General features: G+C 74.2%; 77 protein-coding genes and 3 pseudogenes (2 of these 80 cut by a window edge). 41 read left to right on the forward strand and 39 right to left on the reverse strand.

The window, feature by feature from the left end; genetic code table 11:
- On the forward strand, nt 1-1,320 hold the 3' portion of the coding sequence (htpG, locus tag ACZ7D7_RS09635; protein WP_470823426.1) for a molecular chaperone HtpG. Its footprint begins 579 nt before the window's first position; only the last 1,320 of its 1,899 coding nucleotides appear in the window; the start codon falls outside the window, past its left edge; it ends in the stop codon at nt 1,318-1,320.
- A 159-nt stretch (nt 1,321-1,479) separates the two neighbouring features.
- Here htpG and ACZ7D7_RS09640 read toward each other — a convergent pair whose 3' ends face one another.
- The gene (locus tag ACZ7D7_RS09640; RefSeq protein ID WP_470823427.1) at nt 1,480-2,061 is read right to left on the reverse strand and encodes a hypothetical protein; all 582 of its coding nucleotides are present in this window, start codon (nt 2,059-2,061) and stop codon (nt 1,480-1,482) included.
- Nucleotides 2,062-2,252: 191 nt separating this feature from the next.
- Here ACZ7D7_RS09640 and ACZ7D7_RS09645 point away from each other — a divergent pair, with 191 nt between their 5' ends.
- Nucleotides 2,253-2,519 carry a hypothetical protein gene (locus ACZ7D7_RS09645; protein WP_470823428.1) on the forward strand — a complete coding sequence of 89 codons (267 nt, stop codon included), beginning with the start codon at nt 2,253-2,255 and terminating at the stop codon, nt 2,517-2,519.
- An 84-nt stretch (nt 2,520-2,603) separates the two neighbouring features.
- On the opposite strand, the gene ACZ7D7_RS09650 is transcribed toward ACZ7D7_RS09645, so the two are convergent.
- The 4 genes from ACZ7D7_RS09650 to ACZ7D7_RS09665 all read right to left on the reverse strand — a co-directional run bounded on the left by ACZ7D7_RS09650 (nt 2,604) and on the right by ACZ7D7_RS09665 (nt 5,365).
- The gene (locus tag ACZ7D7_RS09650) at nt 2,604-3,341 is read right to left on the reverse strand and encodes a D-Ala-D-Ala carboxypeptidase family metallohydrolase (RefSeq protein WP_470823429.1); all 738 of its coding nucleotides are present in this window, start codon (nt 3,339-3,341) and stop codon (nt 2,604-2,606) included.
- Between the two features lie 243 nt (nt 3,342-3,584).
- A complete protein-coding gene (locus ACZ7D7_RS09655) occupies nt 3,585-4,394 on the reverse strand; it encodes a SigE family RNA polymerase sigma factor (protein ID WP_470823430.1) in 810 nt (269 codons plus the stop codon).
- Between the two features lie 183 nt (nt 4,395-4,577).
- Complete coding sequence (locus tag ACZ7D7_RS09660) at nt 4,578-4,868, reverse strand: helix-turn-helix domain-containing protein (RefSeq protein WP_470823431.1); 291 nt, start codon at nt 4,866-4,868, stop codon at nt 4,578-4,580.
- Nucleotides 4,868-5,365 (reverse strand): DUF2975 domain-containing protein, encoded by a 498-nt coding sequence (locus tag ACZ7D7_RS09665; RefSeq protein WP_470823433.1) that lies wholly within the window; start codon nt 5,363-5,365, stop codon nt 4,868-4,870. Before ACZ7D7_RS09665 ends, ACZ7D7_RS09660 begins: the two co-directional genes overlap by 1 nt.
- Nucleotides 5,366-5,565: 200 nt before the next feature.
- Between ACZ7D7_RS09665 and ACZ7D7_RS09670 the strand changes: the two genes are divergently transcribed.
- The 3 genes from ACZ7D7_RS09670 (at nt 5,566) to ACZ7D7_RS09680 (ending at nt 7,511) form a co-directional block, all read left to right on the forward strand.
- Nucleotides 5,566-6,015, forward strand: a complete 450-nt coding sequence (locus tag ACZ7D7_RS09670; protein ID WP_470823434.1) for a DUF3618 domain-containing protein — start codon at nt 5,566-5,568, stop codon at nt 6,013-6,015.
- A gap of 83 nt (nt 6,016-6,098) precedes the next feature.
- Nucleotides 6,099-6,383 (forward strand): hypothetical protein, encoded by a 285-nt coding sequence (locus ACZ7D7_RS09675; protein WP_470823435.1) that lies wholly within the window; start codon nt 6,099-6,101, stop codon nt 6,381-6,383.
- A 117-nt stretch (nt 6,384-6,500) separates the two neighbouring features.
- On the forward strand, nt 6,501-7,511 hold the full coding sequence (locus tag ACZ7D7_RS09680) for a mechanosensitive ion channel family protein (protein WP_470823436.1): 1,011 nt from the start codon (nt 6,501-6,503) through the stop codon (nt 7,509-7,511).
- A gap of 30 nt (nt 7,512-7,541) precedes the next feature.
- Here ACZ7D7_RS09680 and ACZ7D7_RS09685 read toward each other — a convergent pair whose 3' ends face one another.
- Nucleotides 7,542-8,870, reverse strand: coding sequence for a PP2C family protein-serine/threonine phosphatase (locus ACZ7D7_RS09685; RefSeq protein ID WP_470823698.1), 1,329 nt, complete (start codon nt 8,868-8,870; stop codon nt 7,542-7,544).
- 254 nt (nt 8,871-9,124) lie between these two features.
- On the opposite strand from ACZ7D7_RS09685, the gene ACZ7D7_RS09690 reads away from it, so the two are divergent.
- Together ACZ7D7_RS09690 and ACZ7D7_RS09695 are read left to right on the forward strand one after the other, a co-directional pair.
- A complete protein-coding gene (locus ACZ7D7_RS09690; protein WP_470823437.1) occupies nt 9,125-9,664 on the forward strand; it encodes an MmcQ/YjbR family DNA-binding protein in 540 nt (179 codons plus the stop codon).
- A 209-nt stretch (nt 9,665-9,873) separates the two neighbouring features.
- Entirely contained in the window at nt 9,874-11,406 is a 1,533-nt protein-coding gene (locus ACZ7D7_RS09695) for a carboxylesterase/lipase family protein (protein WP_470823438.1), read from the forward strand.
- A gap of 55 nt (nt 11,407-11,461) precedes the next feature.
- On the opposite strand, the gene ACZ7D7_RS09700 is transcribed toward ACZ7D7_RS09695, so the two are convergent.
- Nucleotides 11,462-11,896: a VOC family protein gene (locus ACZ7D7_RS09700; RefSeq protein WP_470823439.1), complete on the reverse strand. Its 435-nt coding sequence runs from the start codon at nt 11,894-11,896 to the stop codon at nt 11,462-11,464.
- 97 nt (nt 11,897-11,993) lie between these two features.
- Between ACZ7D7_RS09700 and ACZ7D7_RS09705 the strand changes: the two genes are divergently transcribed.
- Nucleotides 11,994-12,935, forward strand: coding sequence for a hypothetical protein (locus tag ACZ7D7_RS09705; protein ID WP_470823440.1), 942 nt, complete (start codon nt 11,994-11,996; stop codon nt 12,933-12,935).
- 126 nt (nt 12,936-13,061) lie between these two features.
- On the opposite strand, the gene ACZ7D7_RS09710 is transcribed toward ACZ7D7_RS09705, so the two are convergent.
- The gene (locus ACZ7D7_RS09710; protein WP_470823441.1) at nt 13,062-13,289 is read right to left on the reverse strand and encodes a hypothetical protein; all 228 of its coding nucleotides are present in this window, start codon (nt 13,287-13,289) and stop codon (nt 13,062-13,064) included.
- Between the two features lie 215 nt (nt 13,290-13,504).
- Nucleotides 13,505-13,764: pseudogene (locus tag ACZ7D7_RS09715) on the reverse strand (hypothetical protein); the annotation flags it as partial.
- Between the two features lie 799 nt (nt 13,765-14,563).
- Here ACZ7D7_RS09715 and ACZ7D7_RS09720 point away from each other — a divergent pair.
- Nucleotides 14,564-14,761, forward strand: coding sequence for a hypothetical protein (locus ACZ7D7_RS09720; protein ID WP_470823442.1), 198 nt, complete (start codon nt 14,564-14,566; stop codon nt 14,759-14,761).
- Nucleotides 14,762-14,765: 4 nt separating this feature from the next.
- Here ACZ7D7_RS09720 and ACZ7D7_RS09725 read toward each other — a convergent pair whose 3' ends face one another.
- Entirely contained in the window at nt 14,766-15,239 is a 474-nt protein-coding gene (locus ACZ7D7_RS09725; protein WP_470823443.1) for a GbsR/MarR family transcriptional regulator, read from the reverse strand.
- A 94-nt stretch (nt 15,240-15,333) separates the two neighbouring features.
- On the opposite strand from ACZ7D7_RS09725, the gene ACZ7D7_RS09730 reads away from it, so the two are divergent.
- From ACZ7D7_RS09730 to ACZ7D7_RS09790, 13 genes are all read left to right on the forward strand, one after another.
- Complete coding sequence (locus tag ACZ7D7_RS09730) at nt 15,334-16,263, forward strand: ABC transporter ATP-binding protein (RefSeq protein ID WP_470823444.1); 930 nt, start codon at nt 15,334-15,336, stop codon at nt 16,261-16,263.
- Between the two features lie 52 nt (nt 16,264-16,315).
- A complete protein-coding gene (locus tag ACZ7D7_RS09735; protein WP_470823445.1) occupies nt 16,316-17,086 on the forward strand; it encodes an ABC transporter permease in 771 nt (256 codons plus the stop codon).
- 158 nt (nt 17,087-17,244) lie between these two features.
- Entirely contained in the window at nt 17,245-18,435 is a 1,191-nt protein-coding gene (locus ACZ7D7_RS09740) for a cytochrome P450 (RefSeq protein WP_470823446.1), read from the forward strand.
- Nucleotides 18,436-18,753: 318 nt separating this feature from the next.
- Complete coding sequence (locus ACZ7D7_RS09745) at nt 18,754-21,603, forward strand: ATP-binding protein (protein WP_470823447.1); 2,850 nt, start codon at nt 18,754-18,756, stop codon at nt 21,601-21,603.
- 306 nt (nt 21,604-21,909) lie between these two features.
- The gene (locus tag ACZ7D7_RS09750; RefSeq protein WP_470823448.1) at nt 21,910-22,410 is read left to right on the forward strand and encodes a hypothetical protein; all 501 of its coding nucleotides are present in this window, start codon (nt 21,910-21,912) and stop codon (nt 22,408-22,410) included.
- Nucleotides 22,411-22,445: 35 nt separating this feature from the next.
- A complete protein-coding gene (locus ACZ7D7_RS09755; protein WP_470823449.1) occupies nt 22,446-22,958 on the forward strand; it encodes a hypothetical protein in 513 nt (170 codons plus the stop codon).
- A gap of 109 nt (nt 22,959-23,067) precedes the next feature.
- Nucleotides 23,068-24,486, forward strand: coding sequence for a PfaD family polyunsaturated fatty acid/polyketide biosynthesis protein (locus tag ACZ7D7_RS09760; RefSeq protein WP_470823450.1), 1,419 nt, complete (start codon nt 23,068-23,070; stop codon nt 24,484-24,486).
- Nucleotides 24,483-25,349 carry an ACP S-malonyltransferase gene (fabD, locus tag ACZ7D7_RS09765; protein ID WP_470823451.1) on the forward strand — a complete coding sequence of 289 codons (867 nt, stop codon included), beginning with the start codon at nt 24,483-24,485 and terminating at the stop codon, nt 25,347-25,349. The genes ACZ7D7_RS09760 and fabD overlap by 4 nt, the downstream gene beginning before the upstream one ends.
- A 69-nt stretch (nt 25,350-25,418) precedes the next feature.
- Complete coding sequence (locus tag ACZ7D7_RS09770) at nt 25,419-38,327, forward strand: SDR family NAD(P)-dependent oxidoreductase (protein WP_470823452.1); 12,909 nt, start codon at nt 25,419-25,421, stop codon at nt 38,325-38,327.
- A 2-nt stretch (nt 38,328-38,329) separates the two neighbouring features.
- Entirely contained in the window at nt 38,330-49,201 is a 10,872-nt protein-coding gene (locus ACZ7D7_RS09775; RefSeq protein ID WP_470823453.1) for an SDR family NAD(P)-dependent oxidoreductase, read from the forward strand.
- On the forward strand, nt 49,198-63,912 hold the full coding sequence (locus ACZ7D7_RS09780; protein ID WP_470823454.1) for an SDR family NAD(P)-dependent oxidoreductase: 14,715 nt from the start codon (nt 49,198-49,200) through the stop codon (nt 63,910-63,912). The genes ACZ7D7_RS09775 and ACZ7D7_RS09780 overlap by 4 nt, the downstream gene beginning before the upstream one ends.
- Nucleotides 63,913-63,919: 7 nt before the next feature.
- Nucleotides 63,920-65,029, forward strand: coding sequence for a MupA/Atu3671 family FMN-dependent luciferase-like monooxygenase (locus ACZ7D7_RS09785; protein WP_470823455.1), 1,110 nt, complete (start codon nt 63,920-63,922; stop codon nt 65,027-65,029).
- 68 nt (nt 65,030-65,097) lie between these two features.
- Nucleotides 65,098-65,910 (forward strand): SAM-dependent methyltransferase, encoded by an 813-nt coding sequence (locus ACZ7D7_RS09790; protein WP_470823456.1) that lies wholly within the window; start codon nt 65,098-65,100, stop codon nt 65,908-65,910.
- An 18-nt stretch (nt 65,911-65,928) separates the two neighbouring features.
- Here ACZ7D7_RS09790 and ACZ7D7_RS09795 read toward each other — a convergent pair whose 3' ends face one another.
- The 5 genes from ACZ7D7_RS09795 to ACZ7D7_RS09815 all read right to left on the reverse strand — a co-directional run bounded on the left by ACZ7D7_RS09795 (nt 65,929) and on the right by ACZ7D7_RS09815 (nt 70,570).
- Complete coding sequence (locus ACZ7D7_RS09795) at nt 65,929-66,711, reverse strand: thioesterase II family protein (protein WP_470823457.1); 783 nt, start codon at nt 66,709-66,711, stop codon at nt 65,929-65,931.
- Nucleotides 66,708-67,763 (reverse strand): ketoacyl-ACP synthase III family protein, encoded by a 1,056-nt coding sequence (locus ACZ7D7_RS09800; RefSeq protein ID WP_470823458.1) that lies wholly within the window; start codon nt 67,761-67,763, stop codon nt 66,708-66,710. Before ACZ7D7_RS09800 ends, ACZ7D7_RS09795 begins: the two co-directional genes overlap by 4 nt.
- A gap of 18 nt (nt 67,764-67,781) precedes the next feature.
- On the reverse strand, nt 67,782-68,483 hold the full coding sequence (locus tag ACZ7D7_RS09805; protein ID WP_470823459.1) for a YczE/YyaS/YitT family protein: 702 nt from the start codon (nt 68,481-68,483) through the stop codon (nt 67,782-67,784).
- 124 nt (nt 68,484-68,607) lie between these two features.
- The gene (locus ACZ7D7_RS09810; protein WP_470823460.1) at nt 68,608-69,831 is read right to left on the reverse strand and encodes a cytochrome P450 family protein; all 1,224 of its coding nucleotides are present in this window, start codon (nt 69,829-69,831) and stop codon (nt 68,608-68,610) included.
- 223 nt (nt 69,832-70,054) lie between these two features.
- Nucleotides 70,055-70,570 (reverse strand): GNAT family N-acetyltransferase, encoded by a 516-nt coding sequence (locus tag ACZ7D7_RS09815; protein WP_470823461.1) that lies wholly within the window; start codon nt 70,568-70,570, stop codon nt 70,055-70,057.
- Between the two features lie 235 nt (nt 70,571-70,805).
- Between ACZ7D7_RS09815 and ACZ7D7_RS09820 the strand changes: the two genes are divergently transcribed.
- Entirely contained in the window at nt 70,806-71,084 is a 279-nt protein-coding gene (locus ACZ7D7_RS09820; protein ID WP_470823463.1) for a hypothetical protein, read from the forward strand.
- 28 nt (nt 71,085-71,112) lie between these two features.
- Here ACZ7D7_RS09820 and ACZ7D7_RS09825 read toward each other — a convergent pair whose 3' ends face one another.
- Nucleotides 71,113-72,084, reverse strand: a complete 972-nt coding sequence (locus ACZ7D7_RS09825) for a helix-turn-helix domain-containing protein (RefSeq protein WP_470823464.1) — start codon at nt 72,082-72,084, stop codon at nt 71,113-71,115.
- Between the two features lie 97 nt (nt 72,085-72,181).
- Here ACZ7D7_RS09825 and ACZ7D7_RS09830 point away from each other — a divergent pair, with 97 nt between their 5' ends.
- Both ACZ7D7_RS09830 and ACZ7D7_RS09835 read left to right on the forward strand, forming a co-directional pair.
- Complete coding sequence (locus ACZ7D7_RS09830) at nt 72,182-73,213, forward strand: saccharopine dehydrogenase family protein (RefSeq protein WP_470823465.1); 1,032 nt, start codon at nt 72,182-72,184, stop codon at nt 73,211-73,213.
- A 274-nt stretch (nt 73,214-73,487) separates the two neighbouring features.
- Nucleotides 73,488-73,673, forward strand: coding sequence for a hypothetical protein (locus ACZ7D7_RS09835; RefSeq protein WP_470823466.1), 186 nt, complete (start codon nt 73,488-73,490; stop codon nt 73,671-73,673).
- 13 nt (nt 73,674-73,686) lie between these two features.
- Here the strand turns inward: ACZ7D7_RS09835 and ACZ7D7_RS09840 are convergent, their stop codons facing one another.
- Nucleotides 73,687-74,091 (reverse strand): GNAT family N-acetyltransferase, encoded by a 405-nt coding sequence (locus ACZ7D7_RS09840; RefSeq protein ID WP_470823467.1) that lies wholly within the window; start codon nt 74,089-74,091, stop codon nt 73,687-73,689.
- Nucleotides 74,092-74,308: 217 nt separating this feature from the next.
- Between ACZ7D7_RS09840 and ACZ7D7_RS09845 the strand changes: the two genes are divergently transcribed.
- On the forward strand, nt 74,309-74,929 hold the full coding sequence (locus tag ACZ7D7_RS09845) for a hypothetical protein (RefSeq protein ID WP_470823468.1): 621 nt from the start codon (nt 74,309-74,311) through the stop codon (nt 74,927-74,929).
- An 8-nt stretch (nt 74,930-74,937) separates the two neighbouring features.
- Here the strand turns inward: ACZ7D7_RS09845 and ACZ7D7_RS09850 are convergent, their stop codons facing one another.
- A complete protein-coding gene (locus ACZ7D7_RS09850; protein WP_470823470.1) occupies nt 74,938-75,240 on the reverse strand; it encodes a helix-turn-helix domain-containing protein in 303 nt (100 codons plus the stop codon).
- Nucleotides 75,241-75,306: 66 nt separating this feature from the next.
- Between ACZ7D7_RS09850 and map the strand changes: the two genes are divergently transcribed.
- Complete coding sequence (gene map / locus ACZ7D7_RS09855) at nt 75,307-76,095, forward strand: type I methionyl aminopeptidase (protein ID WP_470823471.1); 789 nt, start codon at nt 75,307-75,309, stop codon at nt 76,093-76,095.
- Here the strand turns inward: map and ACZ7D7_RS09860 are convergent.
- From ACZ7D7_RS09860 to ACZ7D7_RS09875, 4 genes are all read right to left on the reverse strand, one after another.
- A complete protein-coding gene (locus tag ACZ7D7_RS09860) occupies nt 76,061-76,897 on the reverse strand; it encodes a cytochrome c biogenesis CcdA family protein (RefSeq protein ID WP_470823472.1) in 837 nt (278 codons plus the stop codon). The two genes, map and ACZ7D7_RS09860, sit on opposite strands and share 35 nt — an antisense overlap.
- Before the next feature lie 4 nt (nt 76,898-76,901).
- The gene (locus ACZ7D7_RS09865) at nt 76,902-77,498 is read right to left on the reverse strand and encodes a redoxin domain-containing protein (protein ID WP_470823473.1); all 597 of its coding nucleotides are present in this window, start codon (nt 77,496-77,498) and stop codon (nt 76,902-76,904) included.
- A gap of 89 nt (nt 77,499-77,587) precedes the next feature.
- Entirely contained in the window at nt 77,588-78,322 is a 735-nt protein-coding gene (locus ACZ7D7_RS09870) for a ferritin-like domain-containing protein (RefSeq protein ID WP_470823475.1), read from the reverse strand.
- Between the two features lie 153 nt (nt 78,323-78,475).
- Entirely contained in the window at nt 78,476-79,660 is a 1,185-nt protein-coding gene (locus ACZ7D7_RS09875; protein ID WP_470823476.1) for a Cmx/CmrA family chloramphenicol efflux MFS transporter, read from the reverse strand.
- A 504-nt stretch (nt 79,661-80,164) separates the two neighbouring features.
- Between ACZ7D7_RS09875 and ACZ7D7_RS09880 the strand changes: the two are divergent.
- The 7 genes and pseudogenes from ACZ7D7_RS09880 to ACZ7D7_RS09910 form a co-directional block, all read left to right on the forward strand.
- Nucleotides 80,165-80,401 (forward strand): annotated as a pseudogene (locus ACZ7D7_RS09880) (SsgA family sporulation/cell division regulator); the annotation flags it as partial.
- Nucleotides 80,402-80,727: 326 nt separating this feature from the next.
- Complete coding sequence (locus ACZ7D7_RS09885) at nt 80,728-81,078, forward strand: YciI family protein (RefSeq protein WP_470823477.1); 351 nt, start codon at nt 80,728-80,730, stop codon at nt 81,076-81,078.
- A gap of 5 nt (nt 81,079-81,083) precedes the next feature.
- Nucleotides 81,084-82,376, forward strand: a complete 1,293-nt coding sequence (locus ACZ7D7_RS09890; protein WP_470823478.1) for an RNA polymerase sigma factor — start codon at nt 81,084-81,086, stop codon at nt 82,374-82,376.
- A 9-nt stretch (nt 82,377-82,385) separates the two neighbouring features.
- On the forward strand, nt 82,386-83,384 hold the full coding sequence (locus ACZ7D7_RS09895) for a phosphotransferase family protein (RefSeq protein ID WP_470823479.1): 999 nt from the start codon (nt 82,386-82,388) through the stop codon (nt 83,382-83,384).
- A 277-nt stretch (nt 83,385-83,661) separates the two neighbouring features.
- Entirely contained in the window at nt 83,662-84,651 is a 990-nt protein-coding gene (gene sph, locus ACZ7D7_RS09900) for a sphingomyelin phosphodiesterase (RefSeq protein WP_470823480.1), read from the forward strand.
- 239 nt (nt 84,652-84,890) lie between these two features.
- Nucleotides 84,891-87,914: a 3-keto-alpha-glucoside-1,2-lyase-like domain-containing protein gene (locus ACZ7D7_RS09905; protein ID WP_470823481.1), complete on the forward strand. Its 3,024-nt coding sequence runs from the start codon at nt 84,891-84,893 to the stop codon at nt 87,912-87,914.
- Nucleotides 87,915-88,015: 101 nt separating this feature from the next.
- A complete protein-coding gene (locus tag ACZ7D7_RS09910; RefSeq protein ID WP_470823482.1) occupies nt 88,016-88,900 on the forward strand; it encodes an endonuclease/exonuclease/phosphatase family protein in 885 nt (294 codons plus the stop codon).
- Between the two features lie 69 nt (nt 88,901-88,969).
- Here ACZ7D7_RS09910 and ACZ7D7_RS09915 read toward each other — a convergent pair whose 3' ends face one another.
- The 10 genes from ACZ7D7_RS09915 to ACZ7D7_RS09960 all read right to left on the reverse strand — a co-directional run bounded on the left by ACZ7D7_RS09915 (nt 88,970) and on the right by ACZ7D7_RS09960 (nt 101,515).
- Nucleotides 88,970-90,172, reverse strand: coding sequence for an anhydro-N-acetylmuramic acid kinase (locus ACZ7D7_RS09915; protein WP_470823483.1), 1,203 nt, complete (start codon nt 90,170-90,172; stop codon nt 88,970-88,972).
- Nucleotides 90,173-90,204: 32 nt separating this feature from the next.
- Nucleotides 90,205-91,536: an MFS transporter gene (locus ACZ7D7_RS09920; protein ID WP_470823484.1), complete on the reverse strand. Its 1,332-nt coding sequence runs from the start codon at nt 91,534-91,536 to the stop codon at nt 90,205-90,207.
- A 167-nt stretch (nt 91,537-91,703) separates the two neighbouring features.
- A complete protein-coding gene (locus ACZ7D7_RS09925) occupies nt 91,704-92,153 on the reverse strand; it encodes a spore-associated protein (RefSeq protein ID WP_470823485.1) in 450 nt (149 codons plus the stop codon).
- 162 nt (nt 92,154-92,315) lie between these two features.
- Nucleotides 92,316-92,927, reverse strand: a complete 612-nt coding sequence (locus tag ACZ7D7_RS09930; RefSeq protein ID WP_470823486.1) for a GTP-binding protein — start codon at nt 92,925-92,927, stop codon at nt 92,316-92,318.
- Nucleotides 92,908-93,282, reverse strand: coding sequence for a DUF742 domain-containing protein (locus ACZ7D7_RS09935; protein WP_470823487.1), 375 nt, complete (start codon nt 93,280-93,282; stop codon nt 92,908-92,910). Before ACZ7D7_RS09935 ends, ACZ7D7_RS09930 begins: the two co-directional genes overlap by 20 nt.
- The gene (locus tag ACZ7D7_RS09940; protein WP_470823488.1) at nt 93,275-93,703 is read right to left on the reverse strand and encodes a roadblock/LC7 domain-containing protein; all 429 of its coding nucleotides are present in this window, start codon (nt 93,701-93,703) and stop codon (nt 93,275-93,277) included. Before ACZ7D7_RS09940 ends, ACZ7D7_RS09935 begins: the two co-directional genes overlap by 8 nt.
- Nucleotides 93,704-93,717: 14 nt before the next feature.
- Complete coding sequence (locus tag ACZ7D7_RS09945) at nt 93,718-96,561, reverse strand: sensor histidine kinase (RefSeq protein ID WP_470823490.1); 2,844 nt, start codon at nt 96,559-96,561, stop codon at nt 93,718-93,720.
- 233 nt (nt 96,562-96,794) lie between these two features.
- Nucleotides 96,795-97,979 (reverse strand): FAD-dependent oxidoreductase, encoded by a 1,185-nt coding sequence (locus ACZ7D7_RS09950; protein ID WP_470823491.1) that lies wholly within the window; start codon nt 97,977-97,979, stop codon nt 96,795-96,797.
- A 66-nt stretch (nt 97,980-98,045) separates the two neighbouring features.
- The gene (locus tag ACZ7D7_RS09955) at nt 98,046-99,575 is read right to left on the reverse strand and encodes an amino acid adenylation domain-containing protein (RefSeq protein WP_470823493.1); all 1,530 of its coding nucleotides are present in this window, start codon (nt 99,573-99,575) and stop codon (nt 98,046-98,048) included.
- On the reverse strand, nt 99,572-101,515 hold the full coding sequence (locus tag ACZ7D7_RS09960) for a beta-ketoacyl synthase N-terminal-like domain-containing protein (RefSeq protein WP_470823494.1): 1,944 nt from the start codon (nt 101,513-101,515) through the stop codon (nt 99,572-99,574). Before ACZ7D7_RS09960 ends, ACZ7D7_RS09955 begins: the two co-directional genes overlap by 4 nt.
- 545 nt (nt 101,516-102,060) lie before the next feature.
- Here ACZ7D7_RS09960 and ACZ7D7_RS09965 point away from each other — a divergent pair.
- The 5 genes and pseudogenes from ACZ7D7_RS09965 to ACZ7D7_RS09985 all read left to right on the forward strand — a co-directional run bounded on the left by ACZ7D7_RS09965 (nt 102,061) and on the right by ACZ7D7_RS09985 (nt 106,197).
- Complete coding sequence (locus tag ACZ7D7_RS09965; protein ID WP_470823495.1) at nt 102,061-103,065, forward strand: GAF domain-containing protein; 1,005 nt, start codon at nt 102,061-102,063, stop codon at nt 103,063-103,065.
- Nucleotides 103,066-103,839: 774 nt separating this feature from the next.
- Complete coding sequence (locus tag ACZ7D7_RS09970) at nt 103,840-104,646, forward strand: tetratricopeptide repeat protein (RefSeq protein WP_470823496.1); 807 nt, start codon at nt 103,840-103,842, stop codon at nt 104,644-104,646.
- A 28-nt stretch (nt 104,647-104,674) separates the two neighbouring features.
- The gene (locus ACZ7D7_RS09975) at nt 104,675-105,154 is read left to right on the forward strand and encodes a GNAT family N-acetyltransferase (protein WP_470823498.1); all 480 of its coding nucleotides are present in this window, start codon (nt 104,675-104,677) and stop codon (nt 105,152-105,154) included.
- Nucleotides 105,155-105,306: 152 nt separating this feature from the next.
- Nucleotides 105,307-105,663: pseudogene (locus ACZ7D7_RS09980) on the forward strand (MOSC domain-containing protein); the annotation flags it as partial.
- Between the two features lie 57 nt (nt 105,664-105,720).
- A complete protein-coding gene (locus ACZ7D7_RS09985) occupies nt 105,721-106,197 on the forward strand; it encodes a hypothetical protein (RefSeq protein WP_470823499.1) in 477 nt (158 codons plus the stop codon).
- A gap of 49 nt (nt 106,198-106,246) precedes the next feature.
- On the opposite strand, the gene ACZ7D7_RS09990 is transcribed toward ACZ7D7_RS09985, so the two are convergent.
- The 5 genes from ACZ7D7_RS09990 to ACZ7D7_RS10010 form a co-directional block, all read right to left on the reverse strand.
- Nucleotides 106,247-107,119 carry a MurR/RpiR family transcriptional regulator gene (locus ACZ7D7_RS09990; protein ID WP_470823500.1) on the reverse strand — a complete coding sequence of 291 codons (873 nt, stop codon included), beginning with the start codon at nt 107,117-107,119 and terminating at the stop codon, nt 106,247-106,249.
- Nucleotides 107,120-107,247: 128 nt separating this feature from the next.
- Complete coding sequence (locus tag ACZ7D7_RS09995; protein WP_470823501.1) at nt 107,248-108,462, reverse strand: M20/M25/M40 family metallo-hydrolase; 1,215 nt, start codon at nt 108,460-108,462, stop codon at nt 107,248-107,250.
- A complete protein-coding gene (locus ACZ7D7_RS10000; RefSeq protein ID WP_470823502.1) occupies nt 108,459-109,223 on the reverse strand; it encodes an amino acid ABC transporter ATP-binding protein in 765 nt (254 codons plus the stop codon). Before ACZ7D7_RS10000 ends, ACZ7D7_RS09995 begins: the two co-directional genes overlap by 4 nt.
- Nucleotides 109,220-110,176 (reverse strand): amino acid ABC transporter permease, encoded by a 957-nt coding sequence (locus tag ACZ7D7_RS10005; protein ID WP_470823503.1) that lies wholly within the window; start codon nt 110,174-110,176, stop codon nt 109,220-109,222. The genes ACZ7D7_RS10000 and ACZ7D7_RS10005 overlap by 4 nt, the downstream gene beginning before the upstream one ends.
- Entirely contained in the window at nt 110,176-111,129 is a 954-nt protein-coding gene (locus tag ACZ7D7_RS10010) for an ABC transporter substrate-binding protein (RefSeq protein ID WP_470823504.1), read from the reverse strand. Before ACZ7D7_RS10010 ends, ACZ7D7_RS10005 begins: the two co-directional genes overlap by 1 nt.
- 910 nt (nt 111,130-112,039) lie before the next feature.
- Between ACZ7D7_RS10010 and ACZ7D7_RS10015 the strand changes: the two genes are divergently transcribed.
- A complete protein-coding gene (locus tag ACZ7D7_RS10015; protein ID WP_470823505.1) occupies nt 112,040-112,927 on the forward strand; it encodes a tryptophan 2,3-dioxygenase family protein in 888 nt (295 codons plus the stop codon).
- On the forward strand, nt 112,924-114,474 hold the full coding sequence (locus tag ACZ7D7_RS10020) for a tryptophan halogenase family protein (RefSeq protein ID WP_470823507.1): 1,551 nt from the start codon (nt 112,924-112,926) through the stop codon (nt 114,472-114,474). The genes ACZ7D7_RS10015 and ACZ7D7_RS10020 overlap by 4 nt, the downstream gene beginning before the upstream one ends.
- A gap of 86 nt (nt 114,475-114,560) precedes the next feature.
- Here the strand turns inward: ACZ7D7_RS10020 and ACZ7D7_RS10025 are convergent, their stop codons facing one another.
- Nucleotides 114,561-115,016 (reverse strand): flavin reductase family protein, encoded by a 456-nt coding sequence (locus ACZ7D7_RS10025; protein WP_470823508.1) that lies wholly within the window; start codon nt 115,014-115,016, stop codon nt 114,561-114,563.
- Nucleotides 115,017-115,251: 235 nt separating this feature from the next.
- Nucleotides 115,252-115,343, reverse strand: partial view of a LuxR C-terminal-related transcriptional regulator gene (locus ACZ7D7_RS10030; protein ID WP_470823510.1) — the 3' end only. Its footprint extends 628 nt past the window's final position; only the last 92 of its 720 coding nucleotides appear in the window; its start codon lies beyond the right edge, outside the window — the gene reads right to left on this strand; its stop codon occupies nt 115,252-115,254.

A 115,343-nucleotide genomic window follows, 5' to 3' on the forward strand; every position in this document is an offset into this window, starting at 1 on the left:
ACCTGGAAGATCAAGGAGATCGTCAAGCGGTACTCGGACTTCATCACCTGGCCGATCCGGCTCGTGCCCGAGGCCAAGGACGGCGACGAGACCCCCGAGCCCGAGACGCTGAACTCGATGAAGGCCCTGTGGGCCCGTCCGCGCGACGAGGTGTCCGAGGCCGAGTACCACGAGCTCTACAAGCACATCAGCCACGACTGGCGCGACCCGCTGGAGACGATCCGCCTCCAGGCCGAGGGCACCTTCGAGTACCAGGCGCTCCTCTTCGTCCCCTCCCACGCCCCGCACGACCTGTTCACGCAGGGCTACCAGCGCGGCGTCCAGCTGTACGTGAAGCGCGTCTTCATCATGGACGACTGCGAGGAACTCCTCCCGCCCTACCTCCGGTTCGTCAAGGGCGTCGTCGACGCGCAGGACCTCTCGCTCAACGTCTCCCGCGAGATCCTCCAGCAGGACCGCCACATCCGCATGATGCAGCGCCGCCTGACGAAGAAGGTCCTGGCCACGGTCAAGGACATGAGGACGCAGGACCCGGAGCGCTACGCCACGTGCTGGAGGGAGTTCGGCGCCGTCCTCAAGGAAGGCCTCGTCACCGACGCCGACAACCGCGACGCGATCCTCGCCGCCGCCTCCTTCGCCTCCACGCACGACGCGGAGCGGCCGACGACGCTCCAGCAGTACGTGGAGCGGATGAAGGACGGCCAGGACGACATCTACTTCATGACGGGCGAGTCCCGGCAGGCCATCGAGAACTCCCCGCACATGGAGGCCTTCGCGGCAAAGGGCATCGAGGTGCTGCTGCTCACCGACGCCGTCGACGAGGTGTGGGTCGACGCGGTCGGCGAGTTCGAGGGCAAGAAGCTGCGCTCGGTCGCCAAGGGCGAGATCGACCTCGGCGGCGACGAGGACGGCGAGGCCGACGCCGAGAAGGAGAAGCAGGGCGAGGAGTACGCCGCGCTGCTCGGCTGGATGACGGAACACCTCGGTGAGGACGTCAAGGAGGTCCGCCTCTCCTCCCGCCTGACCGTCTCCCCGGCCTGCGTCGTCTCCGACACGGGCGACCTCACGCCCGCGCTGGAGCACATGTACCGGGCGATGGGCCAGGAGGTCCCGCGGGCCAAGCGGATCCTCGAACTCAACCCGGAGCACCAGCTCGTGAAGGCCCTCAACCGCGCCTGCGCGGAACGCGACGACCGCACCGAACTCGCCGAGACCGCCGAACTCCTGCACGCCCTGGCGGTCCTCGCCGAGGGCGGCCAGCCGAAGGAGCCGTCCCGGTTCGTGAAGCTGGTGGCGGACCGGCTGGAGCGCACGCTGTAGCCGTACGGCACCGGCGGAGAAGCCGGCAACCGCCCGAGCGGCGCCCGCGGCCGACGGGGCGCCGCTCGGGGCGTGACAGGGGGGCCGTCCGGTGGCGACGGGGGTGCCCCCGGGATCGTCAGGGGCGGTGCCGCCCGAGCCGGCGGTCGACGGCTCCGGTCAGTGCTCGGCCGGCGACACCACGAGGCCGAACAGCGACGCGACGGCCGCCGCCAGGCCGGCCGCGCACGCGGCGGCGGGCTCCGACGGCACCGACAGCCTGCGCAGCGCCCCGGACAGCACGTCCTCCAGCAGTGCCACCTGCCCGCCGAGTTCCCGCGCCCCCGGGCCGCTCCGGTCCCGCCGGGCGAGTTGGGTCAGCACCTCCTGCGCGCCGTACTGCAGCTCCTGGAGGGCCTCCCAGTGCGGCTTCGACGTCCTGCCCTGACGCAGCACCTCGGGGAGTTGCTGCGTCAGGCTCGTGTGCCACTGCGCCAGCGAGCCCTCCATCTCCGCGCGCAGCCCGTCGAGGCAGAGCCGCAGGACGGCCGCCCCCGTGGTCACGCCGACCGCCTGAGGGCGTCGCCGGTGCGAGGTGGGTGCCGCGGGCGCGGCGGCGCCCAGGTAGTTGCGCAGGACGACCGGCATGACCTCGGCCTCGGCGGAGGACACGCGCTCGTCGGGCGCCAGTGCCGCGCACACCGGGGTCAGGCAGTGGGCGGCCCGCTCGGCCGCCGTCTGGCACGCGTAGTCAGTGGGCACGATGCGTCGATCCTTTCGCCGGTCCGGCTGGCTGCGGTCAGTCCGTGCCCGATTGCACGCTGTGAAGGGCCGGTTGGTTCACCGCAAAGCCGGAAAACCCGCGAATTCACAGGAACCGTGCGCCGCGTCCGAAGCTGTCGGCATACGCGCGCGTGCCCGGACTGTCAGTGGCGGCTGTGATCCTGCTCGGTATGGACGAGCTGGAATTCATGCGGGGCCGGGTCTACGGCGCCGATCACGACGACGCCGCGCCGCGGCCCGGACGCGCGTACGCCGAGCTGGTGGGCGGCCCGTTGGACGGCCTGCTCCTCGACGTCACGGAGCGCGCGGAGCACGAACTGCGCGGCGGAGTGGTCCTGCCCACGGAGCTGGGCCGCCACGGCGCGGGCGGCGCCGCCGTGTACGCGCCGCGCGGCCCGGGGGCGCGCCGCTTCGACTGGCGGGGGGACGTGCCGTGAACGGCGAAGGACCGTGGACGACAAAAGAGCGGGTCCCCCGGGGAGAACCGGGGGACCCGCTGCGCCCTGTCGGTGACGGGACGGTCAGATGCCGCAGCTGGGCGCCGACCAGAAGCGGCTGCTGCGGTGGTCGAGGTGGGTGTGGTCGTTGTGGTCCGGGTAGCCCGGGCCGAGGATGCCGTTGAAGCCGTGGTTGCGCGCCTGCCTGGCCATGGTGCACAGCGAGTGCGATCCGGCGCCGAGGTCGACACCGTCCCCGTAGAGGTGACGGCTGCTGCTGGAGCCGCCCACGGCGTTGTTGCAGGCGTAGGACCGGAAGCCGCTGGTGACCCGGAGGGGCTGGTCACCGAGGGCGTGCCGCATGGCCTCCAGCTTCCACATCGACCGCAGCGCGTTCGCCTTGGCCGTCGCCGCGCTGACCGCGCCGCCCGACCAGTCGGAGTTGCATTGGTTCAGCTCGGCGTAGCTGAAGTGGATCGGCGTGCAGTCGTCGTCCTGGAGCGCGTACAGCTTGTTGTAGGTGTTGGTGCCGGCGACGCCGTCGGCGCTCAGGCCGTAGGCCGACTGGAAGCGCTTGAGGGCGGCGGCGGTGGCCGGGCCGAACTGGCCGTCGATGGCCAGCACCGCGCCGTAGCCCGGGTAGCCGCTGAGCCGGATCTGGAGCTGGGTGACGTCGGAGCCGGAGGCGCCCTGGGAGAGGGTGCGGGTCCAGGTGTAGCAGCCGTCGGCGTGCGCGGTCCCCGCGGTGGCGACGGTTCCCACCACGGCACCAGACGTGATCATGACAAACGCGGCGAAGAGCCGGGCGATGCGTCTGAGCATGCGATCTCCTGTGGGGAGGAAGGGAGTTGGGGGAGGGGGTCGAGAATGTTACGCGCGTCAACCATGGAGCACGCGGGCCGCGGGACGCAAGACGATGGCAGGGATGTGCCACCGGTGCCATTGGTCGGACCGGTGGCGCACGGCATCGCCGCAGGTGCGACGGTCTGCTCGAAGTTTCGTGAGACGACCGGCTGGGTTCAGGGGCACCCGGGCCGATGGGCCGGGCGCCCCTGCGTACGGCCGTCACCCGGATGGCGATGCCGTGGGCGCCAAGGGCGGGGTGTCGTTCGGGTGCGCGGTGGTGACGGCCCGGTTCGGGGCGGACGGGTCGTCCTTGGGTGCCGTGGTGACGGCCGTGAAGGCGATCAGGCCGGCGAGCGCGGCGGTCGCGCCGAACACTGTCCGGGTGAGCGTGCGCATCCGCTCCTCGCCGCCGGTGCGCACCGAGCGGGCGCTCGGGAGCGTCGCCGTCGAGACCGTGGAGACCAGCTCCCTGAGCCGCTGCTCCAGCTCCTCGGGGTCCTCGAGCTCCGGCAGGCGCTCCGCGATGCGGGCGCGCCCGTTGCGCAGCCGGCTGCTCGCGGCCTGGGTGCTGGCCGCGGTCTCGGCGGCGGCCCGGGCCAGGCTCATGCCGAGCCCTTCGCACAGGAGAACGGTACGGCGCCACAGGGGCGGCAGTTCGAGCAGTGCCGCGGTGAGCGGGTCGACGGGCGGAGTCCCGGTCCGCCGCCTCGGTTCACGCCGCAACCGGTGCCAGGGCGACAGGGCGTACTCGTGGGCGTGCGCCCGCACCCACCCGACGGGGTCGGGGTCGACGGCGATCTCGGGCCAGTGGTCCCAGGCCTGGTGGAAGGCGTGTTCGACGGACTCGAAAGCGCGTCCGCGGTCCCCGGTGAGGAGGTACGCCTGGTGGACGACGGCGGGGGCCGCGTCGGCGTACAGCGCGTCGAAGGCCTCCTCCGGGGTGCGCGCGGAGCGGAGTCGCGGTTGCGGGGCGTGCCCGGAGGGCCGCTCCACGGTGGGGGCGGCACCGGCGGACTGGGAAATGTGCATACGCACATCTTGCGCAATCATGATGCCGTTCGCGCGCAGCGGCCGGGGTACCGGCGATTCTGTTCGCCAACGGCCTTGATGCCGACCGGAATTGATCCGCTCTGATGATTACCGGTTAATGGCGGGGCGGGGCGGGGCGGGGCGGGAGTGGGCGGGGCGGCGTGGCGCGGCGCGGCGCGAGGGTCACCCCGCTGGGGCGCTCTGCGGCTCGGCGGCGTCCGCCGCCTCGGCGGAGGGGGTCGGCTCGGCGGAGGGTGTCGCCCCGGGCTCCTCCGGCTCCCAGCGCAGCAGGTCGCCCGGCTGGCACTCCAGTACCTCGCACAGCGCGGCGAGCGTCGTGAAGCGCACGGCCTTGGCGCGGCCGTTCTTCAGCACCGCCAGGTTGGCGGGCGTGATCCCGACCCGCTCCGCGAGCTCGCCCACGGACATCTTCCGCCTGGCCAGCATCACGTCGATGTCGACGGCGATCGGCATCAGATCACCTCCGACAGCTCGGCCCGCAGCTGCGTCGCCTCGACGTCCCGCGCGACGGCCTGGGCGAGCAGCATCCGCAGCACCAGCACGACGAGCGCGACCCCGAGGATCGCCACACCGACCCCGCCGATGAGGAGCACCACGCCCGGCGCGACGGCCTCGCCCGGCGCCAGCACGGTCCCGAGCGTGAACACCAGCAGGGCCGCCGCCACCACGGCGCCGGTCACGATGTGCACGTAGCGGAACGCCGCGTGGGAGAAGACGGTGCCGCGCCGCACCATCGTCACCAGCCGCCACACGCAGACCAGGACGACCTGGGCCGTCACGACGCCCAGGACCACGATCACGAGGACCGGGGTGCGCAGATGCGCCACGTCCGGGTCCAGTCCCTCCATGTCGATGGCCAGCAACGGCACCATCACCGCCTGCACGAACACCGAACCGGCCAGCAGCGCCGCGAGCACGGCGCGCAGCGCGAGGACCATCAGTCGTCCCATCACGTCTCCTTCGAATCGAGCAACGATGGGAATCTATCGAAAATCGATAGATCTCGGCAAGTGGGGCAGCGACAGGCGGGAGGCGGCGCCCCATGTGTCTCACCGCGCGGTCGGGGGGTACTCGCCCGCCACCGCGGCAGACCACCGACACACGTCGACGTCGCGGCCGACGCGGCCTAGATGAAGGAGAGTGCACAGCGATGACCCAGCCGCCCCACGACGAGCCCACCGCCGCCGGCCCCGAGGAACTGCGCCACCAGGTCGAGCGGACCCGACGGGAACTCGGCGACACGGTCCAGGAACTGGCCGGCCGGACGGACGTCAAGGCACGCGCCCAGGAGAAGGCGGCCGTGATGAGGGAACAGACGGCCGCGCTCAAGGAGCAGACGGCCGCGAAGGCGTCGGTGCTGACCGGACAGGCGCGGACCAAGGCGGCCGAGGCCGCGCACGTCCTCCAGGACAGGCTGCCCGAGCCGGTCAAGGACAAGGCCGCCGCGGCGGCCGGGCAGGCCAGGGCCACCGCGGACCGGGCCGGACGGGTGTGGCAGGAGAAGGCCCCCGAACCGGTGCGCGACAACCGCACCGCCCTGATCGGCGCGGGTGCGGCGCTGCTCGTCGCCTGCGTCCTGCTGCGCCGAAGGAAGCGGTGAGGCGGGCTGCGGCGGTGTGCGCCCACCGGTCGCCGCCGCACCCCCTCCCCCGGACGAACGCACCCGTACGAAAGGCTCTGATCGTGTCTGCCCGTCACGCGTTGCCCGCGCTGACCGCGGGCGCGGCCACCGGCCTGATGCTGCTGCTGCGACGGGTCTCGGCCCGCTCGTGGCGCGGCGGCAGGCGGCACGGCGCGAGCGCGGCCCGCCCGCCCTGGCGCCGTACCGCGAGCGCCGACGGACCCGCGTCGGACCGCTACGCCCCGGCGGCGGAGACCTCCGAGGCGGCCGTCCTCGTGGAAGAGGCCGAGGACCACGTCTACCGCTGCTGGAAGCGGCTGCGGACCCAGCAGCCCCCGCCGGACTGAGCCCTCGGAGCCGGGGCCGGACCGCGCCCCGAAAGAATCGGCCATGATCACGCCCGTTCCGGGTAGGCGCCGCCGACGTCACGGATGTACCCGCCGAGGAACGGAGCACTTGGGCCGATGTCGAACACGTCCCCCCATACCAGCCTGGCCACGGAGCGGCAGATGGCGGCCGCCTGGTCGGGCTGGATGCAGGACCACACCGCGGAACTGATCGGGATACCGCTGCGCATCGCGCTCATCGTGGTCGTCCTGCTGCTGGTCCGCATGGCGGCGAAGAAGGCCATCACGCGTGTCGTGCAGCACATCCTGGACGACCAGTCGAACGGTGAGGGGGAGCGCGGCCCGTCACGCCTGTCCGGCCGCGGCCCCGCCGTGCTGGCCCGCGACCGGTCCCGCGCCAACCAGCGCCGTGAGCAGCGGGCCCGCACCATCGGCTCCGTGCTCAGCAGCGTCGTCACGATCGTGCTGTTCATGCTCGGCGTGGCCATGGTCCTCGACGAGGTCGGCATCGCGCTCGGCCCGCTGCTCGCCAGCGCCGGAGTCGTCGGCCTGGCCATCGGCTTCGGCGCCCAGAGCCTCGTCGCCGACTACCTGTCCGGGCTCCTCATCATGCTGGAGGACCAGTACGGCGTCGGCGACTCCGTCGACCTCGGCGAGGCCGTCGGCGAAGTGGAGCACGTCGGCCTGCGCCTGACCCACGTCCGCGACCTCAACGGCGGCCTGTGGCACATCCGCAACGGCGAGATCCTGCGCGTCCGCAACGACAGCCAGGAATGGGCGCGTGCCGTCCTCGACGTCGCCGTCGCCTACGAGTCGAACCTCGACACCGTGTACCGCGTGCTGGAGGAGACGGGCCACGCCCTGCGCGAGGACCCGGAGTTCGCGGACGTCCTGCTGGAGGACCCCTCCGTCTGGGGCGTGCAGTCCCTGGACGCCGACGGCGTCCTCGTGCGCGTCGCCGTCAAGACCGTGCCGCTCAAGCAGTGGGCCGTCACCCGCGAACTGCGCCGCCGGGTCAAGGAGGCCCTGGACGAGGCGGGCATCGACATCCCGTTCCCGCAGCGCACCGTGTGGGTGCGCAGCGACGCGAAGAACGGTGCGGCCGAGTCCGCCCTTCCCGTGCGCTGACCGGTCACGGTCCCGCGCGGCGGGCACGACTCACACGGCCGTCCACGCCATGCCGCCGGCCGCGCCGCTCCCCGGGACGCGCAGCACCAGGACGGCCATGTCGTCGTGCCCGTCGCCGGGATGACGGTCGGCCAGCGTCCGGCACAACTCCTCGACCGGCGCGCCGGCATGGCCCTGCGCCGTGGCGGTGAGGGACTGAAGGCCCCACTCCAGCGGCTTGTCGTGGCGCTCCACGAGACCGTCGGTGTAGAGCACCAGGGTGCTGCCCGGCGGCAGGGCGCGGGAGTGGTCGGGCCGGGACACCGCCGCGTCGACGCCGAGCGGCAGCCCCGGCTCGGCCTCCAGGACGCGCGCCGGCCCGTCCGGCGGGAGCAGCAGCGGGGGCGTGTGCCCGGCGTTGCTCCAGCGCAGCGTCCAGCCGCCGGCGCCGTCGGGCTCGATACGGGTGACGCAGGTGGTGGTCATCAGCGGGCCGCCCGTCACCTCCATGATCCGGTCGAGCCTGTTCAGCGCGGCGCCGGGCCGGGTGTCCCGGTCGAACGACAACGCCCGCAGCATGCTGCGCGTCTGCGACATGGCGGCAGCCGCCTGCATGTCGTGCCCGATGACGTCGCCGATGACGGCCACGCACGAGCCGTCGGACAGCTTCACGGCGTCGTACCAGTCGCCGCCGAGATGACCGGGCGCCGCCGCCGGCCGGTATACCGCGCACGCCTCGAACGGCGTGAGGTCGAGCAACTGGGGCAGCAGCAGACGCTGGAACTGTTCGGACGTCGCGCGGACCCGCTGGTAGAGGCGGGCGTTCTCGATGGCCACGCCCGCGGTTCCGGCGAGCGCCAGGATCACGCCCTCGTCGTGCTCGTCGAACGGCTCGCCGTCCCGCCGGTCCGACAGATACAGGTTCCCGTAGATCCGGCCGCGCACCGATACGGCGACGCCGAGCAGCGTACGCATCGGGGGGTGCCCGGGCGGGAAGCCCGCCGACTCCGCGTGCTCGGCGATGTCGCGCACCCGCAGCGGCGCGGGATGACTGATCAGGTGCCCGAGCAGACCCCTGCCGCGGGGCAGTTCGACGCCCGACAGGTCGCCCAGCTCCTTCGAGGTGAGGCCGAGGGGGATGAACTCGGCGAGGAACTCGCCCTTGTCGTCCAGCACGCCCAGCGCCCCGTACCGCGCGCCGACCAGATCCATCGCGGTGCGCACGATCCTGCGCAGCACCGACGGCAGTTCGAGCTCGCTGCTGATGCCGAGCACGGCGGCCAGCAGGCCCTGGAGGTCGCGCTGGGCGCGGGCCAGGGCGTGCATCTGCTCGCCGATGCGGTCCAGGTCGGAGCTGAGCGGCAGATTGAGCAGCGACATGTAGGGCACGTCCGGCGACGACCCGCCCACCTCCCTCTCCTCGGCCACTGCGCGCTCCCTCCGAACCCTCGTGCGACGGCGGTCTTCGTGTAATGGGCGATCTTCGCCCATAAGATCACGAGGCGGGCGTCAGGCTCCGCCTTTCGGCCGCACCGTTCCGCCGCGCCGGGCGGGTGGCGCCGCCGCGACCGCCGCGACCGCCGCGACCGGGGTGACGGCCGACGGCCGACGGCCGCCGTGCCAGAATCGGGCCCATGACGACCCTGGCCCACCTGCGCAAGGCGGCGCTCGCTCTCCCGGAGGTCGAGGAGGGCACCCACTTCGGCATGGTCGCGTTCTCCGTACGGGGCAAGGCGTTCGCCTCGGTCACGAAGGACGGCGGCGTCCAGCTCCATCTGGGGCGCGACGACATCGAGGCGGCCGTGGCCGCGCACCCCGGTGGCGAGCGCGTCCTGCGCGGGGAGACGCCCGTCGGCTTCCGCGTGCCGCTCGCCGGCATCGCCGGCAAGGACCTCGACGCCCTGGTCCGCGCGTCCTGGGCCGGCCGCGCCCCGAAGCGGCTCGCGGCGTCGTTGGCCACGGCCGAGGCGGCGGCCGAGACCCCCGGCGGCGATCTCCCGGCCGGTATCGGCAAGCCGGCCACGCGCGCCCTGTCCGGAGCGGGACTGCGGACGCTGGAGCAGGTGGCGCGCCTGTCGGAACGCGACCTCCTCGCCCTGCACGGCGTCGGCCCGAAGGCCGTACGCGTCCTCGCGCAGGCGCTTCGGGAGCGCGGTCTCGCCTTGCGGAAGTGACCAACCGGCCTTTCGCAGTCGGCCGGTTGGGCCGCGCCAAGACTGGTGATTTACCCGATGCCGCGCCCCGGTCGGCTGACGAGACTTCGGTGCCTGCTACCGCCCCCTTCCGTATGGAGGTGCCGATGTCCGGCCCGCTCACCCGACTCCAGGCGAGGACCCGCCGAAGTACGTCGCGGACCCGACGAAGTACGTCATGGACGCGACGCGTGGGAGTGCTGCTCTGCGCGCTCCTGCTGTCGGCCGTCGCAGCGCCCCTCGTCCCCGCGGCGGCGGCCGAGGGACCGACCGCCACCACCCGCTACGGCCAGGTACGGGGAAAGGCGGGCGAGACCGCGACCTCCTACCTCGGCATCCCGTACGCCGCCCCGCCCGTCGGGCAGCGCCGCTGGAAGCCGCCGGCCGACCCCCAGCGCTGGACGGGCGTCCGGGACGCCACCACGCCCGGCAACCCCTGCATGCAGCGCGTCCAGTCCACCCCCTGGGGCAACCTCGCCGGTCCGGGCACCCCGAGCGAGGACTGCCTCTACCTGAACGTCTACACACCGGCCCAGCGGTCAGTGGCGAAGCGGCCCGTGATGGTGTGGATCCACGGCGGCGGCTTCACGGTCGGCTCCGGGACGTACTACGACGGCGGCAGCGTCGCGGCCAAGGGCGACGTGGTCGTCGTCAACTTCAACTACCGCCTCGGGGCGTTCGGTTACTTCGCCCACCCGGGCCTCGCGGCCGAGTCGGCGCTCGGCCTCTCCGGCAACTACGGGCTGCTCGACCAGCAGGCCGCGCTGCGCTGGGTGCGGGACAACATCGCGGCGTTCGGCGGCGACCCCGGCAACGTCACGATCTTCGGCGAGTCCGCGGGCGGCGGCAGCGTCTGCCAGAACCTGATCTCGCCCCGCACGGCCGGCCTGTTCGACCGGGCCGTCGCCCAGTCGGGCTGCGGGTTCCCGCTGCCCACCCAGGAGTCGCAGCAGAACAACGGCACGACCTGGGCGAACTCCCTGGGCTGCGCGGACGTGACCTGCCTGCGCGCCAAGCCGGCCGGTGAACTGCTCGCCGCCGCGTCGAGCCCCACGGCACGCTGGGTGCCCAACGTCGACGGCAAGGTGCTGCCGCGGCAGGTGCCGGACGCGCTGGAGAGCGGACGCTTCCACCGGGTCCCCGTCGTCCAGGGCACCACCGCCGACGAGGGCCGGCTCACCGTGGCGACGACGTACGACCTGGCCGGCCGGCAACTCACCGCCGAGGGCTACCCGGCGGCGGTGCGCGGCCTCTACGGCGACCGGGCCGACGCGATCCTCGCGCGCTACCCGCTCACCGACTACGGCACGCCCGCCGAGGCGCTGGGCGCGATCCTCACCGACGCGCAGTTCGCCTGCCTCCAGTCGAGGACCGCGCGCCTCATGGCCGGGCACACCCGCTCCTACCAGTACGAGTTCGCCGACCGCCACTCGATGGACTACCTCGACCTGCCCGTCGGCTTCCCGATCGGCGCCCCGCACGGCTCGGAGATCCGGTACGTCTTCGGCGGCGTCTCGGGCACGCCCGCCCAGAACGCCCTCGCCGACAAGATGCTCGGCTACTGGACGAACTTCGCCAGGACCGGCGTGCCGTACGCGGCGGACGCCCCGCGCTGGAACCTCTTCCCGGAGGTGCAGAACCTCGCCCCCGAAGGGATCACGGCCGGGACCACGTTCCCGCAGGACCACAAGTGCGACCTGTGGGACGGCGCGACGGCCCCGTGACGCAGGGCCGAACGGGCGGGGGGACGGTCCACACGGGCCGTCCCCCCGCCCCGCGTCAGGACGAGGACGCCGCCACGCAGAACTCGTTGCCCTCCGGGTCGGCCATCACGATGTGGTGTTCGTCGACCTCCCCCACGACGGATCCCCCTGCCCGCACGAGCCGTTCGGCCTCCGCCCTGATGCGGTCCCACCGCTCCCGCGGGCTGCCGCCGCCGGGCAGCCGGATGTCGATGTGCAGGCGGTTCTTCGCCGTCTTGGGCTCGGGCACCTTCAGGATGGCCAGCCGGGGGCCCGCGCCGTCGGGGTCGCAGAGCCAGGCGCCGTCGTCGACGGACTCGCCCTCGGGCAGGTCGAACTGCGCGAGCCACTCCTCACGCGTCCGGAACGGCGCGGGCGGCGGTTCGTCGACGTAGCCCAGGGCCGTCTTCCAGAAGTCGGCGAGGAGCCTCGCGTCGGCGCAATCCAGGGTCAGGTCGATTCTCGTAGCCATGCCGGGACCCTACTGCCGGGCACCGACAGCGGTACGGCCGCGCGCGACGGCGCCGTCCGATGTGCGGGTGCGTGCCGCAAGGGGGAGTCTGAGGGGCATGCAGCGACGCAAGGGCGCGGGCCGCGGGCGCGGCGGTGAGCCGGACATCGAGGCGGTGCTCGACGAGCTGTACGTCACGCGGCCGTCCGAGTTCGTCGCGCGCCGCGAGGAACTGGCCGTCGCCGCCCGGACGGCGGGCCGCGCCGAGGACGCCCGCCGTATCCGCGCCGCGCGGCGGCCGACCACGGCGGCCTGGGCGGCGAACCTCCTGCTGCGTTCCGCGCCGGAGGAGAGCCGGCAGTTCCTGGAGCTGGGGCGGGAACTGCGCGAGGCCTACCGGACGCTGGACGCCTCGGGGCTGAAGGAGTTGTCCGCGCAGCGCCGGCGGGTCGTCGCCGCGCTGTCGCGCGAGGCCGCCGGGCTGGCGAGGGACGCGGGGCTGCGTCTGTCGGCGGCGGTGCAGCAGGAGGTCGACGCGACCCTTCAGGCCGTGCTGGCCGACCCGGAGGCGGCGGACCGCTGGGCCACCGGCCGCCTGGAGGGCGCGCTCACCCCGCCGTCCGAGTTCCCCTCCGGACCCCGGCCCGTGACCGGAACGCGGTCCCGGTCCACCCCGTCCGAGCCGGCCCCGAGCCCCGCGCAACGGCGGACGAAGGACGAACTCGCCGAGCGCCGCCGCCGGCGCGAGGAGGAACTCGCCCGCGCCCGGGAGGCCGCCGAGGCGGCGCAGGGGCGGCTGCGGGAGCGGCGGACGGAGCACGAGGACGCCGACGAGGCCCTGCGGCAGGCACAGGACCGCCACGACGCGACCGCACAGCGGGTCGCCGCCGCCGAACGGCAGCTGCGGGAGGCGCGGGAGGAACTGGAGCGGGCGGGGCGTGAGCGGCAGGAGGCCGAGAAGCGGCAACGGTCGGCGGCCGAGGCACTGGCCGGGGCCGAGAAGGAAGCCCGCGAGACGGAACGGGCAGCGAAGCGCCTGGCCGGCTCCCGCCGCACGTAGCTCCGCCCGTGGCCCTGTGGGTCCGGGTGCCGCTGGACGTGGCTCTGCCCATGCCTTCGGCTCCGGGCGCCGCTGCACGTGGCTCTGCTTGTGTCCCTGGCTCCGCCCGTGGGTCCCCGGGTCCGGTCACTCCGGTGTGCGGCTGTTCCACTCACCGGCCTCCGTGCCCCGCCACTCGACGAGCGCGGACTGCCGTACCCAGTCCTCGTCCACGTGGTCCAGGCCGGCGAGGCGCAGGAACTCGACCACGTCCAGCAGGCGGTACGCCATCCCGACGAAGCGGCCGTCCACACGGACGCGCCGCCCGCCGTCGTCGGCGGGTGGATAGATCACGATCGGCTGTGCACTGGCCATGCCATCAGCCTGCGGTCGGGCACCGCCGCCCGCAGGTCGGCCGCCCGGCCCCGACCGCCGCCCCGGCCCCGCCCACCCCGCGCCACCTCGCGACGAACAATCGAGAGGCGGCCGTGCGGCGACGCGGAGCACCATGCGGCATATGAGTGAGGGCCGGCTTTGCCGACGACCCCCGCGACACGGACGGCACGCGTGCGGAGGGCCAGCGAGGCGGGCTACAGCACCGCGATCCCCAACCGGCTGTCACCGACGGCGAGTCGGGTCACCCGGTCCGTCTCCAGGTCGACGACGCTGAGGCCGTTCCAGTAACCGTCCCGGTGAAGCCGCCCGAGACGTAGGCGGTGCGGCCGTCGGCCGACAGGGTGACGGACTCGTGCGGCCCGTCGAGCGGGACGAGCCGCTCCCGGCCGCCCGGGGAGCGGACCGTCAGGGAGGGGCCGTCGTCCCGGGCGGGGTCGATCGGCCCGGTCCCGACCTCGACGGAGTCGAGCACGGCGGCCTCGCCGCGCCGCGCCGGGTCCACGAAGGTGACGGTGTCGGCACCGAAGTCCGTGATCAGGAAGGCCCCTTCGGGCGTGCGGGGCGCGTCGGTGCCACGGCCCGGTGGGCTCGCCGCGGACGGGGACGGGGACGGGGACGGGGACGGGGATGCGGCCACGGACGCCGGGGGAGCGGCCGGCGTGTCGGCGCCCGCCGAGCAGCCGGTCAGCAGCGCGACGGTGGCGAGCGCCACGACGAGGGCGGCCCTCCCCGCGGTCCGTCCTGCGCCCCGCCCGGCGGCCCTCCCCGCGGTCCGTCCCGCGCCCCACCCGGCGCCCCGCCCCGCGACCCGTCCGGCGCTTCGCCCCGTGCGTCCGCCGGGCGTCGTGCGGTCCGCGCCGCGCCCGCTGCCCGCCCTCGCCGGGGCGCTCGTCCTGCTGGTGGTCGGCGTGTGCACGGCGGGCAGCTCCTTCGTCGTCGCGGCGGGCGCGCGTCGCGCCGTGCCTCCAGCTTCGCCGCCCCGCCGACGGGAGCCCGTCGGCCCACCGGCGCGTTCCCGGGAGCGGGTCGGCCGACGGCCGTGTCGTCCGATCGGCCGACCCGCCGCCCGTGCCGCCCGTGTGACGATGGACGTTTGCCCAGTTCACGGCCCCAGTCGTGAGGTGCCCGCCAGGGCCGGGCCCGGCCCCGCGCCGCGCCGGTCCGTCACCCGATTGGCCCGTCCCGGCTTCGTGGGACGGGCACCTCGGGGTGTGATGAGGCTTGAGAAAGGCGTCCATGAGGGGAGGCCGATCATGTACGAGATGTGTGCCGGCTCCGAGAAGCCGGGTGAAGCACTGGTATGGCACGTCATGGCGAAACCGGCGACCACCACCCTGTGCGGGCAGCGGCTCGCGCACCGGGTCGAAGCCCCCAGGGCGCAGCGTGCGGGCCACTGCCCGGACTGCATGGCGTCCTTCGCGAAACTCATGACCACGACCACCGTGAGCTGACGGTTCAGCGGTCCCCGGCGTCGTACTTCTGGCGCCACTTGTCGATCAGGGCGGCCATCTCGCGCTGCATGAAGCCGTAGAAGTCCTGCATCTCGTCGAGCCTGCGGCCCGCGACGCTGTCGTGGCCCGCGGCCTTGATGCCTTCCGCCGCGGCGTTCCACATGCTGTCGAGCAGGGCGTTCTGGTTGCCCATCAGGGTCGCCCACGCGTGCTCGCGGAAACGGTAGTGGTCCCGGCGGCTGCCGGGAGCCGGTACGCGCTCGATCATGCCGGTCGGGATGAGCTGGTTCACGGCGCCGGAGACCGCGCCGCTGCTGATCTTCAGCTCCGCGCAGAGGTCGGCGGCGGTCATCGTCTCCTGCTGGGTGAACAGCAGTGCGGTCATCACCCGGGCAGTGGTCCTCTGCATGCCGCTCTGGGCGAGCGTCAGCGCGAGCCGTTCCGCGCATTCACGCAGCTGAGTGTCCCTCTCGTCCATCAACGCCCTCCATCTTGACGAGTTTTTATCATACCGAGCACCCCGAAAACTCAAAGCGTTTACAGATCTCTGAACGTTCGCTACGTTGCTCATCATGGAGAACGTGATCGAGCTCAGGGAGCTCACCAAGACCTATGGCACGCGCCGCGGCCTGGTCGACCTCACCCTCGACGTGCGGCAGGGCGAAGTGTTCGGCTACCTCGGTCCGAACGGGGCGGGCAAGTCCACCACCATCCGGCTGCTGCTCGACCTCATCCGGCCCACGTCGGGCCGGGCGACGGTGCTGGGGCTGCGTCCCCTGGAGGACGGCGTGGAACTGCGCCGCCGGGTCGGCTACCTGGCCGGTGACTTCGTGTGCGACGGCCGGCAGAACGTCCGCAGCTACCTGCGCTTCCTGGCCGCCCTGCGCGGCGGTGTGCCGGACGCGCGCATCGACGAGCTCGCCGAGCGGCTCGGCCTCGACCAGACCACCAGGATCAAGAAGCTGTCAAAGGGCAACCGGCAGAAGGTCGGCCTCGTGCAGGCCTTCATGCACTCACCGGAGCTGCTCGTGCTCGACGAGCCCAGCTCCGGCCTCGACCCGCTGGTGCAGCAGACGTTCCTGGACATGGTCGCCGAGGCGCGCGACGCCGGCCAGACCGTCTTCATGTCCAGCCACATCATGAGCGAGGTCGAGGCGGTCGCCGACCGCGTCGGCATCATCCGCGACGGCCGGCTCGCCGCCCTGGACACCGTGTCCAACCTGCGCACCGGGGCCGTCCGCGACATCGAGGTCACCTTCGAAACGGCGGTGCCCTCGGGGGCGTTCGCGAGCCTGCCCGGGGCGGACCGGCTCAGCCTCGACACCGAGGGGACCACGCTCACCGGTCAGATCTCCGGCAGCCCGGACGCCCTGATCAAGGCCCTCGCCCAGTACACCGTCACCAGCCTGCGCGCCACCGAGCCGGCCCTGGAGGAACTGTTCCACAGCTACTACGCGGGCGCCGAGAACGCGCCCCGCACCGAGACGGCGCCCGCCGCCTGACGGCGTCGCCGTCGCCGCTCGAGAACCGTACCGAAAGGACAAAGGACTTCCGATGAGCGCCGCTATCCTCACCAAGTACCTCTCCGACAGCCGACGGAGCCTGACCGGCTGGGCGGTCGGGACGGCGGTGGTCGGCATGGTGTACGCCAGCACGTATCCGTCGCAGCGCGAGAACACGGCGAACCTGCCCGAGGCCCTGCGCGAGGGACTCAACATCGACCAGACCGCCGCGGGTTACCTGCACGCCAGCGTGTTCGGCGTCATCCTGCCGCTGCTCGCCATGATCTACGGCGTGACCGCCGGCACCCGTGCCGTGGCCACCGAGGAGGAGTCCGGCCAGCTCGACCTGCTCCTCGCCCACCCCATCACCCGCACGCAGCTCACGGTCGAGCGCTTCGGCGCGCTGATCGCCGGCGCGTTCGGGATCGCCGCGCTGGTGTGGCTCGGCCTGCTGGCCATCCGCAACGGCTCCGAGCTGACGAGCATCACACCGCTGGAGTTCCTCGCCCAGTGCTTCCACCTGGCGCTGCTGTCGGTCCTGTTCGGCGCGCTCGCCATCGGCCTGGGCGCGGCCGTCGGACGCAAGTCGGTCGTCCTGGTGACGAGCGCCGTGATCGGCGTGGTGTCCTACACGCTGCACACCTTCGCGGGCCAACTGGGCGCGGACTGGCTCGCGTACGTGTCGCCGTTCCACTACTACATCGGCGGCGAACCGCTGCGGCACGGCTTCCAGTGGACGGACGTCCTGGTGCTCGTGGTGGCGTCGGCGGTGCTGTTCGGCCTCGGCGTACGGCGTTTCAACCAGCGGGACATCAACAGCTGAGGCCCGGCGGGAGAGGGTCTGTCGTCCGGATCGGCCCGGCCGGTCCCCGAGCGGTCGAAGGCTCTGGGGTGGGTGCTGGGGGATACCCCAGTGTGCGTCCCGGGGCCCGATCGCAAGGCTGCATCGACCGACCCGCCCGCCAGGGAAAAGGTGATGGGGTGTCCACGACAGACATCGAGATCCCGCCGCAGCCCAACGTGAACGATCCGGCGATCTACGACTGGTACCGCATGATGCGCGACGAGCATCCCGTGCACCGGGACCCCGCCACCGGCTGGTGGGTGGTGTACCGGTACGCGGATGCCCGGCACGTCCTGACGAACCCGGGGACCTACTCGTCCGAGATGCACCGCATGGGCTTCCCGGAGTCCGGCCTGGAGAGCCTGCCGCAGATGGACCCGCCGCGGCACACCCGCGTCCGGCAGATCCTCAGCACGGCGTTCACGCCCGCGTCGATCGCCGCCTACGAGCCGGCGATCGTGCGGCTCACCCACCAGATCGTGGACGAGATCGCCGACCGGGGCCAGGTGGACCTTGTGGCCGATCTCGCCTACACCGTCCCCATCGCCGTGATCCTGGAGATTCTCGGCCTGCCCGCCGAAGACCGGGTGCTCTTCTACGACTGGGCCCGCAAGGTCATGAACGTGACCCCGGAGGAAATGGCGCAGGAAGGGTACCTCGAGGCCCTCGGGGAGCTTCAGCAGGAAGCGATTTCATACCTGCGTGAAAAGGTGCGTGAACGGAAGAACAAGAACACCGACGACATGCTCACCCGGCTTGCCAACGCGGAACTCGACGGCGACCGGCTGACCGAGGACGAGACGGTCAACTTCGCGAATGTGATGTTCGCCGGCGGTCATATCAGCACGACGATGACCATTGCCAACTCGATCGATCTGCTCGACCTGAATCCGGGTGCCCGTGAGGAGCTGCGCGCGAACCGCGATCTGATTCCGCAGGCCGTCGAGGAGGTGCTGCGGCACCGGCCCCCGATCACCACGGGCCTGCGGGCGTCGACCCGCGAGGTGGAGCTGGCCGGGGTCGTCATCCCCGAGAACCAGCACGTCGCCGCCAGCTTCTGCTCGGCCAACCGCGACGAGCGGCAGTTCCCCGACCCCGAGGCCTTCGACATCCACCGCCGCAGCGAGGGCCGCCACTTCGGCTTCGGCTTCGGCACGCACCACTGCATCGGCAACGCGCTGGGCCGGCTGGAGACCAGGCTGGTCCTGAACGTCCTGTTCGACCGCTTCAAGGAGATCTCGGTCGACCGGGACGGCGACCTCGCCTGGGCGATCCCGCCGCAAATGGTGGGCTTCGACAAACTTCCGGTCTTTCTGCGCCCCGCCTGATCCAGTCGTAAGGATCGAGCCACCCCTTGTCGGCCAGGACAAGGGGTGGCAATGCCACTTTCCGGCCTCCTTGGCCATATTGAGAAGGTGACCTTGACGCTTCCTTAACGGGGTTCGGTGCAGCGCTCACGGTGGCGTCATGTGTTAACTTGTCAATCAGTCCTGATCGGCGCGACGTCATGAGGACGGGGGAATGTGTCACGACCGCCAAGGCCACAATAGAAAAGCCACACACCAAAAAGGCGCATGATTCCGTGCGCGCTTTCCCTTTTCTGGAATCTTCCCGGTCTCTTCGACTTTCCACCAAGGGGTGTGGCAATGCAGGAATTCCTGCTTCTGGAACGTGATCGCGAAATCGACCTCATACGGGCCGGAGTACGGCGGGCGCGCGGCGGCGACGGCGCGTTCGTCGTCCTCGAAGGAGCCCCCGGATCCGGCAAGACCCGACTGCTCGCGGCGGCACGCCAGGAGGCGGAGAAGGAGGGGCTGCAGGTCCTCCACGCCCGGGCGGGCGCCCTGGAGCGGGACTTCTCCTGGGTCGTCGTCCGCCAGCTCTTCGAACACTGCCTCAGCGGCGGCGGCCCCGCGGACAGCGGCGACCTGCTCGCCGGACCCGCGGCACTCGCCGGCAGCATCTTCGACTACGCCGACCCCGAGGGCATCAGCGCACCGCCCCAGGAGGACGGCAGGCTCTACCGGGTCCTGCACGGCCTCTACTGGCTCTGCAAGAACCTTTCCGCCGCGACACCCCTGATGCTGCTCGTCGACGACGCCCACCACTGCGACACCGCCTCGCTGCACTTCGTCAACTACCTCGTCAACCGCCTGGAGGGCAGCGGCGTCGTGCTCGTGCTCACCAGCGCCCCCGAAGTGCCCGGCGAGGCCCAGGAGTTACTGCTGTCCGCCAGCCGCTCCCCGCTCGCCCAGCACGCCGTGCTCGAACCGCTCGGCCGGGACGCGGTGCGCGAGGCCATCACCGTGCGGCTCGGCGGCACCCCGCACGACGACGTCACCGAGGCCTGCCTCGTCGCCAGCCACGGCAACCCCTCCCACCTCATGGAACTGCTGGACGAGATGCGCCGGCGCGGCATCACCGCCGAACGGTCGGCCGCCGAGGAGATCCTCAGCCTCGCGCCCGCCCGCATCGCCAAGGAGGTCGCGAGCCAGCTCCAGCAGCTGCCGCCGTCCGCACGCGGACTCGCCGAGGCGGTGGCCGTCCTCGGCGACGACGCCGACCCCCGGCACTGCGCGGCGGCGGCCGCACTGGACAACGGCGTCGCCCTCGACGCCGCGAACGCCCTGCGCGAGGCCGACCTGCTCAACCCCGGGGTGCCGTACACCTTCCGGCGTCCCGTCGTGGGGCAGGTCGTCTACGCGCAGATGTCGCCGGACGCGCGCAGCCGCGCCCACCGTCGCTCCGCCCACTCGCTGCACACCGCCGGCGTCGACCTCGCCACGGTGGCCGAGCACCTGTGCCGCACCGAACCCGGCTGCGACGCCTGGACCGTCCGGACCCTGCGCGCCGCAGCGGTGGAGGCCATGCGCCGGGCCGCGCCCACGGACGCCACCCGCTACCTGCGCCGGGCCCTGGCCGACTCCAGCGCCGAGCACGACCCCTGGATCCTCGGCCAGTTGGGGTCGGCCGAGCTGCGCGCCCGGGAGTCCTCGGCGATCGAGCACCTCCGCGAAGCGCTGCGCCGCACCCACGAACCGGCGTTCCGCAGCAGGCTCCGCCTCGAACTGGGCCTGGCACTGACCGCGTCGGGCCGCTACGACGAGGCCCTCACCCTGCTGGCGGAACCCGGGCCCGTGCGGCCGGACTCCGCCGAGCCCGCCGAGCGGGCCGTGCGCGCCACGGCCGCCGTGGTGGCCCGCATCGCCCCCGGCAGGCGCAGACCGACCCTGCCCCGCCCGCCGGGCGTCACCGCCGCCCCGCGCTCGCACGCGGCGATCGAGGCACTGTCGCGCGGCCGTCCCGCCCACCGGGTGGCCCGGCTGGCCGCAGCCGCCATCGCCGACGGCGCGGCACCGCACGGCGAGGACACGGAACTGACCGACGCCGCGGTCGCCGCCTGGACCCTCGCCCAGTGCGACGAGGCGGAGTCCGCGGAGAGGGTGCTGCGCGAGACGGCGCGCAAGGCGTCCGACGCCGGGCAGTTGCTCGCCGCGGCGACGGCGAACAGCCTGCTCGGCGGCGTCCTCCTCGACACCGGCCGGCTCGCCGAGGCCGAGGCCGGCGCGCGGTGCCTGCTCCAACAGCAGGAGTGCTGTTCGCTGACGCTCGCCTGCGTGCCCCTCGCGGCCGCCGTCCTCACCCACTGCCTCATCGAGACGGACCAGCTCCAGGAGGCCGAGGACACCTTGCGCCGCATCGGGCTCACCGGACCCCTGCCGCAGTCCGCGCTGTCCGTCCCGCTGCGGATCGCACGCGTCCGGCTCAGCATCCGCCAGGACCGCTTCGAGGACGGCCTGCGGGAACTCAACGAGTGCCGCGACCAGGCGGGACAGGAGGGCTGGCTCTACCCGTCCGCTTCCTCCGAGTACCTGTCGGACGCGGCGCGGGCCCTGGCCATCACCACCGGGCCGCGGGCCGCCCGCAAACTCGCCGCCGACGTCACCGAGCGCGCACGGGCCTTCGGCGCCGTCCGCCCGCTCGCCGCCGCGCTGCGCACGTACGGCGAGATCGTCGGGGGAGACGAGGGCCTCGACATGCTGGAGAACGCCGACCGGCTCCTCGCGTCCACGCCGTACCTGCTGGAACGGGCCCGCGTCCTGGTCGCGCTCGGCGCGGCACTGCGGCGGCAGGGCCGGCGCGGCATGGCCCGCAGCCGCCTCACCGCCGGAATGGACATGGCCCAGGGCATCGGCGCGTCCGTACTGGAGGCCACCGCCCGCGCCGAACTGCGGCTCGCCGGGGTCCGTCAGGTCAGAAGCGGCCCGCAGCAGAGGGCACCCCTGACCCCGGCCGAGGAGAGAGTGGCGTACAAGGCCGCGGCCGGACTGAGCAACCGGGAGATCTCCCAGGCCCTGTTCGTCACCGTCAAGACGGTGGAATGGCACCTCAGCCAGGCCTACGCCAAGCTCGGCATCGCCAGACGGGCCGAACTGTCCCAGGCCCTGGCCACCGGCCAGGCCCCGCACGGCGAGGCCGTCCCCCGCTCCGCGTAACCCGGCACGTCGCGCGACCGGCCCCACCCGGTCCGGCCACGCAACCGACACCACCGGCACGCCACCCGGCCGGCACCACCCGGCGCGGCGGGCGCCCCCTGCGGGCGCCCGCCGCGCCGTTCGCGTCCGCGGACCCGGCACCCCGCACCTCACCCGCACCCCACCCGTACTGGGGTCGCTGCTGGGGGAGTTCCGGGGGCGGTCCGGGGCCCCGGTCCACCAGTCTTGGCTGCCGGTCCCGCCGGGCGCGACAGCTCCCGACCGAACGCCGGGACCGGCCACATGCCTAACCGAAGGGCGGGACACGTGACCAGCACGACGGACAAGAGCTACGCCACCCTCACCGAGGCCGAGCGGTCGTTCGTGGACGAGGTGGCCCGGCACTACCACGAGGCGCACGGCGTGACCTGGGAGAAGGGCCGGGTCATGGCGTGGATGATCATCAGCGACCCGATCGAGCAGACGCTGCCCCAGATCTGCGCCGCGGTCGACGCCGACCCGGACGCCATCGAGCAGCTCATCGAGCAGCTGACCCTGGCCGGCCTGTACCGGCGCATCGAGACGCCCGGCGAGGAGACCCGCTACCGGCTCGTCGACGACGGCTACCCCAAGGCCGTCGCCGACACCTTCGCCAGCTGGCCCGAGTACCACCAGATCTTCCGCTTCGGCCTGGAGGTCCTCGCCGACGCCGACGACGCCCGGCGCAAGCGGATCGCCGAGATCGAGGAGCTGTTCGGCCACATCGTCGGCGACCTCGCCGACATGTCGAAGCGCTGGGAAGAGCACCGCCGCACCGCTGCCGCCTGACCGACCGCCCGGACGCACCGCGAGGAGAGCTCACCATGACCGAGCAGACCGCCCCCACCACCCTCTCCGAGGGGGAGCAGGCCTTCGTGGAGAAGGTCGCCCAGTACTACTTCGAGAACGACGGGATGCCGCACGACCGCGGCCGCGTCGTCGGCTGGATGATGATCTGCGACCCGCCGGAGCAGACCGCCGCCGACATCGAGAAGGCCCTCGGCGTGCCGCGCGCCGCGATCGACCGCATCGTCGACCAGCTCACCCCGGAGAACGACCCCGTCAGCGTCTTCGAGCGCACCGGATCGCTCCAGGAGAACTACACCATCCGGCTGCGGGAGAACAGCTGGGGCCCCAAGGTGCGCGGCATCTTCTCGGAGTTCCCCGACTTCCACCACGTCGCCGCGACCGGCCTCGCCGCCCTGCGGGCCGAGAACGCCTCCGAGGAACGCCTGCTGCGCCTGGCCAACATGGAGCGCTTCCTCGGCTTCGTCAGCGCCGAGATGCCCGCCATCCTCGAGCGCTACGAGCGGAGCCGGGCCGGCGCCGGTCACTGAGCCCGGCACACCCGCCGCACCTGCGGGGCGCACGGCCAGGGCGAGGGCCCCGGATCCCGGGGCCGCACGCCGACGACGTCCGGACACGGCACAGACGGGACGGGTACAGATGACCACATCGCTCGTGCGGGCCGGCCGGACGGCCGGGGCCCCCGGCCGCATCGGCGCGGAAGCCCTGGGCAGCGCGGCCTTCCGCGCCGACCACGGCGTCCGCTACGCCTACGCGGCCGGCTCGATGTACAAGGCGGTGGCCTCCGAGGACCTCGTCGTACGGATGGGCAGGGCCGGCCTCCTCGCCTACTTCGGCACCGGCGGCCTGCGCGCCGACCGGGTCGTCGCCGCCGTACGGCGCTTCCAGCGGGAGATCGGCGACGGCCCGTGGGGAGCCAACCTCCTCGCCTCGCACGAGAACCCCGCCAAGGAGCAGGAACAGGTACGGCTGTTCCTGGAGCACCGGGTCCGCCGGGTCGAGGCGGCCTCGTTCATCGTCCCGACCCGGCCGCTGGTCCAGTACCGGATCAGCGGCCTGCGCACGGCACCCGACGGTTCCGTGCACGTGCCGCACCGCGTCATGGCCAAGGTGTCCAGACCCGAAGTCGCGCAGTACTTCCTCGAACCGCCCCCGCGGCACCTCGTCGAGGAACTGCTGGCCGAGGGAGCCGTCACCGCCGAGGAGGCGGCCCTGGCCCAGCGTGTCACCCTCGCCGACGACCTGTGCGCCGAGGCCGACTCCGGCGGCCACACCGACCAGCGGCAACTCGTCGTGCTGCTGCCCGACACCGTGCGCCAGCGCGACCACGCCGCCGCCCGCTTCCCCGCCGCCGGACGGGTGCGGGTCGGCGCGGCGGGCGGGCTCGGCGTACCGGAGGCGGTGGCCGCCGCGTTCGTGCTGGGCGCGGACTTCGTGCTCACCGGCAGCATCAACCAGTGCACCGCCGAGTGCGGCACCAGCGACCGCGTGAAGGACATGCTCCAGCAGGCCGAGGTCCAGGACATGACCGTCGTCCCGGCCGGCGACATGCTGGAGACCGGCGCCCGCGCCCAGGTCCTGCGCCGCGGACTGTTCTACCCGGCCCGCGCCAACCGGCTCTACGAGCTCTACCGCCGCCACGACTCGCTGGACGACCTCGACGAACGCACCGCCGACCAGCTCCAGCGCCGCTACTTCCGGCGGACGTTCGAGCAGGTGTGGGAGGAGACCCGCGCCTACTACGCGCAGGCCAACCCCGAGTCGCTGGCCCGCGCCGAGCGGGACCCGAAACACAAGATGCTGCTCGTCTTCAAGGCCTACTTCGTGCAGTCGATCCGGCTCGCCATGAGCGGCTCCGAGGAGCACCAGGTCGACTACCAGATCAACTGCGGCCCCGCGCTCGGCGCCCTCAACTCCCGCCTGCGGGGCACCGACCTGGAGCACTGGCGCGACCGACACGTCGACGAGCTGGCCGAGCTGCTGATGCGCGGGGCGGCCGACGTCCTCACGGCACGGCTCGCCGGCCTCACCACCGCACCCCACGGGAGCCCGATGTGACCGTCGCCCACCTCTTCGCCGGACAGGGTTCCCAACGCGTCGGCATGGGAGCCGAGTTGCTGGCGACGTACCCCAACCTGGTCCGCCAGGCCGACGCGGCGCTCGGCTACTCGGTCGCCGACCTGTGCCTGAACGGCCCGCCGGAACGCCTGTCCGACACCCGCTACACCCAGCCCGCCGTCTACGTCGTCGACGCCCTCGCCTACCTGGACGCGGTGCGCAGAACGGGCGTCATCCCCGACGTGGTCGCCGGACACAGCCTGGGGGAGTACGCCGCGCTGTTCGCCGCAGGCGCCTTCGACTTCCGCACCGGCCTGGAGATCGTCGCCCGGCGCGCCGCCCTCATGGCCGACGCCGGCCCCGGCGCCATGGCCGCCGTCATCGGCCTCGACGAGTCCGCCGTACGGGACGTCCTCGCGGCCGAGGGCGGCGACGTCGACCTCGCCAACCTCAACGCCCCGGACCAGATCGTCGTCTCCGGCGGGACCGAAGCCGTGCGCAGGGTGTCCAAGGCACTGTCCGCGCGGGCGAGCACGGTCGTCCCGCTCGCCGTCAGCGGCGCCTTCCACTCGCGGGGCATGCGCCCGGCCGCCGAACGCTTCGCCCGGTTCCTCGACGGCTACGTCTTCGGCCGCCTCAAGATCCCCGTCGTCGCCAACGCGACCGCCCGGCCCTACGCCGACCACGAGATCCGCGACCTGCTCTGCCGCCAGCTGTGGTCCCCCGTCAGGTGGACCGACACCGTGCACCACCTGCTCACGCTGCCCGACCCCGACCTGCGGGAGATCGGCCCCGGCAACGTGCTCACCGGCCTGACCCGGCGCATCCGCGCGGCACGCGAGGCCGAACCGGCGCACGGCTGACGGGCCGCGACGCCAGGACTGCCGAGAAGACCGGACTGCAGAAAGACCGGACTGGAGGAACAACGGCGCATGAAGCCGAACGTCGTCACGGGTGACTTCCGCGTCACGCGAGCAGATGTCCTGGCCTTCGCGGAGGCGGGCGGCGACCACAGCCCGCTGCACGTCGACGAGACGTACGCCCGCCGGACACCCTTCGGGCAGCCGGTGGCGCACGGGGCGCTGTGCGTGCTCCGCGCCCTGGCCCTGGCCCCCGCGCCCGGCTCCGGACGGCGCCTGGCCTCCCTCCGCGCGCGCTTTCCCGGACCGGTCTACCCGGACCAGCTCTACCGCTGGGAGGCCGAGCACACTCCCGGCGGTCCGTCCCGCGTACGCGTCCTGGACGGCCGCCGCACCCTCGCCGAGATCGAGACCCGGTACGCCGAAGGCACCGTGCACGCGCCGCCCGCGAGGCCCGCCCGGCACCGGTTCACGGCCGAGGCCGCCCGCACACCGGTGACCGGACTCGCCCCCGGCGCCCGGCTCGGCACCCACTACCGCCCCGACTGGCAGGCGCTCCGCGGCCTCGTGGACGCGGAAGGGCTCGCGGACCGGGGAGTGGGCGTGGACCACGTCGCCGTGCTGGCCTGGGCGAGCCAGCTGGCCGGCATGGAGGCGCCCGGCCGCGCCGCGCTCGTCAGCGGCATCGACGCCGACTTCGAACCCCTCGCCGCACGACGGGGCTTCTCCGCGCGGGCGGTCCTCGCCGACGTCGACCCGCGCTACCGCTCCGTGCGGCTCACGGGCGACGTGACCGCCGGGCACAGCACGGCCCACGTGGAGGTCCGTGTCTTCGCCCGCCGCGAGACCGACGCACCGGACCCGGACCGGCTGCGCGCCCTGCTGCCCGCCGACGGCGGCCTGCGGGGCAGGACCGCCGTCGTGTGCGGCGGCAGCCGCGGACTCGGCGCGGCACTCGTCCAGGCACTCGCCCTGTCCGGCGCCACCGTCCACCTCGCCTACCGGGACAGCGCCGCCGAGGCCGAGGCGCTCGTCGCCGCGCTCGGCCCCGACGGCGGCCGCGTCCACCTGCACCGCGGGGACGTCGCGGACCCCGCCTGGTGCGACGAACTGCGGCGCGCCGTGCGGGAGAGCGGCGGGACCCCCGACCTCCTGATCCTCAACGCGGGCCCGCCCGCCCGGCCGATGGACGTGCACCCGGACACGGCCGACCGGGCCGGCGACCACGTGACGGCGGCCCTGCGGCTCGCCCAGGCACCGCTCGCCGCGTTCGCCGGGCACATGGGCGACGGCGGCCTCGTGGTCGCCGTGTCCTCGGCCTACGCCCGCACACCGCACCGCGGCCTGGCCCACTACACGGCCGCGAAACGGGCGCTGGAAGGGCTCACGGAGGCGGTCGTCGTCGACAGCCCCGAGCTGGCCGCCCTCGTCGTCCGCCCGCCGCGCCTGGCCACCACCTTCGCCGACAGCGTCGCCGACGACAGCGCCCTGGCGGTCGAGCCCGTCGCCGCCGCCGTCGTACGACGCGTCGCGCGCGGAGTGGCGCCGGGCACCACCGAGGTACTGGCCGACTTCGACGTGCCCGAGCCGCGCCAGGCGGATGACTCCGCTGGTGCTGGTGCTGGTGCTGGTGCTGGTGTGGATGTGGACACGGGTGCGGGTGCTGATGCCGGGGCCGGGGCCGGGGCCGGCGGGAGTCTCGTCGTCGCGGCCACCTTCACCACCGATCCCCTGCACCCCGTCCTCGCCCACTGGTGCGAGCGGCTCGGGCTCGACCTGGCCGTGCGGCCGGCGGCGTACGGCCAGGTCTTCCAGGAACTCCTGGACCCGGCCGGCGCGTTCGCCACGAACCGGCGCGGCTGCGACGCGGTGCTCGTGCGCGTGGAGGACTGGCCGGAGGGCGCCGACGGCGAGCGCACCGCCGACGAGTTCGCCGCCGCGGCCCGCACGGCGGCGGCGCGCCTCTCGGTACCGCTCCTCGTCGCGCTCTGCCCGCCGTCGCCGCCCGCCCTCGCCCGCCGCGGGGCCGCCCTCCGCGCCCTGGAGGACCGCCTGTGGCGGGCCCTCGACGGTGTCCGAGGCCTGCACCTGACCCGGATCGAGGACCGGGGCGACGGCCACTGGGTGGCCGACCACCACGACGCGGCGCGCGAGGAGCACGCGCACATCCCGTACACGCCGCAGGCCTGCACGGCACTCGGCACGTCCGTCGCCCGCACCGTGCACGCCCTGCTGGGCCGCCCGTACAAGGTGCTCGTCCTCGACTGCGACAACACCCTGTGGCGCGGCGTCTGCGGCGAGGACGGCCCCCTCGGGGTGGAGCTGGGCGACGCCCACCGCCTGCTCCAGGAGTGGGCCGTACGACGGCACGACGAGGGCGTCCTTGTCTGCCTGGCCAGCAAGAACTCCGCCGAGGACGTCGACGAGGTGTTCCGGCTGCGCCCGGACATGCCGCTGCGCCCCGAACACGTCGCCGCCCGCCGCGTCGACTGGAACGCCAAGGCCGGCAACATCGGCGCGCTGGCCGCCGAACTCGGCGTCGGCCTCGACTCGTTCGTCTTCCTCGACGACAACCCCGTGGAGATCGCGGCCGTACGCGCCGCGCAGCCGCAGGTGCTCGCGCTCCAACTGCCCGCCGACGAGGCGGACTGGGCCGGGTTCCTCGCCCGGCTCTGGGCCTTCGACCGCACGCAGGTCACCGAGGAGGACCGCAGGCGCACCGAGATGTACCGCGCGGCCCGCCGCCGGGAGGAGGCCCGCGACGCGGCGCCGTCCCTCGCGGGCTTCATCGCCGGACTCGGGCTGCGCGTCGACGTCCACGAGGCCCGCGACGGCCAACTGGCCCGCGTCGCCCAACTCACCCAGCGCACCAACCAGTTCAACCTGGCGCCGCTGCGCAGGACCGAGGCGGAACTGCGCGCCGTGCTCGCCGACGGCGCCCGGTGCTGGGTGGCCGAGGTCGGCGACCGGTTCGGCGACTACGGGCTGGTGGGCGCCGCCGTGACCCGCGCCGAAGGCGACGAGGTCCGCCTGGACACGTTCCTGCTGAGCTGCCGTGTCCTCGGGCGGGGCGTGGAGCACGCGTTCCTGGCCGAAGTGGCCCGCGCCGCCACCACCGAGGGCGGGCCCACCGTCCTCGCCGCCGAGCACCGGCCGACCGAACGGAACACGCCCGCGCGGACGTTCTTCGAGGCCGCCATGGGCGAGGCCGTGGACGGAGAGGGCGGGGCGCGGCTGCACCGGGCGCCGCTCGGGCGCCTCGCCGAGCTGGAGTTCCGGCCCGACGACGGGCCGTCGCCGCAGGACGCGTCGGCCGGGCGTCGTCCGGCGGCACCGGCCGGCGGCAGCCCGACCGCCGACGCCGCCCGGCGTGCCGCACTGGCGCACCTGGCCTCCGACCTGACCGACATGACCGCGCTGCACGGCGCGGTCACCGGCGCACACGAGCCGGAGGCCGAGCGCGGGGGCGGCGGGCGTGATCCGTTCGACGCCGTACGGGCCGTGGTGAGCCGGCTCAAGCGGATCCCGGCCGCCGGTCTCACCCCGGACACCACGCTGGAGTCGCTGCAGCTGGAGTCCCTGGAGATCGTGGACGCGACGGTCGCCCTGGAGAAGGACTTCGGCCGGCTGCCGAAGACGCTGTTCTTCGAGCACCGGACCCTCGGAGCCGTCGCGCGGGCCCTGGCACCGTCCACGCCCGCCGCCGCGAGCCCCGGGCTTCCACCCACGGCGCCCGCGGCCGTGTCCGAGGCAGCGCCCCCGGTCCCCGCCGCGTCCGCGCCGCTCGCCCGCGTCTTCGACCGTCCGGACGACGACGGCATCGCCGTGGTCGGGATCGCCGGCCGCTACCCGGGCGCCGATGACATCACGCAGTTGTGGGAGAACCTCAAGGCGGGTGCCGAGTCGCTCGGTGACGTCGCCGAGCGCTGGGAGCGCCGGGACGTGGTCGACCCGGACGGCGGCCCGGCCCGCACGTACAGCTCCGCCGGCGGACTCCTCGACGGCGTGGACGAGTTCGACGCGCTGTTCTTCCAACTCGCCCCGAGCGAGGCGGAGACGATGGACCCGCAGCAGCGCCTCTTCCTCCAGACCGCCTACCACGCGGTCCAGGACGCCGGGCACACCCCCGCCGGTCTGGGACGTGACGTCGGCGTCTACGTCGCCTCCATGGGCCCGGACTACGCCGTGCTGAGCGCCAACGCGGCCCTGGACGGCCACAGCCGCTACCCGAACAGCGACCTCTACCAGATCGCCAACCGCGTCTCGTACTTCATGGACTTCACGGGGCCGAGCGTCGCTGTCGACACGGCCTGCTCCGGGTCGGGCGTGGCCCTGCAGCTCGCCTGCGACGCGATCCGCGCCGGGACCGTCTCCGCCGCGCTCGCCGGCGGGGTCAACCTGATCCTGCACCCGGCCCGCCGCATCCAGTACGCCCAGCTCGGCATGATCTCGCGCACCGGCCGGTGCATGCCCTTCGGCGCCGACGCGGACGGCATGGTCACCAGCGAGGGCGTCGGCGCCGTACTGCTGCGCCCCCTGCGCGACGCGCTCGCCGACGGCGACCACGTCTACGGCGTCATCCGCGCCGTCGGCGCCAACAGCGACGGACGCACCAACGGCTTCACCGTGCCCAGCCCCCAGGCGCAGGCCGACCTCATCTCCCGTACCCTGCGCAGGGCCGGCACCGACCCGGCCGCCGTCGGATACGTCGAGGCCCACGGCACCGGCACCCCGCTCGGCGACCCCATCGAGATCCGCGGCCTGAGCAAGGCCTACGCGTCCGTACGCACCCCGGCGACGATCCCCGTCGGCAGCATCAAGGGCAACATCGGGCACACCGAGGCCGCCGCCGCGCTGGCCGGACTGACCAAGGTGCTCCTGCAACTGCGGCACCGCACCCTCGTGCCGTCCCTGCACTCCCAACGCCTCAACCCTGACATCGACTTCGCGGCCACGCCGTTCCACGTCCAGCAGTCCACGGCCGCCTGGCCCGCCGCCCCCGACGGCGCCCCGCGCGTCGCCGCGCTCAGCTCCTTCGGCGCGGGCGGCGTCAACGTGCACCTCGTCGTCGAGGAGGCGCCGCCGACGCCCCCGGCAGGCGCGGCACCGGCCGGAGCTCCGGCCGAACTCGTCGTGCTGTCCGCGCGGGACGAGGAGACGCTGCGCCTTTCCTGCGCGCGGCTCGCCGCCCGGCTGCGCGCCGCCGGCCCCGAACTCCGCCTCGCCGACGTCGCGTTCACGCTCCGCGAGGGGCGCGAGCACTTCGACACGCGGCTCGCGCTCGTCGTCACCGGACTGGGTGAACTCGCCGACCGCCTGGAGCAACTCGCCACTCCGGGACGGGACCTGCGCGAGGCGGTGCGGGACACCGCCGGGGCGACGCTCGGCCGGCTGGACGACGGAGGCCGCCTCGGCGACGTCTTCGACGGCACGCCGGGCGCCACCGAAGTCCTCAACGCCCTCGCCCGGCGCGGCGAGTTGGCCAAGCTCGCCCGGCTCTGGTGCCAGGGCGCCCGGCTCGACTGGCGGGACCTCCTGCGGCCGGCCGGTGGCGGCAGGCGGGTGTCCCTGCCGGGCTACCCGTTCGCCCGGGCGCGGCACTGGCTGCCCCGGGGCGGCGCCGCGTCCCGGCCGGCCACGTCGGCCACGACTGCTACGACGGTGACGCCGACTGTGCCGAGCACACCGGACGCGCCGGCCACGCCGGACGCGTCCAGCCCGCAGGGTGCGGAGCGGCGCCGCGCCGAACTCCACGTCCCCGACTGGACGCCCGTCGAGGTACCCGCGGCGGACCTGCCGCAGGACGCCACCGTCATCGTCGTCGGCGGCACCCCGGACTGGGCGCGGGACGCCGACCACCGGGTCGCCCGTCCCCGGGAGGTCACGGGCCTGGTCCGCGGTGTCCGGCACGCCGTCGTGGTCGACCGCCGCGCCCTCGACCGTGCGGCCGAGCCCTTCGGCGCGTCGCTGACCGGGGCGACCGACACCCTCGACACCCTGGCCGGTCTCGCCGGCGACGGCCGCTCCCTCACCTACGTCACTCTCACCCCGCCCGAGTGGGCGGGACCGGCCGCCGCCCTGATCGTCGGGTTCGGGCGCGCCCTGGAGCGCGAGGTCCCCGGCTTCCGCTCGGTGCGGTGCGAGATCGACTCCGGCGAACCGGGCCTCGCCCAGGTGCTGTCCCTCCTCGCGACCGGCGCGCCGGAACTGCTGGTCGACGACGCCGACCACCTCGTCCGCGCCTGGAGCCGCGCCACCGTCCCCGCCGGACAGGCGCCGCCCCTGCGGCACGGGGGACACTACGTCGTCACCGGCGGCGCGGGAGGCGTCGGACGCCTGCTGACCGCCCACCTCGTCGAGCGCTGGGCGGCGCGGGTGACCTGGCTGAGCCGCTCCGGCGCGGACACCGGCCCCGGCGACGCCCTGCCGCGCCCGGCGGCGCGGAGCGGGGGCGCGGTCCGGCAGCTGCGGGCCGACGTGACGGACCCGGCCGCCCTCGCCGCCGCCCTCGCCGACGCGCGCGAGGCGTACGGCCCCGTCCACGGCGTGATCCACGCGGCCGGGGTGCTGGGCGACGGTGCCGCGCGCGACCGTACGGCGGACGAGATGCGCGCCGTCCTGGCGCCCAAGACCTGGGGCACCGTCGCCCTGGACGCGGCCACCGCCGGGGACCCGCTGGACTTCTTCCTGCTGATGTCGTCGTTCGTCGGCACCCTGGGCAACGCCGGGCAGACGTCGTACTGCGCCGCCAACCGCTTCCTCGACGCGTTCGCGGAGCACCGCGCGTCCCTCGTGGCGCGGGGCGAGCGGTCCGGACGGTCCGTGTCCGTCGCCTGGCCGCTGTGGCGGGACGGCGGGATGGAGATGCCGGCCGCCGTCCGCCGCCTGACCGAGACGACGACCGGACTCACCCCCATCGACACACCGGCCGCGCTCGCCGCCCTGGAGGACGCGCTGCGTCTCGGCCGGTCGCGTGTCCTGGTCGGCTTCGGCCACCAGGAACGGATCGGCGCGGCGCTCGCCGGAACGGCCGAGGGGGTTGCGGCGACCGGCGGGCAGGGAGAGCCGAGCCGTGCCGGGAGACCCGTCATGAGGGACCGGCTGCGTGACCTGTTGCGGGACCTGCTGCGCGAGGAGGCGGCCGGGCTGGTCAAAGTCCCGGCCGAACAGGTCCGCGACACGGCCGAGTTCGGCGACTACGGCTTCAACTCCCTGCTGTTCACCGACTTCGCCAACCGCCTCAACGACCGCCTGGGGCTCGCGCTCACACCGGTGGTCTTCTACCAGCACTCGACCGTCGAGGCGTTGACGTCGGCGCTGCTGGAGAGCGCGGAGCCTGCTCTGGCGGCTGCGGCTGCGGCTGTGGAGCCCGTGGAGTCCACGGAGCCCGCTGCGCCCGCGGAGCCCGCTGCGCCCGCGGAGCCCGTGGTGTCCGCGGCGGCCGCCTCCGTCGCACCGGTCACCGAGTCCCGCCCCACGGCCGCCGTCCCCGCACCCGTCGTTCCTCCGCACGCCGACCCCGTGCGTCCCGGCACCATGCCCCCGGTCGCCGTCATCGGCATGGCCGGCCGGCTGCCCGGGTCGCCGGACCTGGACGCCTACTGGGCCCATCTGATCGAGGGCCACGACCTCGTCGTGCCCGCGCCCGGGGACCGCTTCGGCGGTTCCGTGCCGGCCGGCGGATTCCTGGACGACATCCTCGCGTTCGACGCCGAGTTCTTCGCGGTCTCGCCCCGCGAGGCCCGCCTGATGGACCCCCAGCAGCGGCTGTTCCTGGAAGCCGCGTGGCACGCCGTCGAGGACGCCGCGATCCGCCCGTCGTCCCTCGCCGGCAGCCGCACCGGCGTGTTCGTCGGCGCCACCCTGTCCGACTACGCCGACCTGCTCGGCCGGGCCGGCGAGGAGGTCGCCGCCCACAGCATCACCGGCCACGTCCAGAGCGTCATCGCCAACCGCCTGTCGTACCTGCTGGACCTGCGCGGCCCGAGCGAGGTGGTCGACACCGCCTGCTCCAGCTCGCTGACGGCGCTGCACCGGGCGCTGGCCGCGCTGGAGGCGGGGGAGTGCGAACTCGCCGTCACCGGTGGGGTGAACGCGCTGTTCTCGCCGGCGTGGTTCGACTCGCTGGGCCAGGCCGGGATGCTCTCGCCGACCGGCCGCTGCTGGACCTTCGACGAACGGGCCGACGGTTTCGTACGGGGCGAGGGCGTCGGCGTCGTCGTCCTCAAACCGCTGGACCGGGCCCTGGCCGACGGCGACCCGATCCGTGCCGTCGTCCGGGGCAGCGCCGTGAACCACGGCGGCCGGGCCCACTCCCTGACCGCGCCCCGCCCAGAGGCCCAGGCCGAGGTGGTCACCGCCGCGCTGGACCGCGCCGGCGTCGACCCGCGCACCGTCACGTACGTCGAGACGCACGGCACCGGGACGCGGCTCGGCGACCCCATCGAGATCGCGGGCCTGACCGCCGCCTTCGACCGGCCCGGCACGCGTGCCGAGGGACGGGGGCCCTGGTGCCATCTGGGCGCGGTGAAGGCGAACATCGGGCACCTGGAGTCCGCCGCGGGCGTCGCCGGGCTGCTCAAGGTGCTGCTCGCGCTGCGCCACCGCACCCTCCCGCCGAACGCCGTGGGGGAGCGGGCCAACCCTCATCTGCGGCTCGACGGCACGCCGTTCCACGTCCTGCGCGAGGCCCGGCGGTGGCGGCCCGTCGACGCCTCCGGCGCTCCCCTGCCGCTGCGCGCCGGGATCAGTGCCTTCGGCTTCGGCGGGGCCAACGCCCATGTGGTCGTGGAGGAGCCGCCCGCTCCGGTGGCGCGGGCCACGCGGCCCGGCTCCGGCGGGGATCACGTCCTCGTCCTGTCCGCGCCCGACGACGACCGGCTGCGTGCCCACGCGCGGGTGCTGCGCGACGAACTGCGGGACGGGCGCGAGGACTTCGCCGACCTCGCGTACACGTCGCGCGTCGCACGCGACCCGCTGCGTGCCCGCCTGGCGCTCGTCGTGCCCGGCCGTGCGGAGGCCCTGGCCGCCCTCGACGCCTTCCTCGACGGCCGTACGGCGCCGGGGTTGCACACCGGGACCGAAGCCGGGGCCGAGACCGAAGCCGGGGCCGAGACCGAGGCCGGGGCCGAGGCAGGGGCGGGCCGGGAACCGCACCAGGCGGCTCGTCGGTGGGTCGCCGGGGACGACGTCTCCTGGCCGGTCGAACCGGGGCGACGCCGCGTGCCTTTCCCGGCCCGCCCGTTCGACCACTCCCACCGGTACGGGCCGGCAGCCGTGGTGACTCCGACAGCTCCTGCGCCCTCCGCGGAGGAGTCCGGTACGTCGTCCCTGCGGCTGCTCGCTCGCACCTGGACGCCCGCGCCCGCCCGGGGCGTGTCCGTGCCCGCCGGGCGGCGCCTCACCACCCTCGTGGTCGTGGGTGCCGAGGCCGACGCCGGACTGGCCGAGGAACTGGCCGGGCTGGACGGACACGACGTCGTCGTCCTGCGCGAGCCCTCACCCCTGCCGCTGCCGTGCGCCCGCACCGTGGAGGCCGATCTCGGCGACCGGGAGCGCATCCGCGAGGCGCTGAGCGGTGAACTGGCCGCGCACGGGCCGTTCGACGTCGTCATCGACGCGGTCGACGCCCTCGCCGCCCCGGGACGGCCGCCCCGGCACGCCGGCCGGATCGCCCTGCTCCAGCAGCTGGCCTCACGGGCCCGGGACCACGCGGTCACCGTGATCCACGTCCGGCCGACGGCGGAGAACCGACCGGTCGACGCCGGGCACGGAGGCGCCGGGCACGGAGGCGCCGGGCACGGAGGCGCCGGGCACGGAGGCGCCGGGCACGGAGGCGCCGGGAACGGGAACGCCGGACACGGGTACGCCGGACACGGGTACGCCGGTAACCGGTATGCCGGTAACGGGAACGCCGGTCCAGGAGACGCCGTACTCACCGCTGCCCGGATGGCCGGCTGTGTGCGGGCCGTCGGCGCGGAGTACGCCGCAGTCACCGCCGTGACCGTCGAGTACGACGCCGTACCGGACGGGCTGCCGGGTCCGGTGGCGCTGGCCGCCGCCGAACTCGCCGCCGGTCTCGCCACCGGGGCGGCGGCCGAGGGCGCCGAGATCCGTTACGTCCGGGGCGTGCGCCACATCGGCGGCCTGGAGCCGGTCCCCGTACCGGCCGCGGGACGCGGCGGGCACCTCGGTACCTTCGCCGTGACCGCCGACCGGCCGTACGTGATCACCGGCGGTACGGGCGGCCTCGGGATCGCCGCCGCCGAACTGCTCGTCGCGCGCGGCGCACGGCGGATCGCCCTCACCGGCCGCCGCGCCCTGCCGCCGAGGGAGCGCTGGGAGCACGCCACGCCGGACGACTGGTGGGCCCCCCGCACGGCCGCGATCACCCGCATGGAGGCGGCCGGAGCCCACGTGCTGCTGCGCCACGGTCCGCCCGGAGAACTGGCCGGCTTCCTGGACGAGGTGCGCGCCCGCTTCGGTGCGCCGGCGGGCGTCCTGCACTGCGCGGGCGCCGTGTCGCCCACCCCCGCCTTCGTGCACAAGCCCCCGCAGGAGTTCGACCTGACGTGGGAGCCGAAGGGACCGGCGCTGGCCGCGCTCGACCGGGCCCTCGGCGACGACGAACCCGACTTCGTCGTCCTCTACTCCTCCGTCTCCGCGCGGATGCCGAAGCTCGCCGTCGGCCTCAGCGACTACGCCGCCGCCAACGCGGCCCTGGACGACTACGCCGCGTTCGCCCGGGCCCGCTCCCGTGCCCGCGGCAGCGCCACCCGCTGGCTGTCCCTCGCCTGGGGCAGCTGGACCGGCATCGGCATGGGCGAGGTCACCACGCCCCGCTACGGAGAGGTGGGCCTGGCCCCCATGAGCCCCGAGGACGGACTCACCCTGCTCGACGCCGCGTTGGCGACCGACGGGCACGCGACGCTCGCAGCGGTCGCCGCACGGCCCGGGCAGCCGGCGGTGGCGACGGGACAGCCGGTCCAGCCGGTCCAGGCGGGACAGGCGGTCGAGCCGGGACAGCCGGTCCAGCCGGGACAGGCGGTCGAGCCGGGACAGCCGGTCCAGCCGGGACAGGCGGGACAGCCGGTCCAGGCGGCTCAGGGAAGCGACGTCTCCCCGGCCGGGGACGACGCGCGCCTCGTCGGGCGCTGCGCCGCCCTTGTCGCGGACGTGCTCGCCGAGGTGCTCGGTACGCCGCTCCACCGCATCGCCCACGACCGGCCGTTCGCCGACCTCGGCGTCGACTCGATCCTCATCGCGAGCATCGTCGTCAGGCTGGAGGCCGCCACCGCCGCACCCCTCGACCCGTCCGTCGTCCTGGAACACCCCACGGTCGAACGGCTCGCCCGCCACCTGGTCGACGCCCACCGCGAGGGCATCACCCGCTGGGCCTCCGACGCGCCCGCAGCCACGGAACAGCCCACGGGCGAGCCGCGGTCCGGCGCCGACGAGCCCGTCAACGAGGCCCCCATCGCCGCGCCTCACCCCACCACCCTGTCCGCGCCGACCGCCGACCGGGCCCCCGGCCACATCCCCGGCCACACCCCGGGTCACGCCCCCGGCATGCCCCTCGCCGTCATCGGCATGGCCGGCCGGTTCCCGGGCGCACCCGACACCGCCGCCTTCTGGGACCTGCTGCGCCACGGCCGGTCCGGCATCCGCGAGGTGCCGCGCAGCCGCTGGGACGTGGCCTCGCGCTACTCGCCCGAGTACGCGCCCGGCATGAGCATCAGCAAGTGGGGCGGCTACCTCGACAACATCGAGGACTTCGACCCCGCCTACTTCGGCATCCCCGAGGCGGACGCCGCGCACGTCGACCCCCTGACCCGGCTGTTCCTGGAGACCGCCGAGACGGCCATCGCGGACGCCGGTTACCGGGGCGAGGAGCTGAACGGCCGGGCCGTCGGCGTCTACGTCGGCTCCGGCACCAGCACGTACGCGCACCGCGTCACCGTCCCCGGCCGGGCCACCGCGACCGGCCTCAACCAGAACTTCATCGCCGCCCACCTCGCCCATCTGCACGATCTGCGCGGCCCCAACCTCGTGGTGGACACGGCCTGTTCGTCGTCCCTGTCCAGCCTGCACCTCGCCCGGCAGGCGCTGGAGCTCGGGGAGTGCGAGATGGCTGTCGTGGGCGGCGCCGACCTGCTGCTGGACGAGACGCCGTACCTCTCGCTCAGCGCCGCCCGCGCCCTGTCGCCCGACGGCACCTGCCACGTCTTCGACGCGTCCGCCAACGGCTTCGTGCCCGGCGAGGGCGTCGGCGCGATCCTGGTGAAGCCGCTGGCCGCCGCCCTCGCCGACGGCGACCGCGTCCTCGCGGTGATCGAGTCGACCGCCATGAACAACGACGGCCGCACCATGGGCCTGACCACCCCCAACCCCGACGCCCAGCAGGCCGTCGTCCGCGAGGCGCTGCGCCGGGCCGGCGCCGACCCGGCGAGCGTGTCGTACGTCGAGGCCCACGGCACCGGCACCATGATCGGCGACCCCATGGAACTGCGGGCGCTGACCGGCGTGTTCGCGCAGTCCACGGACGAGCGCCAGTTCTGCGGGGTCGGCAGCGTCAAGTCGAACGTGGGGCACCTGCTGATGGCGGCGGGCATGGCCGGCCTCCAGAAGATCGTGCTGTCCCTCCAGCACCGGCAGCTGCCGCCCACCCTGCACTGCGACCGCCCCAATCCGCGCTTCGCCTTCGAGACCTCGCCGTTCCGCATCCAGGACCGGCTGGAGCCCTGGCAGCCCCGGCACGGGGTACGGCGGGCCGGCCTCAGCGCGTTCGGCTTCGGCGGCACCAACTGCCACGTCGTCCTGCGTGAACCCGTGGGTCCCGAGGAGACCGGTCGGACGGCCGTACGGACGCCCCTGCCGCCGCCCGTGTTCCAGCGGCGCCGGCACTGGGTCGAGCGCACCGGCCAGGACGATCTCCCGCGCATCACGCCACGTCCCCTGCTCGAGCTGGAGGAACTGATCTAGCCATGTCGCAGAACCCTTCCGTCCAGCGCCCGAACGACGACCTGCCGCAGCACGACGACCCGCCGCGGCCCCACGACCCGCCGCGGCCCCACGACCCGCCGCGGCCCCACGATCCGCTGCCCGGCCACGACCTGCTGGGCCCGCTCGCCGGCCGCCGCGCCACCACCGGCGTCGGTGCCGACGACCCCGCCGTACGGGACCACCTCGTCCACGAAGTGCCGGTCCTGCCCGGCGTGTTCCTCCTCGACCTGGTGCTGCGGACCGTCCGGCGGGCGGGCGTCGACCCCGGCCTCGTCATCCTGCGCCGCATCGTCTTCCACGCGCCCGTCGTCGGTGCCGCCGAACGGTGCGCCGTCGAGGTCGTCCTCGGCGACGCGGACCCGGGGCGGCCCGTGCCCGTGACGGTGCGCAGCCGCCCCGGCGGCGACCCGCGGGCGCCGTGGGAGACCAACTGCACCGCCGAGATCCACCCGGCCGACGGCGCGCCGTGGCGGCGGATCGACCCGGCCGGCCTGACGGCGGCGGCGACCCGCACCGTCGACGTCGACGAGCTGTACGGCCACGTCCGCGCCATCGACATCCACCACCGCGGCTTCATGAGGGCGTCCGGCACGGTGCACGTCGCGCCCGGACACGCCCTGGCGCGCATGCGGCTCGCGGACGAGGCGGCCGAGCACGTGGACCACTTCCACGCCCACCCGGCGGTCCTGGACTTCGCCACGCTCGTGCCGATGCTGCTGTTCCCGGAGCAGGACCCGGGTACCCCCAGGCACGCCTACATCCCGCTCTACATCGAGTCGTTGCGGGCCCGCGCGGGCGTCGGCGCCGACAATCTCGTCCATGTTCCCGGTCCGGTCACCGGCGACTTCGGCAGCGAACTGTTCCAGGCCGACATCGTGGTGTGCGGCACGGACGGCGACGTCGTGGCCGAACTGACCGGCTTCCGCGCCAAGCGGGTGCGGTCCGCCGCGCTCATCACGGACCGCACCCGGCCCGCGGCCGAACGCCCCCAGGAGCCGCTGCCGGCCGAACGCCCCGAGGAACCGCCGACGGCCACGGAACCGACACCGGCGCCCGCCGGCGCGTTCGAGGAACGGGTCGCGGCGCTGGTCGCGCGCCGCCTCGGCGTCGAACCCGGCCGCGTCGACCGCGAACTCGGCTTCTACGAGTGCGGCCTCAGCTCGGTGGACCTGCTGAGCATGGTCGGCGACCTGGAGGACATGCTCGGCACGGACCTCTATCCCACGCTGCTCTTCGAACACCCGACGGTCCGGCGCCTCGCGGATCATCTGCGGGCGGAGCATCCGGGACTGGACCAACTGCCCGACGGGAGCGAGGAGCCGGCCCCCGCGGCCGAGGCGGCCGTCACCCCCGGTATCGCACCCGAGGCGGCGCCCTTCGCGCCCCTCGCGTCCGAGGCGGCGTCCTTCGCGGCCCCCGGACCCGAGGCGCCCGACCTCACGGCTCCCGCTCCCGGCCCCGCCCAGGAGCCGCTGGCGATCGTCGGACTCGCCGGCCGCTACCCCGGCGCCCGCACCCCGGACGAACTGTGGGAGGTGCTCGCCGAGGGCAAGGACCGCGCGACCCCCGTCCCGCCCGAACGCTGGGACCACGCACCGTACTTCGACCCGCGCAAGGGCACACCGGGACGCACCTACTCCCGCTGGGGCGCCTTCTGCGACGGAGTGGCGGAGTTCGACGCGCCCTTCTTCCATCTCACCGCCCGCCAGGCCGAACTGATGGATCCTCACGAACGGCTGCTGCTCCAGGCCGCGTGGGAGGCGATCGAGGACGCCGGACACACCCCCGAGGGACTCGCCGCCCAGACCGGCCGTGCCGTGGGCGTCTTCGCCGGCGCCATGTGGAACGACTACCAACTGCACGGCCTGGACCGGCTGCACGCCGGTTCCGCCGACGTCGCGGGCTCCTGGTCGTCCGCCCTCTCCAACCGGCTGTCGTACACGTTCGACTTCGCCGGGCCCAGCATCACCGTGGACACCGCCTGCTCCGCGAGTCTGGCCGCCCTGCACCTCGCCGCCGACGCGATACGGCGCGGCGAGTGCCGCGCGGCGCTGGTCGGCGGCGTCAACCTGTCCCTGCACCCGTACAAGTACCTGCGGCTGGCCGAACTGGGCCTGCTGTCACCGACCGGACGCTGCCGCCCCTTCGGCGAGGACGCGGACGGCTACGTGCCCGGCGAGGGCGTCGGCGCCCTGCTGCTGCGCCCGCTCTCCGACGCGCTGGCCTCCGGCGACCACGTCTACGGGCTGCTGCGCGGCTCGGCGCTGCTGCACAGCGGGCGGACCGGCGGCTACTCCGTGCCCAGCCCCGACGCCCAGGCACGGGTCGTCTCCGCCGCCCTCGCCGACGCCGGTGTCGCGCCGCGCACCATCGGCTACGTGGAGGCCCACGCCTCGGGAACCGCCCTCGGCGACCAGATCGAGGTGGAGGCGCTCAGCTCCGTGTACGCGCGGCACACCGGCGACCTCGGGTACTGCGTCATCGGCTCCGCCAAGCCGGTCGTCGGGCACCTGGAGGCCGCGGCCGGCATGGCCGGGCTCACCAAGGCCCTGATGGCGCTGCGGCACCGCACCCTCCCGGCCGTCGGTGACATCGGCGCGCCCGCCCCGGGCATCCACTGGGAGCGCACGCCGTTCCGGCTGCCCGCCGACCCCGAGCCCTGGCCCGCCCCCGTCGACCCGGACACCGGGCGCCCGCTGCCCCGACGGGCCGCCGTGAGCGCCTTCGGGGCCGGCGGCGCCAACGCCCACGTCGTCGTCGAGGAGTTCACCGCCGCCGACGGGCCCGAGCGGTCCGGTCCGGGCCGGCCGCTCGCGGTCCCGCTGTCCGCGCGCAGCGCCGAACGGCTGCGCGAGCAGGCCGGACGGCTGGCCGGACACCTGCGGGCCCACCCGGGACCACACCTCGCCGACGTGGCGCACACGCTGCGCGCCGGCCGCCGCCCCATGGAACACCGCCTCGCCGTCGTGGCCGCCTCCACGGCCGAACTCGCCGACGCCCTCACGGCGTGGGCGGACGGCCGCCCGCCCGCCTGCCCCGCGTACGCCGGCACCGAACCCGTCGGCCGGGACACGCGCGCGGACACGGGAACCGGCGGCGCGGCCGACGAGACGCGGGCCGCCCGGCAGTGGGCCGCGGGCGGCGCGTCCGACTGGCCCGCCCTCGACCGGGCACGGCGGATCTCCCTGCCCACGTATCCCTTCGAGCGCCGGCGGTACTGGCTCGGCGACCCCGGACCCGGCGAACGACCGTCCCCGACGCGCGAGGAGCCCCGAGCCGTGAACCCGGACCGGCCCGCCACCCTGCTGTACGTCCCGGACACCCGGCCCCTGCCCCTGCCGGACCCGGCCACCGTGTCCGCGCCGGTCGGTCCGCTGCTCCTCCTGGACGCCGACGCCGACCGCGTGCGGCAGATGCGCGCGCTGCATCCCGACGTGGTCCGCGTCCGGCCCGGCATGTCCTACCAGCGGCTCTCCGCCGACGAGTTCGAGATCGAGGCCGGCGACGCCGACCACTACCTCCGGCTCGTCGAGGCGCTGCGCGCGGAGGACCGCGCCCCGGGAGCCGTCCTCCACCTGTGGCCGCTGTCCGGGGACACCACCGGCGACACGGGCACCGGCGGCGTGCTGTCGGCCCTCCTGCTGTGCCGCGCCCTCGCCGTCGGCCTCGCCCGGCCCCTGCCCGTGGTGTACGCGTACGCCGCCCGCGGCGCGAGCCCGGCGCACGCCGCCGTGGGCGGTCTCGCCCGCAGCGTCCGGCTCGAACAGCCGAGGCTCCTGCTGAAGACCGTCCGCCACCGGACCCCGGCCGTCGAGGCGCGGACGCTCCTCGCCGAGGCCTGCGCACCGGCCGACGCCTACGGCACCGAGATCCGGCACACCGAACACGGCCGCCTGACCGAGGTGTTCGTGCCCGCCGGGGCACCGGCACCCGCGGGGGCGTCCGTGCCCCTCGGCCGTCCGGGCGGCGTCTACCTGATCACCGGCGGCACCGGCGGACTCGGACTGCACACGGCCCGCCGTATCGCCGAGGCAGGAGACGTGTCCCTGGCACTGCTGGGCCGTTCACCGGGCGACGCCCGCACGGACCGGGCCGTCGCCGAACTCGAGGCCCTCGGCGCGCGCGCCGTCCACCTCACCGCCGACGTGACCGACCGGGCCGCGCTGTCCGCCGCCGTACGACAGGTACGCGAACGCTTCGGGCCGCTGACCGGGGTCGTGCACGCCGCCGGTGTCCTGGAGGACTCGCTCGTCGTCAACAAGACCCGCTCGGCGGCCGAGCGGGTCCTCGCCCCGAAGCTGCTCGGCGTCGCCGCCCTCGACGCCGTCACCAGCGACGACCGGCTCGACTACCTGCTGCTGTACTCGTCGCTCGCCGCCGCGGCGGGCAGCGCGGGCGGCGCCGACTACAGCGCCGCCAACCGCGCCCTGGACGCCTACGCGACCCACCGCGAGGGGCTGCGCAGGGCGGGCCGACGGCACGGCGTGACCGTCGCCGTCGACTGGCCGCTGTGGCGCGACGGCGGCATGCGCATCGACCCCGCGCTCCAGGACCGCGTCCTGGCCCGCACCGGCTCCGTCCCGCTCGACACCGCCACCGCCCTCGACACCCTCGACACCGTCCTCGGCCTGGGCACCGAGCGCGTCGTCGTCCTGCACGGGGACCCCGCCCGGCTGCGGGCCGCGCTGGAGACCCCGCGCGGCGAAGCGGCCGGCGAAGCGGTCGGCCGGGACGCGCGCGCGGACACGGTCTTCGAAGCGCCCGTGCCCGGCGCCGACTCGGGCGACGACGTCCCGGACCCGCGCGAAGCACTCGACGCCCACGTCACCACCGCGCTCACCACGGCCCTGCGCCGCGCCGGCAAGGAGACGCAGCCGTCGTCCGTGCGGGACGCGGGATTCATGGCCCTCGGTCTCAGCTCGCTGGAACTGGCCTCCCTCACCTCGGAGTTGAGTGCCTGGCTCGGCGTCGACCTGCCGGCCACGACGCTGTTCCGCTTCCCGGACACCGACCGCCTCGTGACCCACCTGCTCGACGCCCACCCCGACGCCGTACGGGCCGCGTTGCGCCGCGAGACCGCCGCAGCGCTCCGGACGGCCGCCTCCGCGCAGGGGGAGGCCGCCTCCGCCCACGGCCAGGTCGCCTCCGCCGACGAGGACGCCGCCCGTACCGAGGCGCCCCGGCCGGCCATGCCCGTCGCCGTCATCGGCATGGCGGGCCGCTTCCCCGGTTCCGACGACCCCGAGGGGTTCTGGGCCGACCTCCTCGGCGGGCGCGACCTGGTGACTGAGGTCCCCGCCGACCGGTGGGACCACCGCCTGTACCACGACCCGAACGGCGAGCGGCCGGACGCCACCGACTGCGGCCACGGCGGCTTCCTCACCGACGTCACCCGCTTCGACGCCGCCTTCTTCGGACTCACCCCCGCCGAGGCCGAGGGCCTCGACCCGCAGACCCGCCACCTGATGGAGGTCCTGTACCGCACGGCCGAGGACGCCGGCGTCGCCGGCCGGCTGCGCGGCTCCGCCACCGGCACCTTCGTGGGCCGCTGCTTCAGCGACTACGACCAGGCGATGACCGCCTCCGGACGCCGGATGGGCGCCCACGACGTGACCGGCACGTCCGTCACCATGGCCGCCAACCGCATCGCCTACCACTTCGATCTGACCGGCCCCTCCCTCGTCGTCGACACGGCCTGCTCCTCGTCCCTCTACGCCCTGCACCTGGCGGTCGCCGCCGTGCGCCGCGGCGAGTGCGACATGGCGTTCGCCGCCGGGACCAACCTGATCCTCGACCCGCAGCACTACGTGCGCAGTTCGGCGCTGGGCGCGCTGTCGCCGTCCGGACGCTGCCACACCTTCGACGCGCGGGCCGACGGCTACGTGCCCGCCGAGGCGGTCGTCGCCGTCCTGGTCAAACCCCTCGACAAGGCCCTCGCCGACGGCGACCCGATCCACGCCGTCGTCCGCGAGGTCGGCGTCAACCACGGCGGTCGCGCCGGATCGGTCACCGCGCCCAGCCCGGACCGCCAGACGCACCTGCTGCTGGACACCTGGGCGCGTGCCGGAATCGACCCGGGAGACCTCGGCTACCTGGAGGCGCACGGCACCGGCACCGCCCTCGGCGACCCCATCGAGATCGAGGGCGCCGTCGCCGCCCTGCGCCGCCACACGACACGGTCCGCGTTCTGCGCCGTCGGCTCCGCCAAGGCCCACCTCGGCCACGCCGAGGGCGCCGCGGGACTCGTCGGCGTCGTCAAGGCCGTACTCCAGATCGAGCACGGCGTGATCCCGGCCATGCCGGACTACCAACAGCCCAACCCGCACTGCCGCTTCGACGACACGCCGCTCTACGTCAACACGCGCCCCGTCGACTGGCACACCCCCGACGGACGGCCGCGCCTCGCCGGCGTGAGCTCCTTCGGCTTCGGCGGGTCCTACGCCCACGCCGTCCTCGAACAGGCGCCGGTGCGCGAAGCGGCCCCGGCCCCGCGCCGTCCCCGCCTCTTCCCGTACTCGGCGCGCGACGGCGAGGCACTGCGCCGACTCGTGCGCGCCCACCGCGACTTCCTCGCCGCGACGCCCGACATCCCGCTCGACCGCACGGCGGCCACGCTCCACCACGGCCGGGAGGCGATGCGGCACCGCGTGGTGCTGCTCGCGGACTCCCACGAAGGCCTGCTGGCCGCGATGGACGCCTTCCTCACCGACCCGGACGCCTCGACCGGCGTGCACGTGGCGGCCACCGAAACCGCCCCCGGCGAGCCGCTGCCGGCGGCGGCCCGGGCCTGGGCGGCGGGCGCCCCGATGCCCGCCACGGCGGCACCGGACCCCGCGACACCGCGCGTCGGCCTGCCGACGTATCCGTTCGGCGGCGGACGGTACTGGTTCGCGGAGACGGAGACGGAGACGGAGACGGAGACGGAGACGGAGACGGAGACGGAGACGGAGACGGAGACGGGGACGGGGACGGAGACGCACGCGGGCAAGGGCACGGGCCGGGCGGCCACCGCCGCCGGGGACAGCGCCGCCGCCACGGACGGCTTCCGGCAGCCCGTCACCCCGGCGGTCCTCCGGCAGCCCGCCGACCCCCCGCAGGCCGACGTCCGGCCGGCCGCCGGCCCGGCCGAGGCGTCGCGCCCCGCGGTGCCCGCCGAAGTGCGGGACGTCCAGCGGCACATCCGGGCGAGCGGGTTCGACGGACGCCGGGCCGCCGAGGGCATGGAGCGGCTCAACGACCTGCTCCGGCGCTGGTGCGCGCACCTGCTCGCCGACGGCCCCACCCCTCCCACCGCGCAGCGCCTGCGCGCCCTGCTGGCGGACGAGGACAACTACGGCCGTCTCGCCGACGCGCTGGCCGCGCTGATGGCGAAGGTGCCCCCCGCCTCCCGCACGACCGAGCCGGACTTCGCGGCGGAGGCGTCGCGACTGGCCGCCGAACACCCCGAACTGGCCCCGTGGCTGAAGCTCGTGCGGGTCTGCGTGCCCCGGCTGAAGGAGATCCTCACCGGCAGGGCCGACGCGCTGGAGGTGTTCTTCTCCCCGGACCACCCCGACCTGCTGCTCGGCATCTACGACGGCAACACCGTCGCCGACCACCACAACGAGATCGTGGCCCGCCTCGTGGCCGGCCGGGTGCGCGCCCTGCGGGAGTCCCGGCCCGGTCAGCCGGTGCGCCTCGTCGAGATCGGCGGCGGCACCGGCGGGACCACACGCCGGCTGCTGGAGGCCGTCGCCGAGCACGGCAACGGCGTCCAGTACCGGTTCACCGACGTCTCACCGGCCTTCCTGCCCGCCGCCCGCGCCCGGTTCGCCGACACCCCGGTGGACTTCACGTGCGCGGTCCTCGACCTCGACCGGGACCCGGTGGAGCAGGGCTTCGAACCCGGCAGCGCGGACATCGTCGTCGCCGCCAACTCCGTGCACGCCACCCGGCACCTGGGCGAGAGCCTCGGCCGGATCCGGCGCCTCCTCGCGCCGTCCGGCGTGCTCGTCCTGGAGGAACTGGTGCGCAACCACGACTGCATGACGGCCATGATCGGACCCCTGCCCGGCTACTGGTCCGCGGTGGACGTGGCGGCGCGGCTGCCGCACTCGCCGTTCTTCGACGTACCGCGCTGGCGCGCGGCGCTCGCGGAGCAGGGCTTCGAGACGACCTGGGCGCTCGGCGCGCCGGACCTGGCCGAGACGGAGTTCGACAACGCCGTCCTCTTCAGCCAGGTACCGGCGACGGCCGAGGCGGGAAGCGGCACCGCGGCGAACGGTCCGGCGGAGGCACCGTCCCCGGCACCCACTCGGGCCACCGCCCCCGCGACCACGCCCGCGACCACGTGCGTGACCGACCCGGTGAGCGTTCCGTCGACCGCCCCCGTGCCCGCCCCCGTGCCCGCCCCCGTGCCTACGCCCGTGACCGCCCCGGAGCCCGTCATGGCGGACGCCGACGAGGTGCGCGAGCGGCTGACGCCGGTCTTCGCGCGGTTCTTCGGACTCGCGGCCCACGAGGTCGACACCGCCGTCACCTTCGACCACTACGGCATGGACTCCCTGAGCGCCATCCAGCTGGTCCGCAGCCTGGAACCGGAGTTCGGCCGCCTGCCGAAGGTCCTGCTCTACGAGCACCCGACGATCGACTCGCTCGCGGCGCACCTCGCCGAGCACGCGCCCGTCGCCTCACGCAGGCACACTCCCGCCGAGGCCTCCGTCGTCGCGGCGGACACCGAGCCGTCGCGGCCCGCCCCGGACGCCGTACACGAACCGGCCACCGCGGCGCCCGTGCCGCCGGAACACACCCCGCGACCGCACCCCGTGGCCCCCGCGGCGGCGCGCGGCGCAGGGGCGGACGGGGACGACCCGGTCGCGATCGTCGGCATGGCGGGCCGCTTCGCGCGCTCGCCCGACCTGAGCACCTGGTGGCGCCACCTGCGCGACGGCACGCACCTGGTGGGCGAGATCCCGCGCGACCGGTTCGACTGGCGCGAGGTGTTCGGCGACCCGCACCTCACGCCCGGCACGGTCAACAGCCGCTGGGGCTCGTTCATCGACGGCGTCGACCGCTTCGACGCCGACTTCTTCGGCATGACGCCGCTGGAGGCCGAGCTGATGGACCCCCAGCAGCGGATCATGCTCCAGACGGCCTGGCAGGCGGTGGAGGACGCCGGCCACCGCCCCGCGTCCCTGCGCGGCACCCGCACCGGCGTCTTCATCGGCGCCACCTCCCGCGACTACGACTGGCAGCTGCACCGGGCCGGCCGGCACCGCGAGGGACACGTCGTCAGCGGCAACGGCCACTGCCTCATCGCCAACCGCATCTCCTACCAGCTGGACCTGCGCGGCCCCAGCGAGGCCGTCGACACGGCGTGCTCCAGCTCGCTCACCGCGCTGCACCGGGCGGTGCGCGCGGTCCGCACCGGCGAGTGCGAGGCGGCGCTCGTCGGCGGCGTGCACCTGTTCCTCACCGCCGACCTGTTCGTCGCACTCGGCCAGCTCGGCATCATGTCGCCCGACGGCCGGTGCGCCGCGTTCGACCGGCGGGCCAACGGCATGGTGCGGGGCGAGGGCGCCGTGGCGGTCCTCGTCAAGCCCCTGTCGCGGGCGCTCGCCGACGGCGACACCGTGTACGCGCTGGTGCGCGGCAGCGGCGTCTCGCACGGCGGCGGCGGACACATGGACTCGCTGATGATGCCCAACCCGACCGCCCAGGCGGAGCTCATCGCCACCGTCTACCGCGACGCCGGTGTGGCACCGCGCACGGTCGGCTACGTGGAGGCCCACGGCACCGGCACCGAGGTCGGCGACCCCATCGAAGTACGGGGGCTGCGCAAGGCGTTCGCCGCGCTCGACGGCAGGCCCGACGGCGCGCCGGTCGACGCCCCCTGGTGCCTGCTCGGCACGGTCAAGTCCAACGTCGGGCACACCGAGGCCGCGGCCGGACTGACCGGCGTCGTCAAGACGGTGCTGGCCATGCGGCACGGCATGCTGCCGCCCACGCTCCACTTCACCGAGCCCAACCCGCTGCTGGACCTGGACGGCAGCCCCTTCCGCGTCGTGGACCGCCTCACCCCGTGGCCGGCGGGCGACGCCCCGCGCCGCGCGGGCGTCAGCGCCTTCGGCCTCGGCGGCACCAACGCGCACGTCCTGCTGGAGGACTACCCCGACACCCGGCCCGCCGCCGAGGCCGCCGGCCCGGTCGTCGTCCCGCTGTCCGCCCGCACCCCCGAACGGCTCCGCGCCCGGCTCCGGGAACTGCACGGCTTTCTCACCCGGGACCCCGCCGAGCAGGCCGGACCGCTCGCCCTCACCGACATCGCCCACACCCTCGCCGAGGGCCGGGACCCGATGGCCCACCGCGCGGCGTTCGTCGTCGAGACGACCGCTCAACTCGCCGTCGCGGTACGCCGCCTGCTCGACGAGGAACCCGGCCCGGACACCTTCACCGGTCGGGCCGAGCGGCCGTCGGACGGGCGGGCGGCGGCCAACGGGCACGCCGACGCCGCCGCACCGCAGGACACCGATCCCTACGAGACGGCCCTGCGCTGGGTCTCGGGCGAGCGCGCGCTGCCCGCCTCCCCGGGCCGGCGCGTGCCCCTGCCGGCGTACCCGTTCGAAGCACAGCGCCACTGGGCGGAACCCCTCGATCCCCACGGACCCCTGGATCCCCACGGCCCCCACGGCTCCCTCGGAGCCCTCGGAGCCCTCGGAGCCCTCACCCCCCTGCCCGGGGCGGGCCCGGTGCCCGTCCCGGCGTCCGCCGCGCCGTCGGCGCCGGGGGCCTCGCTGCCCGAACTGCTCCAGGCACTCAACGAAGGCCGCCTCTCGGTGGACGAAGCGGAACGGCTCATGGAAGGTGCGCAGTGATCTCCAGGCAGAACCGTCGGGACATCCTCGAGCGCGTCAGGGCGGGGGAGTTGGCCGTCGCCGACGCGGCCGCCCTCATGGGCGCGGCGGCCCCGGCCGGCCCCGCCCCGGCGGCGGGCGCGCACGAGGTGGTGGCCTACACGTCCGGCTGGGAGCGCACGGCGCCGACCGGGCACCGGACCCCCGGGCACGGGCGCACGCCCCTGATCGTGCTCGACCCCTCCGCCGCGCGCCGGCCCGGCCTCGTGACGCCGGGGACGGGACGGGTGGTCGCGGCCGTCGCGGGCCCCGTGCCGCCCGCGCCCGGTGCCCCCGCCGTACAGCCGCCGGACACGCACACCGTCTCGCTCGCCGACGACGCGTCGTGGGAGCGGCTGTGGGCCGCGCTCGCCGCCGACGGCGACCTGCCCGACCGCATCGTCCTCGTCACGGCCGAGGGCCCCGAACACTGCCTGGACGTCGTGTATCCGGCGGTGCGCACCCTGATCCGCGGCCGGGTCGGCGAGCGGCTCGCCGTCGCCTGCCTCGCGGTGGGGGAGGACCGCGCGCAGGCGGCGGACGCGCTCGGCGGCTTCTGCTCGATCGCCGCCCAGGAGGACAGCCGGCTCCACCTGGTCGCGCTCTCCGCGGACGGCGCGGCCGACCCCGTGGCCCTCGCCCTGGACGAACTCGCGGAACCCGTCGCGCCGTTGCGCCAGGTGCGCCACGACGCCGACGGCCGCTGGGTGCGCACCATGACGCCCCTTACGCCGGCCCCCGCCGCACCGCCCGCAGACGGTGTCCACCTCCTGTCCGGCGGTGGCGGCGGCATCGCCCTGAGCCTCGCGGAACGGCTGGCCCAGTCTCCCGACGCCCGGATCGTCCTGCTGGGCCGCTCGCCCGCCGGCGCACGCGTCTCAGAACTGCTGCGCCGCGTCAACGGCACCGGGGCGGAGCGGATCCGGTACGTACGCGGTGACGTGACCCGGCCCGACGACGTACGGCGGGCCGTCGCCGAGGCCCGCGCGGCCTTCGGCCCGGTCACCGACGTGCTGCACCTGGCCGGGGTCAACGAGGACGCGTACATCGCCAACAAGGCGCCAGGCGGCCACGCGCGCGTGCTCGCGCCCAAGCTGGCCGGTGCCCGCAACCTGGACGAGGCGACGCGGGACGAACCGCTGCGCCACTTCGTGCTCTTCTCCTCGCTCGCCGGATACGCGGGCCACCCCGGGCAGGCCGACTACGCCGCCGCGAGCCGTGCGCTGGGCGGCTTCGCCTCCCACCGCGCCGCCCTGGTGGAGGCGGGCCGGCGCCGCGGACGCACCGTGTCGGTCGGCTGGCCGCTGTGGGCCGACGGCGGGATGACGCTCAGCGACACCGACCGCCGGGCCGTCGAGGTGCTCCAGGGCATGGTCGAGATGCCCCCGGACACCGGACTGTCGGTGATGGCGGCGGCGCTGCGCTCCGAGGCGCGCGAGGTCGTCGTCGTCCACGGACACCGCGACCGCATCGAGGCGTTCGTGCGCGCCCGCCTCACGGGCGTGGCGGCGGGAACCGGCGGTGCCGGGGACACAGGGGTGCCCCGGGCGTCGGCCGAACCGGCGGTGCCCGACGCGGCGGAGTGGGACGCGGCCGGGGTGGCGCGGGCGTACCTGCTGGACCTCGTGTCGCGGCTGACCCGTATCGCGCCCGGCAGGCTCCGCTCCGACCAGGAGTTCTCCGCGCTCGGCATCGACTCGGTGATGGTCAAGCGGATCACGGCCGCCCTGGAGGACCGGCTCGGTCCCATGCCCGTGACGCTGCTGTTCGAGCACCGCACGGTCGACGACCTCACCGACTACCTGGCGGCCAACCACCGGTCGTCGCTGGGCGCGTTGGCCCCGGCCGCGCAGGCTTCCCCGACCGCCCCGGTGCCGACGCCGACCTCGGCCCCCGAGGCCAAGGCGCCGACACCCGCCCCCGAAGCCGCGGCCTCTGCCGCGAGGACCGCGCCCCGACCCACCGCCCCGCCCCCGGCCGGCGACGCCGCGCCCGACGACGCCATCGCCGTCATCGGCCTGGCCGGCCGCTACCCCGGCGCGCGGGACGTGCACGAGCTGTGGCGGATGCTCGTGGAGGGCCGGGACGCCATCGGGGAGATCCCGTCCGAACGGTGGGACGGGGAGCGCTGGTTCGACCGCGGCGAGCGCCGGCCGGGCACGAGCTACGGACGGTGGGGCGGGTTCATCGAGGACGCCGCGCGCTTCGACTCGCTGTTCTTCTCCGTCGCCCCGCGCGAGGCCCGCCGCATGGACCCCGCCGAGCGACTGTTCCTCGAGGTCGCCTGGTCGGCGCTGGAGGACGCGGGGTACACCCGCACCCGGCTGCACCGCACCACTCGTACCGACGAGGGTCACGCGGTGGGCGTCTTCGTGGGCGCCACGGGCCTGGCCTACGGGCTGGTCGGCGCGGAGGAGTGGGGCAAGGGCAACCCCGTACCGGCCTACTCGATGGAGTTCTCCCTCGCCAACCGGCTCTCCTACTTCCTCGACGTGCACGGCCCGAGCCTCACCGTGGACACCGCCTGCTCCGCCTCCCTCACCGCCCTGCACCTGGCCTGCGAGAGCCTGCGGCGCGGCGAGTGCCGGACGGCCGTCGTGGGCGGAGCCCACCTCAACCTCCACCCGATGAAGTACGCGATGCTCGCCGAGCAGCGCATGATCTCCCCCGACGGGGTCTGCCGGGCGTTCGGCGAGGGCGGCAACGGGTTCGTGCCCGGCGAGGGCGTCGGCGCCGTGGTGCTCAAGCCGCTGGCCGCCGCCCGTGCCGACGGCGACCGCATCGACGGCGTCGTCCGTGCCACCGCCATCAGCCACGGCGGCCACACCAACGGCTACACCGTGCCCTCGCCGCGCGCCCACGCCTCCGTGATCGGCGCGGCGCTGCGCCGCTCCGGGGTCGACCCGTCGAGCATCGGCTACGTGGAGGCGCACGGCACCGGCACGGAACTCGGCGACCCCATCGAGATCGAGGGCCTGGCCCGCGTGTTCGGACCGTCCGCGGAGGAACGCCAGTACTGCGCCCTCGGCTCGGTGAAGCCCAACATCGGCCACGCCGAGGCGGCGGCCGGCATCGCCGGCCTCACCAAGATCCTCCTCCAGCTGCGGCACGGCACGCTCGCGCCGACGCTGCACAGCGACCCGCCCAACCCGAAGATCGACTTCGCCCGGACGCCGTTCCGCCTCCAGCGCGCCGCCGGACCCTGGCACCCACGGCCGGGTCACGACCTGCGCCGGGCCGCCCTGAGCTCGTTCGGCGCGGGAGGCGCCAACGCGCACGCCGTGATCGAGGAACACCGGGACGCCGTACGTCCCGACGACCGGCCGGCCGAGGGCGACGACCACCTCGTCGTCCTGTCCGCCCGGACACCGGACCGTCTGAAGGCCGCCGCCGACCGGCTCGCCCGCCACCTTGCCGCACCGGATGCCGCCGGGCTCCGCCTCGACGACATCGCGCACACGCTCCGGGCCGGGCGGGAGGCCTTCGAGCACCGCGTCGCGTTCGTCGTCCCGACCCGCGCGCGGCTCGTGCGGGCGCTCGAACAGTACGTGGCGACCGGTGCCGCCGACGCGACCGGCCGCGTCGCACCGGAGGCTCCCCGGCGTGAGGCCGGCGACCTCAGCGGCCTGTTCGCGGGGCGCCGCTGGCATGAGATCGCCGCGCGCTGGGTCGCGGGGGCGGAGTTCGAGTGGCCCGAGGCCGCCGAGCGCCGCGACCGGCACGGGCGGGCGCCGCGGGCCGTGCCCCTGCCCACCTATCCGTTCGCCGGCCCCGTGCACTGGCCCGACACCGTGGACGCCCCGGTCGGCACGGCCCCGGCGCGGACTGCGCGGCCCGCGGAGACCAACGGCGCGACGGATGGCGGGACGGAGGGCGGGACGGATGGCGTGACGCTCGCCGAGTCGGGTGTCGCGCCCGACGGGGCGGCCGAGTTCACGGCCGCTCTCACTCCCGGCCACCCGTGGGTGGCGGACCACGTCGTGGACGGCCGGCCCGTCCTCGCGGGCGTCGCCCACCTTGCGCTGGCCCGGGCGGCGGCCGAGCGCGCGACGGGACGGCCGGTCTCCGGACTGACCGACGTGCGCTGGCGCACCGCCCTCGTCGTGACCGCCGGTGAACAGCCCGTCGTACGCGTCCTGCCCGCCGCCGGGGACGGCACCGTCCCCGTCGAGATCTGCACCGGCACCGGCGAGCGGCGCACCGTGCACGCCACCGTCACGGCACGGACCGCGACGCCCCACCCCGACGCCGTCCCGTCCCTCCCCCCGGCCCCCCTGGACATCGCTTCCGTGCGGCTCGGCTGCCCCCGCGAGGTGAGCCACGAGGCGTTCTACGACCGTGCCCGCGCGGCAGGCCTCGACTACGGGCCGTCGTACCGCAGGATCGAGCGTCTGTGGTGCGGGGACGGTGAGGCGCTGGCCGAACTGACCATGACCGGGGAGCAGTTGGGGGCGTCCGTCTCGTCGCCCGGCCGCGATCCCGGCGTCACCGACGCCGCCCTGCACGCCGTGCACGGGGCCGTGCCCGCGTGGGACGAACCGGCGACGCTGCCCGCCGCCGTCGAGCGGGTCCGCCTGCACGCCGGTGACGGACCCGTCCGCCACGCCCACGCCCGTCTGGTCGCCGCCGACGCGGCGCGCGGGACCGTCAAGTGCGACGTCCTGCTGACGGACGCCGAGGGCCGCGCCCTCGTCGAGTTCACCGGGCTGACCGTGGTCCGGCCGTCCGGCGCCGCCGCCGTCCCGCACCTCGTGCCCGTCTGGCACGTCGCGCCCCGCGTCGACGCCCCGGACGACCGGGGGCACGGGCCCGCCCTGGTGTTCACGGCCGGGCACGACGCCGGACTCGCCGCCGCGCTGGTCCGCCACCACGGCGGCGCGAGCCGGGCCGTCGACCTGACGGCACTGCGCGACCGCGACGGCCACCTGGCCCTGCTCCGGGCGCACCCGGGCATTCGCACGCTCTACTTCGCCGGCGGCGTCGACACCCGCCGCCACTCCTCCACCGACCTGGCACACCTGGAGCGGACCCAGCGGCACGGCTGCCTCGCCCTGTTCCACCTGGCGCAGGCGCTGGCCACCCTGCGCCCGCGAGGCCTGCGGCTGGTCGTCCTGACCAGCGACAGCCAGCAGCCCCTGCCCGGCGGCCCCGTCGACAACCCGTTCGCCGGATCCCTGCACGGCATGGCGCGCACCCTCTCGCGCGAACTGCCGTTCCTCGACGTGGTCTGCCTGGACCTCGCGCGCACCGACCTCGAACGCTGCCAGACCGATGACGCCTGGCAGCCCCTGGTGGCCGCCGTCGCCGCCGAACCGGCCGCGACCCCCTTCACGGAGGCCGCGCTGCGGGAGGGCACGCGGCTCGTCAAGCGACTCGCCCCGGCCGCGCTGCCCGCCCCGTCGGACGACCGGCTGCCCCTGCGGCGCGGCGGACGCTACCTCGTCGTCGGCGGCCTCGGCGGCCTCGGACGGGTCGTCAGCGAGCACCTGCTGCGCGAGTGGGACGCCCGGCTGGTCGTGATGGGACGCCGGCCCGAACACCAGCTGCCGGACGGCACGCTCACCGGTCTGCGCGCACACGGCGGGCAGGTCGCGTACTTCTCGGGCGACGTGACCGACCCCGACGCCGCGCGGGCCGCCGTCCGCCTGACGCACGAGCGGTACGGCGGCGTCGACGGAGCCGTCCACACGGCGTTCGTCCTCGCCGACCGGACCATCGCCCAGTCCGACGACCAGGTCTTCGACGCCGCCTTCGCGCCCAAGACGCGCGGCACCGTCGCCCTCGCCGACGCGCTCACCGCCGAACCGCTCGACTTCTTCGCCCTCTTCTCGTCGGCCATCGCCCACACCGGCAACCCCGGCCAGTCGAACTACGCCGCCGGTTCGACGTTCATGAGCTCCTACGGCGCCCACCTGGCCTCCCGGCTGCACTGGCCCGTCACCGTCGTCGACTGGGGCTTCTGGGGCGACGAGGGCGCCGTCGCCACGCCGGAGCACCGCGAGCGGCTCGCCCGCTGGGGCGTGCAGCCGCTGACCGCGGCCGAGGGACTGCAGGCCTTCCGCCAGGTCCTCGCCGCCGGACTCACCCAGGTCGCGCCGCTGCGCGCGGACCTCACGGAACTGGGCCGCGTGACACCCCTGGAGCACGGCACACGTCACCTGCGGCCCGCCCGGGCAGCCCAGCCGGTCGCCGGTCCCGGCGCCGCCGCCGGTCCCGAGGCCTCCGCCCCGGTGGATGCCCTGACCGCCCCGGGCGCCGCCGACCGGGATGCCCTGACCGCCCCGGGCGCCGCCGGCCGGAGTGCCCCGACCGTCCCGGCCACCGCCGGCCGGGACGTCCTCGCCGCCCCGGCGGCCGCCGTACTCGCCGCGCGGCGCGCCGACGGCGAGCCCTACGCGCCCGACTACCTCGACGCCGTCGACGACTACGCGCGTCTCGCCCTGCTGGACGCCCTGCGCGAAGCCACCGACTGCCTGGCACCCGGAGCGCACTTCACCCGCGAGGAACTGCGGCGGGGCCTCGCCGTCCACGACGAGAGGCTCCCCCTGTTCGACGCGCTGCTCACGGCCCTGGAGTCGGCCGGCCTCGTACGGCCCGGCCGGGGCCTGCTCACGGCCCCGGCCGCGCCCGAGGCCGACCGCCGTTCCCGACTGCGCAGCGAACTCCTCGCCCGCTTCGGGCACTTGACGCCCACGCTGGACCTCCTGGACGACTGCGCCGCCGCGCTGCCCGACGTCCTCGCCCGCCGACGGCGCGGCCTGGACGTGCTCTTCCCGGGCGGCTCCGACCGGCGCATGGCCGCCCTGTACGCGGACGATCCGCGCACCCGGCACTTCAACCGCCTCACCGCCGCCGCTGTCCGGGCCGCGGTCGCCGACGCTGTCGCCGCCGACCCGGGCCGGCGCGTGCGCGTCCTGGAGATCGGCGCCGGCACCGGCGCCACCACCCGCGCCGTGCTCGACGCCCTCGACGACCACCGCGCCTCCCTCCACTACGACGTCACCGACATCTCGCCCTCCCTGGTCGCCGGCACCCGCCGACGCCTGGCCGAGGGCCGGCCCCACACGGACTTCCGCGTCCTGGACATCGCGGACGACCCGGCCACGCAGGGCTTCGGCGGCGAGCGGTACGACATCGTCGTCGCCACCAACGTCCTGCACGCCACCCGGGACATCCGGCAAACCCTGCGCAACGTCGCCGAACTCACCGCGACCGGCGGCCTGTTGGCGGTCAACGAGGCCACCCGCGTCCTGGACGCCGTCACCCCCGTGTTCGGTCTCACCGACGGGTGGTGGCTCGCCGGGGACGCCGGGCTGCGCCTGCCGCACGGACCGCTGCTGGCCCCGCTCACCTGGCAGGCGCTGCTGGCCGAGGCCGGATTCGACCGCAGCCGCCGCTTCGGCGTGCACGGCTGGACCGACGACCAGGCCGGACAGCACCTCTTCGTCGCGGAACGGGGACCCTGGCACACCGCGCCGCCCGCCGCCACCGCCGTACCGGGGCGCCGACAGCCCGCTGCCCGGCCGGCGGAACCGCCCGCGCCGTCGCCCGTGCCGCCCGCACCGCCCGCGGGGGCCATACCGGCCGCACCGACCACGGACGCACCAGCCACGACAGCCGCACCAGTCACAGCAGCCGAACCAGCCACACCAGCCGCACCGGTCGAACCCCAGGCCCGCCCGTCCGCGAACGGTGCCGGAGACCGGCTCCTGGCGGGGACGACGGAGCATCTGCGGCACCTGTTCGCGGACCTCCTCCGCCTGCCCCCGGACGACGTGGACCCGGAGGTACCCCTCGCGTCCCTCGGTACCGACTCCCTCACGGTGATGGAGGCGGTGGAGCGTCTTGAGCGCGACATCGGGCCGGTGCCGCAGGAACTCCTGGTGACCGGCGAGTCGGTCCGCTCGGTGGCGCGGGCCCTGGTGAGCGCGAAGGGCACGGAACTGGCCCGGCTGACGGGAGTCGCCGCGGCGCCGGCCGACGACACGCCGCCGCCACCACCGACCACTCCGCAGAGCGACGCGCCCGCGCCGACCGCCACGTCCGGGGCCGAGTCCCTTGCGACGGTCCACACCGCAGCCCTGCCACCCGCCACCACCGCCCCGCCGGCCCGATCGGCGTCGCCGGTCCAACCGGCGTCGTCGGCCCACCCCTCCCGTCCCGCCCCCGAACCCATCGCCGTCGTGGGTGTCGCCGGCCGCTACCCGGGCGCCGCGGACATCGACACGCTCTGGCAGCACCTGCTCGCCGGGCGCAGCCTCATTACCCCCGTCCCGCCCGGACGTTGGCACCCCGAGGAGGCCGGGGAGGCCGGGGTCGGCGCGGCGTGGGGCGGCTTCCTCGACGACGTCGACCGCTTCGACCCCCTCCTGTTCCGCATCTCGCCGCGCGAGGCGGAACGCATGGACCCCGCCGAACGCCTCTTCCTGGAGACGGCCTGGGAGGCGCTGGAGGACGCGGCGCTGCCCCCCTCCCGGCTGCGCGCCCGGGCCGTCGGCGACGGCGGCAGGACCGGCGTCTTCGTCGGCATGATGCACCACCAGTACGCGCTGCTCGGCGCCGAGGAACGCGGGCGCGGGAACGCCGTACAGGCCCTGTCCTCCGGCTGGTCCGTCGCCAACCGCGTGTCCCACACCTTCGGCCTGACCGGCCCCAGCATGGCGGTCGACACGGCCTGCTCCTCCGCGCTCACCGCCGTCCACCTCGCGGTGCGGAGCCTGCGCGAGGGGGAGTGCGGCACGGCGATCGCCGGGGGAGTGAACGTCATCCTCCACCCCAGCCACCACAGCGACCTGGCCGCCGCGCGGATGCTGTCCCCGCACGGCACGCCGCGGGTCTTCGACACGGCCGCCGACGGCATCGTCACCGGCGAGGGCGTCGGCGCGCTCGTCCTGAAACGGCTCTCGGACGCGCTGCGCGACGGCGACCGCGTGTACGCCTGCATCCGGGGCTCGGCCGTCAACGCGGACGGCCCGACCGAGGCGTACGCCGTCCCGCGCGCCGAGGCGCAGGTCGACCTCATCGCCCAGGCCCTGGAGGCCTCCGGAACCGACGCGCGCAGCGTGCAGTACGTGGAGGCGCAGGCCACCGGCTCACCGGTGGGCGACCCGGTCGAACTGGCCGCGCTGCGCGAGGCGTACGACGTCGGGGGCGATGCCGGAGGCGATGTCCGGGGCGACGTCCACCGGCTGCGGATCGGCTCGGTGAAACCGAACACCGGGCACCTCGAAGCGGCGTCCGGCGTCGTCCAGTTGACCAAGGTGATCCTGCAACTGCGGCACCGCACCTTCGCGCCGACCCTCGGCACCGACGGGCCGCCGACCGCCGACGGCTTCCTCGTGCCCCGCGAGCCGTCCGCCTGGCCCGAGCAGCCCACCGGGGAGCCCCGGAGGGCCGCCGTCAGCTCCTTCGGCGCGGGCGGCGCCAACGCCCACGTCGTCCTGGAAGAGGCCCCACCGCACGCGGTTCAGCCCGAGCCCGACACCGAGGGCCCGCGGCCCGCCCGGCCGCTCCTGCTGCTTCTGTCGGCCCGCCGACCGGACGCCCTGCGCGCGTACGCCCGCCGCCTCGCCGCGTTCCTCGACGGCCCCGGAGCCGCACTGCGCCCGGTGGACGTCACCCACACCCTCCGCGTGGGACGCGAACCGCTCGCGGCCCGGCTCGGCGCCGTCGTGCACGACCTGGCCGACATCGTCGCGGTCCTCACCGCCTACGCGGAGGAACGCCCGCACGACCGCCTCGTGAACGGCCCCGGGGACGAGACCCTCCGGCGCCACGACCTGCCGCCCGCCGACGCCGAGGTCCTGGAACGGGCCCGGCGCTGGACGGCCGGCGCGCGCCCCGACGACCTCGCCGCACCCGAGCCCGACGCCCGGATCGTGTCCCTGCCGCACTACCCCTTCGCCGACGGCCGCTACTGGCTCAGGCCCGCACCCGCCGCCGGCCGCGGCACCACGGATCCCGTTCCGCCCGCCACCGGTCCCAGCCCTTTTGAGGAGCCCTCCGTGACCCTCACGCACCCGACCGCCGACAGCGCGGGCGGCAGCAGCACGCCCTCCGCCGTCCACGCGATGCGGCACACCGTCACCGAGGCCATCTGCGCCCTGGTCGGCGTGACGCCCGAGGACATCGACCCCGGCGACCACCTCAGCGACTTCGGGCTTGACTCGGTGACCATGGTGCAGCTCGCCGACCGCCTCTCCCGGACGACCGGCGCCGACCTGACCCCCGACGTCCTGTACGGCTGCCGGGACATGGCGGCCGTGGTCGACCTCCTCGTCAAGGCCACCGCGACTCAGTCCTTCACGGCCACCGCGACAAAGTCCTTCACCGACACCGCGGCACGGACCGTCACGAGCACCGCCAACGAGCCCAACGGTTCGGCCGTTTCCATCCCGGCCCCGCCCCACGAGGAGCCGGCCCCGGCCGCCCCCGTCCCGCCCCCGGCCGTCGCCCCCGCCGCGCCCCCGGTCGCCTCGCCGCCCGACCGCGCCGACGAGCCCGTCGCCGTCGTCGGCATGGCCGGCGCGTTCCCCGGCTCGCCGGACCTGGAGAGCTTCTGGAACAACCTGATCCAGGGCCGCGACCTGATCACCGAGGCGCCTCCCGAGCGGTTCGCCACCGCCGCGGACACCGCCCCGGACACGGCCCCCGTACGCGGCGGATTCCTGGACGGTGTCGACCGATTCGACGCCGAGTTCTTCCAGATCACCCCGCGCGAGGCACGCGTCATGGACCCGCAGGCCCGGCTGTTCCTGCAAACCGTGTGGGCGGCCGTCGAGGAGGCCGGCCACGACCCCGCCGACCTCGCGGGCAGCTCCTGCGGCCTGTTCGTCGGCGTCGCCTCCTCCGAGTACGGCGAACTGGCCCGCGAGCGCGGCGTGGACGTCGACGGCCAGCTGATGACGGGCAACGACCACAGCGTCCTCGCCAACCGCGTCTCCTTCCTGCTCGACCTGCGCGGCCCCAGCGAGCCCGTCGACACCGCCTGCTCCAGCTCCCTCGTCGCCGTGCACCGGGCCGTGCGCGCCATCCAGACCGGCGAGTGCGACCAGGCGATCGCCGGCGGCGTCAACGTCATCGTGGCGCCGACCGCGTTCGAGGCGTTCGGCCGGTCCGGCATGCTGGCGCCCGACGGCCGCTGCAAGTCCTTCGACCACCGCGCCGACGGCTACGTGCGCGGCGAGGGCGTCGGCGCCGTCCTGCTCAAGCCCCTGAGCCGGGCCCTCGCCGACGGCGACCACGTGCACGGCGTCATCGCGGGCTCCGCGACCAACCACGGCGGACGCGCCGCCTCCCTCACCGCCCCCAACCCGGCGGCCCAGGCCGAGGTGATCGCCCGCGCCCAGCAGCGCGCGGGAGCACGGCCCGAGACGATCGGCTACGTGGAGGCGCACGGCACCGGCACCGCCCTGGGCGACCCCATCGAGGTGACCGGCCTGCGCACCGCCTTCGAGCGGTACGACGCGGGCGACACGGCGTCCGCACCGAGGCAGTACTGCGGGCTCGGCAGCGTGAAGACCAACATCGGTCACCTGGAGACGGCGGCCGGTATGGCGGGCCTGTTCAAGGTGCTGCTCTCGCTGCGGCACGGCATGCTGCCGCCCACCCTGCACGTGGAACGCGTCAACCCGCTGATCAAGCTCGCGGACTCGCCGTTCCACCTCGTCACCTCGGCCCGCCCCTGGACCCCGCTCACGGACGCCGCGACCGGCGCGCCCCTGCCCCGCCGCGCCGGCGTCAGCTCGTTCGGCTTCGGCGGCATGAACGCGCACCTCGTCGTCGAAGAGGCACCCACGGGCGGCGCCTCCCGCCCGTCCGCCCGTACGGCGGACACGTCGGGCGGCGACCGGCTGTTCGTGCTCAGCGCCCGCGACGACGACCGCCTCCGGGCCGCGGCCCGCCGCCTCCTCGCACACCTGGAGCGCTGGGAACGCGACGGCCGGCTGCACGCCGTGTCGCCGGACGACGTCGCCCACACCCTCCAGGTGGGACGCCGGCCGTTCGCCGCGCGGCTCGCGGTCGCGGCCCCGACCCTCGCGCACCTGGCCACCGCCCTGCGCACCCACCTCGACGGCGGCGACGACCCGCGCCTGACGACGAGCCGTGACACCGGCCCCCGTTCCGTCGACGGCGACGACGTGAGCGACGCCCTGCGCCGCGCCGCCGGCGGCGACTTCACCCGGCTCGCGGCGCTGTGGGCGGCCGGCGCCGACATCGACTGGCGTTCCCTGCACCCGACGGGGGACCGCGCCAGGGTCTCCCTGCCGACGTACCCGTTCGCCCCCGAACAGCACTGGCTCCCGCCGGCCCCCGCGCCGGCGCCGGCGCCCCGCGCCACGGAACCGGCAGCGGCGGCGGCACCCGTACGCCGAGCCACCACCCCGTCCTCCGCGCCCCGCCCCGCCCCACCCCGACCGGCCGCCGCCGAACGCCCCGCGCCTCCCACCACCCCCCGACCGGCCCCCGCCCCCGCGGCCACCCCGGCGCCGCGCCCCCACCCCGTGGCCCCCGCGACGTCCTCGGCGCGCGATGCCTCCGCCTCCGCCGCCCCCGCGCCCCCCGCCGCCCCGGCCGCCGCCGAGGCCCCCGCGCTCCCCGACCGGCTCGCCTCCCTCCGGCAGCACGTCCGGGAGGCCGTCGCGGACGGCATCGGCATCGCGCCCGAAGCCGTCGACCCCGCGCGGGACTTCGCGAGCTACGGCGTCGACTCCATCGGCGCCATGCGGATCATGCAGACCGTCCAGGACTGCTACGGCGACCACATCCCGATGGCCGCGATCCTCGAACACCCCAGCGTGGACCGGCTCGTCGTCCACCTCGACCAGAGCTACGTCCTGCCCGACGCCGTACCGGAGACCCTCGACGGCGGCGTCGACGCGGGCCCCGTCCGCAAGGCGGAGCGGCCCCAGCCGGCCGCACGCCCCGCGGTCGCGGCACCCCGGCTGGTGCCGCTCGCCACCGACCGCGCCGGAGAACCGGTCTACTGCCTCTTCGGCGACACGGGCGAACTCACCTGGGTGATGCACCTGTGCCGGCACCTCGCGGAGCACGGCCCCGTCACCGGCGTCGAGGCACCCGGCTTCCCGGACGGACCCGACCCCGCCGCCGACGTCAACGTCCTCGCGCGGGCCTGCGCCGAGGCAGTCGCCGCCGCCCACCCGGGCGGCTCCTGCCGGCTCGCCGGGTACGGAGTCGCCGGCCTCGTCGCCGTCGAGACCGCCCGCATCCTCCAGGACCGCGGCCTGGAGATCACCGAACTGCTCCTCGTCCAGACCCCCGGACCGGGGGAGGGGCCGCTCGCCGAGACCGCGTCCGAGTCGCTCGCGGCCGTGGCCGGGACCCTCGCCGGTGTGTGGGGAGCGGACCGGCCGCCCGCCGCCGGACTCCCCGCCCCCGCCACGCTCGACCAAGTGACGGCCGCCCTCACCCCGTTCGCGCCGATGGCCGCCGGCGCGCTGCGCGGCCGGCTGGAACGCGCCGCCGCCTGGCGGGCCGCCCTGGTCGCCGCCGCGGCCGTGCACCACACGCGCCCGCTCGGCGGACTGGAGCGGACCGTGGTCGTGCGGGCCGTACCGGCCGGGACCGGCGACGGCGAGTACCACCGCTGGATCGCGCCGCCGCCCGACCTCGTCGACCTCGACGTCGAGCCGTGGCTCGCCGTGGCGGCCCCGAACGCGGCCCGGGTGTGCGCGCCGCCCGTCACCCACGAGCCGGCCGCGCCCCCGGCGCCCGAGGCCTCCCCGGTCGTCGCGATCAACCGGCACGGCGACAACCGGCGGTCCGTGTGGGCGCACAACCTGTACGGCGAGGTGAGTTACGCCATCTACCTCTCCCGCCACCTCGGCCTGCACAACCCCGTCATCGGCCTGGAGCAGATCGGCGCCGCCGCGGCCGACCGCATGCCCCACCGGTACGACTCCGTCGAGGAGATGGCCGCCCACTACGTCGACGAACTGCGCCACCGCTTCCCCGGCGAGCCCTACCTCCTGGGCGGCTGCTCCTTCGGCGGGGTGCTCGCCTACGAGATGACGCGGCAGCTGCAACTGGCCGGCGAGGAGGTCACCCACCTCATCGCGATCGACCCGATCATGCCCGGCACCGAGGCCTGGGACAGCGTGGACTGGGGCACCGTCACCGAGGTCGAGGCGGAGGCCTTCTCCCTGGTGATGCTCGGCAACGCGATGTGCCAGCGCTGGGGCGTCAGCGAGCAGATCGGCCTCGCCTCCCTCACCGGCCTCGACCTCCAGGCCCAGCTGGACCTCGTCGCCGGCCACATCCGCGACCGCTCCGCCGCCCGCCCCGACCGGGAGATGATCAAGCAGCAGATCCTCGTCCGGCACGAACTGATGCTGCACAACGGCGACCTGCTCCAGGCCTACCGCCCGGCCCCGCTGCGCACCACCGTGCCCACCACCCTCTTCCACGCCACGCAGGGCTTCCTCGCCCCGGGCAACAGCAACGACCTGCCCGCGGTGCCGCGCACCAGCGACGACAAGTCGAACGGGCTCGCCGGGTTCGTCGGCCCGCGCATCACCATCCACGAGATGAACGCCGACCACCACACCATCGCCCACGACGAGAACCTCGCCCGCATCGCCCGGATGCTCTCCCCGGTGCTGGCCTCCCGGAACTACCCGACCAGCCTGTTCCCGGCCTCGCTCAACCCGGCCGGCCCCGACGGCACCAGGTGAGGACCCGATGGACTTCAGCGTCTACTTCTTCTCCGCGAACGACCGCAACGACTTCGGCACCCGCTACCGGTTCATCCTGGACGTGGCGCGCTTCATCGACCGGCACGGCTTCACCGCCATCTGGACGCCGGAGCGCCACTTCCAGGAGTTCGGCGGCAGCTTCCCCAACCCGGCCGTGCTGTCCGCCGCACTGGCCGTGGCCACCGAGAACCTGCACCTGCGGGCCGGCAGCGTGGTCCTGCCCCACCACCACCCCGTGCGGGTCGTGGAGGAGTGGTCCCTCGTCGACCAGCTCTCGGCGGGCCGCGCGGGCGTGTGCGTCGCCACGGGCTGGCACCAGGGCGACTTCGTGTTCTACCCCGACCACTACGCCGCGCGCAGGCAGTACACCCTGGACCACGTCGACACGGTGGCCGCGCTCTGGAGGGGGGAGACCCGTACCTTCCCCGGCCCCGACGGCCGGGCCCTGGACGTCCGCACCTACCCGCGGCCCTGCCAGCCGGAACTGCCGATGTGGCTGGTGCACACCTCCAACCCGCAGACCTGGGTGGACGCGGGCGAACGCGGACTGAACGTCCTCTCCCTGCTGACCAGCTGGGAAAAGCTGGAGGCCGACATCGGCCGGTACCGCGCGGCCCGGGAGCGCGCCGGCCACGACCCGGCGGCCGGCACGGTCACCGTCGGCATGCACACCTACGTCGGCGACGACGAACAACAGGTGTGGGACCTGGTGCGCGAGCCCGTCAAGGGCTACCTCGCCTCGTTCATGACCCAGAAACGCAACGACGACGCGGTCAGCGGCACCTCCCGCGGCACCGACGCCGCCGAACAGGACCGGCTCGCCGAGCTCATGGCCGAGGACTACTACAGCCGCCGTTCCCTGCTCGGCACCGAGGACAAGTGCGCCGCCACCGTGGACAGGCTGCGGGCCGCCGGGGTGGACGAGGTGGCCTGCCTCATCGACTTCGGCCTGCCCTTCGACACCGTGACCCGGGCCCTGCCCGCCCTCGACGCCCTGCGCCGCCGCTGCTCCGCCCGCCCCGCGCCGCGACCGGCCGGACCGGCTGCGCCCGAGCGAGCCGACGCCGAACCGATGAGCTGGTACTACACCACCTGACCCCGCCGAGCGGCGCCGCCGCGGCACCGACCCCCCGCCCCCGCAACTTCAGAGACAAGAGGTACGAGATGACCTCGACGAACGGGTCGAACAGCGAGGCAGTGGCCGAACTGTACGACACCTTCAGCGAGTTCCACGCCAGGATCTGCGACAGCAACCTGCACCTCGGCTACTGGGCGGACCCCTCCGACCACTCCACCTTCCAGGCGGCCACCGAGCACCTGACGGCACTCATGGTCGACCGTCTCGCGCCGGCGACCGGCCAGCGTGTGCTGGACATCGGCTGCGGCATCGGCCAGCCGGCCTTCCACCTGGCCGGCGGACACGCCGTCGAGATCGTCGGCGTGTCCGTGAGCCGCCGCCAGATCGAGCACGCCAGCACCCGGGCGCGCGAGCTGCGGCTCGCCGACCGGGTGCGCTTCGAGCTGGCGGACGCCCAGCAACTGCCGTATCCCGACCAGTCGTTCGACGCCGGCTGGTTCTTCGAGTCGCTCATCCACATGCCCGACAAGGCGCTGGCGCTGCGCGAGGCGGCCCGCGTCCTGCGGCCCGGCGCCCGGCTCGCCATCGCCGACATGTTCCACGAGCCCGGCGAGGACTGGTCCGCGATCCACCCCCTGGTCACCGCCATGCCGCTCGACGCGTACGAACCGATGCTCGCCGCCGAGGGCTTCGACGTCCTGGACGTCACCGACATCACGCCGCACATCCGCGTCCCCGAACCGGTCCGCCACGGACTGCGGGCGATGATGCTCGAACACCGCGCCGAATGGGTCGACATCGCCGGCGAGGAGGTGGTGCGCGCCCTCCTCGACCCGGAGACCGACACCTTCTACACACCCGGCCTCGGCTACGTCCTCATCACCGCCCGCCGTCGCTGACCCCCGGGGGGCATCCCCTCAGGGCACGAGCGCGCGCAGCAGCTCGGCCGACAAGTGGCCGAGCAGCTGCTCCCGCGACGGCCCGAGGAAGAAGTGCCCGCCGGGCAGGACCGCCGTCGCGCAGCCGGCGCCCGTGACCTCCGCCCACGCGGCCAGCGTGGCAGCGGAGGTCTCCGGGTCCTCGGCACCCCCGTACGCGACGACGGGGCACCCGAGGGGCCGCCCCGGCACGTAGCGGTAGGTCTCCAGCATGGTCGTGTCCGCGCGCAGGATCGGCAGGTAGAGCGCCCGCATCTGCGCGTCCTCCCGCAGCAGCGGCGGGATGGCCCCGTACCGGCTGTCCAGCACGTCGAGGTGCTCGTCGTCCGGCAGCCGGTGCACGCCACCCGTGTACGTGCGCTGCTGCGGGGGGTTGCGCGCGGACACGGCCAGCAGGACCGGTTCCGGCGCGCCCCGCTCGCGCAGCGCCCGCACCGTCTCGAACGCCAGGAACGCGCCGAGGCTGTGCCCGAAGAAGGCGTACGGCTGCGTCAGCAGGGGCGCGAGCGCGTCGGCGAGTTCGCCCGCCGTCGCCACCAGGTCCGTGCGCAGCGGCTCGTGCAGCCGGGCGTCCCGGCCGGGCATGCGCACCGCCCACGGCTCGATCACGCCCGGCAGGCGGTCCGCCCAGCCGTGGTAGACGGCGGCGCCGCCGCCCGCGTAGGGAACGCAGATCAGCCGCAGCAGCGGAGCGGGCGCCGACGCGTCCCGCATGCGCAGCGCCCACAGGTCCGCGGGCTGGACCGGAGCCCCGACCGTCATGCGGTCCGGTCCGGCACGGCGGCCCACGCGGGGACGTCCAGCATCTCCACGACGGCGCACGAGAAGGAGATCCCGGCGCCGGCGCCCAGCATCATCACCCGGTCGCCGCGCCCCAGTTGACCGGTCGCCACGAGGTGGTGCAGGCCGCTGGTCTGGTCGTTGGCGCCGGTGTGCCCGACCGAACGCCCGAAGTCCCACAGGCCCTTGGTCAGGCCGGCGTTCTCGCCGAAGGGCTCCAGCAGGCGGTGCAGGACGTTCAGGTCGCCGACGAACTGGTGGGCGACGCGCGTGATGTCGTCCGGGCCGAGGCCGGCCTCGTCGAGGGTCTCCCGGATCAGGGCGCGCTGCGTCTCACCCATCAACTGGCCCGCGTTCACGAGGTCCTGGCCGCCCTTGTACGTGGCGGCGCGCTCCCGCAGGTCGACCTTGACGCCCGTGGTGCAGCCCGGCGGGAAGAGCGGCTCGCCGCCCCGGTTCAGCTCCTCCAGCTCCGGCAGCGACACCGCGCGGACGTTGACCAGGCGGGCGAAGCCGGCGCGGCGGGACAGCACGCAGGCCGTCGCGGCGTCGCCGAACAGGCCCCCGGGGGTGGCCCGCCACCGGTCGACCAGCGGGTCGCCCCAGTTGTCCGCCGACGTGATGAGGGCGGCCGTACGGTCCCGGTCCGCCGCCAGGTAGGTGCCGGCGAGTTCCATCGCGGCGAGGAAGCCGTTGCAGCCCTGGCGGACCTCCAGCGCGGGGATGTTCCCGCCGACGGTGTGGCGCAGGACGTAGTGCTGCGGCGACCACATGTCGGGGCCCTGGTGGTTGCACGACACGTGCATCAGGATGTCGACGTCGGCCGCCGCGTGCCCGGACATCTCGAGCGCCTGGTGCGCGGCCTCGATCGCCAGGTCCGGGGCGGGCACGTCGCCGGCGACGGCCACCGACTCCCAGCCGAGGGCCTCCGCCTCCGCCGCGTCGTACCATCCGGCGGCCACGGCCTCCTTCGTGGTGACGCGCCCCGGGATGCGGGCGCCCAGGCCGGCGATGTACAGATCGGACAGAAGCATGGTCGAAAGGCCTCTCGCTCAGGCGGGATCGGTCCGGTAGACGGGGACCGGGGACGGATTCTCCAGTCCGTGGTTGCGCAGGGAGAACACGCGGCTCGTGAGCGACATGCAGGGCTGGATCAGGGTGTCGACGAACACCAGGAAGCAGATCGTGCCGAGTCCCACCGGCCCGCCGAGGACGTATCCGGAGCCCAGCAGCACGAGTTCGAGGCTGCCCTTGGCGGCCCAGAACGGCCAGCGCCAGCGGTGCGTCATGGAGATCGCCACCAGGTCCATCGCCCGGATGCCGACCCCGCTCATGATGATCAGCGCGGAGCCGTACGTGCACAGCAGGACGCCGAGGACCATGACGCCGCCGTCCGCGAGCGGCAGGTGGTCGGCGGCCTCCACGGCGCGCAGCACGTCGATCATGCTGCCGCACAGGAAGAACGTGAAGAACGGCGACAGCGGGGGCCGCCGCCGGTTCCAGGCCGCCCATACGACGAGGCACACCACGGCCACGCCGGCCTGCACGATGCCGATGGTCAGCGGGGCGTGTTCGAGGACGCCGAGGGCGAACACGTCGAGGGGATCGGTCCCCAGGTCGGCGTGGATGAAGGCGGCGGCCCCGCTGGAGAACAGCAGACAACCGAGCAAGTAGACGGCGTAGCGCTGACGATGGGCGGCGAGGTGCGCGCGCAGCCGCTCACGTGCGGTCTCGCCGTGGGGGAGGTCACTCACGAGGAACTCCTGGGAAGCCCGGCAACGGGTGCGAGGTCGTCACGGACGACGAGCCTGGCGCACGGCCGTGCGGACCGCCCCGGTACCTGCCCCAGCATCGACCCCAGTTCCGTGTTCCCGGTGGTCAGCGCGCGTGCAGACGCACCGGCAGCGGCTGGTGCCCGTTGCTGATCAGGGAGGCCACGGGCCGGAGTTCGGCCGGCGGCACGGCGAGGTGGATGCCGGGGAAGCGGTCGAACAGGGCCCGCAGCGCGAGGGCGACTTCGAGGCGGGCGAGGGGCGCGCCGAGGCAGAAGTGGACGCCGTGTCCGAAGGCGAGATGCTCCTTGACGGCGCGGGCCGCGTCGAACGTGTCGGCGTCGTCGTGCCAGTCGGGGTGCCGGTTGGCGGCGGCGTAGGAGGCGAGGATCGCCTCGCCGCGCGCGATGGTCCGCCCGTCGGGCAGGGGGATGTCGTTGACGGCGTACCGCAACGGCAGGTGTTTCACGGCCGGTTCGTGCCGCAGGGTCTCCTCCACGACGTCCTCCCAGGTGACGGCGCCGCCGCGGACGAGGGCCAGCTGGTCGGGGCGGGTCAGCAGCGTGAACACGGCCTGGTCGATGACGTTGACCGTGGTCTCGTAGCCGGCGCTGATCATCAGCAGGAGCGTGTCGCGCAGTTCCTCCGGCCTGAGGTGGGCGCCGTCGCCCTCGTCGTCCCGCGCGGCGATGAGCAGGGACGTCATGTCGTCGCCCGGCGCGGCGCGTTTGGTGGCGATGAGGTGGTCCATCAGCTCGTACAGGGCGACGGTGTTGGCCTGTGCCTCGTCCGGGGTGAGGGTGGTGTCGAAGATGCGGTCCACGAGGGCGCGGAAGTCCTCGCGCCGGTCCTCGGGCAGCCCCATCAGGTGACTGATCACGCCGATCGGCAGCGGGTACGCCAACTCCTGGCGCAGATCGACCGGTTCGTCGGCGGGGAGGGAGGCGAGACGGTCGACGAGCCCGGCCACCATGTCCTCGACGGCCGGCCTCATCGCGGCGATGCGGCGGGAGCTGAAGGCCGGCGCCACCATCCGGCGCAGCTTGCGGTGGTGGGGCCCGTACGCGGTGAACATGTTCTCCACGGCCACCCACAGGGCGAGCGGCCAGGTGCCGAGCGCCCGCTCGAACCCCGGCCAGTGGGCCCGGGCGTCCTTGGAGACGTCCGGGCTGGTGAGTAACCGCTTGAGCAGAGCGGGATCGCTGACCGACCAGGCCTCGACACCGAGCACGTCGACCCGGGTGGCCGGGCCCCGCTCGCGCAGGGCGCGGTGCTCGGCGTGGCGGTCGGCACCGGCGGGGTCGAGGACGAACGGGGGCTGCTCACTCATGACGGCTCCTGTCGTACGGCGACGGAGGGCGGGCGGCGCCGGATCGGCGGCCGACTCGCCGGGGCAAACGGCGTGAGCCTACCCCTCGGGGGAGTGCCTACGCGGGGGACGCGAAGCGCCACGGCGGTTACGCGCCACACGGCCGGCCGGGCGGGGAACGACGGCTCCCCGCCCGGCCGGACGGCGCCCGGTGCCCGGTGCCGTGACCGGAGGGGTTCGCCGGCTAGACGCCGAACGGCGCCGCGTAGCGAAGGGTGCCGCTCGGCAGAGGACGGCCGGCGTCGAGGGCGAGGGCCATGAGGGCCTCGTCCGGGACGTCGAAGGTCACGCCGATGCCGTGCGCGCGGGCCCGGGTGAAGCCGAACCGCGGATAGTACGCCGGGTGCCCGAGCACGGTGACGAAGCGCTCGCCGCGCTCCCGGGCGGCCCGCAGCGCGGCACGGACGGCCGCGGAACCGGCGCCGGTGTTCTGGTGGTCGGGCAGGACGGCGACGGGCCCGAGGCACAGCGCCGGAACGGCGCCGATGTGGCAGCGCGTCAGCAGCGCGTGACCGACGGGCCTGCCGTCGGGGCCGGTGGTGACGAGGGACAGTCCGTCGATCCATGCCTCGTCGGCGCGCAGGGCGTCGACGAGGTCGGCCTCCAGCGGGGTGTCGAAGGCCGCGAGGTCGATCTCACGGATGGCGGGACGGTCGGCGCCGGTCTCGGCGCGCGTGATCCAGTCGGGGTGTGTACCCATGGCTGAACGGGATCCGTTTCTGAGGGTGTCGGTGACGGTGCCCCGCGAGCTCACGCTCCCGGCGGGGCGGACGGAACGAGGTCAGGTCGTCGCCCGGGACGTGAGGCCGATCCGGACGCTGCGCACGGCAGTGACCTTGCGCGCGGACATCGACTCGCCTCCCCGCATGCTCGCTCTGTGATCGAATACCGACGGGTTCCAGCATAGAGGGGGAAGCGAAACGGTGTCTCGGAGAATGAAGCGGATCGCCCTGACGGCATGGGTGGTGCTGGTCGCCGTCGGCGGCGGGCTGACCCTGATGATGCAGGACCCGGAGCCGGTCGGCTGGGACGACTGGTGGCGTGACGCGCCGGCGTCGACCTCGTGTCCGGACCTCGGCTCCGTCACCGGGGAGGCCGCGGACGAGGCGTGGCCCACGCCGGCCGCGTCCCTGCCCCAGGGGCAGTGGCCGCAACGGCGGACGATCGAGCCCGAACCGGCCCGGCCGGCCTGTGCCTATCGCGTGGACGACTGAACCGCCCGGCCGAACCCCGGGCGCCCTTTCACGCGAGGGGCGCGTCGCCCGTCCCGCCGCGGGGCCGGGCGCGGAAGGTCCGGCGGTAGGTGTCCGGGGGCACGCCGACCGTGCGGTGGAAGTGGCGGCGCAGCGTCGTGGCGGTGCCCATGCCGGTCGCGGCAGCGATGGCGTCGACACCGCTGTCGGTGTTCTCCAGCAACTCCTGCGCGCGGCGGATGCGTTGGGTCAGCAGCCACCGCAACGGCGTCGTGCCGGTCGCCGCCCGGAAGTGGCGGCCCAGGTTGCGCGAGCTCATCCGCGCCTGCCGGGCCAGGTCCTCCACGGTCAGCGGACGGTCGAGGCGTTCCATCGCCCAGGGCAGCAGCGCCCCGAGGGGATGGTCGTCGCGGGCGGGCACCGGAGCGGCGACGAACTGCGCCTGACCGCCGGCCCGGTGCGGCGGCACGACGAGACGGCGGGCGACGGCGTTGGCGACCGAGGAGCCGTGGTCGAGGCGGACCAGGTGCAGGCACAGGTCCAGCGCGGCGGCCTTCCCGGCGGAGGTGAGGACGCTGCCGTTGTCCACGTAGAGCACGTCCGGGTCGACCTCCACCTCGGGGTGGCGAGCGGCCAGGACGCCGGTGTGCGCCCAGTGCGTCGTCGCGCGCCGCCCGTCCAGCAGACCCGCGGCGGCCAGCACGAACGCGCCGGTGCACAGGGAGGCCACCCGGGCGCCCGCCTCGTGCGCAGCACGCACGGCTTCCACCAGTTCGGGGGGCGGGGCCACGTCGACGTCGGCCCAGCCGGGCACGATCACCGTGTCGGCGTCCCGCAGCCGTTCGAGGCCGCGGTCGCTCTCCAGCCGGAACCGGCCGACCCGCACGGCACCCGTCCCGCAGACGGCGACGTCGTACCACGGGACGGTCACCGTGTCCGGTGCGGAGCCGAACACCTCGTACGCCACGGACAGTTCGAAGTGCAGCATGCCGTCGGTGACGGCCAGCGCGACAGAGCCCATGTCCGGAAGTGTACGGGGCGCGTCGTTCCGGACACTCACGCCCGGCGGCCCGACCCCGCGAGGATGTCCTCAGGTCGTCCGAGAACGGGAGAAACACATGGCAGCGGGGCAGACGGTCGTGGTGTACGGCGCGTACGGGCACACGGGGCGCTTCGTCGTGGCGCGGCTCGTGGAGCGGGGCTTCGTCCCGCTCCTCTCCGGCCGCGACCCCGGCAGACTGCGGGCCCTGGCGGCGTCCCGCCCCGGCCTCGGGACCCGCCCGGCGTCCGTGGACGACCCGGTCGCGCTGGACCGCGCCCTGGCCGGCGCCGCGGCCGTGATCAACTGCGCGGGACCCTTCGCCACGACCGCCGCCCCCGTGATCGAGGCGGCCCTGCGCGCCGGGATCCCGTACGTGGACGTCGCGGCCGAGATCGAGGCCAACGCCGACACGTTCGCGCACTTCACCGACCGGGCCCGCGCCGCGGGAGCGGTGGTCGTCCCCGCGATGGCGTTCTACGGCGGCCTCGGCGACCTGCTCGCCACGGCGGCGGCGGGCGACTGGACGACGGCGGACGAGGTGCACGTCGCGTACGGCCTGAGCGGCTGGCACCCCACCGCCGGCACGCGCGTCGCGGGTGAGGTGTCCCGGCAGCGGCGCGAGGGCCGCCGCGTCCGCTTCACCGGCGGGCGCCTGGAGTACCACGACGACGAGCTGCCCCACCTGAAGTGGCCGTTCCCCGAGCCGCTGGGCACCCGCGCCGTCCTCGGCGAGTACACCATGGCCGACGTCGTCACCGTCCCCAGCCACCTGACCGTGCCCGAGGTCCGCACCTACATGACCGTCGAGGCGGCCCGGGACCTGTCCGCGCCGGACACCCCGGCGCCGGCCGCGGTGGACGACGAGGGCCGCTCCGCGCAGACCTTCGTGGTCGACGCCGTGGTGCGGTCCGGCGGCGCCGAACGCCGTGCCGTCGCCAGGGGCCGCGACATCTACGCCGTCACCGCGCCCCTCGCCGTGGAGGCGGTCCGGCGCATCCTCACGGGCCGGACCAGGACGGTCGGCGTGGCCTCCGCCGGGGAGATGTTCGACGCCGCCGACCTGCTCCACGCGCTGGCCCCGCACATCACCGTGGAACTCGGCCTGTAGCGCGGGGGGTTGGGGGGCGCGGAGCGACGCCGGGGCCGGCCCCGCCCGCGCGCCCCGGGGCGTTGCCTCGTGCCGGGATCGCTTTTTTTACCCCTGCTTTGCATCATGCAAAGATTGGTGTGTGTCGAACAGGCGTGGCGAACCCGGTGGAGGAGATGCGCGGATGGCGGAGGCGTTGACGGGGCGGCGGCCGAGGTCCGCGGGGCCGGGGCTCGGGCCCTGGGACTGCCCGAGTCCGCCCGGGTACCTGCGGGGCAGGAGTGCCCCGGTCGTCGTGCACAAGCCCTTCTTCGCCGGGGGACGTCAGGTCTCGCTCATGGGCGAGGTGGTGGGCGTGGCGCGGTGCGTCGCGGACGTGCTGGCCGTAGTGCGCGGGGTCGGCATCGTCGTGGGGCACGAGGAGGCCGGCACCACGCCGTTGATCGAATGGCGAGGCGGCGGCGCCGACCGCTGGCAGTGAGCGCGCGCCGGGGTCAGCGCTCCAGCAGCGACCGCAGGCTCCGCCGCAGCGCGCCCGTGAGGTGGCCGCACAGCGGGCCGCCCTGGGGCAGTGGCACCCCGGTCTCCTCCGACATCGACCGGAAGAAGTCCCGGCCCTCCCGGGTCTGCAGGGTCGTCGTCCACCGGTGGCCCGGATGACAGGCGAGGAGGGAACGGGTCAGCCGGCGGCCCAGCCCTTGATTCCGCCGGCCGTCCCCCGTCCAGATGTCCAGGACCCGCCCCGTCCGGCACGCCGGGCAGACCCGGAAGCGCAGCCGCCCGACGAGCCGGTCCTCGTGATCGAACAGCACGATCTCGGTCGGAGCCGTCGGCGTCGGAACGGCCGGAGCCGTCGAGGCAGAGGCGGCGAGACCCTTCAGCCGCACGGACAGACCCACCGGGACCACCTCTCCCAGAGCCGACGCCCTTCTCGGGGAAGACGATGCGGTGCCCACTATGGAGCACGTGTGCGCGACCGGTGAAGGGGTCGGACAGCACCCCGCGCCGCCCGCCGACGGCACGCCGCCCACGCCGCGCCACGTTGCGTCGCGTCGGGCGTAAACGTCGGGCGTAAACGCGGTGCGGCGCGAGCCCGGCGTGCCGCAGACTGCACGGGTGATCGTCGCGCAGCCCGTCCTGGAGACCTACGACCCGGGGGATTTCGCCCTCTGGCCCGTCGCCGCGTGCCCGCCGTCCGGTTTCCTGCCGCTCGACGGAACGCTCGGCCCCGCCGAGGTCGGCACGGCGGTGATGCGCATCGCGCAGTGCAACGACATCGACCCGGCGGAGGACGGCCGGCCGCCGCGCCCCGCCGACCCGGTCGGGAGCTTCCTGCACGGGCTGCTCACCATGGACCCCCTCTACGCGGCCGGCGGACTGCGGATCACCGACACCGCGACCGGCACGACGCTGCTGCCGGGCTGCTGCCACGGCGTGGACGAGCGGCGCGACTGGTGGGACGTCGTCGACGGCGCCGGCCACGCGGGCTTCGGTCACGACCCCTCGCCGTACGCGGAACGCCTCGGCGACACCGTCCGGCTGACCGTCGACGCCGAGCGCGACGACAGCCCGGTGATCGAGCTGCCCGTCACGGACCTGCGGCACCTGCTGGCCGGCGTCGAGCGCGACCTGAGCGACTTCCTGCGTCTGGTCGCCGCCTGGGCCGCCCGGCACCTGCCCGGCCGGGCCGCCCCTGTCACCTCCGCCGTCGCGCGCGCCCTGGACCGCGCGAGGTGACTCGCCGCCTACGAGGCCAGTTGCTCGCGCGCGCCGTGGGCGGTGCCGGCCGGTTCGACGTCGGGCTCGGGCCGGCTGATCTCGGCCCACACCGCGTCGAGCGAGAGGCCGAGGACGTCGGCGATCGCCGCGATGGTCGGGAACGCGGGCGTGGCCACGCGGCCCGACTCGATCTTCCGGAGGGTCTCCGGCGAGACGCGGGCGGCGAGCGCGGTTTCGAGCATCGAGCGCTCCCCCCGGGCCCGCCGTAGGAGCGCGCCGAGGCGCTGCCCTCGTTCGACCTCTTCGGGAGTGAGCGGCAACCTGACCATGACCGTGATTCTAGTACCGGTATAGTTTGGCCGGTATAGTTATTGGAAGCATGGAAGGGCGCCGCATTGATCGAGATCCTGAACCCCACTCTGCTGACCCGGGCGAAGGACACCGGCGCCCTGGTCGCCGACATCCTCCAGACGCTGCGCAGCCGCAGCACGGTCGGCACGAACCTCCTGGACATCGACCGCTGGGCCAAGGCCATGATCGTGGAGGCGGGGGCGCAGTCCTGTTACGTCGACTACGCGCCGTCCTTCGGACGAGGCCCCTTCGGCCACTACATCTGCACGGCCGTCAACGACGCCGTGCTCCACGGCCGGCCCCACGACTACACGCTCGCCGACGGCGACCTGCTCACCCTCGACCTCGCCGTCTCCCGGGGCGGGGTCGCCGCGGACGCCGCCATCAGCTTCCTGGTGGGCGACGCGCGGCCAGCCGGGAGCGTCGAGCTGATCAGGACGACCGAGCGCGCCCTGGCCGCGGGGATCGCCGCCGCCGGCCCCGGGGCCCGCATCGGAGACATCTCCCACGTCATCGGCACGGTCCTCCGGGAAGCGGGCTACCCGATCAACACCGACTTCGGGGGCCACGGCATCGGCTCGACCATGCACCAGGACCCGCACGTCCCCAACACCGGCCGGCCCGGCCGCGGTTACACCTTGCGGCCCGGGCTGCTGCTGGCGCTGGAGCCGTGGGTCATGGCGGACACCGCGGAACTCGTCACCGATCCCGACGGCTGGACGCTCCGCAGCGCGACGGGCTGCCGCACGGCGCACAGCGAACACACCATCGCCATCACCGACGACGGCGCCGAGATCCTCACCTTGCCCGTCGGCGCATCAGCAGCGCGGTGATCAGCAGGGCCGCGAACAGGGCGGCCCAGGCGGCGGGCCCGAGTGCGTCCGCGCCGTCGGCGACGCCGCGCTGGGCGGCGGCCACCGCCTCGATGACGGGGTCCGTGGTGGCCGGATCGCGCAGGACGCGGACCTCGTACCAGCCGTAGTGGGCGACGTACGCGCCCACCAGGAGCAGCAGGCCCCCGCCGAGACGCGGGGTGAACGACCCGAGGCGGCGCAGCCGGCCCACCGCGGTGGTGCGGGTGAGCGCGACCGTCAGGGAGGCCGCGCCGACGATCAGCCCCATCCCGGCGGCGTACGCCGCGTACAGGGCGACGCCCTCGCCGGTGGAGCCGCTGCGGAACGCGGAGACGACGATGGCGAGGAACGGGGCGATGGTGCAGCCCAGGGACGCGACGGCGTAGGCCACGCCGAACAGGACCATCGAGGGCAGCGAACGCGTCACCGCGGGCGCGCGGCGCAGCTTCGGGGCCAGGACCGGCAGTTGCCGACCGGCCAGCAGCCACGCCCCGGCGACGGCGATGAACAGGCCGAACACGACGGTGAACCAGGGCAGGTGCTGCTGGACCTGCCCGGCCACCGGCTGCACGGCGAGGCCGAACACGCCGAAGAGCGCCGCGAATCCGGCGGTCATCGCGGCGGTCGCGGCCAGCGCGCGGCCCACGGCGACGGTCCGGCCCGGGCTGTCGTCGCCGAGGACGAGCAGCGACAGGTACGCGGGGAGCAGGGCGAAGCCGCACGGGTTGACGGCGGCGAGGACGCCGGCGCCCAGCGCCAGGGCGAGGGGAAGGTCGGACATCGGGTCAGCCGGTGAGTCCGGAGAGCTTCTCGGCAAGCCCCTTGCCGCCGGGCAGGACACCCTCGTAGACGGTCTTGCCGGTGCGGTCGAGGATCACGTAGGTGCTCTGCTGGGTGATCTCGAACCGCTTCCACACCTCACCCTCCTCGTCCGCGAGGTGTGGGAAGGCGTCGGTGCCCGTGTCGGCGACGAAGTCGCGCATCGCGGCGGTCTTGTCCAGGCCCGCGACCCCGACGACGTTCACGGTGTCCCGGTGGTCGGCGGCGACCTCGGCGGTCTCGGCCGCCTGGCCCTTGCACGTGGGGCACCACGGCGCCCAGAACCACAGCACGGTCGGCCGGCCCGCGAGGGTCTTCGCGTCGAACGGTTTGCCGTCCACCGTGGTGGCGGTGAAGTTCAGCGCCTCCGGCACCTTCGCTCCCGACGAACCGCTGCCGGCGGAGGCGGAGCCGGCGGGGGAGGTGGGGGCGGACTCGGCGGGCGTCGACGCCCGCGCGGGGGCGGACCCCGCGTCGTCGGCGGAGTCGTCGCCGGAGCCGCAACCCGTGAGGGCGAGGACGGCTGCGGTCAGGGTGGCCGGAAGGAAGGTGCGGGCGCGCAAGTGAGGACTCCTGTAGGTCGGTTCCGCCGGTGACAGTAATGCCGGGTCCGCCCCCGGGCAGCCGGCCGGGGCCTTACGGATGTGTGACGTCAGGGCATGTCCGGCCAGGCGTCGTCCGCGCGGGGCGACAGTACGACGCCGACGACCGCGCCGGACGAGCCCATCACGTCGGCCAGGAAACGCCGCCGCGTGAGGCCGAGACGGTGCAGCGCGGGGCCGTGGTCGACGGCGACGACGAACCCGCCGCCGAGCAGCAGGAGTTGCCACAGCACCGTCACCGGGCGCCGTACGGCGCGGGGCAGTTCGGCCAGGGACGCGTGCAGGCGTCGGCGGTGGAAGGGGACGTGGCGCTCCTCGTCGGCCAGGATGCGTCCCGCGACCTCCGAGGTGAGCGCGTCGCCGGCGCCGTCCCGCAGGGCGCGGTAGTAGCGCAGCGCCACCACCTCGGCGATCATCAGCACCAGCAGTTCCATGCGCAGGCCCATGAGGCGCCGCAGCCGGACGAAGACCGTGTCGCTCCAGTGGCCCCCGAGCGTCGGCATCCCGCCCGCCTCCAGCAGCCGGGCCAGCAGCCGGGCGTGGTTCTGCTCCTCGGCCACGAAGAGGCGGACCGCCCGCGTGTAGTCGGCGTCGCCGGCCGCGTCCGCCTTGCCGACGAGATTGGCGCCGTCGCCGTCCTCGCCGACCTGGAAGCGCTGGATGCTCGACCACACCGCCCGGTGCAGCGTCGCGCCCCGCGCCCAGTCCGGGTCGCCCAGGGCGTCCCTGCGGTCCCGCTCGTCCTCGAACCGTCGTATCCACTTGTCGAACCCGCCCGTACCCACGGGTTTCTCCTCTCCGGGCACGGCCGCCGCGCCCCGAACAGGGACGACGCCCCCCACGGCCGAACCGTTCCACGCCCCGACCCGGGCGCACCGCCCGGAAGGGCGGACGGACGGGAACCACCGGCCTGCTCCCGCCCGTCGCGCGGGCAGACGTCAGAGGGTCGTGGTCTCCCCTTCCCGGTCGGCCGTCAGGACGCCCCGGGCGGGGATCGCGACGAGCAGCGCGACGCCGACGAGGAGTCCGCCGGTCCACAGCGGGCCGAGGTTCCCGGCCGCCGTGCCCAGGCCGGCCGCGCCGACGAGCGGTCCGGCGGCGGCGCCGGTGTTGAGCGCGGCCGTCGCGTAGGAGCCGGCCATCGTGGGCGCCGGCGCCGCCTCGTACAGGATCCGTGTGATGAGCGTGCCGCCCAGCGCGAACGACAGGGCGCCCTGGGCGAACACGAGGACGAGCAGCGCCGCCGGCCGGTCGGCCAGGACGGCGAGGGCGGGCCAGCCGACGAGGAGCAGCGGGCCGCAGACGGCGACGACCAGGTCCGGGCGCCGGTCGGCGTACCGGCCGGCGACGGTGACACCGGCGAACGAACCGGCGCCGAACAGCATCAGGGCGACGGGGACCCACAGTTCGCCCAGCCCGGCGGTGTCGGTGACGACCGGCGCGAGGAAGGTGAAGCCCGCGAAGGTCGCCGCGTTCACCAGCGCGCCGAGCCCCATCACCGTCATGAGCCGCGGTCCGGCGAGCAGCGCCAGTTCCGCGCGCAGAGCGGGCCGGACGAGTGTGGCGGCCGCACCTGCGGGACGGGCCGGGATTCCGACGAGGACGCCGACGGCGGCGGGCACGCAGAGCACGGCCACGGCCCAGAAGGTGGCCCGCCACCCGAGCCACGCCCCGAGCAGGGCGCCCCCGGGAACCCCGGCGATCGTGGCCAGCGTCGTGCCGGACAGCAGCACGGCCAGCGCGCGGCCCTTCTCGGCGGCCGGGACGAGAGCGGTGGCCGTCGTCAGGGCCACGGCGAGGAAACCCGCGTTCGCGAGCGCCGCGGCCACCCGGGTCGCGAACAGGACGGCGAAACTCGAGGTGGTGGCGCCCACGACATGGGCCGCCAGGAACACCCCGACGAATCCGAGGAGACTCGAACGCGCGGGCCAGGTCCGGGCGAGCGCGGCCACGAGCGGCGCCCCGGCGATCATCCCGACGGCGAACGCCGAGGTGAGGGCGCCCGCCGTCCCGACCGTCACGCCGAGGTCGCGGGCGAGGTCCGGCAGGAGACCGGCGAGCATGAACTCCGAGGTGCCCATGGCGAAGACGGCCAGGGCGAGCACGTACAGGGGAAAGGGCATCGAAAGGCTCCGAGGCGAGGAGAAGCACGAGAAGGTGGCGTCTCGTCACCGCGGTCAGCACCCCGCGCGGGCGCGCGCGTCCGGCCGCACGACGCGGCGGGACGACGGGGTTACCGGCTCAGTGGTTCAGGGGGCTGACGGCGTGACCGAAAGCCCCCACCTTGGATGCCTCGGGGCTCGACATGGACGGAAGGCTACCCGAAAGCGCCCGCGCGGCGGCGGGTGATACGGCGGCCCCGGCGGCGCGAGCGGCCGGCGGGACGTGCTCCGGCTCCGGCCCCGCCGCGTCGCTCAGCCGTTCTCCAGCCGGGCGAGCCTCTTGTCGACGACCGCGCCGAGAGCGGCGAGTTCGTCGTCGTCGATGCCGTCGAAGATGAGGCTCCGCACGGTCCGTACGTGCGCGGGCGGCCTGCCCGATGGCGCGCCGGCCCTCGGGCGTGAGCACGACGTAGGCGCCGCGGCCGTCGTCGGGCACCTCCTCGCGCTTCACCAGGCCGCGGCCCTCCATGCGCTTGGGGGCTCGGCCCCGACCTGCTCACATCCGGCATGGAGGGCCGCACCGTGGCGGGGGACCTGTCGGTCCACCCCGGACACGGCGAGGACGCGGACGGCGTCTATTGGATACTGCCGGGCCGCGACGACGTGGCGCGGGACAGCGTCCTGCTGCGAGCGCAGGCGTCGGACCTGGAGGCGTTCCTGCGCTGGACCACCTCGCCCTGGGCGCCGCCGACATCGCCCTGAGGGACGACCCGGCCGCGACCCGGACCGATGTCCTGGACATCGCCCTGCGGGAGTTCGGCGCGGTCCTCAGCCCGCAGGGCGCGGCAGCCGCGCTCAAGGCGAGACGTGAGGCCCTCTTCGGGGAGGCGTGACGACGGCCGGTCTCGCCGGAGGCCGGCCCACCCACCCCACGACGTCCGGTGCGAGCACTACGCCGGACGGCTCGCGCCGGCTGCGCGGAAAAAGTTTCCGGGGCGGTGTCGATACCGCCGGGGCCCGTTCGTCGTGATGGTGTGCGGCGGGGTGCTGCGCGAGGATGACGACAGGAACTCGAGGAGAGTCGGACCATGAAGTACATGATGCTGATCAACAGTGGCGCCGTCGACGCGGACGGCGGCGCCGCCGAGTGCACCGTCGAGGACTGGATGGCCTACGACAAGGCCGTCCGCGACGCGGGGATCTTCGTCTCCGGGGAGTCGCTGGCCGACCTGGTCACGGCCACGAAGGTGCGGGTCGGCGCCGACGGGGAGCGGACCGTCACCGACGGACCGTTCGCCGAGACCCGCGAGGTCCTCGGCGGCTTCTACGTCATCGACGTACCCGACCTGGACGTCGCGCTCGACTGGGCCGCCCGCTGTCCCGGCTCGCGCGGCAGCGGCTCGGTCGTGGTGCGGCCGGTCGCCGACTTCGGGGCCTGACGACCGTGGAGGCGCGGGCGACCGGCGCGGACCGGACGGTGGAGTCCGTGTTCCGTGAGGAACACGGCCGGTTGCTCGCCTCCCTCGTGCGCCGCTTCGGGGACCTGGACCTCGCCGAGGAGGTCGCCTCCGAGGCGGTCGAGGCGGCGCTGGTGCACTGGCCGGTGCAGGGCGTGCCGGCCAGGCCCGGCGCGTGGCTGCTGACGACGGCGCGACGCAAGGCCGTCGACCGGCTGCGGCGCGACCAGGCGTACGCCGCCCGGCTCGCCGTCCTCCAGGTGGAGGCGGACCGGGCCGATCCCGCGCCGCCCCCGGACGCCGCCGCGGACGGCGAACTGCCCGACGAACGCCTGCAGCTGTTCTTCACCTGCGCGCACCCGGCCCTGCCGCCCGAGGCCCGCGCCGCCCTGACCCTGCGCTGCCTGGCCGGCCTGACGACGCCCGAGGTCGCCCGCGCCCACCTCGTCCCGCCCGCGACGATGGCGCAGCGGATCGTGCGCGCGAAGAAGAAGATCCGCGAGGCCCGGATCCCCTTCCGGGTGCCCGGCGCCGACGAACTGCCCGGGCGGCTGCCCGGCGTGCTCCAGGTCCTCTACTCCCTTTTCACCGAGGGCTACGCGGCCAGCTCCGGGCCCGAGCTGCAACGGCTCGACCTCGCCGAGGAGGCCATCCGTCTCGCGCGCATTCTGCGCCGGCTGCTGCCCGCCGAACGGGAGGTCACCGGGCTGCTGGCGCTGATGCTGCTGGTCCACGCGCGGCGCGGGGCCCGGACCGGCCCCGGCGGGGAACTCGTGCTGCTGGAGGACCAGGACCGCGGCCTGTGGGACCACGCCATGATCGAGGAGGGCCTGGCCCTGGTGCCGCCCGCGCTCACCGGCGGCCCGCCCGGACCCTACGGGGTGCAGGCCGCGATCGCCGCCCTGCACGACGAGGCACCGGACCTGGCGAGCACCGACTGGCCGCAGATCGTCGCGCTCTACGACGTCCTGCTCGCCCTCACGCCGTCCCCGGTCGTCGCGCTGAACCGGGCGGCGGCCGTGGCGATGCGGGACGGCCCGGAAGCGGGACTGGCACTGCTGGACGAGCTGGCGGGGGAGGACCGGCTGCGCGGCCACCACCCTTATCCGGCCGCGCAGGCGGACCTGTTGCAGCGCCTGGGACGGTTTCCCGAGGCCGCGGCGGCCTACCGGGAGGCGCTCGACCTGGCCGGCACCGAGCCCGAACGGGCCCATCTGCGGCGCAGGTTGAGGCAGGTCGAGCCGCCGGAATCCGACGGAGCGCGAGAGCCGGGCCGCTAGCCTGCCGCCATGACCCGGAGTGAGACCGAAGTGGCGCGCGCGGCAACGGAGTCGGAGGCGGAGCCGGACGAGCCGGGGTGGTCCGCCACCCGCGCCTGGGTGGAGCGCGGCCTTCGGCCCGGCGACCGGATCCGCGCCGCGGTGGGACTGCGGGGCGGCTGGACCTCGCAGATGAGGCGCCTCGACATCGAGGGGGCGGGCGATGCGTACTCCCTCGTCCTCCGGTCCTTCGTCAAGCCGTTCTACGTGAGGCATGCGGCGGGTCTGCTCACCCGGGAGGCGGACGTCCTCCGTCTCCTCGCGGACACGGACGTGCCGGCCGCCCGTCTCCACGCCGTCGACGCGGAGGCGGAGCACTGCGACCACCCGTCGCTCCTGATGTCCCTGCTGCCGGGCGGCATCAGGCTGGACGAGGCGGACGTCGAACGGAAGTCGCGGCTGCTGGCACGGCAGTTGGTGGCGATCCACCGACTGCGTGTCCCTCAGGACGCCCGGCCGCGTGCCTACGAGGCCTGGACCAGTCCGGAGCGGGTGCGGATCCCCAAGGACACGCAGCGCCCGGACCTGTGGCGGCGCGCCGTGGACGTGATCCGCCGCCCGCCCCCGGCCCACCAGCCGTGCTTCCTGCACCGCGACTTCCACCCCGGCAACGTGCTCTTCACCGGTGACGGGGCCGACCTCGCGATCACGGGCGTCGTGGACTGGGTGGAGACGTCCTGGGGACCCGCCGACCTCGACGTGGCCCACTGCTCGACCGCCCTCGCCCTGCTGCACGGCGTGCCCGTCGGCATGCGCCTGGCGGACCACTACGCGGCGGCGGGCGGAACACCGGCCGACGACCCGGCGGCCCACCTCCACTGGCGCCTGCTGGACGCGCTGGCCTTCGCCCCCGACGCGGAGAAGGTCGCCGAGCCCTGGCGGGAACTGGGCCGGACGGACCTGACACCGGTCGTGCTCGCGGGCCGCCTGGAGGACTACCTCGCGGCACTCTTCGGCCGCTACGGCTGACCAGGGCGGGGAGCGCGTCGCGCGGACGACGGCGTCGGGCCGCCGCCCGGCAGGTGCGGTCCGTCGTATGCGGAGATCCTCCACACGGGCGACGCCCGGGGGCTACCTGAGGGTAGTTCACCTTTGCTTTGATGTCCGCCGTGTCCGGCGCCCCGGGTGATCCCCCAGGGGCACCGTCGCGCGTCCTCGGTCCCGGGAGGCATCCCGTCCCGGGTCTGCCGGTCCCCCACGAACGGGAGTTCACGTGCCTCAACCCCTGAGTACCCTCCGTCCCCTGATGCGCCGCGCCGGTACCGCGGCCGTGGCCGCCCTCGCCCTCACCGGCAGCCCCCTCGCCGCCGCCGGCCCCGCCGCCGCCGCACCGGCCCGCGACGCCGCCTCCGTCGAGGCGCCGCGCCTGAGCGTGCTGACGTACAACGCGTTCCTGATGAGCACCTCCCTCTACCCCAACTGGGGCCAGCAGCACCGCGCGTCGGCCATCCCGGCCGCCGGCTTCTTCCAGGGGCACGACGTGGTCGTCGTCCAGGAGGCGTTCGACAACTCCGCGTCCGAGACGCTGAAGAGCAAGGCCGCCGCCGCGTACCCGCACCAGACGCCCGTGGTCGGGCGAGGCAGGACCGGCTGGGACGCGACCGGCGGGGCCTACTCCACGACCACGCCGGAGGACGGCGGGGTGACCCTGCTGAGCAAGTGGCCGATCCTGCGCAAGGAGCAGTACGTCTACAAGGACGCCTGCGGCGCCGACTGGTACGCCAACAAGGGCTTCGTGTACGCCGTGCTGGACGTGGCCGGCGCCAGGGTGCACGTGGTCGGCACGCACGCGCAGTCCACCGACGACGGGTGCGCGGCGGGGGAGGCCGAGCAGGACCGGGCGAGCCAGTTCAAGGAGATCGACGCCTTCCTGGACGCGAAGAACCTCCCGGCCTCCGAGGAGGTCGTCGTCACCGGCGACCTCAACGTCGACTCCCGCAGCCCGGAGTACGCGACGATGCTCGCCAACGCCGGCCTCGTGGACGCCGATTCGCGCACCGGCCACCCGTACTCCTTCGACACCCAGGACAACTCGATCGCCCGGGACCGCTACCCCGGCCTCCCGCGCGAGGACCTGGACCACGTCCTCTTCCGGGCCGGCCACGCCAGGCCGTCGGGCTGGAACAACGACGTCGTCAAGGAGAGCTGCCCGCCGTGGTCGGTCTCCAGCTGGGGCACCACGTACACGTACACCAACCTCTCGGACCACTACCCGGTCATCGGGTCGGCGACGTAACAGGTGCAGGGCAGGGGTGGGGGCGGCGGCGGGGCGGGATGCCGAGCCGCCCACCGCGGTCGATTCGCGGCTCCCGGACGGACTTTGAACTCGTTGATGACAAAGTATGGACGAGCTGAGCAGAAGTCCCTTAGCGTATCCGCGCAACCGTAGGAGTACTGCCTGTCCGCGTATCCGCGCGTGGGTATAGCTCGACCGGAGCGCGATCCGGCGGCCTCCGGTCCCGTCCTGGAGGACCGATGCATCCACGGCTGTTCCAACGTGCCCGAAGAGGGCTCACCACCCTGGTGGTCGGCGGATTCCTGGCCGGGGGCGTGTGGGCCGCGCCGCCCTCCGCCGCCGCGCCCTCCGCCGCCGCGCCCGGCGACGTACCGCCCCAGGAACCCGGTGTCACCCTGCGGGTCTTCGACACCCAGGTCCCGCTCAGCAAGCTCTGCACGCTCAAACCGGGCCAGACACCCAACCACGACAAGCTGATGCCGACCGTCGACTGGTCCAGCACGGCCGACTTCGGCGGCTTCGCCGACAACTTCGTGGCCGAGGTGTCCGGGCGGCTGGTCGTCCCGGCCGACGGAACGTACGCCTTCCGGCTCACCAGCGACGACGGCTCACGGCTCACCGTCGACGACCGCGAGGTCATCGACCACGACGGACTGCACGCCGCGGAGCCCAAGGACGGCACCGTCCAACTCACCGCCGGATCCCACCCGTTCCGCATCGACTACTTCGAGCGGGGCGGCGAGCAGCAGCTGACCCTCGCGTGGAAGCCGCCGGGCGCGGACTCCTTCGGCGTCGTCCCGCGCGAGGCGCTCAGCACCGACGCCGACGTCGTCCGGGTCACCGCCCCGGGCCGCAAGGAGTGCGAGGCGGGCAGCGACAGCCCCGGCGACGGACTGCCGCTGACCGACGTACGCCCCGACCTCGACCTCACCGACCTGCGGCCCGACGGATTCGAACCCCAGGTCACCGGCATGGACTGGCTGCCCGACGGGCGGCTGGCGCTCAGCACGTGGGGCGGCTCCCAGACCACGGCCGGCGAGGTCTACCTCCTCGACAACGTCACGGGCGACACCAGCCGCGACAAGGTCACCGTCAAGAAGGTCGCGAGCGGCCTGCGCGAACCCATGGGCATCAAGTACGTCGACGGCTCGCTCTACGTCTCGCAGAAACACGAGCTCACCCGGCTCGTCGACACCGACCAGGACTCGGTGACCGACGAGTACCGCACCGTCGCCACCTGGCCGTACGGCGGGAACTTCCACGAGTTCGCCTTCGGACTCCTCTACCGCGACGGCCACTTCTACGTAAACCTGTCCGTCGCCATCAACTACGGCGGCGCGACCACCGTCCCGCAGCCCGCACCGGGCCGCGGCACCACCTACAGGATCAGCAAGAAGACCGGGAAGATCCACCCGGTCGCCGGCGGACTGCGCACCCCCAACGGCATCGGCTGGGGCCCCGGCGGAGACATCTTCACCACCGACAACCAGGGCGGCTGGCTGCCCGCGTCGAAGCTCGTCCAGATCAGGCAGGACCGCTTCTTCAACCACTACACCGAGCCCGCGGGCCCCTTCGACGACCGGTCCGTCACGCAGCCGGTGCTGTGGCTGCCGCAGAACGAGATCGCCAACTCGCCCAGCACACCCCTGCACCTGACCAAGGGCCGGTTCGCCGGGCAGATGCTCATCGGCGACGTCACCTACGGCGGACTGCAGCGCGCCTACCTGGAGAAGCTGAAGGGCCAGTACCAGGGAGCCGTGTTCCGCTACACGCAGGGCCTCGAAGCCGGCGTGAACCGGATCGTCATGGGCCCCGACGGCGCCGTCTACGCGGGCGGCCTGGGCGCCGACGGCAACTGGGGCCAGGAAGGCAAGCTGAAGTTCGGCCTGCAGAAGCTCACGCCGAACGGCGGCAACACCTTCGACATCAAGGAGATGCGCGCCGTCCCCGGCGGCTTCGACCTGGAGTACACCCAGCCGCTGTCGCAGGCGACCGCCGGGGACCTCGCCAAGCGCTACCAGGCCGAGCAGTGGCGCTACACCCCGACCTCCGACTACGGCGGCCCGAAGATCGCCGAGGAGCGGCTCGCCGTGCGCTCGGCGACCCTCGCCGACGACGGCCGCACCGTCCGGCTCCGGCTCGACGGCCTCAAGCCCGGCCGGGTCGTGCACGTCCGCTCACCGCGCCCGTTCGCGTCCGAGTCCGGCGAGGCGCTGTGGAGCACCGAGGCCTGGTACACGCTGAACGCCCTGCCGGGCACCCAGCCGCCGCCCGCCACGCAGTACGAGGCCGAGGAGGCCCGGCTCACCGGCACCGCCGGCATCAACACCGACCACCCCGGCTACTCGGGCAGCGGCTTCGTCGACCGGTACGCCACCGAGGGCAAGGCCGCCACCACCTTCGACGTGACCGTCCCCGAGGCCGGCGACTACGACGTCAACCTGCGCTACTCCAACGGACCCAACCCGTTCCAGGGCACCAAGTCCCTCTCCCTGTACGTCAACGGCGAGAAGCTGCGGCAGACGGAACTCGCCTCGACCGGCACCTGGGACGCCTGGTCCACGCAGGGCGAACGCGTCACCCTCGACGCCGGACACAACACCGTCTCCTACCGCTTCGACACCGGTGACACCGGCCACGTCAACCTCGACCTGATCACCGTACGTCCGCACGGCGCGACGACCGCCCTGTTCGACGGCACCGCCGCCTCGCAGGCCAACTGGCAGCACACGGACGGCCGTCGCGTCGAATGGCCGCTCACCGCGGAGGACTCCATGGAGGTGTGCTGCGGCGACATCCGCACGAAGGAGGCCTACCGGGACTTCAAGCTGCACCTGGAGTTCCGTGTCCCGCGGCTGCCGGACGACGTGACCGGACAGGACCGCGGCAACAGCGGCGTCTACCTCCAGGACCGCTACGAACTCCAGATCCTGGACTCCTTCGAGGACCCGACCCTCGCCACCAACGAGGCCGGGGCGATCTATCTGAAGAAGGCGCCGGACGTCAACGCGGCCACGGCGCCCGGGACATGGCAGACGTACGACATCACCTTCCGCGCGGCACGCTTCGACGCCGACGGCGACAAGACCGCCGACGCGCGGGTGACCGTGGTCTGGAACGGCAGGACGATCCACGACGACGTCGCGATCGACGGGCCGACCGGCGGGGGCGCCGCCGAGGGGCCGGCGGCCGGTGCCGTCCGGCTCCAGGACCACGGCAACAAGGTGCGTTTCCGTGACATTCGGGTGGAACCCCTGGACTGACGCCCGGTCAGGGGGCGCACGGGAGGCGTGGCCGGGCGCGGGGTGGAGCAGAATCCACCTGGTTCCGTGCCCGTCCCGCTTCCCCTCGCTCTGGAGAAGGCATGAAGTCCAGATTCCGACGCCCCGTCCGCCGCGGCCGTGCCGCCGCCGCACTGCTCGCCGCCGTGGTCCTCGCCACGGCGACGGCACCGGCGACCGCCGCGGGCACCGACACCCCCGGGGAACACGCCCCCGCGGTGCCGCTGCGCGTGGCGACCTACAACATCCACGCCGGCGCCGGCCAGGACGGGGTCTTCGACCTCGACCGCACCGCCCGGGCCGTACGCGACCTGGACGCCGACGTGATCGGGCTCCAGGAGGTCGACGTGCACTGGGGCGCCCGCAGCGCCTTCGTGGACGAGGCGCGGGCCCTGGCCGAGAAGCTGGACATGCGGGTGTTCTTCGCGCCGATCTACGACATGGACCCGGCCGCGCCGGGCGGGGAGCGCCGGCAGTACGGCGTGGCCGTGCTCAGCCGCCACCCCGTCCTCGCGGCCGAGAACCACGACATCACCCGGCTCTCCACGCAGACCCCCGGCGCGCCGCCCGCCCCGGCACCCGGCTTCGCCGAGGTGACGGTCAACGTCAACGGCGCCCACGCGCACGTGTACGTCACCCACCTCGACTACCGGGCCGACCCGTCGGTCCGCGTGGCCCAGGTCGCCGACATGCTGGAGGTGCTGGCCGAGGACCAGGGACCGAAGATCCTCGTCGGCGACTTCAACGCGGAGGCGGCGGCCCCGGAGCTGGCGCCGCTGTGGGAGGAGCTGCGGGACGCCGCCCCCGACGGCGGCGGCACGTATCCGGCGATCACGCCGGTCAAGCGCATCGACTTCGTCACCGTGTCGCCCGACATCACCGTCACCGGCGCCCGGACGGTCGCGACCGACGCCTCGGACCACCGCCCCGTGGTCACGGACCTGGAACTCCGTCAGCGCGGCGACTGAGCGCGCGGCAGCGCGGGCGCGGCGGGCGAGGCGGGCGAGGCGTGCCGGAGAGCGGCCTCGCCCGCCGCTTCACGCCTCGCCGTCGGCCCCTGCCGGAGCGGCGGCCGGAGTCGTCCGCAGCCGCACGGGCGGCACCGCCGCCGGCTCCGGCAGGCGCAGCGGCCCCCGGCCGGGCGTGATCGAGCCCAGGACGCTGGGACGCCGGGCCCCCGTGCACGCCGGAACCGTGCCCGCCAGCCCGTGCACGGTCAGGAACCCCAGGACGGCGAAGGCGTACGCCTCCTTCGCCGCCGACGGCAGTCCGAGATCGTCGGAGGCGCACAGCGGGATGCCGCCCAACTCGGCCCGGAGCATGGCCATGAGCGTGGGGTTGCGGGTCCCGCCGCCCGAGGCGACGACCTCGCTCGCCCCGGCCGAGCGCACCGCGTCGGCGACCGTGCGGGCGGTGAGCCGCGTGACGGTGGCGACGACGTCCTCCGGCGGGAGCCGGTCGTGGCCCTCCAGCACGGCCCGCAGGTAGGGCCAGTGGAACAGCTCCTTGCCGGTCGTCTTCGGCGGCGGCTTCGCGTAGTACGGCTCGTCGAGGAGCCGCCGCAGCAGCGCGTCGTCGACGCGACCCCGGTCGGCCAGCGCCCCGTCACGGTCGTATGCCTGCCGCCCTTCGGTGAGGGCGTGCACGGCCGCGTCCACGAGGGCGTTGGCGGGGCCGGTGTCGAAGGCGACCGGGGCGCCCGGGCCGGTGGCCACCGTGAGGTTGGCGATGCCGCCCAGGTTCAGTGCGGCGGGCACGCCGGCCCGGCCGTGCAGCCACAGGGTGTCGAAGACGCTGACCAGGGGCGCGCCCTGGCCGCCTGCCGTCACGTCACGGGTGCGCAGGTCGGACACCACCGGCAGGCCGGTGGCCTCGGCGATCCAGGCGGGCGAGCCGATCTGCAGCGTGCCGTGCACCCGGCCCTGTTCGACCCAGTGGTAGACGGTCTGGCCGTGCGAGGTGACGAGTTCGGCCCGGCCCTCGCACAACTCCCGGTCGGCACGGGCCGCGAGAGCGGCGAAGGCCTGGCCGATCCGGGTGTCGAGACGGCACACGTCCCTCATCGTCGTCGCGGCGGGCGGCAGCGCGGCGGACAGATCCGCCCGCAGCTCCTCCGGATAGGGTGAACTCACCATGCCCAGCGGGGTGAGCAGGAGAGTGTCCCCCCGCAGCTCCAGGTCGGCGGCCGCCGCGTCGACCGCGTCGTGCGAGGTGCCCGACATCAGCCCGATGACCCGCATCCCTCCTCCTCTCTCCCGGCCCGCCGGGGCCGTCAGTCGCGCAGCGCGCGGCGGTGGTCGTCGCCGCGCAGGGTGAGGAGGGCGAGCGTACTGACGGCGCACGTCACGACCACGTAGTACGCGGGGATGTCGATGTTGCCGGTCCGCTGGATCACCTCGGTGATGATCAGGCCCGCGCATCCGGAGAACACCGCGTTGGACAGCGCGTACGACAGACCGAGACCGGTGTAGCGGGCGCTGGTCGGGAACATCTCGGAGAGCATGGCCGGGCCGGGACCCGCCATCAGACCGACCACCGCGCCGGCGGTGAACACGGCGAGGCCCTTGACGGGAGTCGACGCGTCGGCGTCCTGCAGCAGGTGCAGCAGCGGGAAGGCGAGGACCGCCACCAGCACCGCGCCCGCCGTCATCACCGCGCGCCGCCCGATCCGGTCGCTGAGCGCGCCCGCCGGGATGATCGAGGCCGCGAAGCCCAGGTTGGCCAGCACCGTCGCGACGAGGGCCTGCTGGAACGAGGCGTCAAGCGTGCTCTGGAGGTAGGACGGCAGCACGACCAGGAAGGTGTAGCCCGCCGCGGACCAGCCCATGAGCCGTCCCGCGCCGAGCGCGATGGCCTTGGCCGTCTCCCGTACGGGGGCGGGCGTCGGCGCCGTCGCCGGAGCGCCGTCCGGGGCCTCGGTCCGGGTCCGCCGGAAGGACGGGGTCTCCTCCAGCTTCAGCCGCAGCCACAGGGCGACGAGACCCAGGGGCAGCGTCAGCAGGAACGGCAGCCGCCAGCCCCAGTCGCCCAGCTGCGACTCGCTCAGCAGCGTCGCCAGTACGGCGGCGATGCCGGCCCCGGCGAGCAGGCCGAGCGCCACCGTGAAGGACTGCCACGCCCCGTACAGGCCGCGCCGGCCCGGTGGCGCGAACTCCGTCATGATCGAGACGGCGCCGCCGAACTCCCCGCCCGCGGACAGGCCCTGGAGAGCGCGCAGCAGCGTCAGCAGCCAGGGCGCCGCGGCGCCCAGCGTGGCGTACGTCGGCAGCAGGCCGATCAGGGTGGTGGCGCCGGTCATCAGCAGGATCACGAGGATCAGCGTGGGGCGCCGTCCCATCCGGTCGCCCAGGCGCCCGAAGAGGGCCGCGCCGATCGGGCGGAAGAAGAAGGCGAGGGCGAACGACGCGTACGTCTTGACGAGGGCTTCGGCGTCGCTGCCGCCGTCGGGGGTGAAGAAGTTGGCGGCGATGATGGTGGCGAAGTATCCGTAGACACCGAATTCGTACCATTCGATGAAATTGCCCACGGATCCCGCCACCAGTGCTCGGCGTGATCGCGGCGGTCTGGTGGTCTCTTCGGCCTCGTGCCGCAGACGCGGGGTCATAGGGGCGCCCCTCCATCGTCGGGATGCCATGCGGACGGAAGTGTTCCCCATGGGTGGCAGTTAGTTTCATCAGCAAGAAGTTGCCTGTCAATAACTTTCACCCCGGACATGGGTGCTCGCCCCGGCGGGCTTGCGGTGGTGCTGCCAGGGCGAGCGGAAGGGGTGCCTCAGCGGGTGTAGGTGACCCGGTGTTCCTTCAGGGCGCCGCAGTTGGAGCCGTACACGGCGACGTACACGTTGCCGATGCTGCCGCCCCAGTCGACGCAGTGCGCCTTGCCGTAGACGTACGTCGGCCCGGCGTAGGAGGAGTAGTAGCCCCAGTCGGAGTCGCTCGCCTCGGTGTCCGGGACGTAGACCCAGGCGGACATCTCCATCGCCGTGCCCGGGTTGCTGCGGATGGTCGCGACGCAGTTCTTGCCGGTCGAGGAGTTGTACGTCAGGTACACGGTGCCCAGCGAGCCGACGGGCGCCGAGTTCACGGTGGCGTAGCCGCTGCCGCACACCTTCTGAGGAGTGGTGTTGGGTGCCGCCGAGGCCGGAGCGGCCAGGGCCGTCGTCGTTCCGATCGCCAGGGCCGCTAACGCGCCGGTGACCATGGAAGAGCGAGCAAAGCGCATCTTTCCCCCTTGTGAGGCTTGGAGTTGATTGCTCCTGTCTGGTGTGACCCGTAAGACATGCGCATGGTTGTGCCCCGTCCGCCGGAAACGTCGGAGCCCAACGCGCGCCGGGCGCGGGCCCCTTGGGAAGGGCCCGCGCCCGGCGCGCGTGGTGAAACGGTGTCAGACGCCGTAGCCCTGGCTCAGACCCACGGGCGTGACACGGGACGCGGCGCGGATGCGCGCCGCCTGAAGGACCGACAGCAGGACCTGCTTGCTGGAGTACCGGTCGCGCACGTCGCACAGCACGACCGGCGTGGCCGGGTCGAGCGCCAGCGCCGAACGCACCTGCTCCGCCGAGCAGTCGCGGCGCCCGTGGAAGCAGTTGACGCCCACGGCGAACGGGATGCCGCGCTCCTCGAAGAAGTCTATGGACGCGAACGAACTCTCCAGCCGCCGCGTGTCCGCGAGGACGACCGCGCCGAGGGCGCCCACGGCCAGGTCGTCCCACATGAACCAGAACCGGTCCTGACCCGGCGTGCCGAACAGGTAGAGCACCAGGTCGGGCGCGATCGTGATGCGGCCGAAGTCCATCGCGACGGTCGTCGACGACTTGCCCTCCACGCCCGACAGGTCGTCGATGCCGAGGCTCGCCTCGGTCATGCGCTCCTCCGTCTCCAGCGGAGGCACCTCACTCACCGAGCCCACCATGGTCGTTTTGCCCACGCCGAAGCCGCCCGCGATGAGGATTTTCAGCGCGGTCGGCATGACCGGATCAGAGTTGACGGATACCATCCATCACCCTTTCGATGAGTTCCACGCTCGGCTGGCTCTCCCGCCCGGGCGGTGACTGGACGATGATCAGCTCGGCGTCGAGCAGATCGCCGCACAGCACCTTGACCACGCTGATGGGCAGATCGAGGAAGGCCGCGATCTCGGCGAGCGCCATGGCACGGTCCCGGCAGAGATCCATGATGTGGGCCGCCTCCGGCTCCAGCGCACCATGGTCGGTCTCCTGCTCGGACCGCGCGACGATGAGTGTGATGAGTGTGAACGCGTGCTGACTGTGGCGGGTACGCCCGCCCGTGATCGCGTAGGGCCGTAGGTAGCGCCCGGCCTCCGGGCCGTCGCGCCACCGCGGTTCACGCATCGTGGATGGAGCCGTCAGGGGACTGGACGCGTGGTGCCGCCGACAGGTATTGGCCCACCTGTTTGACGAGGGTGCCCATCTCGTACGCCATCATCCCGACGTCCACCTCCTGCGAGGCGAGCGCGGCCAGCCGCGCGCCCTTGCCCGCCGCCGTGACGAAGAGGAACGCCTTCTCCATCTGGATCACGGTCTGCTGGACCCACCCGCTGTGGAAGTGGCGCGCCGCACCGCGGGCGAGGCTGTGCACACCCGAGGCCACGGCCGACAGGTGCTCGGCGTCGTCGCGGAGCATGGCCTTGGACTTGCCGATGAGGAGGCCGTCTCCGGTGAGCACGATAGCGCAGCGGATCTCCGGAATCCGGTCCACCAGGGCATCAAGGAGCCAGTCCAGTTGAGGTCCGGTGTGTACCTGCTCAGTCATTGCGAATGCGTTCCTCACAGTTCGTGGGCACTGGGTCCTGCGGAATCGTCCTGCCGCCCCTGCTCGCCGGGCGGCTCGTCGTCCTGGGCCGTCCAGGCCCGCTTCAGCCCTTGGTGGATGGCGCTCATGGCACGGGCCGACGCGACCGGGGAGATGGTCTCGTCGTCCTCCTGCCGGTCGTTGCCCTGCGCCGCCTCCTTGCGCAACTGCTGCGCCAGGCTGGCCCCCTTGACCCGCTGCGGCAGGACCGAGGGAGTGGTCAGCGGACGGGGGGTCTCCGGCACCGCGGACGGGGGAGCCGCCGGCGGCCGGGAGGCGTCCCGCGCGGACGCCTGAGCGGGCGGCGTCAGGCCCTGACCGGAGAGCACTTGCCCCTGCCCGGAGAGCACCTGTCCGTGTCCGGAGTGCACCTGTCCGTGTCCGGAGGGAGCCGGCCCCTGCCCCGGGGGCGTCAGGCCCTGACCGGAGGGGACGGAAGCCTGCCCGGCGGACGCGGGGCGCGGCCGCGCGGCATTCCTGTCGCGGCGGGGCAGACCCGGCTGCCCGTTCGTGGACGGGACGTGACCCATGGGCGGTTCCCGCCGCTCCGCCCGCGGATCGCGGTGCGGGGCGGAGGAGGGCGTCGCCCGGTGGTCGGCCCGGTCGGCGGGCTCCGATCCCTGGGGTGCGGGGTGGTCCGACGGTGGGGGCAACAGGCCTGCACCTCCGTACTCGGGGAAACCGCTGCTGTCCGACAGCCGCGTGTGCGTGATGACGTCGCCCGCGAGGGAATCTCCCGCGACCACGCCCGCGAGCGGATCCCCGGAGACCACGCCCGTGAGCGCCTCCTGGCGCACACCGGCCGTGTCGTCGGCGGGCAGCGGCGGGGCTCCCGCCCGGCCCTCCAGCGGACGGCCGGCGGCGGCCGACGACTCGAGCTGGTCGAGCACCGGCGAGGAGACCTCTTCCAGCAGCTCGACGGGCACGATCACCACGGCGAGCGTCCCGCCGTAGTCGGACTCGCGCAGGACGACCTTGATGCCGTGCCGCTCGGCGAGGCGCGCCACCACGAAGTGCCCGAGCCGCGGGTCCTCGCCCAGCGCCGTCATGTCGACCTTCGGCGGCCGGGACAGCAGTTCGTTCGCACGCTCGCGCTGCTCCGGCTGCATGCCGAGACCCTGGTCCTCGACGTGCAGGGCCAGGCCCTTGCCGACCCGCGACGCGCTGACCGTCACCTGGGTGTGCGGCGGGGAGAAGCTCGTGCCGTTCTCGATGAGCTCCGCGAGCAGGTGCGTGACGTCCGCGACGGCCCTGCCGCTGAGCGCCAGCCGCCGGTCCGCGGGCGTGTTCCGCACCCTGACCCGGGTGTACTGCTCGGTCTCCGACACCGCGCTGCGCATCAGGTCGGTGATCGGGACGGGCGGGGTCATGCGGCGGTTGGGCGCGGCGCCACTGAGGATCATCAGGTTCTCCGTGTGCCGACGCACACGGGTCGCCAGGTGGTCGACCTTGAAGATGTCCTTCAGCAGGTCGGAGTCCTCGTGCTTGCGCTCGAGGTCGTCCAGCAGCGAGATCAGACGGTGGATCAGGATCTGGGCGCGGCGGATGAGCTGGGCGACGACCTTCTCGGTGCCCTCCCGGCCGCGGGACTGCTGCAGCGTGGAGTCCGCGGCCACCTGCACCAGTTGGTCGATGGCCGCGGACAACTGCCCGAACTCGTCGGCCGACTGCTGCTGGTGCCGGACGATCGTGGCCGGGTCGACCTGCTCGCCGCGCGCGGTGCGGGCCAGGATCTCGGGCAGCCGGGTCGCCGCCAACTGCTGCGTGCTGGACCGGATGTCGGACAGCCGCCCGGCGGTCGACCTGCGGGCGCGCAGGGCCAGCACCGCTCCGCCGGCCAGCGCCGCCAGCGTGGCCGCCGTGCCCAGCAGCGTGGCCAGCATCAACTCGCCGGAACGGTCCGAGGCCTGGTCCGTCAGGTCGTCCAGGGCGTCGGCGCCCAGGGCCTGGAAGCCGCCGAGCACGCTGTCGGCGGCCGTCGGCCAGGACGTGGCCTGCCCCGGCAGTTCGTCGCCCTCGCCGCCGCCGACCGCCTGCTCCACGGAGGTCACGGTGCCCCACGGGGCGCCGCCGGTGATCTGCTGGTACGCCGCGGGGGAGTCCCCGGGCAGGTCCTGCGTCGTCAGCCGCGCCCGGACCGCCCGCTGGACGGCCAGGTACTGGGAGAACCGGGAGCGGTCCGTGGCGCTGAGCCGGCCGCCGGGCAGGGCGCCGGCGAGGAGCGCGTCCTCGCGGGCGAGCATCTCCGTGATCTGCGCCAGGGCGATCGTGGCGTCGCCGCCGCGGTCGAGCTCGCCGTCCTCGCTGTGCACGGCGGAGGCGAGCAGGGTGAGGCCCTGGGAGACGGCGTCGGTGAAGAACGCGAAGGCGTCCCCGGGCCGCAGGCGCTTGCCGTCGATGGCGCCGCGGTGGTCGGTCAGCGCCTCCAGCGCCACGTCGAGCGCCCGCGTCTCCGAGCGGAGGGCGGTCGTGTCCAGGGCGGACGTGCCCCGGCGGAACTCGGCGATGGCGGCGTCGGTCTTCTCCCGGGCCGCGTTGAGGTCCTTGCGGGCGGAGGCCGAGCGGCCGGCCTGCCACAGCGCGGTGAGCCGGCGCTCGTCCTGCAGCCGGGACAGCACCTCCTGGACCGGGCGGGCGGCGGATATGTGGTCCGCGTCCGCGTGCAGTTGGATCTGCTCGTCCACAAGGGTCGCCGCCGTGTAGCCCCACAGTCCGCCCAGGCAGACCGCGGGGACGAGGAACGGGACGACGAACGAGGGTCGCAGAGTTCTGCGAGGAGCGGAGCGGTGACGTGGCCGCCGGTCGCGGGTGCCTGGCATCTGATTCCTCGTGCAGCAGCGATACACCGGTGTCTTGGGGGTGCGCAGCGCCGACCTTCCCCGCGCAGTGGCCTGGTGGCGCACTGTGATCGAACATCGCGCGAGCTGCACGTTATCAGGAGCGTCGCGCAGCGTCACCTCGACCTGATTCAACTCGCATTGCACTTCAGGGGAGTTGAGAACTTCGCGTCCTGATGGGGCTGTTGCCCGGTACCGACCGGTGGCGCACGGTGTCACAGCAGGGCCAGCAGCCGGGGGGTGTAGAGGGCCCCGACGGACGCGATGCCGGCCACCATGTCGAAGTAGATGGAGGTCAGTTCGGGGTCCGACTGCACGGCCCGCAGCAACGACAGGCGCTGCTCGTGCGGGTCCAGCCGGGCGACGCCCAGGGTGGCCTCGTAGCCCGGCACGAGATGGCCGTCCCGCGCCTCGGCGAACCGGGCGAGCGCGGCGTCGAGCCGGGCGGGATCGCCGCCGAGCGTGCCCTCCAGCTCGCCCACCAGGGCCTCCACCTGCCAGAAGGCGTCGCTGATGCCCCGGGCCGTGATCGAGTCCTTGTGATGGCCGGCGTCGCCGACCAGCACCCAGCCGGGGCCGGTCGCCTGCCGCAGGAAGTTCTGCTGGTCGCCGGTGCCGCGCAGGCGCTCCACCGGCTCCCTGCCGAGCAGCCGGTCGGCGAGGGCGGGCGCGGTGGAGCGGATCTGCTCCTGGTAGGCGCGCCGGGCGTCGGTGCGGACCTCCTTGAAGCGGGACTGCGGGAAGTACGCCAGGACGAGGGTCGCCGCGTCGTTGGTGGGCACCGCGGCGACCCAGCCGCCGGGCCGCTCGTACAGCTCCAGGCAGGCGGGCACGTCCCGCCAGTACGTGTAGTAGGCGCAGGTCAGGGTCGGGTCCTGCACGGTGTACGGGGCCGCCGCAAGACGGGCCACGGCGGACCGCATGCCGTCCGCGCCGATCACCAGGCGCGCGTGCTCGGTGAAGGTCCGGCCGCCGTGGCTGCCCTCGACGCCGACGACCCGCCCGGTCCCGTCGCGCAGCAGGCCGGTCACCCGGCACCGCTCCCGGAACTCGGCGCCCGCCTCGACCGCCGCGTCGACCAGCAGGGCGTCCAGCACGCGGCGGCGCGGCGCGAAGCCCTCGTGGTGGCCGTCCACGCCGCGGGCGCAGCCCTCGATGCGGATGTCGGCGACCTCGTACACCGTCCGCGTCAGCGGCGGGCACCCCGAGGCGCGCACCCTGTCCAGCAGTCCCCAGCGGGCGAGCGCCGCGACGCCCGGCTGGTGGATCAGATGCGTCGAGAGGGTGTCGGAGCCGTACGTCCCCTTCTCGACCAGCAGTACCCGGTACCCCGCGCGGGTCAGCAGCAGGGCGGTTGACGCGCCGGCGCAGCGCGCCCCCACCACGATGGCGTCGTACATGCGAATGCCTCACAACAGACGTGGATGAGTCGGGGAAGTGTGGGGGAGGGCGGCGGACGCAGGCGGTCAGCGCGCGTGGCCGAGTTCGGTGAGCAGGGCCCGCCGGTCGATCTTGCCGTTGGGGTTCAGCGGCAGCCGGTCCAGGGCGGCGATCCGACGCGGCATCATGTACGGCGGCAGCCGCCCGCCGAGAGCCGCGTACAGCCGGTCGGGGTCGCAGCCGGAGCCGCTGACCGCCGCCAGGAGTTCCGGCTCGCCGTCGGGGGCGGGCACGGTGACGGCGACCGCGTCCCGCACCCCGGGCTGCTGCCGCAACGCGGCCTCGATCTCGCCGAGTTCGATGCGGTGGCCGCGGATCTTGACCTGGTGGTCGGTGCGCCCCAGGTGGATCAGACAGCCGTCGCGCACGGTGACCCGGTCTCCGGTCCGGTACCAGTGCCGCTCCGGGGGCGGGCCGCCGTCGGCCGGGCGCAGGTCGTCGGTGAGGAAGCGGCCCGCGTTGTGCGCCTCGTCGAGGTAGCCGGAGAACCGCAGCGGTCCGCGCACGCAGAGTTCGCCGCTGTCGCCCGGCCGGCCCTCCTCGTCGAGCAGCAGCAGGTCCAGCGCCGGGTAGCAGGTCCCGATCGGCGCGGTGCCGTTGGGCGTGCTCGGCCAGTCGGCCGGGTCGTCGGGGAACCGGTAGGCGGTGCAGGAGATCGTCAGTTCCGTGGGCCCGTACAGGACTTCGAGGCGGCTGTGCGGAGCCGCCGTGCGCCATTCGCGTGCCGCGTCCAGGGTCAGCGGCTCACCGCCGAAGACGCTCCAGCGGAGCGTGGGCATGCTGCCCGGCTTCAGGGTGCCCAGGCGGGAGGCGAACGAGATCAGCGACGGCACGGAGAACCAGTGGGTGAGCCGCAGGTTGTTGACGGTCTTCACCGGGGACAGCAGCTGGCTGCGTTCGGGCACGACCAGCGTGCCGCCGCCCGCCCAGGCCACGAACAGGTCGTGGACGGAGCCGTCGAAGGTCATCTCGAAGGTCTGCGACAGCCGGCTGCCGGGTCCGATGTCGTACCGGCCGGCGACCTGTTCCAGGTAGGCGCAGATGTTGCGGTGCCGGATCGGCACGCCCTTGGGGGCGCCGGTCGAACCCGAGGTGAAGATGATGTACGCGAGGTCGTCGGGACCGGCCTGCCGGTGCGAGGTCTCCGGCGCGGGGCCCTCGGCGAGGGCGGCCAACTCCTCGTCCCCGGCGGCCAGGACGGGCACACCGAGGTCCGTCGCGGCGGGGTCCTCGGCGAGGACCAGGTCGAGTGCGGCGGCCGAGGCGATCTCGGCGGTGCGCGAGGCGGGGTGCTCGGGGTTGAGCGGCACGACGGCGGCGCCGGCCCGCAGGACGGCCAGGTAGCCGGCGTACGCGGTCACCGAGCGGGCGGCGAGCAGTCCGACCCGCCGGGGGGCGCCGCCCGGCGCGGCGGCCAGGCGGGCGGCGAGCCGCTCGGCGAGGTCCCGCAACTGGCCGTACGTCAGCTGTCTTCCGCCGGTCTCCAGGGCCGCCTCGTCCGGGTGCGCGGCGGCCGAGCGGGCGAACCAGTCGTAGACGGTGCGCGGTGCGCTCATCGGCCGGCCGTCTGCAGTTCGCGCGTCCACTGCCGCAGCTCGCCGACGGTGCGCAGCCGGCCGAACCCCTCGGGGTCGACCTCCTGCCGGCACCGTTTGGCGAGCTCCACCACGATCCTCAGCTTCGCCAGCGAGTCGATGCCGATCTCGGTGAGGGAGGAGGTGTCGTCGAAGCCGGTGCGCGCGTGCTCGCGCAGCACCCAGGCCGCGAGGTCGCCGCCCGCGTCGTCGTGCTCCTCGCCGGGCCAGTACCGCCGGGTCTGCCACGGGTAGGGCGGCAGCGGCACGAAGGTGCCGGGCGCACCGAACACGGCCGTCCACTCGACGTCCTCGCCCTGGCGGTAGCGCTCGGCGACGGCCGACAGGGGGCGGCCGTCCAGCTGCCGGCCGCCCGTGAGCGCCGCCGCGAGTTCCGCGTGGCTGCTGCCGAGCACGGCCCTGCGGTGCGCGTGGTGCCCGCGCCGCGCGAGGGCGCTGTAGCAGATGTCGCGGACGGTGTACGACGCCCCGGCGCCGTCGGGGCACAGCCACTCGACGTAGGACCGGGCGAGCGCGTCGAGCGCCTCGGGGGTGTGCGCGGAGAGCGTCAGCACGTACGGTGCGCCGTCGGCGGCGGCCCGGTCCGGGGTAGCCGGGAAACGGGCCTGGCGGAGGACGACGTGGGCGTTGAGGGCCGAGGAGCCCTGCCCGGAGATCCCGGCGACGGCCGCTCTGCCCCGGTCGGGCAGCGGCGTGAGCCGGCGGGGCACGGAGACCGGCAGCCCGTCCCAGTCGACGCCCGGGTGGGGGTTGTCCAGGTGCAGGCTGGCGGGCACCTGGCCGTGCTCCAGGCACAGCACGGCCTTGATCAGACCGGCCAGGCCGCCGCCGGCCTCGGCGTGCCCGATGTTGGTCTTGACCGAGCCGACCAGCAGCGGCCGGTCCGCGGGGCGGCCCGCGCCGAGCACCTGTCCCAGCGCGGTCAGTTCCAGCGGGTCGAGGGTGGGCGACCCGGAGCCGTGCGCCTCGACGTAGTCGACGTCGGCCGGGTCGATGCCCGCGTCCTCGTACGCCCAGCGCAGCACGTCGAGTTGGCCCTGCAGCGACGGGTTGAGGACCGTGTCGCTGGTGCGGCCGTCGTTGCCGACGGCGCTGCCCTGGATGACGGCGCGGATGCGGTCGCCGTCGGCCAGCGCGGCGGCCAGGGGCTTGAGGACCACGACCGCGACGGCGTCGCTGGGGGCGTAGCCGTCGGCGCTCGCGTCGCCGAACTTGGAGCGCCCGTCGCGCGCCATGGCGCCGGCGTGGGTGAGGACGAGGCTCTCGTCCGGGCGCAGCGGGATGTTCACCCCGGCGGCCAGGGCCAGCGGGCTCTCCCCGGCGCGCAGGCTCTGCACGGCCTGGTGCACGGCGACGAGCGACGACGAGCAGGCGGTGTCGACCACGACGCTGGGGCCGCGGAAGTCGAAGAAGTGGGACAGCCGGGCGGGCAGCAGCGAACGGAAGTTGTTGAGGTTGGCGGCCGTCACGGTCTCCTGGCCGCGCCGCAGGGTGACTTCGAGGTAGTCGGCCCGGGCGTTGCCGACGAACACCCCGGTGCGGGTGCCCGCCAGGCGGTCGGGACGCTGGCCGGCGTCCTCCAGCGCGTCCCAGGTCGCCATCAGCAACAGGCGCTGTTGCGGGTCGAGTTCGGTGGCCTCGGTGGCGGACACGGCGAAGAAGTCGGCGTCGAAGTCGGCGACGCCCTCGACGTAGCCGCCGCGGCGGCCGGCTATCCGGCCCTGGGCGGACGCGGGGTCGTGCAGGGCGTCGACGTCGTACCGGTCACTGGGCGTCTCGCTGGTGGCGTCCACGCCCGCGCGCAGCAGATCCCACAGTTCGTCGGGTCCTGACGCACCGGGCAGCCGGCAGGCCATGCCGATCACCGCCACCGACCGAGCGTCCACGTCGGACCTGTTCATTGAGAGCACTCCGTTCCATGCGATCGCCACTGTCCGTACGTTATGGCGTAGATGACCTTGCTCCAACGTAACTCCCGCAACCGGCGGGACTCTTGACGCGGTGGCCACTGTGAACGGGCCAGACACGGGGCGCCACCCCCTGTGCGGGCAATTGCCCCTCAGAAGTGCGGCGTGAACATGCGTAACACCCGCTGCCGGGGCTTCCGCGCCCCGGGAATCGCATAGACGTTCGAGTGTTGTGTGTCACGTTGAGCGGGAGGCGGAGGTGTCGAAAACAAGCCCATCGCACGATTGTCGGGCGGAAAATCGTTTCGGTTCTACGGCGGCCGAGAAATGACGGGAAGTGATCGCTGGTGGTTCAAACATCGAAAAACTTGGACAGAATCCCAGAATGGCCGCCTGCGGGCCGCCCCCGGAGGGCGGTTCGAGTCGATTCGTGAATCAAGTCGTCCCGCCCGTCGAAGTGTTGACACTGTGACAGAAGAGCGGCGAATGACCGAGAGGGGTGGCCCATCGGGGCCGGATCTCTGCTTTGATCGGATGTCATGGAATCCCTGTCATCCGAACACGATCGTCTCGCCGGCGAACAGAGGACGCTGCGGCTGAGGATTCTCGGCCTCAATGCGGTGGAGGCGGAAGCCACCTTTGACCGAATTGCGCGCCTCGCGGCCAGTTTCACCCATGCTCCGTTGGCCATGGTCAACTTCATCAACGACGAGCGGCAGATGTTCCGCGGCATGTACGTGCCCACCTCCTCCCCCGAGGAGGCCGCGAACGCCGACGGCGGCGGCATCCCGTTCGACCTGAGCAACCTCGCCCGCGAGGCGCCGGGCGACTACGGCTTCTGCCCCCACGTGGTCGCCCAGCAGACGCAGCTCGCCCTGGAGGACGTCTTCGACTACCCGCGCTTCAAGGGCAATCCTCTGGTCAACGACCTCGGCGTGCGGTCCTACCTGGGCACTCCGCTGCGCGACAACACGGGCATGATCCTCGGCACCGTGTGCGTCGCGGACGTCAAGCCCCGCACCTGGGACCGTCAACTGCGTCAGGGCATGCACGAACTGACGGAGACCCTGCTGTCCGAGTTCCGGCTGCGCGACAGCCTGCTCGCCCAGCAGCAGGAACTCTTCGCCGTCTTCGACGGCGCGCCGTTCCCCATCATGCTCACCGAGGGCCCCGAGCACCTGCTGCGCTACGCCAACGGCAGGCAGGGCCAGGCCTTCGGCATGGTCCGCCAGTTCAGCCCCGGCCGGCAGGTCCTGCCCGGCCTCGACGCCGTCGGCGTCTTCAACGCCATGGACGACGCGCTGAACTCGGGCCGGACCACCACGGTGCCGCAGGTGGCGCTCAGGACGATCGACGCCCCGATGCCGCAGGAGTTCAGCTTCCTGTGCACCCCGGTGCGCACCGCCCCCGGCGCTCCCTTCAAGGGCGTGCTGACAGTGGCCATGAGCACCGCGGGGCAGGGCTACGGCGCCGAGCCGCAGGCCTTCGCCGCGAATGTGCAGCAGCAGTTCGAGCGGCTGGGCGGCGGCCCGCTGGTCGACTGACCCCTGCCCGCGGCCGGCCGGAACGCCCGGCGCGTACGCCGGTCCCTGCCGGGTCCGGCCGGGCGCCGGGCCGGGCCGGGTCGGTTGCCGCCGGTGGGCCGTTGGGCACCCGGTGGGTCCGGCGGCGGGAGCGATCCGCGGTTCACGGCGGCAGGGAGGCGCGAACCGCGGGGACGCCGGGATGCCGGGGATGCCGGGAAGCCCGCGACGGCTGGGGACTTGGCGGGGCCGTCCGCTCGTTGGCCCGCGGCGGGGATCTCGTCGGTGCCGGTTGTCGACCGCCACGGGACCTCGTCGGCGTCGGTCCCCCGAGGGGGCGCCCCCCGCGTGCCGCTCCGCCCGTCGAGCCGGACGGAGGCGATCGGTTGGCACGGGCGGGCCGGTGGCGGCGGCGTCCTGCTCCCGCAGCCTGCAGCCCGCCGGCCGTAACCCGCCGGCCGTAGCCCGCCGGCGGCAGCCCGGCGCCCGCAGCCCGTGCCCGCCGCCACTTGCCCCGTTGCCCACCGCCCACTGCCCGTCGTCCGCGCCCGCCGCCACTCGCCCCGTTGCCCGTTGTCCGCCGCCCGTCGTCCGGGCCCGTCGCCCGTCACTCACCGCCCGCCCCATCCGCCCAGGCCGCCCTGCTTGACCGCTCTGCACGGCCGCCATGCGTGGCAGGCTCGGCATGTCGGCGTGGCGACATGTCGGCGTGGCGGTGCGGCACAGCGCGGCACGGTGTGGCGTCTCCCGGCCGCAGGCCGCCGTACTCGATCACGCGTGGAGGAGTAACCCCGAATGACCGCGCCCACGAGGGACGACCAGGTCCGAGAGGCCCGACGCGCCCTGCGCGACGGTGACTTCGCCGCGTCGGCGCGGCTGTACGACCAGGTGCTGGGCCGGCCGCCGGTCGGGCCGGACACCGAGGACGCCGACACCCTTCAGGCCCGCGCCGACTACGCGCTCGCGTTGAACGGCCTCGCCCGTTACACGCGCGGCGAGGTCCAGTTGCAGCACGCCCTGGAGGGGCAGAAGTCCCTGCTGGGAACGGACCATCCGGCGACGCTGACGACGATGGCCCGGCTGGCGGACAACGTCGGCGAGCAGCGCCGCTGCGCGCAGGCGTACGAACTCGCCTGCGCCGCGGTCAATCACGCCCTGCGGGCTTTCGGCGCCGACCACCCGGTGTCGCTGACGGCACGGCTCAGCCTGGGCCGCGCGCTGTCCCACGCCAGACCGGACGAGGCCGAACCCGTCGTGCGGGCCGCGCTGCGGGACATCGACCGGGTGCTCGGCCCCGGGCACGGCGACAGCTGGTCCGCACGCCACCTGCTGGCGGGCATCCTGCGCACGGTGGGCCGGCTGGCGGAGGCCGAGACCGTCGCCCGTGACGTGATCGCCGTACGGCAGCGGCACCAGGGCGCCGAACACCCGGACACGCTCAGGGCCCAGGCCGACCTGGCGCTCGTGCTGTCCGCAGCCGGACGGACGGGGCAGGCACGGGCGTTGATGCAGACGGTGGTGGACGTCAGCGTGGCGGCGCTGGGGGAGGACCACCCGTACACCGCCCGCTTCCGGTCGGACCGCGAGGCCGTCTTCTCGTAGCGGGGCGGGGGTCTCGTAACCTCGTGGGATGACGACGGGACCGGTGCTGCGGGAGATCACCCCGGCCAACTTCGACGCGGCGATCGGACTGCGGGTGCGCGCGGACCAGGAGCACCTGGTGGCGGCGGTCGTGAAGTCCCTGGCCGAGGCGTACGTCCATCCCGGCATCGCGTGGCCGCGCCTTGTCGTCGACGGTGAGCGGCCCGTCGGGTTCCTCATGGCCTTCTTCGACGTCGACTGGAACGGCGACGGCAGCGGAACCGACGTCCGTTCCGGCCTGTGGCGGCTCACCATCGCGGAGGGAGAACAGGGCCGGGGATACGGCCGTTTCGCGGTCGAGGCCGTCGCCGCCGAGATCCGCCGGCGCGGCGGGACCCGCCTGACCACCACCTGGCATCCGGGCGCGGACGGCCCCGAGGGCTTCTACCTCGGGCTCGGATTCCGTCCGACGGGGGAGACCAGCGGGGACCAGACGGTCGGTGAGCTGGATCTGCGTGGCGGTCGGTGAGCCGGGCCCGTGGGGCCGAGGCCGCGAGGCCGGGCGTGCAGACGCTCGCGAGCGCGGTGATGCCGTCGAGGACGGCCTGCCGACGGTGCCCGACCGGGCGGCCTGGCCTGGGGTCGGTCCCGAAGTGTCGTCCGATTAAGGGGGTTCGAGGGATGAGCGCGACAGTGACGGCGGTCAGCAGCAACGACGCGTACTCGTTCACCAAGCCGAACCGGGCCGGCATCACCCTGCTCGCCGGTCTCGGCGTGGAGGGCGACGTGCACGCCGGGGTGACGGTCAAGCACCGCTCGCGGATCGCCCAGGACCCCACCCGGCCGAACCTGCGCCAGATCCACCTCATCCACGAGGAACTCTTCGCCGAGGTCGCCGCCGAGGGCTTCCGCGTGGCGCCGGGCGAGCTCGGCGAGAACATCACCACCCGCGGCATCGACCTCCTGGGCCTGTCCGTCGGCACGCTGCTGCACATCGGCACCGAGGCGGTCCTGGAGGTCGCCGCCTCGTGGCACCCTGGCCCTCGTGATGCAGCCGACGAGCAAACGTGATATGCCAGCTCAAAGAGGTACATCATGAAACATCGTGGTAGAGCAGCGGTCCTCGCGGCGGCGTTCGCCGTCGGCAGCCTGACGCTCGGTGGCTGCACCACTGAGGACGACGAGCCCTCTCCGGCTTCCCCTGAGGAAACCCAGACCCGGGAGCAGCGGACGGAGCAGGAGCAGCAGCAGGAGGAGCCGCAAGGCGGACGGGAAGAGCCCGCGGCCGACGAGCGCAAGGATCTCCTCAGCTTCAAGATCGACGATCGTTCCCAGGCGGGATTCGAGAACGTCTGGGTCACGTGGACGATCAAGAACCAGAGTTCGGAGAAGTCGAACTACACCTGGGAGTGGGAAGCGATCGCTCCCGACGGCAAGCGGGTGTACAACTCCTCCGAGTTCGTGACCGACGTGCAGCCCGGGCAGACGACCACGGGCGAGATGCCCACCACTCTCAAGACCCCGGACGTGAAGATCAACATCACCGACTTCGACCGCACCAAGTCCTACTGATCACCAGGGGTTCCGAGCGCCGCGCGCGCCACGTCCGGGACCCCGCGGGTCACAGCAAGCCGATGTGCTGGGCCACGTCCTCTCCTCGGCGGAGGTGGTCGTGGGCCGCTTCTCCCAGGGTTTCGATGACTCCGGCCACCACCGTTTCGATCACGGCGAGGGTCGGGACGAGGCTGTCGTAGGGGGAGGGGGCCGTCACGCGGCAGGGGAGGACGACGTCGGCCCGGCTCGTGACGGGGGACAGCCAGGTGTCCGTGAACAGGAGGACCTTGCCGCCCCGTTCGCGGACCAGGGCGGCCATCGCCACCTTGTCCTGCTCGTAGCGCCGGTAGTCGAACAGGACGAGGACGTCGCGGCGGCGCAGCGAGCTGAGTGTCGCCGTGCGTTCCACGTCCCGGTCCGGGAGGAAGCGGACGTCCTCGCGCAGTTGCATCAGGTGCAGGCCGAGGTACTGCGCCAGCAGGTGCGTGAAGCGGCCGCCGGCCAGGGTGACGCGGAGCTTGGGGTCGGCGAGGAGCCGGACGGCGTGGTCCAGGTCGTGCGGCGGCAGTTCGGCCAGCATCGTGGCCACCTCGGCGGGGAAGACCTTGCGCACCCGGTCCAGCAGGCTCGCGTCGTCGGCGCCCTCCTCGACGGGGCGCCCGTACGCCGGTGCCTCGTAGAGGGAGAGGGGCGAGGCGTTGCGCTCCTCCAGCTCCGCGCGCAGCGCCGCCTGGAAGTCGGGGAAGCCGCGGAAGCCGAACCGGGACACGAACCGCAGCACGGTGGGCGCGCTGACCCCGGCCCGCTCGGCTATGGCGGCCACCGTCTCGAACCCGGCGGACGGGTAGGCGGCCAGCAGCACACGCCCGACCTTGCGCTCGGCGGGACTGAGTTCACCCAGCTTGTGGCGGATCTCGTCCGCCAGTACGCCAGTGGCCATGCTGACTGTTTCCTTCCCGCACGCTCCCGCAAAGCAGGTGAAGAGCGTCCCGACAGTGTCGAGCCTAACGTTGCGGCACAGTGTGTCGTCCGTCCGGGGCGACACACCGACCGGGGGGTTCGCCGACGTCAGGCACGGCCGCCGCCCACCGTGGCGATCAGCGACGCGAGCAGCGCGACCCGCGCGTGCACACTGGCCAAGTCGAGCCACTCCTGCGGCGTGTGGTCCGCGCCGCCGACCGGGCCGAGACCGTCCAGGACCGGCGTGCCGACACCGGCGATGAGGTTGGCGTCGCCGACGCCGCCCGTGGCGGTGGCCCGTACGTCGATGCCGAGCTCCTCGCCCAGTCCGCGGGCGGTGGCCAGCAGTTCGCGCGCCGCCGGCGTCCGCTCCATGGGGGCGCAGAAGTCCAGCTGGTCTACGTGCGCGCTCGTCCCGGGCACCTCCTGCCGGGACGCCGCCGCCTCGATGGCCGTCCGCGCGGCGTGGATGCCCGCCGCCGTCGCCGAGCGGACCTCGACGCGCAGTTCCGCCTCCGGGCACACGATGTTGGCCCGCGTGCCCGCGCGGATCACACCCACGTTGACCGTCACCCCGTCCCAGCGCCCGTTGAGCCCTTGCAGCGCGACGACCAGGTGGGCCGCGGCCAGCGCCGCGTTGGCGCCCCGCTCGGGTTCGATCCCGGCGTGCGCCGCCGCCCCGGTGACGGTGATGCGGAAGTCGGCCACCCCCTTGCGGGCCACGACCAGATCGCCGTTCTCCCGCGCGCACTCCAGGGCGAGCGCCACGTCGCTCTCCCGCGCGACCCGCTCGGTCACGGGCCGGCTGGCCGGCGAGCCGATCTCCTCGTCCGGCGTGGCGAGGAAGACCAGTTCCCGGTACGTGTCCGCACCCGCCGCCGTGAGGACGTCGAGCGCGGCCAGCCCGGCCGCCAGACCGCCCTTGTCGTCGCACACCCCCGGGCCGTGGGCGAATCCGCCGCGCACCGTGAACGGACGCTGCCGTGCCGTGCCGTCCTCGAAGACCGTGTCCATGTGGGCGGCGAGCAGGACCCGGCGCCCGCCCTGGGCGGCGGACAGGGTGCCCGCCTTGCGGGCCACCAACGCGTCCCCGAACCGCTGCCCGTCGGCACCAGGCGGCAGCGGGATCCGGTCCACCGTGAACCCCAGGCCGCGCAGCCGGTGCTCGAACCGGTCCGCGACCCGGTTCACCCCGTCCGGGCTGTACGAGCCGGAGTCGATGCCGACCAGCTCGGCCAGGTCGTCGAGGAACCGCGTGCCACGGTCCCGGGCGAGTGCCAGCAGCGCGGACGCACCGGGCCGCCGGCGTGCCGCCGCCCTCACAGGACCTTGGACAGGAAGGCACGGGTGCGCTCCTGCTCGGGCTCGACCAGGACCTTCGACGGCTTCCCCGCCTCGACGACCGTCCCGCCGTCCATGAACACGGCGGTGTCCGCGACCTCCCGGGCGAAACCGATCTCGTGCGTCACCACCACCATGGTCATGCCGTCGGCCGCGAGCTGCCGCATCACCCCCAGCACGTCGCCGACCAGTTCGGGGTCGAGCGCGGAGGTGGGCTCGTCGAACAGCATCAGCTTCGGCCTCATCGCCAGGGCGCGCGCGATCGCGACGCGCTGCTGCTGCCCGCCGGACAGCTGCGCCGGGTAGTGGTCGGCGCGGTCGCCGAGCCCGACCCGGTCGAGCAGCCCGAGGCCCTCCCGCCGCGCCGCGGCACGGCTGACGCCCGCCACCCGGACCGGCGCCTCGACAACGTTCTCCAGGGCCGTCATGTGGGGGAAGAGGTTGAAGCGCTGGAACACCATGCCGATGTCCCGGCGGCGCTCGGCGACCTCCCGCTCGCGCAGCTCGTGGAGCCGGTTGCCGTCCTGCCGGTGGCCGACGAGCTGCCCGTCGACCGACAGTCGCCCGCCGTCCACCTTCTCCAGGTGGTTGATGCAGCGCAGGAAGGTCGACTTGCCCGACCCGGACGGGCCGAGCAGGCAGCAGACCTGCCCCCGTTCCACGGTCAGGTCGATGCCCTTGAGCACGTCCAGCCTGCCGAAACGCTTGCGTACGCCCTCGGCGTGGACCATGGCGGCGCTCATCGGTCCGTCTCCTTCCTGCGAAGTGCCGCGGTCGCGCCGAGGAACACGCGACGCAGCGGGGAGGTGCGGCTGCCCGTGGCGGCGCCCCGGCCGTAGCGGCGCTCCAGCCAGGCCTGCGGGACGCTGAGCACGCTGACCAGCGCCAGGTACCAGATGGCGGCGACCACGAGCAGCGGGATCACCTGGTAGTTCTGCGCGTAGACGGCCTGGATGTTGGACATCAGGTCGTGCGCGGCGATCACCGAGACCAGCGCGGTCATCTTCAGCATGTTGATGGTCTCGTTGCCCATCGGCGGGACGATGACCCGCATGGCCTGCGGCAGCACGATCCGTCGCATGGTGAGCAGTGGACGCATGCCCAGTGAGTGGGCGGCCTCGGTCTGCCCGGTGTCGACGGACTGGATGCCGGCCCGCACGATCTCGCTCGAGTAGGCCGCCTCGTTGAGCCCCAGGGCGAGCAGGGCCGCGACCGACGGCGTGAGCAGGGAGTTGGTCTCGGCGCGGACGAACGTGATGTCGGTGAAGGGGATGCCGATCTCCACGTACTTGTAGAGGGCGGCGGCGTATCCCCAGAAGATGATCTGCACCAGCAGCGGGGTGCCGCGGAAGAACCACACGAACAGCGACGACAGCGCGTACAGCACCGGGTTGGCGGACAGCCGCATGACGGCGATCACCGTGCCGAGGGCGAGACCCAGGACCATGGAGGCGGCCGTCAGCCACAGGGTGGTGACCATGCCGTCGAAGACGAGGCCGGCGAACAGGTACTGGCGGACCACGTCCCAGTGGACGTTGTCGTTGCGTGCCAGGGAGCCGACGAGACCGACGAGGGCGACGGCCGACGCCGCCGCGGCGGCCCAGCGGCCGTAGTGCCGTACGGGGACGATCTCGAGGTCCGGTGCGGTCTTCCGCGTCGGCGCCGTGCCGGGCACGGGGCGGGTGCTCGTCGGCATCAGTCCACCGCCGCGTTCCGGGTCGCCTTGGTCAGCGCGATCGAGCCGACCCCGTACTTGTCGCAGATCTTGGTGAGCGTGCCGTCGTCCATGAGCGCCTGGAGGGCCTTCTGGATCGCGGTGGTGAGTTCGGGGAGCTTCTTGCTGACGGCTATGCCGTTCGGGGAGGCGTGGTAGCCGCCGGGCGCCTTCGGGTCCTCGACGAGGTCGAAGGCCTTGCCGCCGTCGGCGGTCTTGGCGGTCCAGCCGGCGGCGGGCTTGGTCAGCACGTCGGCGACGACCTTGCCGGAGCGCAGCGCCAGTTGGGCGTCGGAGTCCTTGGGGAAGGTCTGGATGTCCATCCTCCCGCGCCCCGAGTCGGCGCAGGCCGCCTGGCGCGCGGTGAGCAGTTTCAGCTGGTTGGTGGCTGCCTGGACGCCGACCTTGCGGCCGCACAGGTCGTCCAGGTCGCGGATCTTCTCCGGGTTGCCCTCGGCGACCAGGACGGCGGACCCGGACCGGGTGTAGTCGACGAAGTCGACGACGCGCTGCCGGTCCTTGTTGTCCGTGATCGCGGACATGGCCACGTCGAACTTGCCCGCCTGGAGGGCCGGCACGATGCCGTCGAACTTCTGCGCGGAGAAGGCGAACCGCACCCCGAGCTTCGCGCCGAGGGCCTGCCCGAGGTCGTAGTCCAGGCCCGTCATCTCCTTGCCGCCCGCGGACGTGAACATCTCGAACGGCGGATAGGGCACGTCGGTGGCCACCCGGACGGTGCCCGACTCCTTGATCGCGTCGGGGAGCAGATCGTGCAGGGCGGCGTCCCGCTTCACGACGGCGCCGGCGACGGTGGCCCTGTCGCTCACGGCGGTGCCGGAACCGGCGGCGCCGGCGGAGCAGGCGGAGACGGTGAACAGCGCGGACACGCAGGTCAGGGCCGCAGCGGTGGGGCGTTTCGAGGAGGTGGGGATCACGGTCGGGTCCTTCTCGACGAGCGGGCGACGGCCGGGGCGTCCGCCGCTTGACGGGGGACGACGTTACATCCGGGGTGGCGGTGTGCCTAGATGTATCAAGCGTTACGTTCCGCTGTCGAGGCCCGGTGCCGGCCGGGCATGTCGGGTGAAAACCGCGTCCGGGCAGGTCGGAGGGGGTGTGCGGCGCCGGATTGAGGTGTGAGGGGCGTGTGGTGGCCGTGTGTGCGAGTGGGGCGCGGCTCCTGGCCCTCGGCCCCCGGGGCCTCCGGTGCGGACAGACTCTGCCGCAGCCCGCCCCGCGCCGCAAAGGGTCACGCGCATCCGGCGCTTGACGCACTGTCAGGTTTCGTCGCGGTTCGGGCGAAGCCGCCCGCAGGAAGTGCGGCGGCCCTCTTTACGGAGTCATTGCAACGATGCAATCGTGTCTGTGCACCGTTGACCACGGTGTCGGCGGCTGCTCCGCAGGGGACCGCGGAGCAGCCGTCACGGGGCCGGCGGCGCACTCGCCCGAGTGCGCCGAACGGCCTTTTCGTCATGCCCGTGGGCCGGGTGGCCGGTCGGCGCGGACCCCGTCCGGTGCACACCGCGGCCACACCCGGCCCCTCCCCGTCGGGCTCCCGAGCCCGCACCATCCGTGCCGCTCGACGCGCGCCGTCGGCGGGCCCGATCAGGTACCTCGACCGGAGCTGCCGCCGCGGGCGCGGAACCGGGAGGCTCGGATCCACTCCCGTGCCCGGGACCGACCGACACCCGAAGGGGGCCCCGTGCCCGACGGCGCACAGCTGACCACCCGCCCGTACCCGCGGCCGGCCACGCGGCTCCGGCCCGACCCGCGCGCGGCGAGCCGACGGCCGCCGGGGCCGGTCACCGCGCGGCGCGACCGGACGCGGGCCGGAACGGGCGGGCGCGGATGAAGTCCACCGCCGCCGAATCCACCGCCACCGCCCGGCCCGACGGCGCCCCGCTCGCCGCCGCGGACCGGCCCTTGACCTACGAGCGCTATCTGCGCGTCCCCGAACTGCTGCGGCTCCAGCAGCCGCTCAGCGACGAGCCGGACGAGGTGCACTTCATCATCGTCCACCAGGCGATGGAGCTGTGGTTCCGGCTGCTCGCCGACGATCTGCGCGCGCTGGTCCGGCTGCTGGACGAGGACCGGACGGCCGAGAGCTGCACGCGGCTGCGGCGGATCAACGACATCATGGGCATCCTGCTGACCCAGCTCCGCAGCCTGCGGGACCTCCCGCCCGGCGCCTTCCACGCGTTCCGCGGCCGGCTGGACGGCGCGAGCGGACTGCAGTCGGTGCAGTTCCGCGAGCTGGAGGTGACCTCCGGGCTGCGCGACGAGCGCTACCTGCGGACGGTCCGCGCCGCGCACGGCGGCACCCTGCCCGCGCCGGTCGCCGACGCGCTGTCCCGGCGCAGCGTCGCCGAGGCGCACCGGGACGCGGCCCACCGGGACGGCCTGACCGACTGGACACGGCTGTACCTGCCGCCGCGCGCCGGCGGCGCCCTGTATCTGCTGAGCGAACTGCTCCTGGACTACGACGAGTTGTGGCTGCGCTGGCGTACCGAGCACGTCACCCTGGTGCGCCGCGTGATCGGCGGGGCCACCCGGGGCACCGGCGGCACCGACATCTCCCACCTCGAACGGACGCTCGCCCACCGCTTCTTCCCCTACCTGTGGGCGGCGCGCGACCACCTGCCCGGCGCGGTGGACGGCGCCCACCCCGCGGGTCACCCGTCGCGCACCCCCGCCGGCGGATGCCCGGCGTTCTACGAAGGAGGACACAACGCATGATCGGCCATGTGGTGATCGTCGGTGGCGGCACGGCGGGCTGGATGACCGCCACCTACCTCAAGGCGACGTTCAAGGACCGGCTGGACGTCACGCTCGTCGAGTCGGCGAACGTGGCCACGATCGGCGTCGGCGAGGCGACCTTCAGTACCGTGCGGCACTTCTTCGACTACCTCGGCCTCGCCGAGGAGGAGTGGATGCCGTCCTGCAACGCCACGTACAAGCTGGCCATCCGCTTCGAGAACTGGCGCGGGCGGGGCGAGCACTTCTACCACCCCTTCGAGCGCCTGCGCACGGTCGACGGCTTCACGCTCGCCGACTGGTGGCTGAAGCTCGGACCGCACGACAGGCGCCTCGACGAGTCCTGTTACGTGCTCCCGGCGCTGTGCGAGGCCAAGCGCGCGCCGAAGCGGCTGGACGGCACCCTGTTCCACCACTCGCTGCACGACGGGGGCGACCGACCCCGCCGCACCACGATGTTCCAGCAGGACACCCAGTTCCCCTACGCCTACCACTTCGACGCCGCCCTCCTCGCGGAGTTCCTCGCCGAGCACGGCACGCGCCAGGGCGTGCGCCGCGTCCTCGACGACGTCGTGGACGTGCGCCGCGACGAGCGGGGCGGCATCGCCGAGATCGTCACCAGGGAGCACGGCGCACTGGCCGGCGACCTGTTCGTCGACTGCACGGGCTTCCGCGGCCTGCTCATCAACAAGACGCTGGACGAGCCCTTCGAGTCGTTCGAGAACGTCCTGCCCAACGACCGGGCGGTGGCCCTGCGCGTGCCCGTGGACACCGAGCGGGACGGCCTCTCGCCGTACACGACCGCCAGCGCCAGGGACAACGGGTGGATCTGGACCATTCCGCTGTTCGGGCGCATCGGCACCGGCTACGTCTACTCGTCGCAGTTCTGCACGCCGGAGGAGGCGGAGGCGGAGCTGCGCTCGTTCGTGGGACCGCGCGCGGCGGACGCCGAGGCCAACCACATCCGCATGCGCATCGGCCGCAACCGCCGTTCCTGGGTGCACAATTGCGTGGCCGTCGGGCTGTCGAGCGGATTCGTCGAGCCGCTGGAGTCGACGGGCATCTTCTTCATCCAGCACGGCATCGAGCAGCTGGTGCGGCACTGGCCCGAGCGGAGCCACGACCCGGCGCTCGCCCGCGGCTACAACGAGAGTGTCGCCCGCTGCCTCGACGGCGTGCGGGAGTTCCTGGTGCTGCACTACAAGGCGGCCACGCGCAACGACACGCCCTACTGGAAGGCCACCGACGAACGGGAGTTGCCCGGGGGGATGGCCGAGCGGCTCGGGCTGTGGGAGGCCAGGCTGCCGTCCGAGAGCAGCGTGTACCCGTACTACCACGGCTTCGAGTCGTACTCGTACAACGTGATGCTGACCGGCCTCGGACGCGCGCCGCGGCGGGCGCATCCGGCCCTCGACCTGCTGGACCCGGCGGCCGCGCGGGCCCGGTTCGCGGAGGTCCGCCGGGAGGCCGAACGACTGACCGCGGAACTGCCCAGCCAGTACGAGTACTTGGCCCACCTGCACGGCTGAACCACCCCCCGCCTCCCCAACGCCGTCGGGGCCGGACCCCTCACAGGTCCGGCCCCGACGGTCGTTCCGCCCGGTGCGCCGCCGCCCTACGCCGAGGGCCAGGTGGCGTAGCGCCGCTGGCCGTACAGCAGCGGGCGCGGGCCGTCCCCGGTGACGACGTGCTCGACCGCTCCGAGGACGACGGTGTGATCACCTCCCGGCACCGTGCGCAGGACCCGGCACACGGCCGTCGCATGGGCGTCCGACACGAGGCGGGGCAGTCCGTGCGGCTCGACGGGCTCCCAGTCGAACTCGCCGAACCGGCCCGGCCCCGGCGTGCTGAACCCGGCCGCGGCCCGGCGCCCCGCGGTGTGCAGCAGGTTCACCGCGAAGGCGCCCCGCGACACGGCCGCCCGCAGGGTGCCGCTCCGGTTGTCCAGGCACACCAGCAGGCTCGGCGGCCGCAGCCCCACGCTGCACAGGGACGTGCACGTCATGCCGCGCGGGGCGCCCTCGTCGTCGACCGTCGTGATCACGGCGACGCCGCTGGGAAAGCCGCTCATGAGGTCCCGGAACGTCCGGACATCGACCTCGCGCGGCGGTGAGTTCGGGCCCGCCGCCCTTTCGGCGGGTCCCGGTCGGGTGCTCCACGACATCAGACGGCCCATCCTTCACTCGACGACGGGGGAGGCCGGTGGCCGTCGTTCACGCTAGGGAGGGCGGGTCCGGGCACACTATCCCCGGCCGGGCGCGAGACCGGGGGGCCCGTCCGGGGTGCTCGGTCGGGGACCGGGCGCCTCACAGCACGGCCGAGGGCGCGGGGGCGGGGATCAGTCCCTCCTTGACGGCGATCACCGCGGCCACCGTCCGGTTGGGGCAGTTCAGCTTCG

It is taken from the genome of Streptomyces sp. NPDC037054 (genome assembly GCF_055606745.1).

Excerpts from the sequence above, each read along its gene's own strand:
- ACZ7D7_RS09955 (WP_470823493.1), bottom strand. The coding sequence starts at position 99,575 with ATGAGCGCACCGCGCACCGTCTACGACTGGTTCGCCCGCTCGGCCGCC.
- ACZ7D7_RS09795 (WP_470823457.1), bottom strand. The coding sequence starts at position 66,711 with ATGACGGTCGGGGCTCCGGTCCAGCCCGCGGACCTGTGGGCGCTGCGC.
- ACZ7D7_RS09975 (WP_470823498.1), top strand. The coding sequence starts at position 104,675 with ATGACGACGGGACCGGTGCTGCGGGAGATCACCCCGGCCAACTTCGAC.
- ACZ7D7_RS09785 (WP_470823455.1), top strand. The coding sequence starts at position 63,920 with ATGGACTTCAGCGTCTACTTCTTCTCCGCGAACGACCGCAACGACTTC.
- ACZ7D7_RS09650 (WP_470823429.1), bottom strand. The coding sequence starts at position 3,341 with ATGCTCAGACGCATCGCCCGGCTCTTCGCCGCGTTTGTCATGATCACG.
- ACZ7D7_RS09735 (WP_470823445.1), top strand. The coding sequence starts at position 16,316 with ATGAGCGCCGCTATCCTCACCAAGTACCTCTCCGACAGCCGACGGAGC.
- ACZ7D7_RS09925 (WP_470823485.1), bottom strand. The coding sequence starts at position 92,153 with ATGCGCTTTGCTCGCTCTTCCATGGTCACCGGCGCGTTAGCGGCCCTG.
- ACZ7D7_RS09940 (WP_470823488.1), bottom strand. The coding sequence starts at position 93,703 with ATGACTGAGCAGGTACACACCGGACCTCAACTGGACTGGCTCCTTGAT.
- ACZ7D7_RS09810 (WP_470823460.1), bottom strand. The coding sequence starts at position 69,831 with ATGAGTGAGCAGCCCCCGTTCGTCCTCGACCCCGCCGGTGCCGACCGC.
- ACZ7D7_RS09895 (WP_470823479.1), top strand. The coding sequence starts at position 82,386 with ATGACCCGGAGTGAGACCGAAGTGGCGCGCGCGGCAACGGAGTCGGAG.
- ACZ7D7_RS09985 (WP_470823499.1), top strand. The coding sequence starts at position 105,721 with ATGAAACATCGTGGTAGAGCAGCGGTCCTCGCGGCGGCGTTCGCCGTC.
- ACZ7D7_RS09660 (WP_470823431.1), bottom strand. The coding sequence starts at position 4,868 with ATGCCGATCGCCGTCGACATCGACGTGATGCTGGCCAGGCGGAAGATG.
- ACZ7D7_RS09970 (WP_470823496.1), top strand. The coding sequence starts at position 103,840 with ATGACCGCGCCCACGAGGGACGACCAGGTCCGAGAGGCCCGACGCGCC.
- ACZ7D7_RS09710 (WP_470823441.1), bottom strand. The coding sequence starts at position 13,289 with ATGGCCAGTGCACAGCCGATCGTGATCTATCCACCCGCCGACGACGGC.
- ACZ7D7_RS09905 (WP_470823481.1), top strand. The coding sequence starts at position 84,891 with ATGCATCCACGGCTGTTCCAACGTGCCCGAAGAGGGCTCACCACCCTG.
- ACZ7D7_RS09910 (WP_470823482.1), top strand. The coding sequence starts at position 88,016 with ATGAAGTCCAGATTCCGACGCCCCGTCCGCCGCGGCCGTGCCGCCGCC.
- ACZ7D7_RS09680 (WP_470823436.1), top strand. The coding sequence starts at position 6,501 with ATGTCGAACACGTCCCCCCATACCAGCCTGGCCACGGAGCGGCAGATG.
- ACZ7D7_RS09775 (WP_470823453.1), top strand. The coding sequence starts at position 38,330 with ATGTCGCAGAACCCTTCCGTCCAGCGCCCGAACGACGACCTGCCGCAG.
- ACZ7D7_RS10005 (WP_470823503.1), bottom strand. The coding sequence starts at position 110,176 with ATGCCGACGAGCACCCGCCCCGTGCCCGGCACGGCGCCGACGCGGAAG.
- ACZ7D7_RS09745 (WP_470823447.1), top strand. The coding sequence starts at position 18,754 with ATGCAGGAATTCCTGCTTCTGGAACGTGATCGCGAAATCGACCTCATA.
- ACZ7D7_RS09820 (WP_470823463.1), top strand. The coding sequence starts at position 70,806 with ATGAAGCGGATCGCCCTGACGGCATGGGTGGTGCTGGTCGCCGTCGGC.
- ACZ7D7_RS09830 (WP_470823465.1), top strand. The coding sequence starts at position 72,182 with ATGGCAGCGGGGCAGACGGTCGTGGTGTACGGCGCGTACGGGCACACG.
- ACZ7D7_RS10020 (WP_470823507.1), top strand. The coding sequence starts at position 112,924 with ATGATCGGCCATGTGGTGATCGTCGGTGGCGGCACGGCGGGCTGGATG.
- ACZ7D7_RS10025 (WP_470823508.1), bottom strand. The coding sequence starts at position 115,016 with ATGAGCGGCTTTCCCAGCGGCGTCGCCGTGATCACGACGGTCGACGAC.
- ACZ7D7_RS09825 (WP_470823464.1), bottom strand. The coding sequence starts at position 72,084 with ATGGGCTCTGTCGCGCTGGCCGTCACCGACGGCATGCTGCACTTCGAA.
- ACZ7D7_RS09670 (WP_470823434.1), top strand. The coding sequence starts at position 5,566 with ATGACCCAGCCGCCCCACGACGAGCCCACCGCCGCCGGCCCCGAGGAA.
- ACZ7D7_RS09815 (WP_470823461.1), bottom strand. The coding sequence starts at position 70,570 with ATGGGTACACACCCCGACTGGATCACGCGCGCCGAGACCGGCGCCGAC.
- ACZ7D7_RS09645 (WP_470823428.1), top strand. The coding sequence starts at position 2,253 with ATGGACGAGCTGGAATTCATGCGGGGCCGGGTCTACGGCGCCGATCAC.
- ACZ7D7_RS09930 (WP_470823486.1), bottom strand. The coding sequence starts at position 92,927 with ATGGTATCCGTCAACTCTGATCCGGTCATGCCGACCGCGCTGAAAATC.
- ACZ7D7_RS09770 (WP_470823452.1), top strand. The coding sequence starts at position 25,419 with ATGAAGCCGAACGTCGTCACGGGTGACTTCCGCGTCACGCGAGCAGAT.
- ACZ7D7_RS09800 (WP_470823458.1), bottom strand. The coding sequence starts at position 67,763 with ATGCTTCTGTCCGATCTGTACATCGCCGGCCTGGGCGCCCGCATCCCG.
- ACZ7D7_RS09760 (WP_470823450.1), top strand. The coding sequence starts at position 23,068 with ATGACCACATCGCTCGTGCGGGCCGGCCGGACGGCCGGGGCCCCCGGC.
- ACZ7D7_RS10015 (WP_470823505.1), top strand. The coding sequence starts at position 112,040 with ATGAAGTCCACCGCCGCCGAATCCACCGCCACCGCCCGGCCCGACGGC.
- ACZ7D7_RS09755 (WP_470823449.1), top strand. The coding sequence starts at position 22,446 with ATGACCGAGCAGACCGCCCCCACCACCCTCTCCGAGGGGGAGCAGGCC.
- ACZ7D7_RS09730 (WP_470823444.1), top strand. The coding sequence starts at position 15,334 with ATGGAGAACGTGATCGAGCTCAGGGAGCTCACCAAGACCTATGGCACG.
- ACZ7D7_RS09960 (WP_470823494.1), bottom strand. The coding sequence starts at position 101,515 with ATGAACAGGTCCGACGTGGACGCTCGGTCGGTGGCGGTGATCGGCATG.
- ACZ7D7_RS09700 (WP_470823439.1), bottom strand. The coding sequence starts at position 11,896 with ATGGCTACGAGAATCGACCTGACCCTGGATTGCGCCGACGCGAGGCTC.
- ACZ7D7_RS09720 (WP_470823442.1), top strand. The coding sequence starts at position 14,564 with ATGTACGAGATGTGTGCCGGCTCCGAGAAGCCGGGTGAAGCACTGGTA.
- ACZ7D7_RS09860 (WP_470823472.1), bottom strand. The coding sequence starts at position 76,897 with ATGTCCGACCTTCCCCTCGCCCTGGCGCTGGGCGCCGGCGTCCTCGCC.
- ACZ7D7_RS10000 (WP_470823502.1), bottom strand. The coding sequence starts at position 109,223 with ATGAGCGCCGCCATGGTCCACGCCGAGGGCGTACGCAAGCGTTTCGGC.
- ACZ7D7_RS09685 (WP_470823698.1), bottom strand. The coding sequence starts at position 8,870 with ATGTCGCTGCTCAATCTGCCGCTCAGCTCCGACCTGGACCGCATCGGC.
- sph (WP_470823480.1), top strand. The coding sequence starts at position 83,662 with ATGCGCCGCGCCGGTACCGCGGCCGTGGCCGCCCTCGCCCTCACCGGC.
- ACZ7D7_RS09725 (WP_470823443.1), bottom strand. The coding sequence starts at position 15,239 with ATGGACGAGAGGGACACTCAGCTGCGTGAATGCGCGGAACGGCTCGCG.
- ACZ7D7_RS09690 (WP_470823437.1), top strand. The coding sequence starts at position 9,125 with ATGACGACCCTGGCCCACCTGCGCAAGGCGGCGCTCGCTCTCCCGGAG.
- ACZ7D7_RS09920 (WP_470823484.1), bottom strand. The coding sequence starts at position 91,536 with ATGACCCCGCGTCTGCGGCACGAGGCCGAAGAGACCACCAGACCGCCG.
- ACZ7D7_RS09850 (WP_470823470.1), bottom strand. The coding sequence starts at position 75,240 with ATGGTCAGGTTGCCGCTCACTCCCGAAGAGGTCGAACGAGGGCAGCGC.
- ACZ7D7_RS09990 (WP_470823500.1), bottom strand. The coding sequence starts at position 107,119 with ATGGCCACTGGCGTACTGGCGGACGAGATCCGCCACAAGCTGGGTGAA.
- ACZ7D7_RS09945 (WP_470823490.1), bottom strand. The coding sequence starts at position 96,561 with ATGCCAGGCACCCGCGACCGGCGGCCACGTCACCGCTCCGCTCCTCGC.
- ACZ7D7_RS09665 (WP_470823433.1), bottom strand. The coding sequence starts at position 5,365 with ATGGGACGACTGATGGTCCTCGCGCTGCGCGCCGTGCTCGCGGCGCTG.
- ACZ7D7_RS09705 (WP_470823440.1), top strand. The coding sequence starts at position 11,994 with ATGCAGCGACGCAAGGGCGCGGGCCGCGGGCGCGGCGGTGAGCCGGAC.
- ACZ7D7_RS09915 (WP_470823483.1), bottom strand. The coding sequence starts at position 90,172 with ATGCGGGTCATCGGGCTGATGTCGGGCACCTCGCACGACGCGGTCGAC.
- ACZ7D7_RS09965 (WP_470823495.1), top strand. The coding sequence starts at position 102,061 with ATGGAATCCCTGTCATCCGAACACGATCGTCTCGCCGGCGAACAGAGG.
- ACZ7D7_RS09790 (WP_470823456.1), top strand. The coding sequence starts at position 65,098 with ATGACCTCGACGAACGGGTCGAACAGCGAGGCAGTGGCCGAACTGTAC.
- ACZ7D7_RS09950 (WP_470823491.1), bottom strand. The coding sequence starts at position 97,979 with ATGTACGACGCCATCGTGGTGGGGGCGCGCTGCGCCGGCGCGTCAACC.
- ACZ7D7_RS09655 (WP_470823430.1), bottom strand. The coding sequence starts at position 4,394 with ATGCACATTTCCCAGTCCGCCGGTGCCGCCCCCACCGTGGAGCGGCCC.
- ACZ7D7_RS09935 (WP_470823487.1), bottom strand. The coding sequence starts at position 93,282 with ATGCGTGAACCGCGGTGGCGCGACGGCCCGGAGGCCGGGCGCTACCTA.
- ACZ7D7_RS09875 (WP_470823476.1), bottom strand. The coding sequence starts at position 79,660 with ATGCCCTTTCCCCTGTACGTGCTCGCCCTGGCCGTCTTCGCCATGGGC.
- ACZ7D7_RS09885 (WP_470823477.1), top strand. The coding sequence starts at position 80,728 with ATGAAGTACATGATGCTGATCAACAGTGGCGCCGTCGACGCGGACGGC.